Annotated in this window: 66 protein-coding genes and 1 pseudogene (1 of these 67 cut by a window edge); 38 read left to right on the top strand and 29 right to left on the bottom strand. The window is 70.4% G+C overall.

Annotation, left to right across the window (positions count from 1 at the left end; genetic code table 11):
- Positions 1-67 precede the first annotated feature (67 nt).
- Positions 68-1498: a M1 family metallopeptidase gene (locus ACFVH0_RS12985; protein WP_385819614.1), complete on the bottom strand. Its 1431-nt coding sequence runs from the start codon at positions 1496-1498 to the stop codon at positions 68-70.
- 22 nt (positions 1499-1520) lie between these two features.
- Positions 1521-2432 (bottom strand): M20/M25/M40 family metallo-hydrolase, encoded by a 912-nt coding sequence (locus tag ACFVH0_RS12980; RefSeq protein WP_385819613.1) that lies wholly within the window; start codon positions 2430-2432, stop codon positions 1521-1523.
- Between the two features lie 256 nt (positions 2433-2688).
- On the opposite strand from ACFVH0_RS12980, the gene ACFVH0_RS12975 reads away from it, so the two are divergent.
- The 5 genes from ACFVH0_RS12975 to ACFVH0_RS12955 all read left to right on the top strand — a co-directional run bounded on the left by ACFVH0_RS12975 (position 2689) and on the right by ACFVH0_RS12955 (position 8284).
- Positions 2689-3438, top strand: a complete 750-nt coding sequence (locus ACFVH0_RS12975) for an ABC transporter ATP-binding protein (RefSeq protein ID WP_385819612.1) — start codon at positions 2689-2691, stop codon at positions 3436-3438.
- A gap of 175 nt (positions 3439-3613) precedes the next feature.
- Positions 3614-6157 (top strand): ATP-binding protein, encoded by a 2544-nt coding sequence (locus ACFVH0_RS12970; RefSeq protein WP_385819611.1) that lies wholly within the window; start codon positions 3614-3616, stop codon positions 6155-6157.
- Positions 6158-6245: 88 nt separating this feature from the next.
- The gene (locus ACFVH0_RS12965) at positions 6246-6938 is read left to right on the top strand and encodes a response regulator (RefSeq protein WP_385819617.1); all 693 of its coding nucleotides are present in this window, start codon (positions 6246-6248) and stop codon (positions 6936-6938) included.
- Positions 6939-7093: 155 nt separating this feature from the next.
- Entirely contained in the window at positions 7094-7510 is a 417-nt protein-coding gene (locus tag ACFVH0_RS12960) for an OB-fold nucleic acid binding domain-containing protein (protein ID WP_164495335.1), read from the top strand.
- 3 nt (positions 7511-7513) lie between these two features.
- Entirely contained in the window at positions 7514-8284 is a 771-nt protein-coding gene (locus tag ACFVH0_RS12955) for a DUF3159 domain-containing protein (RefSeq protein WP_385819610.1), read from the top strand.
- A 91-nt stretch (positions 8285-8375) separates the two neighbouring features.
- Here ACFVH0_RS12955 and ACFVH0_RS12950 read toward each other — a convergent pair whose 3' ends face one another.
- Positions 8376-9053: a TrkA family potassium uptake protein gene (locus ACFVH0_RS12950; RefSeq protein WP_266729246.1), complete on the bottom strand. Its 678-nt coding sequence runs from the start codon at positions 9051-9053 to the stop codon at positions 8376-8378.
- Entirely contained in the window at positions 9053-9721 is a 669-nt protein-coding gene (locus ACFVH0_RS12945) for a TrkA family potassium uptake protein (RefSeq protein ID WP_124721011.1), read from the bottom strand. Before ACFVH0_RS12945 ends, ACFVH0_RS12950 begins: the two co-directional genes overlap by 1 nt.
- 274 nt (positions 9722-9995) lie before the next feature.
- Here ACFVH0_RS12945 and ACFVH0_RS12940 point away from each other — a divergent pair, with 274 nt between their 5' ends.
- From ACFVH0_RS12940 to ACFVH0_RS12925, 4 genes are all read left to right on the top strand, one after another.
- The gene (locus ACFVH0_RS12940; RefSeq protein ID WP_385819609.1) at positions 9996-10787 is read left to right on the top strand and encodes a GntR family transcriptional regulator; all 792 of its coding nucleotides are present in this window, start codon (positions 9996-9998) and stop codon (positions 10785-10787) included.
- Between the two features lie 164 nt (positions 10788-10951).
- Entirely contained in the window at positions 10952-11977 is a 1026-nt protein-coding gene (locus ACFVH0_RS12935; RefSeq protein WP_385819608.1) for a 1-aminocyclopropane-1-carboxylate deaminase, read from the top strand.
- Between the two features lie 112 nt (positions 11978-12089).
- Positions 12090-14138, top strand: a complete 2049-nt coding sequence (locus tag ACFVH0_RS12930; RefSeq protein ID WP_385819607.1) for an APC family permease — start codon at positions 12090-12092, stop codon at positions 14136-14138.
- A 120-nt stretch (positions 14139-14258) separates the two neighbouring features.
- Positions 14259-15587 carry a class I SAM-dependent RNA methyltransferase gene (locus ACFVH0_RS12925; RefSeq protein WP_385819606.1) on the top strand — a complete coding sequence of 443 codons (1329 nt, stop codon included), beginning with the start codon at positions 14259-14261 and terminating at the stop codon, positions 15585-15587.
- Between the two features lie 713 nt (positions 15588-16300).
- Here the strand turns inward: ACFVH0_RS12925 and ACFVH0_RS12920 are convergent.
- The 7 genes from ACFVH0_RS12920 to ACFVH0_RS12890 all read right to left on the bottom strand — a co-directional run bounded on the left by ACFVH0_RS12920 (position 16301) and on the right by ACFVH0_RS12890 (position 31093).
- Positions 16301-18469, bottom strand: a complete 2169-nt coding sequence (locus ACFVH0_RS12920) for a DEAD/DEAH box helicase (protein ID WP_266427944.1) — start codon at positions 18467-18469, stop codon at positions 16301-16303.
- The gene (gene brxD / locus ACFVH0_RS12915) at positions 18469-19794 is read right to left on the bottom strand and encodes a BREX system ATP-binding protein BrxD (RefSeq protein ID WP_385819605.1); all 1326 of its coding nucleotides are present in this window, start codon (positions 19792-19794) and stop codon (positions 18469-18471) included. The genes ACFVH0_RS12920 and brxD overlap by 1 nt, the downstream gene beginning before the upstream one ends.
- 46 nt (positions 19795-19840) lie before the next feature.
- Positions 19841-21589: an AIPR family protein gene (locus ACFVH0_RS12910; RefSeq protein WP_385819604.1), complete on the bottom strand. Its 1749-nt coding sequence runs from the start codon at positions 21587-21589 to the stop codon at positions 19841-19843.
- A gap of 15 nt (positions 21590-21604) precedes the next feature.
- Complete coding sequence (gene pglZ / locus ACFVH0_RS12905; RefSeq protein WP_385819603.1) at positions 21605-24529, bottom strand: BREX-2 system phosphatase PglZ; 2925 nt, start codon at positions 24527-24529, stop codon at positions 21605-21607.
- A complete protein-coding gene (locus tag ACFVH0_RS12900; RefSeq protein ID WP_385819602.1) occupies positions 24526-28446 on the bottom strand; it encodes a phage resistance protein in 3921 nt (1306 codons plus the stop codon). The genes pglZ and ACFVH0_RS12900 overlap by 4 nt, the downstream gene beginning before the upstream one ends.
- A gap of 94 nt (positions 28447-28540) precedes the next feature.
- On the bottom strand, positions 28541-30439 hold the full coding sequence (locus ACFVH0_RS12895) for a DNA/RNA helicase domain-containing protein (RefSeq protein ID WP_385819601.1): 1899 nt from the start codon (positions 30437-30439) through the stop codon (positions 28541-28543).
- Between the two features lie 393 nt (positions 30440-30832).
- Entirely contained in the window at positions 30833-31093 is a 261-nt protein-coding gene (locus tag ACFVH0_RS12890; RefSeq protein ID WP_385819600.1) for a hypothetical protein, read from the bottom strand.
- A gap of 200 nt (positions 31094-31293) precedes the next feature.
- Between ACFVH0_RS12890 and ACFVH0_RS12885 the strand changes: the two genes are divergently transcribed.
- Entirely contained in the window at positions 31294-32136 is an 843-nt protein-coding gene (locus ACFVH0_RS12885; RefSeq protein ID WP_385819599.1) for a helix-turn-helix domain-containing protein, read from the top strand.
- Positions 32118-32327 carry a DUF397 domain-containing protein gene (locus ACFVH0_RS12880; protein ID WP_385819598.1) on the top strand — a complete coding sequence of 70 codons (210 nt, stop codon included), beginning with the start codon at positions 32118-32120 and terminating at the stop codon, positions 32325-32327. Before ACFVH0_RS12885 ends, ACFVH0_RS12880 begins: the two co-directional genes overlap by 19 nt.
- Positions 32328-32388: 61 nt before the next feature.
- On the opposite strand, the gene pglX is transcribed toward ACFVH0_RS12880, so the two are convergent.
- Complete coding sequence (gene pglX / locus ACFVH0_RS12875) at positions 32389-36003, bottom strand: BREX-2 system adenine-specific DNA-methyltransferase PglX (RefSeq protein ID WP_385819597.1); 3615 nt, start codon at positions 36001-36003, stop codon at positions 32389-32391.
- Positions 36000-40676, bottom strand: a complete 4677-nt coding sequence (gene pglW / locus ACFVH0_RS12870; RefSeq protein WP_385819596.1) for a BREX system serine/threonine kinase PglW — start codon at positions 40674-40676, stop codon at positions 36000-36002. The genes pglX and pglW overlap by 4 nt, the downstream gene beginning before the upstream one ends.
- A 600-nt stretch (positions 40677-41276) precedes the next feature.
- On the opposite strand from pglW, the gene ACFVH0_RS12865 reads away from it, so the two are divergent.
- A complete protein-coding gene (locus ACFVH0_RS12865) occupies positions 41277-42323 on the top strand; it encodes a beta family protein (RefSeq protein ID WP_385819595.1) in 1047 nt (348 codons plus the stop codon).
- Positions 42324-42359: 36 nt separating this feature from the next.
- On the opposite strand, the gene ACFVH0_RS12860 is transcribed toward ACFVH0_RS12865, so the two are convergent.
- Together ACFVH0_RS12860 and ACFVH0_RS12855 are read right to left on the bottom strand one after the other, a co-directional pair.
- Positions 42360-46235, bottom strand: coding sequence for an AAA domain-containing protein (locus ACFVH0_RS12860; protein ID WP_385819594.1), 3876 nt, complete (start codon positions 46233-46235; stop codon positions 42360-42362).
- Positions 46232-46639, bottom strand: a complete 408-nt coding sequence (locus ACFVH0_RS12855; protein ID WP_385819593.1) for a hypothetical protein — start codon at positions 46637-46639, stop codon at positions 46232-46234. Before ACFVH0_RS12855 ends, ACFVH0_RS12860 begins: the two co-directional genes overlap by 4 nt.
- A 414-nt stretch (positions 46640-47053) precedes the next feature.
- Between ACFVH0_RS12855 and ACFVH0_RS12850 the strand changes: the two are divergent.
- The 3 genes and pseudogenes from ACFVH0_RS12850 to ACFVH0_RS12840 form a co-directional block, all read left to right on the top strand.
- A pseudogene (locus ACFVH0_RS12850) lies at positions 47054-47811 on the top strand (M56 family peptidase); the annotation flags it as partial.
- Between the two features lie 251 nt (positions 47812-48062).
- A complete protein-coding gene (locus ACFVH0_RS12845; RefSeq protein ID WP_385819592.1) occupies positions 48063-48752 on the top strand; it encodes a DUF2397 family protein in 690 nt (229 codons plus the stop codon).
- A gap of 98 nt (positions 48753-48850) precedes the next feature.
- On the top strand, positions 48851-50326 hold the full coding sequence (locus ACFVH0_RS12840) for a sensor histidine kinase (RefSeq protein WP_385819591.1): 1476 nt from the start codon (positions 48851-48853) through the stop codon (positions 50324-50326).
- Positions 50327-50465: 139 nt separating this feature from the next.
- Here the strand turns inward: ACFVH0_RS12840 and ACFVH0_RS12835 are convergent, their stop codons facing one another.
- Together ACFVH0_RS12835 and ACFVH0_RS12830 are read right to left on the bottom strand one after the other, a co-directional pair.
- Entirely contained in the window at positions 50466-50672 is a 207-nt protein-coding gene (locus ACFVH0_RS12835; RefSeq protein ID WP_385819590.1) for a DUF397 domain-containing protein, read from the bottom strand.
- On the bottom strand, positions 50669-51496 hold the full coding sequence (locus ACFVH0_RS12830; RefSeq protein WP_385819616.1) for a Scr1 family TA system antitoxin-like transcriptional regulator: 828 nt from the start codon (positions 51494-51496) through the stop codon (positions 50669-50671). The genes ACFVH0_RS12835 and ACFVH0_RS12830 overlap by 4 nt, the downstream gene beginning before the upstream one ends.
- A gap of 200 nt (positions 51497-51696) precedes the next feature.
- Here ACFVH0_RS12830 and ACFVH0_RS12825 point away from each other — a divergent pair, with 200 nt between their 5' ends.
- Positions 51697-52173 carry an ATP-binding protein gene (locus ACFVH0_RS12825; protein WP_385819589.1) on the top strand — a complete coding sequence of 159 codons (477 nt, stop codon included), beginning with the start codon at positions 51697-51699 and terminating at the stop codon, positions 52171-52173.
- Positions 52174-52265: 92 nt separating this feature from the next.
- On the opposite strand, the gene ACFVH0_RS12820 is transcribed toward ACFVH0_RS12825, so the two are convergent.
- Genes ACFVH0_RS12820 through ACFVH0_RS12780 form a run of 9 tightly spaced genes read right to left on the bottom strand, consistent with a single transcriptional unit; the run spans position 52266 to position 63982 of the window.
- Positions 52266-53537: an ATP-grasp domain-containing protein gene (locus ACFVH0_RS12820; protein WP_385819588.1), complete on the bottom strand. Its 1272-nt coding sequence runs from the start codon at positions 53535-53537 to the stop codon at positions 52266-52268.
- Positions 53537-54523, bottom strand: coding sequence for a prephenate dehydrogenase dimerization domain-containing protein (locus tag ACFVH0_RS12815; protein ID WP_385819587.1), 987 nt, complete (start codon positions 54521-54523; stop codon positions 53537-53539). Before ACFVH0_RS12815 ends, ACFVH0_RS12820 begins: the two co-directional genes overlap by 1 nt.
- On the bottom strand, positions 54520-56667 hold the full coding sequence (pabB, locus tag ACFVH0_RS12810; RefSeq protein WP_385819586.1) for an aminodeoxychorismate synthase component I: 2148 nt from the start codon (positions 56665-56667) through the stop codon (positions 54520-54522). The genes ACFVH0_RS12815 and pabB (ACFVH0_RS12810) overlap by 4 nt, the downstream gene beginning before the upstream one ends.
- Positions 56639-57925 carry a phenylacetate--CoA ligase family protein gene (locus ACFVH0_RS12805; RefSeq protein ID WP_385819585.1) on the bottom strand — a complete coding sequence of 429 codons (1287 nt, stop codon included), beginning with the start codon at positions 57923-57925 and terminating at the stop codon, positions 56639-56641. Before ACFVH0_RS12805 ends, pabB (ACFVH0_RS12810) begins: the two co-directional genes overlap by 29 nt.
- Positions 57922-59160 carry an ATP-grasp domain-containing protein gene (locus ACFVH0_RS12800; RefSeq protein ID WP_385819584.1) on the bottom strand — a complete coding sequence of 413 codons (1239 nt, stop codon included), beginning with the start codon at positions 59158-59160 and terminating at the stop codon, positions 57922-57924. Before ACFVH0_RS12800 ends, ACFVH0_RS12805 begins: the two co-directional genes overlap by 4 nt.
- On the bottom strand, positions 59157-60446 hold the full coding sequence (locus ACFVH0_RS12795) for an MFS transporter (protein WP_385819583.1): 1290 nt from the start codon (positions 60444-60446) through the stop codon (positions 59157-59159). Before ACFVH0_RS12795 ends, ACFVH0_RS12800 begins: the two co-directional genes overlap by 4 nt.
- Entirely contained in the window at positions 60439-61704 is a 1266-nt protein-coding gene (locus ACFVH0_RS12790) for an aminotransferase class I/II-fold pyridoxal phosphate-dependent enzyme (protein ID WP_385819582.1), read from the bottom strand. The genes ACFVH0_RS12795 and ACFVH0_RS12790 overlap by 8 nt, the downstream gene beginning before the upstream one ends.
- Positions 61701-62549: a N5-glutamine methyltransferase family protein gene (locus ACFVH0_RS12785; RefSeq protein ID WP_385819581.1), complete on the bottom strand. Its 849-nt coding sequence runs from the start codon at positions 62547-62549 to the stop codon at positions 61701-61703. The genes ACFVH0_RS12790 and ACFVH0_RS12785 overlap by 4 nt, the downstream gene beginning before the upstream one ends.
- Positions 62546-63982, bottom strand: a complete 1437-nt coding sequence (locus tag ACFVH0_RS12780) for an NAD(P)/FAD-dependent oxidoreductase (RefSeq protein WP_385819580.1) — start codon at positions 63980-63982, stop codon at positions 62546-62548. The genes ACFVH0_RS12785 and ACFVH0_RS12780 overlap by 4 nt, the downstream gene beginning before the upstream one ends.
- A 585-nt stretch (positions 63983-64567) precedes the next feature.
- Here ACFVH0_RS12780 and ACFVH0_RS12775 point away from each other — a divergent pair.
- The 5 genes from ACFVH0_RS12775 to ACFVH0_RS12755 all read left to right on the top strand — a co-directional run bounded on the left by ACFVH0_RS12775 (position 64568) and on the right by ACFVH0_RS12755 (position 69760).
- Positions 64568-65146 (top strand): GNAT family N-acetyltransferase, encoded by a 579-nt coding sequence (locus tag ACFVH0_RS12775; protein ID WP_385819579.1) that lies wholly within the window; start codon positions 64568-64570, stop codon positions 65144-65146.
- A gap of 348 nt (positions 65147-65494) precedes the next feature.
- Positions 65495-66508: an ArsR family transcriptional regulator gene (locus tag ACFVH0_RS12770; protein WP_385819578.1), complete on the top strand. Its 1014-nt coding sequence runs from the start codon at positions 65495-65497 to the stop codon at positions 66506-66508.
- Between the two features lie 524 nt (positions 66509-67032).
- Positions 67033-67371: a chorismate mutase family protein gene (locus tag ACFVH0_RS12765; RefSeq protein WP_385819577.1), complete on the top strand. Its 339-nt coding sequence runs from the start codon at positions 67033-67035 to the stop codon at positions 67369-67371.
- Positions 67368-69446: an aminodeoxychorismate synthase component I gene (pabB, locus tag ACFVH0_RS12760; protein WP_385819576.1), complete on the top strand. Its 2079-nt coding sequence runs from the start codon at positions 67368-67370 to the stop codon at positions 69444-69446. Before ACFVH0_RS12765 ends, pabB (ACFVH0_RS12760) begins: the two co-directional genes overlap by 4 nt.
- Positions 69443-69760: a hypothetical protein gene (locus ACFVH0_RS12755; protein WP_385819575.1), complete on the top strand. Its 318-nt coding sequence runs from the start codon at positions 69443-69445 to the stop codon at positions 69758-69760. Before pabB (ACFVH0_RS12760) ends, ACFVH0_RS12755 begins: the two co-directional genes overlap by 4 nt.
- Before the next feature lie 96 nt (positions 69761-69856).
- Here the strand turns inward: ACFVH0_RS12755 and ACFVH0_RS12750 are convergent, their stop codons facing one another.
- Positions 69857-70279 carry an acyl-CoA thioesterase gene (locus tag ACFVH0_RS12750; protein ID WP_385819574.1) on the bottom strand — a complete coding sequence of 141 codons (423 nt, stop codon included), beginning with the start codon at positions 70277-70279 and terminating at the stop codon, positions 69857-69859.
- Positions 70280-70518: 239 nt separating this feature from the next.
- On the opposite strand from ACFVH0_RS12750, the gene ACFVH0_RS12745 reads away from it, so the two are divergent.
- The 8 genes from ACFVH0_RS12745 (at position 70519) to ACFVH0_RS12710 (ending at position 80868) form a co-directional block, all read left to right on the top strand.
- On the top strand, positions 70519-72081 hold the full coding sequence (locus ACFVH0_RS12745) for an amino acid adenylation domain-containing protein (RefSeq protein ID WP_385819573.1): 1563 nt from the start codon (positions 70519-70521) through the stop codon (positions 72079-72081).
- On the top strand, positions 72078-72299 hold the full coding sequence (locus tag ACFVH0_RS12740) for a phosphopantetheine-binding protein (RefSeq protein ID WP_385819572.1): 222 nt from the start codon (positions 72078-72080) through the stop codon (positions 72297-72299). Before ACFVH0_RS12745 ends, ACFVH0_RS12740 begins: the two co-directional genes overlap by 4 nt.
- The gene (locus ACFVH0_RS12735) at positions 72296-73621 is read left to right on the top strand and encodes a flavin monoamine oxidase family protein (RefSeq protein WP_385819571.1); all 1326 of its coding nucleotides are present in this window, start codon (positions 72296-72298) and stop codon (positions 73619-73621) included. Before ACFVH0_RS12740 ends, ACFVH0_RS12735 begins: the two co-directional genes overlap by 4 nt.
- A gap of 81 nt (positions 73622-73702) precedes the next feature.
- Entirely contained in the window at positions 73703-75427 is a 1725-nt protein-coding gene (locus ACFVH0_RS12730) for a class I adenylate-forming enzyme family protein (protein WP_385819570.1), read from the top strand.
- On the top strand, positions 75424-77397 hold the full coding sequence (locus ACFVH0_RS12725; RefSeq protein WP_385819569.1) for an FAD/NAD(P)-binding protein: 1974 nt from the start codon (positions 75424-75426) through the stop codon (positions 77395-77397). Before ACFVH0_RS12730 ends, ACFVH0_RS12725 begins: the two co-directional genes overlap by 4 nt.
- A complete protein-coding gene (locus ACFVH0_RS12720; protein WP_385819568.1) occupies positions 77394-78842 on the top strand; it encodes a lyase family protein in 1449 nt (482 codons plus the stop codon). Before ACFVH0_RS12725 ends, ACFVH0_RS12720 begins: the two co-directional genes overlap by 4 nt.
- The gene (locus ACFVH0_RS12715; RefSeq protein ID WP_385819567.1) at positions 78839-80236 is read left to right on the top strand and encodes a KamA family radical SAM protein; all 1398 of its coding nucleotides are present in this window, start codon (positions 78839-78841) and stop codon (positions 80234-80236) included. Before ACFVH0_RS12720 ends, ACFVH0_RS12715 begins: the two co-directional genes overlap by 4 nt.
- Before the next feature lie 2 nt (positions 80237-80238).
- Positions 80239-80868 carry a TIGR03086 family metal-binding protein gene (locus ACFVH0_RS12710; RefSeq protein ID WP_385819566.1) on the top strand — a complete coding sequence of 210 codons (630 nt, stop codon included), beginning with the start codon at positions 80239-80241 and terminating at the stop codon, positions 80866-80868.
- 5 nt (positions 80869-80873) lie between these two features.
- Here the strand turns inward: ACFVH0_RS12710 and paaI are convergent, their stop codons facing one another.
- Positions 80874-81338, bottom strand: coding sequence for a hydroxyphenylacetyl-CoA thioesterase PaaI (gene paaI / locus ACFVH0_RS12705; protein WP_385819565.1), 465 nt, complete (start codon positions 81336-81338; stop codon positions 80874-80876).
- Between the two features lie 59 nt (positions 81339-81397).
- Here paaI and ACFVH0_RS12700 point away from each other — a divergent pair, with 59 nt between their 5' ends.
- The 4 genes from ACFVH0_RS12700 to ACFVH0_RS12685 are packed head-to-tail and all read left to right on the top strand — an operon-like array spanning position 81398 to position 91742.
- Positions 81398-81841 carry an acyl carrier protein gene (locus tag ACFVH0_RS12700; RefSeq protein ID WP_385819564.1) on the top strand — a complete coding sequence of 148 codons (444 nt, stop codon included), beginning with the start codon at positions 81398-81400 and terminating at the stop codon, positions 81839-81841.
- A complete protein-coding gene (locus ACFVH0_RS12695) occupies positions 81838-88290 on the top strand; it encodes an SDR family NAD(P)-dependent oxidoreductase (RefSeq protein WP_385819563.1) in 6453 nt (2150 codons plus the stop codon). The genes ACFVH0_RS12700 and ACFVH0_RS12695 overlap by 4 nt, the downstream gene beginning before the upstream one ends.
- A 14-nt stretch (positions 88291-88304) precedes the next feature.
- Positions 88305-90146: a beta-ketoacyl synthase N-terminal-like domain-containing protein gene (locus ACFVH0_RS12690; RefSeq protein ID WP_385819562.1), complete on the top strand. Its 1842-nt coding sequence runs from the start codon at positions 88305-88307 to the stop codon at positions 90144-90146.
- Between the two features lie 24 nt (positions 90147-90170).
- Positions 90171-91742 (top strand): fatty acid--CoA ligase, encoded by a 1572-nt coding sequence (locus ACFVH0_RS12685; protein ID WP_385819561.1) that lies wholly within the window; start codon positions 90171-90173, stop codon positions 91740-91742.
- 78 nt (positions 91743-91820) lie between these two features.
- Here the strand turns inward: ACFVH0_RS12685 and ACFVH0_RS12680 are convergent, their stop codons facing one another.
- Entirely contained in the window at positions 91821-95021 is a 3201-nt protein-coding gene (locus ACFVH0_RS12680; RefSeq protein WP_385819560.1) for an amidohydrolase family protein, read from the bottom strand.
- 310 nt (positions 95022-95331) lie between these two features.
- Between ACFVH0_RS12680 and ACFVH0_RS12675 the strand changes: the two genes are divergently transcribed.
- The 5 genes from ACFVH0_RS12675 to ACFVH0_RS12655 form a co-directional block, all read left to right on the top strand.
- Positions 95332-95763 (top strand): hypothetical protein, encoded by a 432-nt coding sequence (locus ACFVH0_RS12675; protein ID WP_385819559.1) that lies wholly within the window; start codon positions 95332-95334, stop codon positions 95761-95763.
- 769 nt (positions 95764-96532) lie between these two features.
- Positions 96533-97393: a Gfo/Idh/MocA family protein gene (locus tag ACFVH0_RS12670; protein WP_385819558.1), complete on the top strand. Its 861-nt coding sequence runs from the start codon at positions 96533-96535 to the stop codon at positions 97391-97393.
- A 315-nt stretch (positions 97394-97708) separates the two neighbouring features.
- On the top strand, positions 97709-98620 hold the full coding sequence (locus ACFVH0_RS12665; RefSeq protein ID WP_385819557.1) for an ArsR/SmtB family transcription factor: 912 nt from the start codon (positions 97709-97711) through the stop codon (positions 98618-98620).
- A gap of 290 nt (positions 98621-98910) precedes the next feature.
- On the top strand, positions 98911-99975 hold the full coding sequence (locus ACFVH0_RS12660) for a phytanoyl-CoA dioxygenase family protein (protein WP_385819556.1): 1065 nt from the start codon (positions 98911-98913) through the stop codon (positions 99973-99975).
- Positions 99957-101227, top strand: the 5' portion of a protein-coding gene (locus tag ACFVH0_RS12655) for a DUF6271 family protein (RefSeq protein WP_385819555.1). Its footprint extends 70 nt past the window's final position; 1271 of the gene's 1341 nt are visible here — the first part of the coding sequence; the start codon lies at positions 99957-99959; the stop codon falls past the right edge of the window. The genes ACFVH0_RS12660 and ACFVH0_RS12655 overlap by 19 nt, the downstream gene beginning before the upstream one ends.

Genomic DNA, 101227 nt, shown 5'->3' with positions numbered 1-101227 from the left:
TGTGTGGGGGCCTTTCTGGGGGGGGGGGGGGGGGGGGGGGGGGCCCCGGCCCCCCCGCCACGTCTGTTCACCGGGCCTGGGTGCCCAGGGGGCCGGGGTACAGATACTTCCGTGGCGGGATCACCGTGCCGTCCACCCACGCCGCGAAGAAGCCCTTGAGGTCCTTGCCCGAGACCTTCGCCGCCAGCGCCTCGAACTGCCGGAACGAGGCGTTGCCGTACGCGTGCTCGCGGGTCCAGGTCCGCAGCGTCCGGAAGAACGCCTCGTCGCCCACCGTGCGGCGCAGGGCGTGCAGCATCAGCGAGCCCTTGAAGTACAGGGCCTGGTCCAGCTCCCGGCCCGGTCCCGGGTCGTAGAGCCTGACGGACCAGAACGACGGGTCGTCGGCGTACTCCTCCACCTCGGACCGGTAGTAGTCCCGGTCCAGGTCGGCGCCCTTGTGCTCCTCCCACAACTGCCCCGCGTACTGGGCGAAGCACTCGGCTGTGCAGCCGTCCCGCCAGTCCTTGAACGAGACGCTGTCACCGAACCACTGGTGGGTGTTCTCGTGGACCATCGAGGCGTCGAAGAGCGTGGCGCCGTAGGTGGGGCGGCTCTGTGTCTCCAGGGCGAGGGGGCCGTCGGAAGGTCCTTCGGCGGCCCCGACGACGATGGCGCCCGCGGAGGAGAACGGGTACGGGCCGAACTTCGCGGCCAGGAAGTCCAGGATCTCCGTCTGCTGGGCCTCCGCCTCGGCGTCGATGACGGCATCCGGGCTGTATGCCGTGATGACCGGTGTCCCGGCGGCGGTCCGGCCGCGGTGGACGGTGAACCGGTCGATGGCGACCGTGCTGAGGTAGGTGGCCATCGGCCGGTTCTCGAACCAGCGGAAGGTCCTGCTGCCGTCCTTGACGCTTTCCGGGCCGGGCAGGCCGTTGCCGATGGCCGTCCAGCCGTCGGGGACCGTCGCCGTGAGGGCGAAGGTGGCCTTGTCGGACGGGTGGTCGTTGGCGGGGTACCAGGAGGTCGCGGAGTGCGGTTCGCCCGCCACGTTCGCGCCACCGGTCCGCAGCGTGTGCCAGCCCTCGGGGTCGGGCCGGCCCGCGTACTTCACCCGGGTCCTGAAGGTGGCGCCTCTGGCCACCGGGCGGGCCGGGGTGATGACCAGTTCATGGGCGCCGGAACGGGAGACCGCCTTCGCCGGGACGCCGTCGACCTCTACCGATGCGACGGTGAAGCCCTTGAGGTCCAGGCCGAACCGGTCCAGACGGGTCAGGGCGCGGGCGGTGACGGTGGTGTCGCCGTCGAGCCGGTCGGTGTGCGCCGGGTCGTAGGCGATGCGGACGTCGTAGTGGGAGACGTCGTAGCCGGAATTGCCGTCGTCGGGGAAGTACGGGTCGCCGAGACCGGGGCCGCCGATGGCGGCCGAGGCGGGGACGGTGGCCAGCACGGAGCCGCTCACGACCGCGGCCACCAGGGCGGCAACGGTCCTGCGGCGTCGGTTCAGGAGTTTGTACATGTCTCGTTCCTGGGGGTGGCGGTCAGTGCCGGGGTGTGGTGGCGGCGAGCTTCCACAGCACGCCGACGAGGGCTTCGGTGCTGGTCCGTTCCGTCTCCGGATCCACGTTGGAGAGGTCGTCGCACGCCTCGTGGATGCAGTCCGAGATGCCGGTGCTGAAGCCGGAGGACGGGATGCCCGCGTTGCCGAACGACTCGTGGTCCGAGCCGCCGACGCCGATGTCGAAGGTGGGGATGGACCGCTCGGCGAACCATGCCTCGAACGCCTGCCGGGCCTCCGTCTCACCGTGCTCGTCGTCGTGGATCACGAGCCACTGCCGGGTGTTCCTGCTGCCCGCCTGATCGAAGTTGAGGTAGACGTCGATCCTGCGGCGCTCGGCCGCGGAGAGCTTCCTGACGTACTCCGCCGAGCCGATCAGCCCCGGCTCCTCGGCGCCCCACCACGCGAACCGCAGGTGCCGCTCGGGCTTCAGGCCGGACCTGGCCACCTGGAGCGCGGTGGCCAGGACCGCGGCCGACCCCGAGCCGTTGTCGTTGATCCCCGGGCCCTCCTTCACGCTGTCGAGGTGGGCGCCGGTCATCAGCACATGGTCCGGGTCACCGCCCGGCCAGTCGGCGACCAGATTGTTGCCCGCCGCGCCGTCGTGGGTGAAGGGGACCAGCTTCGTACGGAATCCGGCCCGGTCCAGGGCGCGTTTCACGTACGCCACCGACTCCGCGTACCCCTTCGTGCCGTGCGCGCGGTTGCCGCCGTTGCGGTCCGCGATGCGCTGGAGGGCGCGCAGGTGGGGCATGACCTGCTGCTCGGAGACGGTGGGGGCGGTAGGGACCGTGGGGGACCGGGTGTCCGCGGTGGCGGCGGGGACCGCGGACAGGGTCAGGGACACCCCGAGAACCGCGGCCGCCAGCCGGGGAAGGCTCCTGCGTGACGTCATACGCACCCTTTCGAGACGGTCCGGACGGTCAGGACGGGGCGCTCGCCCCGCCGGCCCGGACGTCGGCCAGGCTGGTCGGCCGGTGTCAGAAAGTTGTCGTGAAGTTGTCGGGAAGCGGTAGCACTTCGCCAGGGCGGCGCGGCACGGCCACCACATCGGCGTCCCGGGGGCCGACAGCCGTCGGCCATTGTCCAGAGCTGTGCGTATTGCACATACTGGCGGCCTACGGGGACCGAGCACGTTTACGGGGAGAGACATGACCGAGAGCACCGGCCGGGCGGGCACCGACGGACAGGGCGGCACCGCAGTCGCCGAGGAACCGGCAGGCGGCCCCATGGTCCGGGTCGAGGACCTGCACCGTTCGTACGGCTCCGGCGCCGGAGCCGTGCACGCGCTGCGCGGGGTGTCCTTCGAGGTGCCGCGCGGCGAGCTGGTCGCGCTCAAGGGCCGGTCGGGCTCGGGCAAGACGACCCTCCTCAACCTGCTCGGCGGGCTCGACAGCCCCGACGGCGGCCGGATCACCGTCGACGGCACGGACCTCGCCGAGCTGGGCGAGGACGGACTCCTGGAACTGCGCAGGGACCGCATCGGCTTCATCTTCCAGTCGTTCGGCCTGATCCCGATCCTGACCGCGGCGGAGAACGTCGGCGTGCCCCTGCGGCTGCGCAAGGCGGACCCGCGCGAGCGCGAGGACCGGGTGGCGCTGCTGCTCTCCCTGGTCGGCCTGGCGGATCACGCCGCCCAGCGCCCCGGCGAGCTGTCCGGGGGCCAGCAGCAGCGCGTCGCCATCGCCCGCGCCCTCGCCAACCGGCCCGCCCTGCTGATCGCGGACGAGCCGACCGGACAGCTCGACGCGGAGACCGGGCTCGCCGTGATGGAGCTGCTGCGCGCGGTGGTACGCGGCGAGGGCGTCACCGCGCTGGTGGCGACGCACGACACCCAGCTGCTGGGGCTGGCGGACCGGGTACTGGAACTGAGCGACGGGCACATCGTCGAGCACGCGTAGGGCGGCGGGACCGCGGGAGCCTTCCGGGGGCGCCCGCGGACCGTCCGCGGCGTCAGAATCCTGTCAATACGGTCCCCGGCTCCACCCGCCGTGCCATGTGCCGACAATCTGCGAGGTAGCTTCGAAGCGGCTGCCGCATCGGACGCAGCCGGGTTCAAGAGAAGACAATGGGGCCATGGCACGCGGCAAGCTTCGGATCTACCTGGGTGCGGCACCCGGCGTCGGCAAGACCTACGCGATGCTCTCCGAGGCCCATCGGCGCGTGGAGCGCGGCACCGACTGCGTCGTCGCCTTCGTGGAGCACCACGACCGGCCGCGCACCGAGGTCATGCTGCACGGTCTCGAACAGGTCCGGCGCCGCGAGATCGAGTACCGCTCCGCCGTCTTCACCGAGATGGACGTCGACGCGGTCCTGGAGCGCGCCCCCGCCGTCGCCCTGGTGGATGAACTGGCACACACCAATGTGCCGGGCTCCCGCAACGCCAAACGCTGGCAGGACGTCGAGGAACTCCTCCAGGCCGGCATCGACGTGGTGTCCACCGTCAACATCCAGCACCTGGAGTCGCTCGGTGACGTCGTCGAGGCGATAACCGGTGTGCGACAGCGCGAGACCGTCCCCGACGAGGTCGTACGCCGGGCCGATCAGCTCGAACTGGTCGACATGTCGCCACAGGCGCTGCGCCGCCGGATGGCCCACGGCAACATCTACAAGCCGGACCGGATCGACGCCTCGCTGTCCAACTACTTCCGCCCCGGCAACCTGACCGCCCTGCGCGAGCTGGCCCTGCTCTGGGTCGCCGACCGGGTCGACGAATACCTCCAGCAGTACCGCGGCGAGCACAACATCCGCACCACCTGGCAGGCCCGCGAACGCATCGTCGTCGGACTCACCGGCGGCCCCGAGGGCCGTACGCTCATCCGCCGCGCGTCCCGGATGGCGGCCAAGGGCTCGGGCAGCGAGATCCTCGCCGTCTACATAGCCCGCAGCGACGGGCTGACCTCGGCCTCCCCCAAGGAACTCACCGTCCAGCGCACCCTCGTGGAGGACCTGGGCGGCACGTTCCACCACGTCATCGGCGACGACATCCCCTCCGCGCTCCTCGAATTCGCCCGTGGGGTGAACGCCACGCAGATCGTCCTCGGCTCCAGCCGCCGCAAGGCCTGGCAGTACATCTACGGCCCCGGGGTGGGCGCCACAGTCGCCCGGGAGTCCGGGCCCGACCTCGACGTCCACATCGTCACTCACGAAGAGGTCGCCAAGGGGCGCGGTCTGCCCATCGCCCGCGGTGCCCGGCTGGGCCGGGTCCGGATCATCTGGGGCTGGCTGGTCGGGGTGGGCGGCCCGGCCCTCCTCACGCTGATCCTGAGCGGCCTGGGCAACGGCCCCGGGCTCGCCAACGACGTACTGCTCTTCCTCTTCATGACGGTCGCCGCGGCCCTGCTCGGCGGACTGCTGCCCGCCCTCGCGTCGGCCGCCGCCGGCTCACTGCTGCTGAACTACTGGTTCACCCCGCCCACCCACACCCTGACGGTGCAGGACCCGGAGAACTTCGTCGCCATCGTGATCTTCTTCGCGGTGGCGGTCTCGGTCGCCTCGGTCGTCGATCTGGCGGCCCGCCGCACCCATCAGGCGGCCCGGCTGCGCGCCGAGTCGGAGATCCTCTCCTTCCTGGCCGGCAGCGTGCTGCGCGGCGAGACGACGCTGGACGCGCTCCTGGACCGGGTCCGCGAGACCTTCGGCATGGAGTCCGTCGCCCTGCTGGAACGCGCGAGCGACGTCGACCCGTGGACGTGTGCCGGGAGCGTCGGGCCGGGTCCGGTGGCCCGGCCGGAGGACGCCGATGTGGACATGCCCGTCGGCGACCACATGGCGCTGGCCCTCTCCGGCCGGGTGCTGCCCGCCGAGGACCGCCGGGTGCTCGGCGCGTTCGCCGCGCAGGCCGCCGTCGTGCTGGAGCGGCAGCGCCTGGTCGGCGAGGCGGAGGCGGCCCGGCGGCTCGCCGAGGGCAACCGGATCAGGACGGCGCTGCTCGCCGCCGTCAGCCACGACCTGCGTACCCCGCTCGCCGCCATCAAGGCCGCCGTCAGCTCGCTGCGCTCCGACGACGTCGCCTGGTCCGACGAGGACCAGGCCGAACTCCTGGAGGGCATCGAGAACGGCGCCGACCGCCTCGACCACCTGGTGGGCAACCTCCTGGACATGTCCAGGCTCCAGACCGGCACCGTCACCCCGCTGATCCGCGAGATCGACCTCGACGAGGTGGTCCCGATGGCGCTCGGCGGTGTCCCCGAGGACAGCGTCGACCTGGACATCCCCGAGACCCTGCCGATGGTCGAGGTCGACCCCGGGCTGCTGGAGCGGGCCGTCGCCAACATCGTCGAGAACGCCGTGAAGTACAGCCGCTACGCGGAGCGCGTCACGGTGGCCGCCAGCGCACTCGGCGAACGCGTCGAGCTACGGGTGGCCGACCGCGGCCCCGGCGTCCCCGACGACGCCAAGGAGCGCATCTTCGAGCCCTTCCAGCGCTACGGCGACGCCCCGCGCGGCGCCGGCGTCGGACTGGGCCTCGCCGTGGCCCGCGGCTTCGTGGAGTCCATGGGCGGCACGCTGGACGCCGAGGACACCCCCGGCGGCGGCCTCACCATGGTGCTGACGCTCAAGGCGGCGCCGGGGTACGTTCCGGTCAGCCCCGACCTGCCCGCGCGGGTCACCTCATGAACCGGGCGCAACGCCCGACCACATGGATCACCTCATGATCTCCGGTACGTCCCGGGAGATCGCCGTACAGCAGAAAGGCAGGGCCCCCATGACCCGGGTGCTTGTGGTCGACGACGAGCCGCAGATCGTACGCGCCCTCGTGATCAACCTGAAGGCGCGCAAGTACGAGGTGGACGCGGCGCCCGACGGCGCCACCGCCCTCCAGCTCGCCGCCGCCCGTCACCCCGACGTGGTCGTCCTCGACCTCGGGCTGCCGGACATGGACGGCGTCGAGGTGATCAAGGGGCTGCGCGGCTGGACCCGGGTGCCGATCCTCGTCCTCTCCGCCCGCCACACCTCCGACGAGAAGGTGGAGGCCCTGGACGCCGGCGCCGACGACTACGTCACCAAGCCGTTCGGCATGGACGAGCTGCTGGCCCGGCTGCGCGCCTCGGTCCGGCGTGCCGAACCCGTCGGGCAGCAGGGCTCCGACGACGTCGTGATCGTCGAGACGGAGGGGTTCACCGTCGACCTGGCGGCGAAGAAGGTCCACCGCGAGGGGCGCGACGTACGGCTCACCCCCACCGAGTGGCATCTGCTGGAGGTCCTGGTCCGCAACAGCGGCCGGCTGGTCAGCCAGAAGCAGCTGCTCCAGGAGGTCTGGGGGCCCTCGTACGGCACCGAGACCAACTATCTGCGGGTCTACATGGCCCAGCTGCGGCGCAAGCTGGAGGCCGACCCCTCGCACCCCCGGCACTTCGTCACCGAACCGGGCATGGGGTACCGCTTCGAGCGCGGCTGAACGGGCAGCGGGGCAGACGGACGCCAGGGCGGCCGGCCCCACCACCGCGGTCTGTGAGGGTGGCCGGGCCGTCTTGCGGGGCCTGCGCCCGGTCACCCGTTCGAGTGAGAGCGGAGACACCCGCCCGGAGCAGCCGGGACCGGTACCCTTCGGGTATGAGTGCTGTTCCTCGATCCGACAAGTCCGGCAAGGCGGAAAAGCCGTCGGGCCGCTTCCGGCGGATGCTCGACCGGCTGTCCACCTCGCAGGAGGATCTTGAGTCCGAGGAGCTCCAGGAGGACTCGCAGGCCTCGGGCTGCACACGGATCTCCGAATGCACCGACCGCCAGATCGTGAAGGTGACTGGTACCTTGCGGACCGTCACCCTGCGGCCGCGCGCCGGAGTGCCCGCGCTGGAGGCCGAGCTCTTCGACGGCACCGCTCCGCTGGACGTCGTCTGGCTGGGCCGGCGCTCCATCGTGGGCATAGAACCGGGACGCAAGCTCATCGCCTCGGGCCGGATCGCCATGAGCCACGGGCGCCGGGTGCTGTTCAACCCCAAATACGAACTCCGACCGCTCGGCAAGGAGTAGCCGGTGACGTCTCTCGACAAGCCGACGTCCGACACGGACCGCACCACCCGCACCGATCAGGAGGCGACCGACGCGAAGGCGGTCACCGAGGCCGCGCTCTTCGAGGCGTTCGGCGGTGTCCGGGGCATGGTGGAGACCGTCGTGCCCGGGCTGCTGTTCGTCACCATCTTCACGATCAACAAGGATCTGCACAGCTCGGCCATCGCGGCCCTGGCGATGTCCCTGATCCTCGTCGTCGTGCGGCTGATCCGGAAGGACACCGTCAAGCACGCCTTCAGCGGCGTCTTCGGTGTGGCCTTCGGCGTGGTCTTCGCGATGATGACGGGCAACGCCAAGGACTTCTATCTGCCGGGCATGCTCTACACGCTCGGCCTGGCCCTCGCCTACCTGATCACCACCCTTGCCGGGGTGCCGCTGATCGGTCTGATCCTGGGGCCGGTGTTCAAGGAGAACCTCTCCTGGCGCACCAGGAACCCGGGCCGCAAGAAGGCGTACGCCAAGGCCAGCTACGCCTGGGGCCTGATCCTGCTCGCCAAGTGCGCGATCCTCTTCCCGCTGTACTGGTGGGCCGACACCACGCAGTTCGGCTGGGTCCTGGTCGCCCTGAAGATCCCCCCGTTCCTGCTCGCGGTCTATCTGACCTGGGTCTTCCTCGCCAAGGCGCCGCCGCCCATCGACGTCTTCGCCGAGATGGAGGCCGAGGAGCAGGCGGAGAAGGACCGCAAGGCGGCCGAGGCCGCCGCAGCCGCCGCGGCGCGCAACCAGGAGTTCTGAGGCGTAGCAGGCAGTCGCTCCGAAACCTACGGGGAGGGGCCCGGACCGTGTCACACGGTCCGGGCCCCTCCCCGTACGTACGCCCTGTCCGTCAGTCGTCCGAGTCGCCCCGGCGCACCGACAGCAGGTCCTCCAACTGCTCCTCGCGAGCCTGCGCGGCCACGAACAGCAGCTCGTCGCCGGCCTCCAGGGTCTCCTCGGTGTTCGGCGTCAGAACCCGCTGCCCGCGGATGATGGTGACCAGCGAGGTGTCCTCGGGCCAGGCCACCTCGCCGACCTGGGTGCCGGCCAGCGCCGACTCCGGGGGCAGCGTCAGCTCGACCAGGTTGGCGTCGCCGTGGCTGAAGCGCAGCAGCCGGACCAGATCGCCGACGCTCACCGCCTCCTCGACCAGGGCCGACATCAGACGCGGCGTCGAGACCGCCACGTCGACGCCCCAGGCCTCGTTGAACAACCACTCGTTCTTCGGGTTGTTGACCCGGGCGACGACCCTCGGCACGCCGTACTCCGTCTTGGCGAGCAGCGAGACGACCAGGTTCACCTTGTCGTCGCCGGTCGCGGCGATCACGACGTTGCAGCGCTGCAGCGCCGCCTCGTCGAGCGAGGTGATCTCGCAGGCGTCCGCCAGCAGCCACTCGGCCATCGGCACCCGCTCCACCGAGATGGCGGTCGGCGCCTTGTCGACGAGCAGCACCTCGTGCCCGTTCTCCAGCAGCTCGCCCGCGATGGAACGGCCCACCGCACCGGCCCCGGCAATCGCGACACGCATCAGTGACCGCCCTCCTCAGGACCCTCGGCGAAGGCCGCCTCGACCTTCGCGATCTCGTCCGTACGCATCATCACGTGGACCAGGTCGCCCTCCTGCAGCACCGTCTGCGAGGTGGGCAGTATGGCTTCGCCCAGCCGGGTGAGGAACGCCACGCGGACGCCCGTCTCCTCCTGCAGCGTGCTGATCTTGTGGCCGATCCAGGACGGCGTGGTGTGCACCTCCGCGAGCTGCACACCGCCGCTCGGATCCCGCCACAGCGGCTCGGCGCCGGAAGGCAGCAGCCGCCGCAGCATCTGGTCCGCGGTCCAGCGCACGGTGGCGACCGTGGGGATGCCGAGGCGCTGGTAGACCTCGGCACGCCGGGGGTCGTAGATCCGCGCCGCGACATTCTCGATGCCGAACATCTCGCGGGCCACCCGGGCGGCGATGATGTTCGAGTTGTCGCCGCTGCTCACCGCGGCGAACGCACCGGCTTCCTCGATCCCCGCCTCGCGGAGGGTGTCCTGGTCGAAGCCGACACCCGTGACGCGCCGTCCGCCGAATCCGGACCCGAGACGGCGGAACGCCGTCGGGTCCTGGTCGACGACGGCGACCGTGTGCCCCTGCTGCTCCAGGGTCTGCGCGAGAGCGGCTCCTACTCGCCCGCAGCCCATGATGACGATGTGCACCTTGCGCCTACCTCGCAGTCCTGGTCGTCCGGCTGACCTGCGAAAACACCCTGCTCACACTTCTTTCTCAGCTTGCCGGGCAAACAACGGGGCAACGGTGTGTCCCGTTGCCCAGGATGAGCTTATGCGGCCCGGAGTGCGAAGCCTCATCCGAGTGGGCCTTCGCCGTGCCCCGCGCGGAGGGCGGCCGGGACCGCCGATCGCGGCCGCTGACGGACGAACCCATGAGGCGACCCTTGAGTACGGAGCACACAGACATCTAACATGTCAGTTCATGGAGACCCTGCGCCCCGTCCGGCGGACCCTGCTGCGGGACACCGCCTACGAAGCGATCCGCGACGCCATCGTCCGCGGTGACATCCCGCCCGGTGCCCCCGTCCGCGACGCCGACCTCGCCGACCGCCTCGGGCTCTCCCGGGCCCCGGTCCGCGACGCGCTGTCCCGGCTCGCCGGGGAGGGCCTCGTCGAGTCCAAGCCACAGAGCTACACCCGGGTGACCCGGCTGGTTCCGGGCGACGTCCGGGACGCGGCGGCTGTCGTACGAGCCATGCAGGAACTGGCCGCCAGGACCGCCGTACCCCACCTCACGGACGCGGACATCACCGTGATGCGCGCGGCCAACGAACGGTTCCGGAAGGCGACCGGCCGTGGCGACGTGGCGGAGGCGCTGCGCGCCGACGACCGGCTCCACGACGTACTCGTCGCCGCCTGCGGCAACGGGGCCGTGGCCGCCACCGTCGAGCGCTACACGCCGTTGATCCGGCGCCTGGAGTGGCGGCAGTTCGGTACGGCCGGCTCCGCACACGGCTCCGCGGAGCTGCACGAGCGGCTGATCGAGGCGTGCGCGGCGCGTGACGCCGAGGCGGCGGTCGGGATCACCGCCGAGATCTGGCGGGCGCTCGAAGAGCTGGCCGACGAACCGGCCGAGCAGGAGCCGGCCGAGCAGGAACCGGCCGGGCAGGAGCCGGCCGGGCAGGAGCCGGCCGAGTGGAAACCGGCCGGGCAGAAACCGGCCGAGCAGAAACCGGCCGGGCAGGAGCCGGCCGGGCAGGAGCCGGCCGAGTAGAAACCGGCCGAGCAGGAACCGGCCGGGCAGGAGCCGATCGAGCAGGAGCCGATCGAGCAGGAACCGGCCGGGCAGTCCGGCGGGCGGCCCGAATGGCCCGCCACTCCGTCTCGTCCCGCCCTGCCCCGCCCCACCCCCACCCACGCCCGACCAAAGGAGCCCCCGTGTCCATCTCCTCGTACGAGCGCTACCCCCTCCTCTTCGGTCCCTCGCCCGTGCACCGGCTCGACCGGCTCACCGAGCACCTCGGCGGCGCCGCGGTCTGGGCCAAGCGGGAGGACTGCAACTCCGGCATCGCCTATGGCGGCAACAAGACCCGCAAGCTCGAATACCTCGTCGCCGACGCCCTCGCGAAGGGCTGCGACACCCTCGTATCCATCGGCGGCGTCCAGTCCAACCACACCCGTCAGGTCGCTGCGGTCGCCGCCCGCGCCGGTCTCAAGTGCGTACTCATCCAGGAGAGCTGGGTCGAGTGGCCCGACGCCGTCTACGACAAGGTCGGCAACATCCTGATCAGCCGGCTGGCCGGCGCCGACGTACGTCTGGTGCGCGCCGGGTTCGGCATCGGGGTCAAGGAGAGCTGGGAGCAGGCGCTGCGCGAGGTGGAGGAGGGCGGCGGCAGGCCGTACGCCATCCCCGCGGGCGCGTCCGACCACCCGCTGGGCGGGCTCGGCTTCGCCAACTGGGCGTACGAGGTCGCCGAGCAGGAACGCGCGCTCGGCGTGTTCTTCGACACCGTGGTGGTCTGCTCGGTGACCGGCTCCACCCAGGCCGGCATGGTGGCGGGCTTCGCCGCTCTGGAGGAGGCGGGCGCCCGTCCGCGACGCGTACTGGGCATCGACGCCTCCGCGGAACCCACCCGGACCCGCGAGCAGATCGCCCGGATCGCGGCCGCCACCGCAGGGCTCATCGGTGTGCGCCGGGAACTCACCGTGGACGACATCGAGCTCGACGAGCGCTATCACGCGGGCACCTACGGCATCCCCGACGACGCGACCCTCGACGCCATGCGGCTCGCCGCCCGTACCGAGGGCATGGTCACCGACCCCGTGTACGAGGGGAAGTCGATGGCGGGAACGGTCGACCTCGTGGCGCGCGGCGAGATCGCCCGCGATTCCACCGTCCTTTACGCGCATCTCGGCGGCCAGCCCGCATTGAATGGTTACAGCGCCCTTTTCGCAGACGCATAGTGCAAGGATTTCGTTAAGGATTCCGCGGCGTTTTCGGCCGAGCGCAGGAGATTGCAGGGCCACGGGGGTGGTGCGTCTGCGGCTTCCATACGGAACGCTTACGATCCTCAGCGTGTCCAAACTGACCGACGTGCCCAAACGGATCCTGATCGGACGGGCGCTGCGCAGCGACAAGCTGGGAGAAACGCTCCTCCCCAAGCGCATCGCACTTCCCGTCTTCGCATCCGACCCGCTGTCCTCGGTGGCCTACGCGCCCGGAGAAGTCCTCCTGGTGCTCTCCATCGCGGGCGTGTCGGCGTACCACTTCAGCCCCTGGATCGCGCTCGCCGTCGTGGTCCTGATGTTCACGGTCGTCGCCTCCTACCGGCAGAACGTGCACGCCTACCCGAGCGGTGGTGGTGACTACGAGGTCGCCACCACCAACCTCGGCCCCAAGGCCGGGCTGACCGTGGCGAGCGCACTGCTGGTCGACTACGTGCTGACCGTCGCCGTGTCGATCTCCTCCGGGGTGGAGAACCTCGGGTCCGCGATCCCGTTCGTCGTCGAGCACAAGACGGTGTGCGCGATCGCCGCCATCGTGCTGCTGACGCTGATGAACCTGCGCGGCGTCAAGGAGTCCGGCAAGCTCTTCGCCATCCCCACGTACCTCTTCGTGGCCGGCGTCTTCATCATGATCATCTGGGGCGCGTTCCGGGGGCTGGTCCTCGGCGACACCATGCACGCACCGACCTCCGGCTACGAGATCAAGGCCGAGCACGCGGGGCTGAGCGGCTTCGCGCTGGTCTTCCTGCTGCTGCGGGCCTTCTCCTCCGGCTGTGCCGCCCTCACCGGTGTCGAGGCGATCAGCAACGGTGTGCCCGCCTTCCGCAAGCCGAAGAGCAAGAACGCCGCGACGACGCTCGCGATGATGGGCCTGCTGGCCGTCACCATGTTCTGCGGCATCATCGGCCTGGCCATGGCCACCGATGTGAAGATGGCCGAGAACCCGGCCAAGGACCTGATCAACCACGGTGTTCCGGTCGGCCCGTCCTTCGTCCAGGACCCGGTGATCTCCCAGGTCGCGGCGGCGGTCTTCGGCGACGGCACGTTCTTCTTCGTCGTCCTCGCGGCGGCCACCGCACTCGTTCTCTTCCTGGCCGCCAACACCGCGTACAACGGCTTCCCGCTGCTCGGCTCGATCCTCGCGCAGGACCGCTACCTGCCCCGCCAGCTCCACACCCGCGGCGACCGGCTCGCCTTCTCCAACGGCATCGTGCTGCTGGCCGGCGCGGCCATCCTGCTCGTCTGGATCTACGGTGCGGACTCGACCCGGCTCATCCAGCTCTACATCGTCGGCGTCTTCGTCTCCTTCACCCTCAGCCAGACCGGCATGGTCCGGCACTGGAACCGCCACCTGCGGACGGAGAAGGACCCGGCCAAGCGCCGCCACATGGTGCGTTCCCGCGCGATCAACACCTTCGGCGCCTTCTTCACCGGCCTGGTGCTCGTCGTCGTCCTCGCGACCAAGTTCACCCACGGCGCCTGGGTCGCGCTCCTCGGCATGGTGATCTTCTACGGGACGATGACCGCGATCCGCAGGCACTACGACCGGGTCGCCGAGGAGATCGCCGCCGACGAGACACCGTCCGACGAGATCATCCGGCCCTCCCGGGTCCACTCGATCGTCCTGGTCTCCAAGCTCCACCGGCCCACCCTGCGTGCCCTCGCCTACGCCAAGCTGATCCGCTCCGACCGGCTGGAGGCGCTCTCCATCAGCGTCGACCCGGCGGAGACAAAGGCGCTCAAGGACGACTGGGAGCGGCGCGGCATCGACATCCCGCTGAAGATCCTCGACTCCCCGTACCGCGAGGTGACCCGCCCGGTCATCGACTACGTGAAGAGCCTGCGCCGGGAGAGCCCGCGCGACGTGGTGAGCGTGTACATCCCGGAGTACGTGGTCGGCCACTGGTACGAGCACCTTCTCCACAACCAGAGCGCCCTGCGCCTCAAGGGGCGGCTGCTGTTCACCCCGGGCGTCATGGTGACCTCCGTGCCGTACCAGCTGGAGTCCTCCGAGGTGGCCAAGAAGCGCGCCAGGAAGCGCGCCGAATGGAACGCGCCGGGCTCGGTGCGCCGCGGCCCGGTGGAGCGCAGGCCCAAGGAACCCAGCGGCAGGAGCTGACCGCAAGGCCGCTCCCGCTGGTGGTAAACGGCCGGACGACACCCACGTAGAATCGTAGGTTGTTGTCCGGCCGTGGTTGTTGTCCGGCCGTTTCCCCTTGATCCCTGGAGCCACTCCCTCATGCAGAACGAACCCACGTCGTCGCTGGTCGGGGAGGAGTACGAGGTCGAGGTCGGCCCCGTCGCACACGGCGGCCACTGCATCGCCCGCACCTCGGAGGGCCGGGTCCTCTTCGTACGGCACACGCTCCCCGGCGAGAAGGTCATCGCCAGGGTCACCGACGGCGAGAGCGACTCCCGCTTCCTGCGCGCCGACGCGGTACGGATCATCGAGGCGTCCAAGGACCGCGTCGAGGCGCCCTGCCCGTACGCGGGCCCCGGCAAGTGCGGCGGCTGCGACTGGCAGCACGCCAAGCCCGGCGCCCAGCGTCGGCTCAAGGGCGAAGTGATCGCCGAACAGCTCCAGCGCCTCGCGGGCCTCACCCCCGAGGAGGCGGGCTGGGACGGCACGGTCATGCCGGCCGAGGGCGACAAGCTCCCGGCGGGTGAGGTTCCCGCCTGGCGCACCCGCGTCCAGTACGCCATCGACGAGGACGGCAAGGTCGGCCTGCGCAAGCACCGCTCGCACGACGTGGAGCCCGTCGAGCGCTGCCTGATCGCCGCCCCCGGCGTCACGGAGCTCGGCATCGAGAAGCGCGACTGGCCCGGCATGGCCTCGGTGGAGGCCATCGCCGCCACGGGTTCCCACGACCGCCAGGTCATCCTCACCCCGAGGCCCGGCGGCCGGCTGCCCCTGGTCGAGCTCGACAAGCCGGTCTCGGTGATGCGCGTCGACGAGCGGGACGGCGGCATCCACCGCGTCCACGGCCGCGCCTTCGTCCGCGAGCGCGCCGACGACCGCACCTACCGCGTCGGATCCGGCGGCTTCTGGCAGGTCCACCCCCAGGCCGCCAACACCCTGGTCCGCGCCGTCATGCAGGGTCTGCTGCCCCGCAAGAACGACATGGCCCTCGACCTCTACTGCGGCGTCGGCCTGTTCGCCGGCGCCATCGGCCAGCGCATCGGCGAAAAGGGCGCCGTCCTCGGCATCGAGTCCGGCAAGCGCGCGGTCGAGGACGCCCGCCACAACCTGAAGGACCTGGACCGCGTCCGCATCGAACACGGCAAGGTCGACCAGATCCTCCCGCGCACCGGCATCACCGAGTGCGACCTGATCGTCCTCGACCCACCCCGCGCAGGCGCCGGCAAGCAGGTCGTCAACCACCTCGCGGGCCTGGGCGCGCGCCGCATCGCGTACGTCGCATGCGACCCGGCGGCGCTGGCGCGCGACCTGGCCTACTTCCGGGACGGCGGGTACCGGGTGCGGACGTTGCGGGCGTTCGATCTGTTTCCGATGACGCATCACGTGGAGTGCGTGGCGATTCTGGAGCCGGTGAAGAAGGACTCCTGACCTGCGGTTTTCTGGTGTGGCCGGTTTTTGACGGATTATGCCGACCTGTTTTCGGGTGGGCATGATGTGGGGAATGCCATCGGACTGCCGAATGCTTCTGACCTGCGGTTCTGTGGATGGCGTGTTGGATGAGGGATTCACTGCCCCGATCTTCGCGGGGCAGTGAGAGATCATTTCGACGCTCATCTGACGCTAATTCTGACGGGGCGTCATGCGTGTCCGGTAGCGCTCGTGGTCGCTTGGGATCGGTGGTGCCGGGCCTCGAACTCTTCGAGTGGAGGTCCACTGGACGGCGAGGCGTTCGACCTGGTCAGCATCTCGCCAGTTCGGCCTTGAAGGAGCCGACGGAGGCGGTCGCGCCAGTGTCCAGCAGCCGATCCTCGCAGGGGATGGAAACGTATTGCGAGCCGCAGTGCTGTGATGAATCAGTCCCGAGCCCTTCTTGATTCCCCGCCGGCGCAAGGCGGTCTTCAGTGCGTCGAGCGGGGGTATGTGCGCATGTGAGTGGCGAGCTGCCATCCGGCGGTACGGACTCGGGGCCTGGCGACGGCGCTCGCAAATCCGCCTTTGGCGCTGTGCATGCGGCACATGGGTCTGCCAGGCTAGACCGCACCGTGAGCCCCACTCCGTCCGTTATCCGTAACACCGCTGGATATTGGTGCGAGCGGCGTGCCGCGAGCAGCCCGACCGTGGCCCTGGACCAGAGGCGACGGCTATCCGGCCGATGTGACGTACAACCGTTTCGGCTCCGCCAGAACGGCACGTGCGCCGTCGAAGTCGGCGAGTCTCGCGGCCACCGTGGCGGTGGCCAGCCGCAGGGGGAGCGCTGCCGAGAACTTCAGCCCGTGGACTGCGCGCGGGTCGACGTCCGGAAGGACCATCGCCGGAGCTGCCGCGGCGGCCTCGATCGCGGAGCGCCACATGACGTGTGACAGATCCTCCCGCAGCCGCAAATAGCAGTCCGTCGGGCGCTGAACCGGATCGGCGATCGATGACAAGGTTGCGCCCAGCGTCGCGTTGGCGCGGTATCCGGCCCACGTCCACCAACGAACGTCGTTGCCCTTCCGGGCCACAAGTGTCCCAGCGGGATGAACGATGTGTGGCCCCTCGGTTTCACGCCACTCCTGAAGGCAGACGTCGGCCCGCCGGGTGAGCGAGACGACCGGGTCGGATCCGAGAAGTACTGCTCGCATGGCACGGGTCAGTGCATGGGAGAGCCCCATGAATGTCCCGCTCGACCATTTGGCGATCCCTCCGCCGTCGACCGGTTCGACGAAAGCCCGCTTGCGTCCCCAGTCGATGAAGGTCACCTGCCAGCTGCGACCGGCCAGCAGCAGCCTCCGTGGGCCCGGCCGTTCCTCGGTGAGTACTGAGGGATCCATCTGGCCGATCTCGGTGCGCCCGGACAGGACGGTGAACTGCGGTGGTGCGGTGAACGACGCGGTCAGCTCGATGAAGTGCCGTCGACCGAAACGGCGTTCGGCCTCAGGCCCGATGAACAGCATTCCGCCGTCGGTGTCGAGGAAGCCCTCGTCCGTCAGATGGCGCAGGATTGGAGCGGCCGAGCGGTCGAAGGGAGCGAGGCCGTTCCACTGCTCGGGCCAGAGCTGGTCACCCAGTTTGTGTTCCTGAAGTGTGGCGGCCAGCAGCTGCTGAGCCACGAGGTGGCGTGGCTCGGGTGGTGCCACAACGGGTTCGACCCATCCGCGCCCCCAGAGCAGGAGTAGCCCCGCGGCTTGCAGGAGCGTGTCCTTGCGGGTGGCCAGGAAGAGACAATTGCGCTGGGTACCAGCTCTGCGTCCGGTGCGGCCGATGCGCTGGAGGAACGAGGCGACGGTGCTCGGGGAGTCGATCTGGATGACCCTGTCCAAGTCGCCGACGTCGATGCCCAGTTCCAAGGTGGACGTGGACACGATGACGCAGTCCCGTGCCTCGGCGAACGCCTGCTCCGACCTGGCTCGCTCGTCGGCCGAGAGCGAGGCGTGCGACAGGAACACCGTGACCTCCCGCGCCCGCAGCGCCGCTCCCAGCTCCTCCACCTGACGCCTGGAGTCGCAGAACACGAGCCGTTTCTCGCCCCTGTGCAGGGCCGCGATCACCTTGGCGGCGTTGTCGAGGGAGCCCACGTAGTCGAGCTCCACGTCTCCCGGTGGGGGCTCCGCGGCCGGCATGCCGACGGGCCGGCCAGAGGTGGTGGCGGGCGCCTTGGGGAGATCCGGAGCCACCACCCGGCCAGGGCGCTGTCCCGCGCCCGATCCCTGGAGCCAAGTGAGCAGTTGGTGAGGATTGCCGACGGTCGCGGACAATCCGATGCGCTGGATGGGCCGCCCGGTGACGCGCTCCAGGCGCTCCAGCACGGCCAGGAGATGCCAGCCGCGGTCGTCGCCGGCGAAGGCGTGCACCTCGTCCACGACGACGGCCCGAACACCTCCCAGCAGGTGTGCATGATCGGTCTTCACGCCGATGAGCATGGCCTCCAGAGACTCCGGCGTGGTCAGCAGGATGTCGGGCCTCTCGGTGCGGATGCGTCTGCGCTGGGACTCCTTGGTGTCGCCGTGCCAGAGGGCGGCGGTGCGCCCGAGCCACTGCGCGTACCCATCGATCCGCGTTACCAGGTTGTTGAGAAGGGCCTTGAGCGGGCAGAGGTAGAGAACCGAGGTGCCCGTCCAGCCTTGAGTGGTCATGGCTGACAGGATCGGCAGGCACGCGGCCTCGGTCTTGCCACCGGCAGTGGGAGCGAGGACGACGGTGTCCTCGCCGTCCATCACCGGGTCGATCGCAGCGCGTTGGAGCGGGCGCAGATCGGGCCAGCCGAGGGTGTTCACCACGTGATGCAGGACGACGAGATCGAGCCGGTCGACGGGGTCCGCTCCCTGCGCCATCACAGCTCCAGATCGATGCCGTCGGCGGACGACGCGGCCGCCAGGTTGCGTTCCACGGCGGTGAGTTCACTGCCGGCCACCGTCAGTCGGTAGTGCTGCCGGGGGTCGAAGTCCTCGAACTGGTCGATGCGGTCGAGGACGTCACCGACGAGCTTCTTCAGGAAGAGCCGGGGCGCCACACCGACCTTGCCGCCGAGCGCCCCGCCCACCGCCTGTGCGAGATCGGCGACGTACGCGTCGTCGGCCAGGGCCTTGATCCGGTCGGGAGCAGCGGCACCGGTTGCGTACAGGTCTCGGATGGTGATTCCGAGCCCTGTCAGGGAATCCTGGGTGAATCCCGAAAGGCGCAGCTGGACGGCGCGTGGGTTGTCGAAGCGGGGATCGGTGGTGAAGTCGGTGGCGAGGCGCTGGGCGAGCGGCGCGAGGCGCTGGACACCCTGCTGCCCGTCGTAGAACGCGGGGGTTCCGGTGATGACCAGGTAGAGGCCGGGGAAGCGGCCGGAGTGGATTTCGTCGATGAGCTGGCGCAGTGCGTTCAGCGCCTTGTCGCGGGCGTCCGACCGTACACGCTGCAGTGTCTCCACCTCGTCGAGTACGACGAATAGCCCTCGGTGTCCGGAGTCCCGCAGAACGGTCAGCAGCCCTTGCAGGAACCCCAGGGCCCCGAAGTGATCCAGGTCCCCGCGCACTCCGGCGGACCGGCGGGCCGCCGCGGCCACATGGGGCTGACCGCCGAGCCAGGCGAGGACGGCCGCAGCCGTCGGTTCGTCCCCTTCGGCGAGGGCGGATCGGTAGCCGCGGAGTGCGGCGGCGAAGGACGGAGCATGCCGCGACACCTCGGTCAGCCGGGCGGCCAGGAGCTGCTCCACCGCGCCGCTCAGTTCGTCCTCGTCGGCCCCGGCGGCGAGTGCGTCCTCCTCCAGTGCATAGAACCAGGCGTCCACCACCGGGCGGAGCGCGCTCGGAGGGAAGCTGGAGGTGGACAGCCGTTCGGTGAGGCGCCGGTAGACGGTTTCCAGCTTGTGCAGTGGCGTCTCTGTCTCGGAGACCTGGATCTCGGCCACGGCGAAGTTGCGCTGCTTGGCGCGCTCGCCGAGCCAGCGGGTGAAGAACGTCTTGCCGGATCCGTACTCACCCCGGACGGCTTTGAACACCGAGGCGCCCGAGGCGACCGCGTCGAGCTCGGCGTCGAGCGCGGACTCGAATCGGTCGAGGCCCGTGGCGAGCAGGTCCAGGCCGCTCTCCGGAACGGCGCCGCGCCGCAGGGCGTCGATCGCGGTACGCCGCCGGACGGCGGAGACGGCTGAGGAGCGAGGGTCGGTCACCGGGCCATTGTCCCATCGGCCCGGTGGCTCTCGACCGGCTGTCGCGTCATCTGCGGGGCAGCGGTCCGTAACCGAGGGTGGTCGTCAGGTGGGCGACGAAGTCGGCGCTCTTGGCGGTCTTGTCGGGACTCCATTGCCGTTCGTTCTGGAAGCTGTCGAACTGTTCCTTCAGCGACTTCCAGAGGGACAGCAGGCGGATGGTGGTGGGGAAGGTGCCTTCCCGGGCCGCGTTGTTCAGCTCCTGGGGCTTCCCGAACGCTCTGCCCACGAGATCGACGGCGCCGAGCATGGCGAGATGGAAGCGAAGGTTCGTGTGCTCCGAGCGGGAGATGAGGTCCGGTGCCACCTGAAAAAAGGCGTCGATCTGCCGCTGTGCCTGCGCCAGCCACAGGTAGACCGGCAGTTCGGTCTTGTCGGAGAAGACGCGCCGGTAGTCGGTGTCCGACTTCAGCAGGCTCGACGGACGGGCGCGGGCGTAGTCGGGCCGCCCCAGGCCCATCGCCATGACGGACTGGGCGAGCAGGGGGATGCTGATGATCCGGTCCGCCGACTTGCCCTGGTTGCGGTAGAAGTTCTTGCGCCGGTCGTAGAACCAGTCGTGCTCCAGGAAGTACGACTCGATCTGCCGCTGGATGTCGTCCGTCGCCCGCAGGGATGCCACGGGCACACTCGTCTGCCGGTTGGTCGCCCGGATAACGGCATCCCGCGCTGCCTGGTCGGCAGTGACGAGGATGCGCACCTGCACCAGCCTCTCGAACACTGCCGCACCTGGATCGGTCGCGTACAGGCCGCTGAGCGTCTCATGCAGCGTGTACGAGGTCTGGAGACCGTTCACGATCTGTACGTCGGACAGGCTCATCCGCTTGCCGATCGAGGTCGCCTGCGAGCACACGATCGTGATGCCGTTGTTGAGCCACCAGAACTCCGGCGCGTCAGGCTTCTGGAGGGACGCCGTGATCTCCCGGTTGACCTCGACGTTCCCCTGATAGTCGCGGACGTTCCAGTCGAAGATGTGGGTCTGTATCGCCCCGGTTTCCTCGCTCAGGAAGTCGATGTACTCGCCCAGGGCGACCAGCGCGATGTGGCTGGTGCCGTGCGTGATGCTCTCCCGGTACGGGAGTTCCAGGGTGTACGAGGGCAGGGTGCTGGCACGCTTCCACAGCTCCGCAGGCCCGAGAAACTCCACCTCGCCCGTGGAAATCGCGAAGGCGTTGGAGAACTGTGCCTCCAGGATCTTGCCCTTCGCCTGCACTTTCGGGTGCACTTCGCCCGCCTCGCCGCGTGTCACGTACGAGAACTTGATCAGTACCGTGGGGTGGCGGGTGAGAAGCTTGGTCAGGGCCCTGCGGAACATTCCGAAGCGGGCGAGCAGGTCGTCGGAATACAGCAGCCCGACCACGGACTCGTCGACCTCCATGTCCAGGAGGTTCGAGCAGGTGGAAGCCACCTTGTCCAGCGCGACCTCGGAGAAGCCTGTGCTGGTTTTCGCCTGGACGAGCCACAGCGTCAGCTGAGATCCCGCCTCCACGCCCGTGGCGGCGAACTGGGGAGAGAAGATCTCGCTGTCCTCGTGGAGCAGCCTGCCACCGAGGAAGACGTACACCCCATCGATGCCGCCGTCGTCCGAGCCACCGATCACACCGGCCTCGATCTCCTCCTCGGAGAGGCCGTAGCCGTGCAGGGCGTGCTCGGCCGCGAACCTCTCGAAGGTGGCGTCGAAGGACAGCGGAACGGTGCGCGCGTTCCGCTGCTCCTCGATCATCGCGTTGATCAGTACACGATCGTTGGCGCTCATGGCCCCCCGGTCCGTTCATGAGGTGCGGCTCTCACCGCTCTGTCTGCTGAGATTGAACTGGTCGCGCAGCAAGGAGAGATTGAGACGGATCGTCCGACCGTCCGGAAGCGTCTCCAGGACCTGCACGCCGTCGTAGTTGAGCAACTGCCGCAGAATGGCGGCGAAGCCGTCCGCCCGGGTGGCCGGGTACTCGACACGCTGGGCCAGCGCCGTGACCGGAAGGGTGCCTCCCGCATCGACCAGGGCCCGGATCGCGCGGTCCACCTTGTCCATCGGCGGCTTCCGTGCCAGCAGGCCGATTTGTCCCCGGAACGCCTCCGATGCGAAGAGTGCCTCGACGAGAGCGTCGTCGGGATCCACCACGGCCTTCTTCACCAGTGCTTCCTCGCCCTCGCCTGCCGGCACCAGGGTGACGTCGAACAACGACTCGTGCGTCCTGGCCAGGTGGGCCTGTTCCTTCTTCGGCTGCTGACGGCTCTGCCGCCTCGGCGCAGGAGCCGGTTCGGGAGTGGCCGCCGCGGCAGGACGGGTCTTCTGCTCGTCGAGGAGCCACCAGGTCGGCCGCTGATCGCCCAGTTCCCGCCAGGTCGGGGGAGGTGTGGCTCCGAACGGCAGAAAGGCAAGGACCGGAATGGTGAACTCCGCAAGGGATGCCCCGCCGTGATAGCCGGCCTTCCGGGCTGTGTACCTGGAATCGGCATCCCACAGCGCGACGATCGACCCGCCGGGCTCCGGCGCGACCACCCGGTGCCCGCGCAACTCGACCTCGGCCGCCGCCGTCCTGCCGCCCTCGGCCCGGTGGCGGGCCGACTGCGGCGACTCGGTATCGACCTTCACGCCGTGTCGGTCCACCACATGCCCGTGGTCGCTGGTGACCAGTACAGCCATGCCCTGCCCGGCGGCGACGCGCAGCAGATCCAGGAGAGCGGGAATGTGCTCGGCCTGCCAGGCGCTGTCGCCGAGCTTTTGTTCCTTGGCGAGCCGGTCGTCGATGGCGTTGAGGACGACCGCCACGTGCGTACGGCCGTCCATGAGCGCTTCGGTGAGCGCGGGTCCAAAGGTCGCCCCGGCACTCTCCGCCCGCAGGTCGTCCTTGTGGAACACGGCAGCGGGCGCACCGCGCCAGAGGGCATGGCCGGGGAACAGCTGGGCCTCGTCCTTCTGTGACCCCTGCATCAGCCTTCCAGCGAAGAGTGACGTACGGGAGACCGCGGTCAGCGTCGGCAGGGCCGCGGCCATGGCGCGGCGACGTGGGACACCTTCGTCCATCGGGTCGAACTCGGCCCAGGACGCTCGTAGTTCCTCGCCCAGCTCGGTGGCGATGGCCGCACTCACGCCGTCCAGTACGAGGAGGAGGATCCTCCGGTCGGCGGCGCTCTGGACGACCGGCTTCACGGTGCGCTCGAGGAAGGTCTCCACCGTGAGCATCGCACCGGGCTCGGTACCCGCGGCCGTCCAGGTCGCGAGAGCGCGGGCGAAGTCGCGGTCGATCTCGTGCCGCCGTGCGCGTACACGAGCGACGAGCACGTCGTACGCGGCCTTCAACACGGCATCGGGATCCCCGCCGGCCTCGATGTGTTCAAGGGCGCGGTCCACCCACCCGGTCTCGGCGAGATGGCGCTGTATGGCGGCGTAGACCGAGGGAGCGTCGACGGCCGGTTCGGTGGCCAGCCACTGAACCAGCCGCTGGGCCATGTGTGTGCGCTCGACGCGCGCTCGTACGTCGGGCCCGTTCCTACGCCGGTGCTCGCCCAGAGCGCGGACCGCAGCAGCGAGCGGGTCCGCCCGGCCGGCCGAGAGCGCCCGTCCCACGGTGGTGAACCTGGCATCCAGGCCAGCCGGCAGTACCGGGCTCTCCTGGGCCGCGGCTTCCGCGCCGAACTGACGGATCAGTGCCGAGGCGCGCTCCAGGACGGTGTCGGTGATCCTCCGGGCCTCGCGGGCTTCGTCCGCTCCGTCGCCACCGCCCCTGGCGGTCCGGGCCAGGAGCCCGACGACGTAATCCTCCGACGCCCGCCCGAATGCGGCTGCGAGGGTGTCGAACTGTTCGCCTTCAGCCGGTCGCCGCTCCCCGAACCAGCGCTCCGCCCGACCGCGTGCCGTGTACGTGGACGCATCCGCCGAGGCATGACACCACAGGGCCGCGCACACCAAGCCGAACGCGACCGCGTCGGCCCCGTGTTCCGCCTCGACGAGGGCGAGGAGTGCCCGCCCGGCGAGCCCGGCCTGATCCTCCTCACTGAGGAACTCCGTGAGCCCAGAGCGCTCGGGTCCCCGTAGCTCAAGAAACCTCTCGGGGCGGCCGGGAGTCAGCGACCAGCCGAGCAGCGTATGCGTGTCCAGGCTGCCGGCCGTCGCGGTGTGATCCTGTGCCGCCGACTCGTCCTCGTACGGGCCGAGCCGAAGCCGACGCAGCGACAGGGCGGACAGCGCCGTGCGCCGCGAGAGCATGCCGCCCGCCAGACGGGGCCAGCGCTTGGGCGGAGCGGCGTCGAGGAGCGCCTCGGCAGCCCAGTTGTCCTCTTTGAGCCGGGGGTCGACCTGCTGGGCGCCGAATGCGTCCCGGACCACGTCCCAGCTGTCCACCGCGTCGATGCGCTGTTTGTGGGCACGTGCCAGGATCGCCGGGTCCAGTTCGTTCTGCTCGCGATCGGTGAGGATCACGAGCACGGCAGGGCCTGTGACCCGGTCCGCGAGATGGTCGAGCAGCAGCTCGTGCACGGCGAGTGGGGACAGCGCTGCCACGACGCGGGCGGACTGCCCGTCGCCCCAGACCGGTTCGGCGGGACCGTCCCACTGCGGTGCGGAACGCAACAGTACGGCTCTGCGCTTGCCCCGGCCCACGAGAGCATCGGTGAGGGACGACTGGGCGGACAGGTACTGGGTGATCGTCGCGAGGTTCAACCGCACCGCGACCGTGCTGGTCGTCACCGCGCTCATGCCTCGACTACCCGCCAGGTGATCTCGATGGTGGCACCGGGCTCCTGTGCCGCCAACTCTGCCAGCTGCGATTGGAGTTCGGCCACCGCTTGCATCGCGGGTGTACGGCTGCCGCCCGAACGCCGCACCCGGCCGGTACCGGTGGACCCTTCGGCGGGGCTGGTAGAGGACCCCTCCTCCGGCACACGCGGATGGCGGGAGGGCGTATCCAGAGGCACGTCACCCGGACCGGGGACAGGAAGAACAGGCGGGGGCGGCGGGGTGACCGTCGCCCGGTTCCGCTTGACCAGCGCGAGGACCTCGCGCTGGGTGCGGGCCAAAGCGTCCTTGAGGTCGTTGGTCCGCTGGTCGCTGCGGGCGGCATTGCGCAGGGACTCGAGCAGTGCCGCGCCCTCGGGGCCCTCGGCGGTGGCCAGGTCGAGGGTGGTCCACGATGCCGAGTCCAGCGCACGGGCCACCGCCCCGGCCTGCTTGACCGAGGTCCCGAAGCGGTCCGCGCTGACCCCGCCGAAGTCGAAGGCGGCCAGCGCCTCCACCGTCTTCTTCGCACCGGCGGCACCCTGGCCGGCCGAGCGCGTGAGGGCGTCCAGCAGATCGACGGCCCGGCGCGCGATGGCAAGCCGGCCGGCCTCCACGGTCTCGTCCAGCTGAAGGAAGGCGGCATGCCGCTCCAGCTCGGTCACGAGTTGGCGAGCCTCTTCCCGGCAGTCCCCGGCTTCCTTGGCGATCTGCCGGGCGAGCTGGTTCACCATGCGGCCGCGTCGCAGCGTCGGCGCGGGTACACCGAACACCGTCGTGAAACGCTGGCGGGCAGCCTCCCAGACCTCCTCCGACGGCAGCGGCTGGCTGCGCAGCGCATCCTGGTCCTTGATTTCGTGGAGTCCAGGCGCCGGGTCGAGAGGAATGCCCGCCCGCACCCACACCCGGTCGTCCATCTCGGCGAACGAGGCCACCACGAGCCGGGAGAGGAAGACCGGCAGTCCACGCGGATTCGGCCGGTCCGTCCAGTCGGTGAGTGTGATCAGACTGAGGTCCCCGGTCACCCCCTGCTCGCGAGCGAGCTTCTGGAAGTGGTCCGCCCAGTAGCGCGACACCTCGAAATATGCTTCCTTCTGCTGGCCGAGCCGCAGCTGGCCGGCCACCCGGCGCATCAGGTTCCGGTCGGCGGCCGGGACCTCGGCCCGCCCGTCACGGGCCTCGGAGGCTGCCTGGACGTGTCCGAACACCTTCTTGGCGTCGGCCGGCTTGACGACGGTGCCGTTGCCGTCGGGGTCGAGGTCCGGGTGATCCGGGTACTGGCTCGCGAGCAGCTTGCCCGCGATGTGCCGGATCCCGTCGCGCAGCGACTGGCCAAAGGAGAGCGTCAGCCCGTCGACCGCACGCAGTGACTCCAGGTGGTCGCCGAACCCCAGCTCCACGTCGGTCGCCTTCTTGTCGGCGAGCCCGTAGGCCTGCTTGAAGGCGGCCTTGACGTTCTTGAGCAGGGACTCCCGCTGGGTTTCGAGCAGCCCCTTGGCGCTTGCCCGGTTGTCGGGGTTCAGATGGACCGCGTACTGACCGTTGAACCGCTGCTCGTCCGCGAGCGCCTTGTCGATCACGACCAGCCGACGGAAGTCGGCATACCGCTGGCTGGAGAGGTGGGTGGGGAGCCAGGCGACGGTACGCGACGGCTCGCCCTGCTTCTCGCGGAGCCGCCGCATCCGGTTGGCGTCCTCGACCGGCCCGTACTCGCTCTCGTCGAAGGGCAGGTCGATCGCGATCCGCCAGCGACCGTCCAGCTGCGGCATCAGGTCGTGATCCGCCAGCTCGTCCTCGTCCGCCACGTTGCCGAAGATCACCTCGACACTGCGCTCCGTGCCCCGCCAGACGAAGTTCAGCTCGTCGATCAACTGGCCCTGCGTGATGCCGAGCTCATCGGCGAGCAGCCGCTTGGCGAGGGCGCTCCGGCTGCCCGGGTTGTCGTTGACGTTGGCGTTAGCGATGACCGAGTCCACGTCGACCCCGGAGAGTTCGAGACGGGCACCCGGATTGCTGTCGGTGCCGGTCTCCTTGATCTCGGGGAAGCGGCCCGCCCACTCGGCCACCTTGTTCTTCAGGATGCCGTACTCGCGGCCGGGGATCGGAGCGACCACCGAGCCGTAGTTGAGGGCGGACAGCCGTCGGATGGTGAGGTCGGAGAGAGCGGGGACGCTGGGCGCGAGCGCGGACAGCAGCAGCGTGCCGATGATCCGGTTGTCGCCGACGAACAGCTTGATCCGGCCCCGCAGCTCCTGGTCGGTGATGCTGTCGGGACGGTTGGTGTACCGCTCGATGTCCTCCTCCGACACGTTGTGTGTGAGCAGGAGGTACGGGCGAAGCTTGGTTCGGTACAGCTTGTCCGCGGCCTCGAAGACCACCTTCAGGCTGTTGGTGAAGGGCTTGTCGCCACCGGCCGTGATCAGCGGGTACAGGTCACCGACCGGGATCAGGTCGCCCAGGCGCAGTTCGGCACGGTGATCGGCGAGAAGCTGACCCATCAGCTTCATACCGGTCCGGTTGCGCTGGAGCGCCGAGGACACATGGACGAGGGTGTCCATGAACGCCGGCGAGAACGGGTACGTCAGCCGGAAGCTCTCCTCGTCCGCCCCGACGCCGTCCGCGCCGCGGTCGGATCCGAGGAGGGTGTCCCACACCTCCTGGCGGACTCTGCGGGTCTTCTCGAACTCCGCCTTGACCAGGGCAGCGGCTTCGGTGTCCTTGGGCCGAAGCAGACGGGCATGTGCGATCACGGGAAGATTGCGGTCCTCGAGTGTGATCTTGTCGAACCGGCCCGAGGCCAGGTTGAGCGTGTCCTGGATGGAGGACTCCGCCGCTCCGGACACTTCCTCGCCGACGAGCTCGCGCAGGTCGCGCTGCCGGGCGATGAAGGAGACCACGGGGATGGCGCGGCGTGCGTCGCCGCCCTCCACGAAGTTCGTGATCTTGCTGGCCTCGCGGGCCACGAACTTCTCCTCGTGGATCAGGGTTGCCAGCCACAGGATCAGCTCGTCCAGGAAGAGGATCAGCCCGTCGTAGCCGAGCGCCTTGGCGTGCTCGGCGATCACGGACAGCCCGGCGTCGAGGGAGATGAACCCGTGCTCGTTCTCGGCGGCGTTCTTCGCGAAGCCGGGCAGCAGATTCGTACTCGCGTCGCGCACCAGCCGTGCCCGCAGCTCGGGCGGCGTGGACGGGCGGACGAGGTTGAGTGCCTGGCCCGCCTCGTGCACCTCCTCGGCGGCGAGCGCGGTGTCGAGCAGGTCCGGCGTCCACGCCCACGTGAGGGACTCGCCCCACTCGTCGCCATCGTCCTCGGCCGCCACGGCCTCGGACTCGTCCACCGAGGTCAGGCCCGTGATGACGGGCCCGTCGCCCATGCTGGCCCGCATCGCCCGGATGTCGTCGAAGAGGGCGTCCGTCCGGTACACCTGCGGCGTCGGAGCCTCTGGGTGCAGCTTCTTGACGTGGGTCACGTACCCGCCGAGCACCCGCTGCTCCAGCACCTTCGCCCCGAGCATGTGGTACGGCACGAGCAGGAACTTCTTCCCGTCCGTGCCGAGCCACTCGTGCTTCGTCAGTACGGGGTCGAGGTCCTCGCGGGCCCGGGCCGCCGGGCTGCCGCTGAGCAGGGCGTGCAGCACCGCCATGAAGTGCGACTTACCGGAACCGAACGAGCCGTGCAGATACGCCGCCTTGGACGTCCGTCCGTCGAGCGCGGACCGGATCAGGCCGAGTGCCTCGTCGAAGTTCTCCAGCAGCCGCTCGGTCACCACGTAGTCGCGGAGTGCGCGCTCGGCGCCCTCGGGAGTCGTCGCCTCCGAGAGCTGGAGCACGAAGTCCGAAGTGGAGATGGACTCCTTGATGTCGATGACATCGCGGAGCAGGGGCGGCTGCTGGGCCATTGACGATCTCACTCTCCGGCGGGACTGGTTTTCTGGTTCAACCGATCGTATGGCGTAGGTCTGACATCGGATGACCCTTTTCGGTCACCGGACGTCACACCAGGGCGGCTACCGCCTCGACGCCCGAGGCCGGGTGTACGAGCGAGCGCAGTTTGTCCCGTGTCTCAGGATCGGTCGAGTAGATGACCGTGCCGACCATGCCCCGAGTGAGCAGCACCTTGTAGGTGTTGCGGATGAGCCTGGCGACGTCGGCGTCCGGGGTCGCCTTCGTGAAGGACGGATCCTTCGACGCGGTCCGGTCCACCACCCAGCGGTCCGTCCGCCAGACCAGGTCGGGCCCGATGATCACGCCCGACCAGTCGTACTCGAAGCCCTGCGCAGTGTAGACACAGCCGACCTGGCCGAATCCGGCCGGATCGGTGGCCCACAGAGGTGCCGGCGGAGCGCCGAGCACCGAGCGGTCGCCGTACAGGTTCCACGGCCGCGCCCAGTCCCCGATGACGACATCGGCGGGCAGCGACGGCATGTCCGGAGTGACCTTCGTCGTCCACTTCCAGCAGTAGCCGGCCGACATGCGCGCGCTGTAGCGGTCCACCTTCCGGCGTGCGAGGAGGAAGTCCTCAAGCTCCTGGGGGCTGTCGGCAGTCAGCAGTTGCACCTTGCCGTCCGGCTCCCAGACGGCCGGGTCGCCGCCCTCCAGCCCGAGGAGGTCGGCGACCCACTTCACGTACGCGTCGCTGCCGCCGCACCGGAACTGGCCGCCCAGCTCCACCACCGTGCAGTCCACCCCCTGCTCGGCGGCGGCCCGCTCGATCTCCTCCCTGGTCCCCATCTCGCCGGGCCGCACCACCTGGTGCTGGTCGAGCAGGAACACCGGCACCCTGGCCGCGTCGATCAGCTCCGCCACCTGCGGACGGTCGGTGCGCAGAGCTGCCTTGGTGTAGCGGTTGGCTGAGGTCTTGCGAAGCCGGTGCGCCTCGTCGCAGATCAGTACGTCGAGATCGTTCGGCTCGGCCTCCATGAAGCTGTTGAAGTACATGAACAGCTTCTGGACCTCGGGCTTCCGGGCCCCCGCGACCTTGCGCATCGTCTTGGTGAACGACTGCGAACCGGTCGCGTGCAGGGCGGTCTCCCCGCGCCGGTACAGCTCGCCCAGCAGCGACAGAGCGATCACACTCTTCCCGGAGCCGGGCCCCCCGGTCACCACGATCACCTGCTTGTGGTTGCCGCGCTTGGCCTTGCGTACGGCGGACAGCACCAGCTCGTACGCGAGCCGCTGCTCCGCGACGAGCACGAACTGCTCCCGGTCGCGGATCGCCGCCGCCGCGACAGCCATCAGCTGCTTCGAGGGCCCCACCTTGCCGTGGAGCAGCGCGTCCGCCGCCTCAGCGCCGGGCTTCGGGGCGAGCCGAGAGCGCAGGAAGTCGAGGAACGCGCCGCGCTGCTCCCCGGTGTACATCCGGCCCTGCTGATCCTCCGTGACTTCTCGCAGTCCGGCGATCCTGGACTCGGTCGCGTTGTGGAGGAACGCCACTCCGGCCAGGGACTTCGGCATCCGCTCCAGCGCCCCGTTGAACGACAGCAGATACTCGCAGTAGCCCCGGACCTGCTCGATGGGGTTGAGCACGGGCTGCGCGTACGCGTCGATGCGGCACAGCAGAGGCTCGTCCTCCTCCGGGTAGGCCGCGCTCCACTGCTTGAGCTCCACGACCACGTACGACGGTTCGCCGGTCGTCGGATGCACCCCGGCGAGTATCGCGTCCGCGCGCTTGCTGGTCAGGGGCAAGGAGTACTCCAACATCACCTCGACGTCACCGAGACCCGCTTCGACCAGCGCGTTGGTGAGGGCGGGGATGCTGCGCTCCCAGGACCGCACTTCGGAGTCTCCGGGGCGGCGACCGTGCTGGTGGACGAAGTTCTCGATCAGATGCAGCGCCAGCGACCCTTCGAGGATGCGGGCGGCCACGGACGCCGCGGACTCACGGAACAGCAAGAAACGCCCCCAGGCAGCACGAAGTAGCTCGTGCGGGTGGGGGCATGTCCTCTGAATGTCCGCTGAAGCGGAGCGGAAGCCCGGCGGGCCGCGATGATCCTCGTCATCCTAGGTCAGTGTGCAGATCACGTGGAGGGGGATTCCGGACTCCGCACGTCGTGTGCGGTGGCTCAGCGGCCCTGTCTGCTGCGTGCGTTGACCTCGGCGAGGAGTGCGCTCAGCAGCTCGTCCTGGCTCATGGGCCGGAGGTGACTCGGGTCCGCGTCCCATTCTCCCGCCCGCCGCCGAGTGGTCGGAGCCGGTAGGACGGTCCGTGGTGGTCCGTGACACGTCCCACGCGGTCGCGGGAGGTGTCACGGACTGCCTCCCGGATGGCGGGGGCCCTCTCGTCCTTCACCGGGCGATCCCGTTCATGATCACAGTGGCGAGCGCGTGGGCCACGGGCGCGGAGCAGACCCCGAGGTGGACGAGCGCGTACCGGGCCTCGCCTTCGCGGTCGTCGACCCAAGGGGTACGGATGTCCATCGCGGGGAGCTGGACGCCGGCCCGGGTGAGGGCGGCGGCTAGTGCGTCGCGGGCGTCCAGGGCCTCCTTGATCTTGGGTGAGGTGGCGTCAGTGGTCGGGCTGCTGTCCGGTCGCTGCTGCGACGTCATGGGCGCTGTCTCCTCGTGGGCTTGCGTTGTTTCCCTGACCCGGTGATGTGCGGTGAATTACTCTGTGTAGTCCGGGTGTTACGAGGATGCGCCCGAGTGTCGGTGCCTATGCCGTGGAATGGGGATGGGCTCCCCGCAGCACGGCGGTGGTTCCACACCTTCCACACCCAGCCCGCGCGAACGCCTCGGAGGGGAGCGCCATGCCGCAGCGACGAGTGATCAGTGGTCGCAGCCAGGAGCCACGCCAACGATTCGCGGAGGAGCTGCGGATACTGCGGACGGGCAGCGGGACGAGCCTGCGGCAGCTCGGGGAACGGCTGGGCTGGGACTGGTCCTTATTCGGGAAGATGGAGAAGGGCGAGACGCTCGGCAGTCCGGAGGTCGTCCAGGCGCTCGACACGCATTACGGGACGCCGGGGCTGCTGCTGGCGCTGTGGGAGCTGGCTGCGGGGGACAAGTCGCAGTTCCGGGAGCGGTACCGGCGGTACATGACGCTGGAGGCGGAGGCGGTGAGTCTGTGGCACTTCGCGGTGAGTGTGTTGCCGGGGTTGTTGCAGACGCCGGGGTATGCGCGGGAGGTGCTGGCGGCGGGCGGGAGTAGGGGGAAGGAGCTGGAGCAGCAGGTCGAGGCACGGATGGGCCGCAAAGACTTGCTGGAGGGGGAGGACGCGCCACCGTTCCGGACGATTCTGTCGGAGGCGGTGTTGAGGACGCCGCTGCGGGACACGGGGGAGTGGCTGGCGCAGCTGGAGTACGTGGCCGACGTGGCGGAGCGTCCGAATGTGACGTTGCACGTGCTGCCGCAGAGCGCGGGCATGCATGGCCTGGACAGCACTGCATTGATGTTCTTGCGACTTCACGGCGGGCGTACTGTGGCATACACGGAGAACGCGCACCGTGGCGAACTCATCGAGGAGAGCGCATCGGTTGAGCGACTGACGCGTGCGTACGATGCGATGCGCGACCTCGCGATGTCCCCGGCAGAGTCGCGGAAGTTCGTACTGGCCATGTTGGAGGAAGTACCGTGCGACGCATCGACCTGAGTGCCGCTACCTGGCGTAAGAGCTCCTACAGCAACTCGGATGGTGGCGAGTGCGTCGAGGTCTCTGACGACTTCGCCGCCACTGTGCCGGTCCGGGACAGCAAGAACCCCCACGGTCCGGCGCTCGTGTTCCCAGCTGGCGGGTGGTCCTCGTTTGTCGCGGCGGTCAGGGAGGGGCGCCTGAGCGTCTGAACGGCCAGCAACGGCCCCCTCGATCGGTCCAGATCGCGGGGGCCGTTGGCATCCTCGGGGACTACTTCTTCGTCGTCCGGCGTCCTCGCGTGGCGGCGGTCGGGCGCCAGGCGCGCAGGTCGTCGTCGGTGAGGCCGTGCCTGCCCTGCTCCATCTGCCGGTCACCCCGGAAGAACGCAGCCGGGGAGGAGCCGAAGGACGAGTCGAACTCGTCGTGCCACTGGTCCAGCCACGGCTGGAGTTCGAGGAGACCCGCCAGGAACGGAGTCGCTTCCTCGTCGGTCAGCGACTCGTGGGTGGCGATGTGCGTGGTGAGTGCGTACGCCTGTTCCCGGTGATCCCAGCCGGCCCAGCCGTACAAGGCGGGGGTGGCTGCGTTGGTCTGCCCGTACGAGATGAACCGCTCCTTGGGCACGTCCAGCTTTCCGCGTGCCCGCCAGAAGGAGGGGCGAAGGAAGTCGGCCGAGGTGTACTTCGGTGGTACGGGGATGGCGTCCCGGATCTTCCGCTTGGCCGGTTCGTCCTCGGCTGCGTCCTCTTGGCGCTGGAGGTCCCACACGTGTTCCCAGTCCGCGCGCTTCTTGAGCCCGGAGGGCTTGTAGCGCAAGGCGGCGAGGAACGGCACGTGCTCGGCGGTCATGAGCTCGGTGACGACAGCGGGCAGTTCCTTGCGGGGGGCGTAGATCTTAGAGACGGAGACGAAGTCCTCGTCGCGGGAGAGGCTGTCCGTGAGCCGAGAAAGCGTGATGAGGGCGGCCCTCCCGTTCTCGTCGAACCAGTGCGCGCCGTCTTCGATCCGGTCGAGCAGCCATGACTGGAGAGCCTTGTCCTGGAGGGCTTCCCAGCCTTCGGTGGCCCAGCGACGCTTGTACTCCGGCCGCTCGACCATGCCGATGGCGCGGGACGACTCGATGGCGTCGATCCGCTTCTGGACGACCTCGCGGTAGGCAGCGGGCCAGCGGGCAGGGATCTCGGTGATGGGCGTGGTCCCATGCCGCTTGAACCACTCGTCGCTGGCCTCGCCTGCGGCGACGCGGCGAGCGAGCACCATCTCGAAGGCGCGCTCGCCGAGGGCAAGTTCGGGGATGTCGGGGGAGCTGGGGTCCTCCGAGACACGCAAGTCCTCAGGGTGCAGGTGGTAGAGCGAGTACACCTGCCAGTCCAGCTCCTCCTGAAGCGCGATCACGCGTGCTCGCGTGGAGAGCCAGGTAGCGCGGGCCTCGCGGAGGAGGGGAGAGGTGGGGGTGTCCCCGGCAGCTACGGAAGAGGGGTTGTTGATGGTCAGTTGCTGAGCAAGGGCGTCCAGTGCGGTGGCGATGGAGGTGGGGTAATAGTCAGGAAGCGGGAATCGCTCGACGTTCGCACCGTTGAACTGATAGCGATTCTCCCACTCTTGATCCTGGAAGCCGCGCCCCAGCCCACTGCCTCCCTTGTTGTGGCAGGCCATCTTTAGCCAGAGTGCTCCAGTTGAGCTGTTCAAGACGCCAAGCAGATTTAGATGCTCCTCTTCGGTGGCATCCTTGCTCAACTTGATTACCGGCGCGGTCTGTTTGAAGACCTTGCCGCCTCGGTCTAGTGAGAAGTGATTGTGCGTTGCTACCTCTGCGAACGTGATGGAGAGGTCCGTCTCGTAGGCTGAAGCGGTGAACTGCATGTAGTCGAACCAGTTGAGGCCGGCATCCTTGATGTCGCCCTGGAATGTGCGTCGCGCCTCTAGAGTGCGGCGCATTGGCCAAAGCTCGGCTTCGATTTCAGTCTTGCTTAGCTCTTCTGTGTACGGATACCAGATTGCTTCGGTTGGCTGTTCAGTCCAGTCACGGACAACCTCGCCGACGACCAACGGTCGTAGCCCAGAGCGATCCGCAATCGTTTGGAAGGTATCGCGCAATGGGCGGACGTACGCCTCGTCTGCCCCAACCCTTACTCCTCGTCCGACTGGCGGCTCCACGGCTGCCTTCAGTCGTTTCGTGCTGGTGGAGCCGATCTGCTCGACCATCTCTAGGCCGCCATCGGTAAGAATCCATGGCTGCTTGCCGAAGTAACGTGCTCGCTCCAGATCATCCGAAGATACCCATTGGCTGGCCGATCCAGGCTCGTCGATCTGACCCATGATGGCGTTCCAGACCAAGCCGTCCTCGGCCCTTTCAGGAGCCGATGGCTCGCCTTGGACGCTTCGAACCGTACGGATCGTTGCCGAGCGGCTACTGCCGCCTCGGCCCTTTCCTATTAGGATGACCGTCGGCGTTCCGTGCCCTGGAATGTAAGCGCCCGACGTGTCGACGACCTCAGTCAACTCCACTTCGTGACCGAAGTACGACTCGATGAGCCGTGTGCCGAACTCCCTCTTCATGAACGAATTCGCTGTGATCTGGCCGACCATGCCGTACCCGAGTCCGCTCTCAAGTTTCCCGACCCTCGCTAGCTCGAAGAATCGCTGAGCGAACGGTACCGACAACGCGTAGGTCCCCGTGCACGCGTTGTACAGCCCCCGGTATAGCTCGTTGAGCTTCCCGTCCTTCACCGTGATGTACGGCGGGTTCCCCACCACCACGTGGTACCGCCCCGGCTCCAGAATCCCCGGGTGCTCGTGCACGTCCTCCGTCTCGTACTTGAAGTCAGCGAGCTCGTCCGCGCCCTCTTCCTCCAAGTCGTCGAACAGATTCCCCTGCTTGTGCCGGTGCTTGATCAGCGAGTCACCCACCGCCAGGTGGATCGGCCACTCGTACTTCGCGGCGTCCCCCAGCGTCCGCACCCCACTAGCCGCCATCGCCGCCACCAACAACCGGAATCGCGCAATAGCCACCGCGAACGGGTTCAGGTCCACCCCGTGCACCGAGTCCAGCGCCGCCCGCACCCGCTCGTGCAGGTCCTTGCCCGGCTGCCCGTCCCCCCACAGCCGCACCAACCGCCGAAACGCGCCCAACACAAAGTGCCCCGACCCGCACGTCGGGTCGATCATCTTCAGATCCTCGTAACCGAATTCCCTCACCGCAGGGTCCATCGTCCGGTCGAGGATGAACTCCTCCACGAACTCCGGTGTCTGGAGCAGCGCGTACGTCTTCCGGGCCGCCTCGCTCAGGTCCTGGTACAGGTCACCCAGGAATCGGGTGTCCCAGCCCTCCGTACCGTCGCCGTCCTCCTCCAGCACATCCGTGAAATCGTGGACGAGCGCACCCGCCTCGTCCCGCTCACGCCAGAAGTCGACCAAATCCCGCGCCCCGTCGTGCGACAACGGGATCTGGTACAGCGGATTGTGCCGCTGGTCGAACAGCAGCCGGCCCGCCTGCCCCGCGCCCAGCTCCTCGAAGGCGCGCTCGAGCCAGCCCCGGTACGTCGGGTCCTCCGACTTGGCCATGTAGTCCTCGTACCGGGCCAGGGCCAAGTCCCGGCGGTCCGCCCCCGGCGCCGTCAGGTACGGCTCCGGGATCAGCCCGTTGTCCTCGGTGAAGCGGACGAAGACCGACCCCAGCACCCACGCCACCGCGACCTGCGTCACGCGCTCGTCCAGCCACGTGTTCCACGTCGCCGCCGTACGCCCCAGCTTCCGTGCCCGGTCGTACTCGCCCTTCAGTCGCGCGCCGACCTCCGGGACCGCCTTCACCTGCTTGGCGAGGTCCGTCTCAACCGCTTTGACCTGTTGCTTCAGGTCGTTCAACAGGGCTTTGCGGTCGATCACTTGTTGTCTCCCTCGGTTCCATCCAGCTGCGCTGCACCCGACCGGTGGGCGTTCTTCACCCACGAGTCGGGAAGTTCGATCCATTCGCCCAGGCCCGCCTGGTACGCCACGGCCACGGACCCCAGCCGAGGCTCCCGCGCCGGGTCCGGCTGTGGCGCCAGCAGCCACAGCCCCCGCCCGCCCTGCCGCGCCGCCTCACCCAGCCGGTCCAGGACGCCCATCGCGTCGTACCGGGCGAACACACCCGCCTCCGTCAGGAGGACCGGCCCACTTCCTGCCCCCGGCTCCAGAAGCTCCCGCACGCGCGGCTCCACCGTGCCCCAGGCCGTTGTCGCGTACTCGGCGAACTTCAGCGCACCCCGTGAGCCCGGCTCGGCGACATCCGCCTTCAGCAGGGTCTCCCAGGTCGGCTTGGTGGCCGGCGGGACGAGGGCGTGCATGGACTCCAGGAAGAGTTCGGTCACGGAGACCGGCTGGGCACCGATCCGGGGGGCGGTGAGTTCCCGTACCGCGTCGACCGTACGGCCGTGGTGCACGGTCAGGACCCGGTAACCGTCCTGCCGCGCCGAGGATACGAGCCGTTCGTCGGCGCGGACCGCGCCTGCGAGGAGCGGGTCGTCCGAGTAGCGGGTCACCGCGCCGGTGTCGGTGGTCTGGCGCCAGGCACCGCTCGTCAGGTAGCTGGACGCGCTGTCCATCCGCGTCGGCAGGTAGCGCAGGGTCTTGGTGTCCTCGCGCGTGAACAGGGTGAGTTCGAAGCCGGCGTCACGCAGGGCCCTGGTCAGGGGGCCGCCGGTCGGCAGCTCGTGCGTCGAGCCGCCCCGGCCGTCCGGGACGACGAGCTCCGGGAAGCGGGCTCGTACGAGCTCGTGGATGTCCTCGCCCGTGAGGCCCGGCTGACGGGCCTCCGGCACGCCCGGGATCAGTCGGACCAGGCCGGCCTGGGTGAGCCGGAGGGCACGTACCAGGGGAAGGTCGCGGGGGTAGATCTCCAGGCGCGGTGTGGCCGCCGCGTTCGCCGAGGCGGCGGCGGCCAGTTCGACGAGGCGCCGTTCGTCCCACTCGACCAGGCCGGGGGGCGGGGTGAGCGCGCCCATCTCGTTCAGGACCGTGGTCGCGGTCGGCAGGGTCCCCTGGCGGGTGAGCCGGTCGGCCGTCCTGCCCAGGCGCATCGCGTAGTCGAGCAGGCCCGGGGCCGTCGGGGTGTCCGGTGCGTCGCCGTCCCGGACGTCCAGGGCGAGCAGGCCCGCGGCGAGGGAGTCCTCCGTGGCCTTGCGGTTGGGCTGGTGCTGGAACTCGGCCTCCTCCGGCTCGAGTTGCTCCACCTCCACCACGGCCCGTACGGCTGCCAGTGCGAGCGCGCGACGCTGCTCGCGCTCGGAGAGCTGCGTCCCGCGCCGTACGGCGAGGGCGTCGGCGATCTCGACGGCGGAGGCGACACGGCCGAGCCCCGCGAGGAGGTCCATGATCTCCTCGCGCAGAGCCTGCACCGCCGGGAGCTTCTTCCAGCGCTTGCGCTCCTCCTTCAGCATCTGCGGGATACGTCCCGCCGACAGATGGAGGGACTCCGCCACGTCCTTCTGCTTGGGCCAGACGCCGATGTCGGGCAGCTCGCCGCGCTCGTTGGGCAGCCGGAGCAGGAGCCGGACCATCTCGACCTTGTTGCTGTTGGAGCGGTTGTTGTTCAGCTCCGGCACGAAGATCGTGGCGAGGGTGTCCAGGCTGACCGAACGCAGCGCGTGACCTGTCAGGCCGCTCGCGCCCGCGCTCGCGGCGAGGGCGCCGAGCACCGCCGACTCGGTCACGGTGAGCTGGGCGAGCTCTTCCTTGGCTTCGGCCCGGCCCTTCGGGGTCAGCGGGGAGAGGGGCGCCTCGCTCAGCAGCCTGCCCCACTGGCGCTGGCGGCGCTGCACCTCGGTGCGGGTCTTGGTGCCGAGGCCGGGGGCGTTGAGGAGCTTGCTGCGGCTGTAGTCGAGGAGGCCGCCGACGGTGGTGATGCCGAGGCCGTACAAGAAGGACTCGGCGGCCGGGGTGAGGCCCGCGGACGACAGGTGCGTGTCCCGGGTGACCGCTGCGGCCAGCTTGTCGCGCTGCTGGTCGGCGGTGAGGGGTTCGGCATCCGCGATGACGGGCCCGCCGCCGGCCGGGGTCTGCTCGACGACCGGCTCGGGGTGGCGGGAGCGGTGGCTGGACGGCACCGTCTGCGAGGCGTCCAGGAAGATCTTCCGCCAGGCGTCCCGCATCGGCTTGAGCTCGGGGAAGCGCTTGGACGCGTCCCGGTGCAGGGCCTTCTGGAAGAAGGCCACCAGGCCGTCCCGCACGGCGGGTTCGAAGGCGTCGGCGGCGACGGCCGCGTGCGGGACTTCCTTCTGGTCCGTCATCCGAGGCAGCACGGAGCCGTCGCCCCACTTGGGCAACTCGCCGGAGGCCATCTGGTGCAAGGTGACCGCGACGGCGTATCGCTCGGCGTGCGAGTCGTACGCGGTACGGGTCAGGGTGCCGATGAACGGGTCGAGATAGCCCTCCGTACCGGCCTCGTACTCCTTCGCCGGGTAGCCCGCCAGCGAGAAATCGATCAGGACCAGCTCGCGGGTGCGGTTGGGGCGGATACGGATGGCGATGTTGTCCGGCTTGATGTCGCGGTGCCAGACGCTCTCGCCCTCCAGGAAGTCGACGGCGCCGAACAGGTAGTCGCCGTATGCCTCCAGCTGGTCCATCTGGAGCCGGCCCCGCTCGCGGAGCTGGCGTGCGACCGTCTCCTCGCGGCGACGGGGCCGGGTCCGGGTGCCGGTCTCGGCGGCCTCGGCGGCGTCGTCTGAGGCCTCGCGTTCGTCACCCACGTACTCCAGGGCAAGGACGGTGCGCCCCGCGATGCGCAGCGGCTCCGGCTCGACGAGCCGGATCACCCGGGAGTCCGGGCGCAGCCGGCCCATCACCTCGGCCTCTTGGACCAGCACGTCGCCGCGGCTGTCCGAGAGGCCCACCTTGAGCACCGCCAGCGGGCGCGTCCTGCGCGCCTCCGCCTCCAGGTCGCGTACGAGGAACGCCCGGCTGGTGGACCCGGTGCCCAGACGGCGGCGGACTTCCCAGCGACCGCCGAGCACGTCACCCGCCACGGCCTCCAGCGGGTCCTTCTCGGGGGTCTCGACTTCAGCTTCGGCTTCGACAGGTGCGGACGTCGGCGCCGTCAGGCCGTCCTCGACCAGCTCCAGCATCTCCAGGAACTCGTCCACCGAGGACAGGCGCTGGCCCGGCCGGTATGCGGTGGCTGCCTGGACCAGTTCGTCGATGTCCGGGGACATCCCGTCGACGAGGGAGCTGGGGCGCAGGCCCTCACCCGCCTCCAGGCGTGCGAGCAGCTCGGCCTGGCTCGCCGCCGGAGCCTTGCCCGTGACCAGCAGATAGGTGAGGACTCCGAGCCCGTACACATCCAGGTAGACGGGGTCGGCGCTGAGAGCGGTTAGCTCGGGGGCGAGATAGGGGTCGGAACCTTCGGACAGGTGCATCGCCGACAGGGCTGTGGGCGCGAAGCGGGTCATGACCTGGCCTGTGGCGCCACCCGAGCCGGAGCCGCGCTGCGTGGCGATCTGCCAGTCCGAGATCTCCAGGCGGGGGGTAAGCCAGGCGGCGTCCTCGCCGACGGCGTGCCCCTGGCGGCCACGGTCCCGTGGGATGACATGAACGGAGCGGGCGGCCAGCGCCCGGTGGTGGATCCGGCTGGAGTGCGCGGACCGCATCGTCTCGGCGAGCTGGCGGACGAGGGCCATCCGGCCGAGGATGTCGAGCTTCTTGCCGTGCTGGAGCAGGTATTCGTCGAGGCGGAGAGTGTGCGGGTGGTAGTCGAAGATCAGCGCCGGCCCCGCGGAGTGCCCGGACGGGAAGTACTGCTTCAGCCCCACGACTCCGGGGTGGCGGAACCGCTGGAGTACGGCTGCCTCGCGACGGGCGGCGTTCTCCACCGACCGCCGGAGGGTGGAGTCCGAGCCGCGCTCGCTCAAGTAGACACGGACGCGGGCGACTTCGGGCAGCTCGGTGTGGCCGGCCCGGTAGTCGGCCCATGTCGGACCGGAATCGAAGGACTTCCTCTCGAGCTGGTAGGGGCCGACCTTGTACTCGGCTTCGCTGCGCCGGATGCCGATCCGGTCGAGTGCTGTCTTGATTTCGCGCGAGTCGACAGCCGTGATCCGGCGCCTTTCGTCGCGCGGCGGCTGCTGGAGCATGGCCACCAGCTCGGCGACGGTATGGACACCGTTCTGGTCGTGCGCCGGCAGCCGAACCCGCAGGCCTCCGTCGGTGAAGCAGACCGCCTCGCCCACCCACACCCGCCTGCCGTTCTGGCCGAGCAGCGTGGCCAGTTCCTTCGCCTTCTTGTTGACGAGGTGGAGGGGGTTTCCGTGGGGGCGAAGGTGGCCGCCGGGTGTGGTCTGGATCCAGGTGCCGTTCTCGCTGGTCACGGAGCCGTGCCAGTCCTTCAGCTCGATCATGCATACGCCGCCGGGGGCGACGACGAGCAGATCGACCTCGCGGACGTGTCCGGTGTTCGCGGTGAAGGTGAAATTCGACCAGGCCCGCCAGGGGTCGGAGTCCGGCAGCTTCTCCCGGATGGCTTCCAGACCGCGGTGCTCATGGTCGAACTCGGACTCGGTGACCGTGGTCCACCGGCCTTCCCGCATGTGCTGTCCCCGCCCTTTGATTCCGTGCCGAGTGGGTGTCCGCTCCCGGGCGCCCGTGCCGTTCCACCGCCGGTCCGACCAGGTCGCAGACCCCGTGAATCCTAACCGTGAGCACTGACACCGGAGGTGTCCTCGATGAAGCCGCGGGGGCATGGGGATGATTACCGAAAGGTCGGTACTACGTCCCGAACTGGCTATATCTGGGTAAATGGGACGTTATCTTTGCGCTCTGGCTGCGAGGCAGTCCGGGGGCGTCGGGGTTCCACTGGGCGCGGCTGGGTGACCGCGCCGTCCTCGAGCGTGGCGACCTGGTCACCTCTCGGGTCGTGGTCGCAGGCGTAGGTGGCGCACCCGATAGTGGCGGCGGAGATCTTCCCGGCCGGATCCCCAGGTTGTGAGGGTGTTGGAGCCGGTCATGCGTCCCGCCCGTCGTAGCCGAGGGTGACGTCGGGCGTGCCATCCGAGTAGCCGATCTTGGTGAGCAGGCCGCAGGCGTAGTCCAGCCACCCAGGCCGAAAAGGCGTCATTCCGTGAAATGCCGACGGGGTGGACCCTGAAGAAGGGGAGCCAGGGCACGGGCACAGCCAAGGGGGAGCCGTCATGTCCGGACCGTCGTACGTTCCCGTCCTGTCGGCGGCGCCGCACGCCATCGCGGCGTACCGGCAGTTGAGTCCGGCTGTTCAGGGATCGGTGGTGCCGCTCTGGAACCTTCCGCCGCGTCATGGGTCGGTACGCGACGTACTCGTCGCACACACACGGCGCGAAGCGCACGCTGTGAGCAGAGTGCAGCGCCATCATCCGGCCTGGATCGATACCCCCTTCGCAGGGGAGGTCCAACTGCGGGTCTTCATGTCCGTGCTGGCCGACCTCGGTGAGCTGAGCGCACTGCGTCCGGTCACCGGGCCCGACCGTCCTGAGTTCCAGCAGACAGCCGCGCTGGAGGCTGCGCGGCGCAGCGGGAGCGGCGTCGGCATACGGGTGGCACTGCCGGGCGAGTGGGACGATCACGCAGCCCACGCTGTTCGCGCCCTGCTCGCCCGCCTGGATCCTGCCGACGAGGCGGATCTGCTCCTCGACCTGGGTGCGGTCTTGGGCGATCGACCCGATGCAGGAAAGGAGGCACTGCGTGCGTTCGATGCGCTGATGCCCCTGACACCCTGGAGAACCGCAGCCCTTCTGAGCGGTGGGTTCCCGTCCGTGACCGCGAAAATGCTGGAGGAAGGATTGCGGGCCGAACCTCGCACGGACTGGCTCGTCTGGCGTGAGCTGACCGCCGCCGCCCGCGGCTACGTCCCGTGGCTCAGCTTCGGCGACTACGGCATCCAGTCCGCCCGGGCCATCGCACGCGAACCGTCGGCGGGCGGGGGCGGCCCCGCCTGGGGCGTGCTTCGCTACACCACCGCCGAGTCGTTCGTCCTCGCCAAAGTGCTTGCGCGAGGCGAGGACCGGACCGCCGTGAACCGGGCGGCGGCCCGCCAGCTGCTTGAACTGCCTGACTTCCGGGGCGCGGTGGCCGGTGCAGGCGAGAGCTGGCTGAGGGACTGCGCGTGCGGCTACGGCACTAAGGGCACCGGCAATGCCTCCGTCTGGCTTCGCGTCGGCAACGTCCAGCACATGACCTACGTCGTGCGGAGCCTGCGGGAATGACGGCGCCCCTCTGCCCCTGTTCGGCTACCCGACGCATCAGCTGAACAGTGGCTCCAACACCGCCTCGCCGGCCAGGATCCGCCATGCCGGGATCCGGACAGTCCGGGTCACCGGCCCGGCCTTCGCCCCGGCACCACCGGACGGAAGCCCGGTCAATAGATCGGCCCGTGCGTGTGTCAGCCGCAGGTGCCGGGCCGGATCCTGGTTGTTGCGGGGGCCAGGATCGATCAGTACGGCGGTATTCGTGCCGTCCACGGTGAACAGCAGATCCACGGTGTGCCCACCGACGACGGCCGCGCGTTCCAGATCGGTGATCCCGCGTTCCCCCAGGTACTCCTGGAGCCGGTCCGCGAGTTCTTCGCGCACGCTGGAGACCCTCTCCGCCCTGACCGCGGTGTCCTGGTCGGCATACGCGTCCGTGCGCAGCACCGCCGACCGCTCGGCGAGCAATGCGGGCAGCCCCGCCTGTTCCTGCCAGAACGCGTGACTGCCCACGGTGATCAGCTGAGACTTTGCCCGGGTGACGGCAACGTTCCACAGATTGACCTGACTCGCCACCCAATGCGCCGTACGCGGAGGGGTGTTGTCGGTTGCTACCGGGCTCAGGACCATGACATCGCGCTGCCCGCCCTGAAAGGCGTGCACGGTTCCCACCCTGACCCGCTCGTTGTCTGGCCAGAAGCGGGCGAGCGCTTCCTTCTGGGCCCGGAAAGGCGTGACAACACCGACCGTCGCATCCGGCGGAAGCCGCAGCAGTAGCTCGTCCACCGTCTCCCGCACCCGCCCCGCCTCCGCCGCGTTGCGCCATGACTGGCCGCTGCCACCCCGCGCCGACTCACCGTGGGGCACGTCCGCCCACCCCAGCACCGGTGCCGGGTCGTTCCTGCCGAACGGATCGGAAGCCGGTACCTGTCTGCGGACGTCAGTGAGGACCTGCAACTGTCCCGCGTAGCAGTAGCCGTTGACGATGTCCGCGATCGCTGGATGGCAGCGGTAGTGCTCGTCGAGCAGCAGCGCTGACTCACCGTGCTGTGCGGCCGCGTGGTACGACGCGTACACGTGGTAGGCGAGCCGGTGGTCCTCCAGCTGTGCGGCGCTGAGCCCGGCCCGCACCCGCGCCTGCCGTTCCTGCTGCGCCGTGATGCCGGGGATGTGTCCGAGTTGCATGGGGTCACCGATGATCAGTGCCCGCTTGGCCCGGAAGAGCAGGGGAAGGACCGCCGGGATCGAGCACTGGCTCGCTTCGTCGATCACCACCAGGTCGAAGAGCTTTGGCGTCAGTTCCAGCTGGCGCACCGAATGCGTGCTGATGGCCCACGCTTTGAGGTGCGTCATCAGGTTGCGCTGGCTCTTCTGGAAGCCTGACCGGCGACGCAGCGCCTGGAGCCGCTGGCCCATGAGCGAGCGTCCTCGGGTCATGGCCTCCGCCGCCACGGTCCGGGCCAGTTCACCCGACACCTCCGACAGCCCGGCGGCCGTCTCCAGCCGTGCCTGCTTCAGCTGTTCCTCGTCCCGGCCGAGGAGCAGGGGCACGCGTTCTCGCAGCGCACGTTCCACGGCCACAGCCTCCGCCAGAGCGAGCAGGAGCTCGGGTGGCGTGGGCCGGGCCGAGGCCCAGGACGGCCACGGGTCGGCCGGCGCCGTACCGGAACCGGCGACGAACGCCGAGAGGGCACGTCCCCTGCGCCATCGGCCGAAGCCGAACCATCGGGCCTGGGCGGCCCCACGGGCCCGCTCCTCCCAGCGGGAGAGCCTGTCGGTCTCGTCGTCGGCCCAGAGCCCTTCGAGCAGTTCTACGGCCAGTCCGAGGGCGTCGGCCTCCTGGGCGCGCTGCCGTAGCAACTCCACCAACGTCATTTCCTCGCCCACCAGCCGCGCCGCCTCCGCCCGGTGTGCGAGCGCTCGCGCGTGCCGGTTGCGAAGGTCACCGGCTACGGTTGCCGTCCCGCGTCCCGGAGGCTCAGCGGAGCGGCTGAGAAGTTGCTCCAGTTTCGCGGCCTCCCGCTCCAGCGCCGCGGCGTTGCCCGTCCGCATCAGCAGGCCGGGCGAGATCGCGTCACAGCGGTCGGCCACCACGTTCACGGCCTCGTTGTTCGTGGAGGCGACCAGCACGGTCTGGCCTGCGGCGACGGCCGTCGCGACCACGGCCGTCACGACCTCGCTCTTGCCGGTACCGGGTGGCCCGGTTGCGACGGTCAGTGGACGGGTCATCGCCGCCCTGATCACGCGCTCCTGGCTCTCGTTGCACGGCCCCGGGGCGACGACGCCCGGCGCTTCACGGTCCACCACCGCCTCGTCGCCGCCCGTGAGGAGCGCGTCCAGCGCGGTGCCGGGCATCTGTGCGGTACGTGTCGACATCTGGAGCAGGTTGTCCACGAGCGCCTCGGTCGCGATCCGTTCCACACCCGAGGGCGCGAGGAGAACCGCGGCGTTATGAGCACCGGGCCGTAGCGAGTCCATCACGGATCGCTCACTGAGCGCCGACAGGTCCAAGGGCTCCAGCTCCGGAACACCGAGTTCCGCCAGAAGCTCGCGCACGGCCCGCACCATCTGCGTGCCGTTGCCCTCCTGCCAGGTCGGCTGCCAGCGGGCCAGGAGGTCCGCAGCGGCCTCATCGTCCAGCAGGTCCGTGATCAGCCCCGTGTGGAGAGAAGGAACCCCGTTCGGGCGGAGCCTGTCACGGCCGTCTTCATCGGGGGCGAGTTCCATCGACTGGATCAGCAACGGCGCGATCCGCACCGCGGCGCGGCGTCGGCCGTCCCCGCCGCGCTCGGGAAGGGTGATCGCCGGATACCCGTACCAGTACTCCTGAAGCCCGGCGCCATTCGCAGATCCGGCCCCTCCACCCTTCGGCCTCGGCAGCTGGGAGGGAGCGGGGAGGCTGGGGCCGAGCCCGGACTGGATCGTCTCGGACCCCTGCCCCAGCAAGAAGTACGCGGAGCCTCGTCCGCTGTCCCGATCGGGCAGCATGCCCGACGCCGCCTGCGCGCTCAAGCAGTGCACGTAGTAACGCAGCAGCCGTTGCCGGTCGACGCCGTCCCGGGCGTCGAGCCCGGCCAGTTCCCGTGCCTTCAGCAGCGCGGGGGAGGTGTTCCGGTCGGCCCGGGTGCTGCCGTCGCCGGGCAAGGCGGGAAGGTTCACCGACCGCGCCACGGAGCGTGCCAGGGGGAGCGAACTCGTGGCCCGAATCGTGGACTTGGTCGGCCGCTGCTCCTGGGGCACTCCGGCGCGCACCATCTGGGTGGTCAGGTACGTGAAGAGGTCGTCGGGTGTGATCCAGCCACTGTCCTTGATCCGCCCCGAACGCAGCCCCTCCACGATCTCACCGGTGAATCGGGAGGTGCCCAGGGAGGACCCGGCCGGGGCCATCGCCGAAGCGGCCTGGAGGGCGTCGGAGGCGGTGATGAAGTACACCCCGGTCGGATGCAGCAGTGTGCTGGGCGCGGGCTGGGTATCCGACTTGGATGCGCCCTTGGCGGTCCAGCCCTGTACGACGGAACCGCTGGAGCAGCAGTCCAGCAGTACCACTTTCGAGGATGCCCGGCAGGACTGGAGCATCCGCTCCAGGAACTCGGCGGGCACCGCCGTTCCCGGCAGGTCGTCCGGATCGGCATCCCGGGTGAGAAAGTACAGCTGGCCGTCCGCCTCGCAGAACTCTCCATGGCCGCTGAAGTAGAGCAGAGCGGTCTCGATGGGCTGCCGCTCCTCCAGGAACGTCTCGATCGCGTGCAGCATCTCGGCGCGGGTCGGCTCGGCGACTATCGCGCAGTCGTTGTACATGCCGATCTCGGTGCTCTCCAGCACCGCCTGCATGTAGTGCAGGTCGGCCCGGACGGGCGGCAGATCGTGGTAGCGGTCACTGTCGTACGTGGATACGCCGATGAGCATGGCGTACCGGTCGTTGTCACTCACTCCGCGGTCGGTCCGTCTCCGTGGAGGTCCTCCGAGCCGTCGGTGAGGAAACGCTGGATCCGCTCGTCGTCGACCCGCGCCTCTTTCCCGGAGATGCGCAGCGTCGCCCCGTCGGGCCGGGTAACGACGATGGTCCGTTGCGGCACGCGTGCCAGCCAGATCTGAACGGCGGCGGCGGCCAAGGAACCGCCGCCGAACACCAGCCCGATCAGGTCGGTGGCCGGGCCGCCCTTGAGACTGTCGTCGGTGCCCGGATCCTGAGGTCGGGGAACATCGAGTGCGGCGTGCGGATCGGTGTCGGTGATCGCCGCGAGCAGCTCCCGCGCTTCGCGCCGGGAGCGCAGCGGGTCCTCGTCGACGATGGAGAGGCGGTAGCCCACCGGCCCCGCGTGGATGGTGCTCACGTTCACTGTGTCCTTTGGTTCCCCATGCGGCGGATACACGGATCCGCAAGGCTATCTGGGGCATAGCGCGGCGCTCCCTGGGTAGCCGAAACCGGCCGGTCAATGGCGTGAAACGCGCAGCTCGGCCCGTGCGGTCCTTCCTGTCCGGATCGGCATCGACTTCTTCGCACACCGGGTCGTGCGATGCGACCCCTTCGAGACCGACACCTGAACGGCAGGTCGCGTGGCGTTCTGCGGGTGGAAGTGGTCTGCCATGGCTCGTGGCAAGTAACTCCCGGAAGGGTTCAAGAAGGACGCGGTCGATTTGGTGCTCTCCTCACCGAAGAGCAAGGAGGTCGACGCGCTGAAAGCACGGGTCAGAGAACTGGCCCGGCTGCTGTCCGAGCGGAATCACGAGCTGACGCATGTGGGCGTCTTGTGGTCGGGACGGCTCAGCTTCCCGGAAACCCGCTTCCGGACGGCTGGTCAGACGACGAGGTGCGGGAGGCTGTCCCGCACGATCGGCTCGCGGGCAAGGGCGGCGATCGTCGACCTCGCGGCTGTGGCCCTGGTCTGCGCGTCGATGCTATGGGCTCACTATCGTTTCGTTCCCGCGCGCATAGGACGCTTGCCCGTTGTCCACGACGGGCGAGGCCGCCCTGCTGCCCGACGAGATGCCATACGCATTACCCGGCTCGCCGGGAAGGATCATGGTCTCTTCCGCCATGCTCGCTTCTCCGACCACGGCGGAGCAGCAGGCACTCCTCGCGCACGAGCGGGCGCATCTGGCGTGCCGACAGCACTGCCTGCTGCTGGCCGCCCAATTGGCCGGCTACGCCAATCCACTTCTGCGGCCTCTCCGCGTGGCCATCTCGTACACCACCGAACGTTGGGCGGACGAGGAGGCTGCCCTCCACACTGGTGACCGGCGGCTTACTGCCCGCGCCGTCGGGAAGGCGGCGCTCGTCTCACACCGGGCCGCCGCCCCGGCCTTCGCCGTGGCCGGGCCCGTCCCGCGACGCGTGGCCGCGTTGCTGGGTCCGGTGCCACCGGAGCGCGGCTGGCCGCCGGCGCTCACTTCGACAGGCGTCGCGGCGTTCGTCGCCGCCTCGGGAACAGCCGTGTCCACCCTCTCGTCGCTGAACGCGGCCTTCGCACTCTTCGTCGTACTCGAAGTGGCGACGCCGCTGTAAGGCGTGAGGCCCGAGTCACAGAACCCGACGGAAAGCCGACATCCGGCGCAGTTGATCGTCGGGTTGAGGGTCTGGATCTCGATCTCGGACGGGTCGTACGGCCCCGTGATCCGCTCATCCGCAATGTCCGGATCCTCGTCGGGCTGCTCCAGCTCGACATCGGTGACATTCTGATCCGGTCAAACGGGTTGAATCGGCCGGGTATTTCGGTCTCTTTCCGTGGTAGCCGCGCCTCAGGGACAATGGCGGCGATGACTGTCACCGCCCCCAGTGCTTCCGCCGGCCCCCTTCCCGAGCCGTCGGGCTTCGGCCCCTTCGCTCATCTCACGGTGCCGAACACCCCGCTCTACCGCCACGTGATGCGGGCGTTCCTGACGGCCAAGGAGCGGTTCGCGGTCCACCTGCGGCCCGAGGACGTGCACACCGCGCTGCCGGCGGATGTCCGTCCCGCCGGGCCGGACGCCGTCGTCGGCACGCTCGACAAGCTCGTCGGCTGGGGCAATCTGCGGGCGGATCCCGATACCGCCCGGGTGACCGCGGTCGAGGACTTCTACCGGAAGCGGTTCATCTACCAGCTCACGAGGGAGGGGGAGGCCGCCGAGGAGGCGCTGTCCGCCTACCGCTCGGACTTCCGGTCCGGGGAGGCCCGGAAGGGCTGTTCCCCGGCGGCGGCCGGCGTGGTCGCCGCGGCCTGGGCCCCGGTGGCGGGCAGGCCGGATATCGCGGCGGCCGCTCCCGCTCCGACGGTTCCGCCGAACGCTCGGCGGGACAGCTTCTGTTCAGGCTTGGGCACAGTTCGCTCCTTTACCGGCTACGACGCTGATGCGGTGCTGGGAAAAGAGTCTGGTCGCGGTGGACAGCGCCGTTTCATTCGACGCCGCCAGGATCTGTGCGTTCTCTGGGAATTCTCGGCCGCCGGTGGCGGCGAATTCACCCGATAGCCGGGCCGATTCGGGACAAGAGCCACCTGGAACTCCCAGGAATTCCCCGGAAGCAGCGATGTGGGGCTGGGAGAGTGCAGCCACGCCGACGGATGACGATGCCCCAGTCGCGGCACGGGCCGCTTCGAGCACGGGCGCTCGCCGGGTTCTTCGTGATCAAGGCGCTGGACGGGTATCTGATGAAGCAGGCCGATTCCCGGCTGGAGATCACCACGCAGATCTGCGCCCGGCTGCCCGCCAGCACCCTGGAACCCCTGCGGGACCAACAGCTCCCCTCGCAGTGGAATCAGTTCAGCAGTCTCGTGGTCCTGTACACGGACGCTCAGGGGGAAGCCCTGAACACGCTCCGCCCGGAGGAGGAACCGCCCGGCGGTGGCCCTGCTCTGCCGGTTCTCGACACCGACGCCGTCGATGCGCGCCGGGGCGAACCGTTCACCGTCGGTTCCCAGGAAGGCTCGGGGCGATGGCGGGCCATCGCGGTGCCTCACCAGGCGCCCAACGGCCCCCCGGGCACCTCCGATCCGCCCAGCAACGTGATCGTGGCGGCCTCTCTCAGCCAGGTGGACGACACCGTGAACGAGATCCGGAGCATCTCCGCCACGGTGGGCAGCGTCCTGGTCTGCCTCCTCACGGCGGTCGGCTGGCTCGCCGTGCGATCGGGACTCCGCCCCCTCACCCGTATCGAGGAGACCGCCACGGCCATCGCCCACGGCGACCTGTCCCGCCGTGTGCCCGCGCCGGCCGGACCGCGCACGGAGACCGGACGGCTCACCGCGTCGCTCAACGGGATGCTCGTCCAGATCGAGACCGCCTTCCAGGCCAGAGAGGAGGCGGAGGCGCGGATGCGTCGCTTCGTGGCCGACGCCAGTCACGAAATGCGCACCCCGCTGGTAGGCATCAAGGGCTACACGGACCTCTACCGCATGGGCGCGCTGCCCACCCGGAAGAACGTCGACGAGACCATGGAACGCATAGCCCGGGAGTCCGAACGTCTGGGCAGACTCGTCCAGGACATGCTGCTGCTCGCGAAACTCGACGAGAGCAACTTCCTGACGCGGTCGGCACCGCGAACCCCCACTCCGTACCCGCTGGACCTGGCTCCCATGGACCTGCGCACCCTCGCCGTCGACGCCCTGCACGACATCCGGGCCATGGCCCCGACCCGGTCCGTCGGTCTGACCGGCCCCGACGGAGGGAAGGCCACCTCGGCCCCGGCCCTCGCGGACGAGGCGCGGTTGCGCCAAGTGGTCAGCAATCTGATCGGCAACGCGCTGAACCACACACCGCCCGACAGTGACATCCGCATTGGCGCGGGTTCCCTCGACGGCCATGCCGTACTGGAGATCGAGGACGGTGGACCGGGCCTGACGCCGGACGAACAGGAGCGGGTCTTCGAGCGCTTCTACCGGTCGGACAACTCACGCAGCCGCGTGGCCGGCGGAGGCTCCGGGCTCGGGCTCGCCATCGTTCACGCACTCGTCACCGCGCACGGCGGTCGCATCGAACTGCGCTCGGCACCGGGCGAAGGATGCCGCTTCAGAGTGCTGCTGCCACAGCTGCGCATCGAGCCCTGACCTCCCCGATGGTGTTCAAGACCGGCCGCCCCTGCGGCTTGTGTCGGTCCCGGCCGCGTTCGGCCCGACGAACGCCGGTCGTGCCGACGCCCCGTGCCCGGTACGGAACGGGACGCGGGGCGTCAGCAGGACTCGTGCCTCAGTGATCGGTGGCGTACGACACGAAGGCGGCCCACTGGCGGGGCCCGAAGGCGAGCTGGGGGCCCTCCGCCTGCTTCGAGTCGCGTACGTGGACTGTGCCCGGGGCGGAAGCGACCTCGACGCAGGCAGCTCCGTCGGGATTGCTGTGGCTGCTCTTGAACCACTCCAGTTCGGTGCCGTCACCGGTCGGGGGCTTCAGGCTCATGTCTCTCCAAGCAGTTTTTCGATGTAGGTCAGCGACTCTCGTGGTGTGAGGGCCTGGGCTCGGATGATTCCATAGCGCAGTTCGAGGATCTGGACCTCCCGGCGATCGGAGATCAGGCGGCTGACCAGCTGGATGTCGGTGTGCCCCACGGTGGTTCCCTCCTTCAGTCGCAGGAGATGGAAGGGGCCGTCAAGCCCGGCGTTGTCCTCACGGTCCAGGGGCAGCACCTGGACCTCCACGTTCCGCATTTGCCCGATCTCCAACAGGCGTTCGAGTTGTCGGCGCAGCACCATTTTGCCTCCGACCGGCCGACGGAGGGCAGCCTCATCCTGCACGAAGTTGAAAGCTGGGATCATCCCCTTTTCGCCGATGATCCGCTGCCGGGCCAACCGGGCAGCGACAAGCCGCTCCACCTCCTCCTCGGCGAACGCGGGCCGTCGTGAGCCGAACACGGCCTTCAGGTACTCCGCCGTCTGCAAGAGCCCGTTGACGACGGAGTTGTCATAGGTGCAGATTTCGACAGCCTTCGCCTCCAGCTTCGCCAGATCCCGCACCTTCTTCGGATACCGGGCCTCCTCCGCGTCCTTCTTCAGCCCGGTGATCAGCCCAGCGGCCTCCAGCACCCTGTCGGCCTTCTCCAGAAACGCCTCACTCGGCGCCCGCCGCCCCCGCTCCACCGAGGACACCTGCTCCTCGCTGTAGCCGATGGCCGTCCCCAACTCGGCCTGGGTGAGTCCCTTCCGCTCGCGGCACGACTTCACGACCCGTCCGATCGTCCGCAGTACGGCCGCCGACTCCTCGTCCTCGGCGTCGTACGGCTCCATCCCGTCGCCGCCCTGCGTTCCCCGCCCCGTCACACCCACGTTCGCGCACCTCCACGTCCGCCACGTCCGTACCCAACTCCTCGTCGGCGCACCGCGTAACGCCACGGCGCCCGGACAGAGCCGGACAGCACCCGGACAGTGACGCTGCGTACCGTCGTCGTTACTGGTCAGGGTAGAGGTGGCCGACCACGCTGAGTGACATGAATCGCGATACTGCCCACTCGCCGGTATTCGGCCCCGGCCCCACGCAACACACCGCTCCAGCCCGCAACTTCGCCATTCTTCTCTCGGCCACCCCGCGCGGCGCCCGCCTCGCCCGCCGCCTCGCGGCCGAGGAACTGCACCGCTGGGGCCGGTCGTACGACACGGAGGCCAACCGGACGGTGAGCCTTCTCGTGGCCGAACTCGCCACGAACGCGATGCGGCACGGACGGGTACGGGGCCGCGACTTCCGCCTGCGGCTCACCCTCCGCCCAGGAGGGGCCGCCGTCCGTATCGAAGTCACGGACGCGCGTCCCGAGCGCCGCCCACCCGCTCCCGGCGCGATCCCGCAGCCGTCCCCCGACCTGGACACCGGCCGGGGCCTCCTCCTCGTCGAAGCCCTGTCCACCCACTGGGGCACCACCGACAACGACCCGTACACCAAGACCGTCTGGTGCGAGGTCGCCCTGACCTGACGCTCACACGGACGCGGTGCGTCGATCACCGGTCGGCTCGCGCCGAAGCGGTCCGGCGCCCCCGCAGGAGGCGCGGACGCCTCGCCGCGTCGTCACAGAGTGTGCGAGGGATCGGTCAGGGACAGGTCCAGGGAAAGGGCCGCGCAGGCCTCGGCGGCCGTTTCGCGGGCAAGGTCCAGGGCCTCCTCCGCGGTGGTTCCGGTCGCGCGCACCTTCACCACGCGATCGTTCGTCGAGGAGAGCGGCCGCACCGGGTCGCCCTTCAGGCACAGGGCGGTGACCTGCACATGGTCGCCGCCGGGCAGCTCCGCTCCGGTGAACGTGGTCGCCTCGCGCGCCGCCCCGAACCACACGGCCTGGTAGGGGCGTCGGGGCGCGTGCGTCTCCAGGGTGGAGCGCACCTCCTCGAACACACTCCGGCCGAGGGCCTGGTCGGGCTGGACCGTGTCCAGGTCCACGCCGGTCGCGGCGTGCACCATGAGCCAGATGTCGTCGCCGCCCACCCGGGCATGCGTCTCGATCGGCACCGGACCGTCCGGGCCGAGGATCACCTCGGTGTGGCTCGGCCCGTACGTCAGGCCCACGGCGTCCAGGACGTCCACGGCGCAGCGGGCGACGGCGGCCGCCTCGTCCCCGGAGAGCGGTGCCGGCATCACATGGCCCAGCTCGACCAGGGTGGCGGGGTCCGAGAACTTGCGGGTGATGGCCAGCACGAGATGCCGGCCGTCCTCCGAGAACGCCTCGACGCTGAACTGCGGCCCGGTCATGAACCGTTCGACCAGTACGTCCTGGCCGTGCCCGGACGCCTCACCGTAGGCGGCGTCGATCTCCTTCTCGTCGCGGACCATGACCGCGCCCGCGCTGCCGGTGCCGGAAACCGGCTTGAAGACGCAGGGGAGCCCGACCCCGAGGACGGCGGCTCGCGCCTCGTCGAGGCCGGCGGCGAGACGGAACGGCACCGGATACAGGCCCCGTTCGTCGAGCGTCCGGCGCATCAGCGCCTTGTCGCCCACCCGCTCCATGGTCGCCGGTGCGTGGAAGGGCACACCGATGGCCGACATCGCCACGGCCGCCTCGTACGCCAGGTGGTCGACGAGGGCCAGCGCATGGGTCAGCGGCACCGCCGCGTGCACGGCCCGCACGGCTTCGGTCCACGCCGCCGCGTCGGCGTCGTCGGCCAGGGCGACCACCGCGTGGGCGTGCTCGACGCCGTCACAGGACGCCAGCCGCGACCTCGGCACGAACAGGGTGATCCGGACACCGTCGCCGAGCGTCTTGAGGGCCCGGTCCGGGATGTCGAAGAGATCACCGAAGACGGCGAGGTGGTGCGAGGTCTTCGCGGGGGGCGCAGTGGCTGCGGACATCATCGGTCTCCCGGCTGGTCTTCGGTGGGGTCGGGGCGGGTGGCGGACGCCGCGGGGACGGCGTCCGTCGGCCGGGCCGTTCGGCGCCGCTGGATCAGCTCGAACAGTTCCCGGCACTCCTCGGCGCCCTCGGCGGCGTAGGGGCCGAGTTTCTGTGCCGCCGACGCGAGAGCGGCGTGGAAGCCGTCGGCCCGGTCCGTGTCGACGAGTGTGTCGAGCCGCTGGAGGGCGGACATCAGTTCCTTGCGGCGGGCGCCGCCCTCCGCGTTGGCGCGCTGGATGTCCCAGTAGATCTCGGGCGGAGCCGCCAGGATGCGACAGGCCAGCGCCACCAGCGTGCGGGCCGGGGGCGGAGCGATCCGCATCAGGGTGGCCGCGTCCACCGGCGCGGCGAGGAGCGCGTCCACGAACGAGAGGATCGCGGCGTGCGGCAGCGCCTGGAGCACGGACATCGCCGCGTCGTGGCCGGCCGGGTCCATGACGCAGACCGTCATGTCACCGGCTTCGAGACGTGCCGACATCCGGCCGGCATGCGGGTCCGTGTCCGTCGCGGAACCGGGGGCGATCACCACCACGGACTGGCCCGCGGAGGGCAGGGCGGGGGAGAACATCGGGTTGACACCGCGCAGTTCCGGGCGGAGCGCCAGCTCCGACGCGGCCTCGAACAACGGCAGTTGGACCGAGCAGGTGGACACGATCACCGCTTCGGGGCGCACCGTCCCGGCAAGCCAGGGCAGGCATGCCGCGGCGATGTCCTCGGGCAGGGCGAGCACCACCTCGTCGGCGGCGGCGACGGCCGCGCGCAGGCCCGCCGAAGGGGTGCGCACATCATCCGCGTGGTCCGTGCCGGTGGCGAGGTCGGCGGTGGTCACCGTGTCCCCGGCGCCGGTCAGATGGGTGCGGTACCAGCGGCCCACCGTGCCGGCCGCGCCCAGCAGCACGATCTGCCGGTGGCCCACCGGGGGGCTGGTGGTCGTTGCGTTCATGCCTCGTCCTCCTGTTGCCAGCCGCGCAGCCCGAAATAGGGCACGCTCGCCTTGACCAGAGTCTCCTCGTACTCCTCGTCGGGGTCGGACTTCGCGGTGATCGCGCCGCCGACGCCGAACCGCGCCGTGCCGTCGCGTACCACCGCCGTACGGATCACGATGTTCAGATCGAGCGCGCCGGAGAACGACAGCCACCCCAGGGCGCCGGAGTAGATGCCGCGCGACGTGCCTTCCAGCTCGTCGATGATCTCCATGGTCCGCTTCTTGGGGGCGCCCGTCATCGAGCCGCCCGGGAAGCAGGCACGTACCGCCGAGAGCGCCGACCCGGTCCGCCGCAGCCGTCCCCGGACGGTGGACACCAGCTGGTGGACCGAGGAGTAGCTCTCGATCGAGAAGGCGTGCGGGACATGCACGCTTCCGGGTACGCACACCGAGTTGAGGTCGTGGCGGACCAGGTCGACGATCATCAGGTTCTCGGCGCGGTCCTTCTCCGAGGACAGCAGATCCTGCCGCAGCGCCTCGTCCTCCTCGGGCGTCGAGCCCCTCGGCCGGGTGCCCTTGATGGGCCGTGACTCCACGATGCGGCTCTCGTCCACGCGCAGGAAGGTCTCGGGCGAGGAGCACAGCACCTCGATGCCGCCGGCGCGCAGATAGGCACCGGCGGGCACCGCGCTGACCGTGCGCATCCGGGTGTACGCGGGCAACCCCTCGGACACGCCGGACAGTTCGGCGTGGTTGGTGAGGCAGATCTCGTAACTCTCACCGTCGGTGATGAGGCGCTGGCTCTCCTTGACCTTCGCGATGTAGGTGCCGCGGTCGTCGCGCAGGTTCAGCAGCCGCTCGGAGACCGGTCCCGGGGTGTACGGGGCGGTGGTCCCGCCCGTGCCGGACACGCTCCTCGCCGTCCGGGGCGGGGCGGCGTCCCGGGACGGCGTGGCGTCGCCGTCCACGGGGACGAGGCGGCAGGCGAGAGCGAGGCCGCGGCGGTGGTCGAAGACGGTGAAGGCACGGGTGTGCAGGAACCACGACTCCGGCTCCGGCGAGGGGTGCCGCTCCTCACCGATGGTGAGCGCCTTCAGCTCGTACCCGAACCACCCCACCAGACCGCCGCGGAACGGCAGCTCCCAGTCCGCGGGCGCGGTGACCTCGACTGCGCCGACGATTTCGTCGAGGAGGGTGAAGACATCGCCGGTGACCTCCTCGGTGCGGCCGGGGCCGTGCAGGGTGAGGCGGCGACCGGCCAGGTCGTAGCCGAGGGCGATATCGCCCGGCTCGCCCCAGGCGCCCATCAGCGAGTACCGGGAGCCCGGGTGGTCGCTGCCCTCGGAGTCGAGCCAGAACGCGTACGGACGATCGGCGTAGTGCTCGCGGAAGAAGTCCTCCGGGGCCTGCGGTGCGGTGATGGCCGCGGACTCCAGGCGCATCCGCAGCGCGCCACCGGCCCTGCGGAACGCCGCCACCGACGACGGCAGTTCCACCGGGGTGCCGGCCGCCCCGCCGACGGCCGCCGTGCCGTCACCGAGGTGGTGGCGGGCGGCGAGCGCGACGAAGTTGGCGAGGACCTCGTGACCGCCGGCCGACTCGATGGACTCGGGATGGAACTGCACCCCCCACACCGGTCTCGTGCGGTGCGCGAGGGCCATGACGAGGCCGTCCCGCGTCCAGGCGGTGCACTCCAGGGTGTCCGGCAGGTCGGTGCTGACCAGCGAGTGGTAGCGCACCACCGGCAGGTCCTGCGGCAGCCCGGCGAACAGTCCGGTGCCCAGGTGCGCGACCGTGTCGACGATGCCGTGCGCGGGCGTGGGCGCGTGGCACGTGCGCGCGCCGAAGAACTCCGCTATGCCCTGATGCCCCAGGCAGACGCCGAGCAGCGGCAGTTCGCAGCGCTCGACGATCTCGCGGCAGACCCCGAAATCGGCCTTTCGTGACGGCCGTCCGGGGCCCGGGGAGAGGACGACGGCGTCGCATTCGCCGAGCGGCAGGGTGTCGTAGGAGACGGTGTTGGGCAGCACGACGGGCTGCACACCGGTCACCTCGTACAGGTACTGGGCGATGTTGAGTGTGAAGGAGTCGAAGTTGTCGATGATCAGGGTCTTCACCGGTCGTCGGCCCCGTTCAGCTCCGCCGGTCCTGGGCGTGGTCATCCCGGTCCTCCTCACTCCAGAAGAACGGCGCCTTGGCACGGGCGGTGATCCGCGGTGCCGTCCCGGCGTCGACGGTGAGGCCCTCGAAGATCGCCGATCCGACGACCTTGCGGATGGTCTGGTGCCGGCCGAGAGCGCTCAGAGCCGCCTCGTCCGTCAGGCCGTGCAGGGCTGTGCCGCGCAGGGTCAGCCGCAGCATTCCCAGCTGTGAGCCGTACTCGACCTGGTAGCGGGCGTCCGGCGGCAGGCCGAGCGCGGTGTCGAACATGGAGCGGGTGACCAGGGTGCCGATCAGATTGGCCGACACGTCGTCGCGGGCTCCGATGCGCAGTACCTGGGCCGTCGAGCCGCAGGGGCATTCGGAGGGCCGCAGGCTGGCACGGTCGCCGACGAGATAGCGCACCAGCGCGGTGCCGCTGTCGCCCAGCACGGTGACCGCGAGCATGCCGGGAACACCGTCCGGCAGCCGCCGGCCGTCGTCGTCCACGACCTCGGCGATCACCAGGTCCTCGTGCACATGGTGGTCGGTGCCGGTGAGATGGCCGCACTGGAACCCGATGGGCCCGGTCTCGGTGGTGCTGTACGCGAAGGAGCGCACGGCGCAGCCGGCCGCGGCGAGCGCCTCGGCGGCCGGGGAGGCCATGCGCTCCCCCAGGTAGTACAGCGTGCGCAACTTGTGCATCTGAGCCGGGATCTCGGTCAGCAGCCGCTCGATGTACCCCGGCAGACCGACCATCGCACCGACATCGAGATCGGTGATCAGCTCGGCGAGATGGTGCGCGGGCATGGAGGTCCCGGCCGGGAGCACCGCCGCGCCCCGGCGGGAGAGCACCGCGTCCGCGAAGCCGAAGCCCCCGAACAGGTCACCCGGAGCGAGCGAGTTGAGGACGAACGGGTTGGTGCCCAGCCCGTCGAGGCACAGCCCGCGCGCGCCGATGGCCTCGACCCGCTCATTGAACGGGCGGTCGTGCAGCAGGGTCCGCACCCGGCCCGAGGAGCCGCTGGAACGCAGCACCAGGCGGATGTCCCCCTCGGTGATGCGGTTCGGCGTGCCGGGATCCGCACTCCACTCCGCGAGCCGGTCACGGCTGGTCAGAGGGACCTGCGGCAGTCCTTCGGGAGTCAGGGAGCCCTCGTACGGATGCAGTGCCGTACAGGTGCCGGAGCGGCGCACCGCTTCGCGCATGAGCGCCAGGTTCTCCGCCTGGACGGTCAGCAGCTCCGAGCGTGGCAGGGTGAGATCCGCGAGCAGCTTCACTGTTCCTCCATCCGTAGGGTGATGGCCCGGCAGGCCCGCTCGGCCGCCGCGGCGGCAGCGGCGGTGTCGCGGCCCACGGCGACGACCTCGCCGAGCCGCTCCCAACTCGCCGTCGCCGGACGCACCGTGTCGCCGGGGCCCGTCCAGATCCGCACGCTGTGCACGCCCGGCAGCGCGACGGCCTCCGCCATGCCGTCGACCGAGGCGACGCGGCCGGCCCGGTCCGCCAGCAGATACCGCTTGACGGCCGCGGCGCCGAGCGGCGGCACGGCGGGCGGCAGCGGCAGGCCGCAGGCGTGGGCGAGCATGTCGGCCTCCACGTCGCGCCCGGTCACCAGGGCGAGGAGGGCGGGGATCTCGTCGCCGCCGGTACGGGCGTGCGACTCGACGAGGTGGATGCCCTCGTCGCCGACGATGACCTCGGTGTGGGCCGGCCCCTCGCGCAGTCCGACATGGTCGAGGAAGGCGACGACCCGGTCGACGACGGCCCGGTGCCGTTCCGCGTCGAGTTCCGCCGGGACGAGGTGGCCGGTCTCGACGAACGAGCCGCCGACCAGCTTGCGTACCACCGCCCGCACCTCGTGGTCGCCGCCGACGCTGAACGTCTCGACGCTGAACTCCTCCCCGGAGGCGAAGGGTTCGACGAGGTAGCCGGTCACCGGCAGCACCTCGTGGTAGTGGTGGTCGTTGCGCAGGGTGTCCCGCACCCGCTGCCACGCCTCGTCGAGTCCGTCCGGGCCGTCCACCTTGAGCACACCCAGGCTGGCGGATCCGTCGACCGGCTTGAGGATCAGCGGCCACCCGGCGGTCTCCGCGACCCGGAGCGCGTCCTCGGGGCCGTCCAGCCGCGCCCAAGGGGAGTGCAGCGAGGGGTCCTTGTCGAGCACCTCGTGGGTCCTGGCCTTGTCGTGCAGCAGCGCGGCGACCCCGGTGCCGGGTGCGGTCAGCCCCAGATCGAGGGCGACCGCTTCGGCGGCCGTGCACGCGGGTTCGTGATTGCTGCACACCCCGGCGAAGCCGAACTCCTCGTGCAGTGTGCGGGCGACGGCCAGGACGCCGGGCACATCGAGCAGGTCGACACGGAGCGAGCGCAGGCACAGCGGATCCAGCGAGGGGTCGGTCATGGTGGGCGCCTGGAGGTGCACCACATCGAGGCCGAGACCCAGGGCCTTGTCGACGACCCGGCGGCTGCCGCTGAGCAGCAGGAGCACGGGACGGGGCGCGGGTGGTGTCACAGAACGTTCTCCCTCGTCAGCGTCGAGCGTCGGGCCAGGGCGACGCAGTACGGCATGGCCAGGGCCGCGACAAGGAAGACGGCACCGAGCACCAGCCACCCCCAGGAGCCGTGGTACAGCAGGAGCCAGGTCAGGGCGAGCGGACCGACCGCCTCGGCGATGGTGGAGCCCATGCCGAAGAAGCCCTGGTACTCGCCGTATCTGCCGTCAGGCACGAGCCGGAAGCTGATCTCGTTCATGCTGGAGGTCTGCCGCATCTCCCCGAAGGTCAGGACCGAGACCGCCAGCACGAGCAGCCCGGCCGCCCCCCACGGCGAGGAGGGCAGCCCGGACAGGGAGTACAGCGCCATTCCCGCGAACAGCAGCAGCCCGCCGATGCGCAGGCTGCGCAGGCCGGCGTCGATGCTGGTCACGGTCTTCGACACCCGGTACTGCAGGAGCACCACCAGAGCCGTGTTGATGACGAAGACGGCGGCGATGCTCCAGTCGGGAGCCTGTGTCTTCTGGACGATCCACAGGGGCAGCGCCACGTCGATCAACGGCGCGTGGAGCGTCAGGAGCAGATTGACGACGCTGACGGCGACATAGCCGCGGTCGCGGAACACCTGCATCGGCGAACCCTTGACCGCAGCGGCCGGCTTCTCGCCCGCCGGGGAGCCGGGCATGGCGCGCAGCGTCGCCGGGACCTTGAGCAGCAGCACCGCGGCGAGGAAGAACGTCGCCGCGTCCAGTGCGAACGCCAGCCGGTAGGCGGTGCCGGTGTCCACGGAGATGACGAGGGCGCCCAGCATCGCGCCCACGGCCAGACCCGCGTTGGCGGTCGAGATCAGCACCGCCCGCACCCTGGTGACCTGCTCGGCGGGGAAGGAGCGGGCCACCAGGGCGGAGCGGGCGGACTGGGTGCCCTGGGTGGAGACCGCCAGCAGACAGGCCCCCACGAAGAACAGCGGCACGCTCGACGTCACCAGGTACAGGCAGACCGACAGACCGGCGACGCCGAGCAGGGTGGTGGCCACGGTCCGGGACTCGAACCGGTCGGCGAGATGCCCGACGGGCACGCTGAGCACCATGGCCAGCAGCCAGGACGCGGTGAGCGCGGCCCCGTACGTGACCGCGTCCAGTCCGACCACCCGGGTGAAGTACAGCGCCGCGCAGACATAGAACAGACCGTCGCCGAGATGGGTGACGAAGTGCGACACGGCGAAGGGACGCACCAGCGGTCCCAGCCCCGGGCGGTCCGGTCCGGGTCGCTCCGCCGCGGCCGGCGGAGTGGATTGCTCAGTCACGGCCGTCGAGCTCCTGACCGTCGCTGTAGTGTCCGCTCTCCTCAAGGGTGTCCGCGAGCAGGGCCAGGTCCTCCTCGCTGTGCAGGGCGGAGAGCGCGAAGCGCAGCAGGGACTGGCCCTGCGCCACCGTGGGGTAGAACGCGGGGAGCATGATCACGCCACGCTCCTTGAGGCGCCGTACGGCGCGCAGCCCCTCCTCCTCGGTGCCGAACACGGCGCCGCGCACCGGCGTGCGGAGCCCCGTGTTGGACAGCTTGCCGCCGGTCAGTTCGTCGAGCCGGGCGGCGTTCGCCCACAGCGCCGCCTGGAGCTCGGTGATCTCGGGGGAGAGGTGGATGCGGGCCGCCGCCACGTTGGCCGCCATCATCGGCACCATCACCGAGTGGCCGAAGACCAGCGGATTGGCGAGCTTCCTGACGACGGCGACATCCTCGCCGGACGCGGCGAGGAGGAACCCGCCCGAACCGCCGAAACCCTTGGACAGCGAACCGGCCAGGACGACGTTGTGGGGGAGCTTGCCGCCCAGTGCGTCGAAGGCGTAACCGCAGCCGGACGCACCGTCGATGGAGATCCCGTGGGCGTCGTCGACGTAGAGGTATCCGCCGGCGGACGCCGCCCGCTGCGCCAGCTCGTGCACGGCGATGAGGCCGTTCATCGAACCGACCCCGTCCACCAGGAACACGGGGGTGCGGCCCGCCTCCGTCGCCCGTTGCAGCGACTCGTCCACCGAGGAGGGGTCGTCCGAGCGGAACCGGTCGACCGGGCCGAACTGCGCGAAGATTCCCCGCAGTACCTGCATCGAGGCATGGGCGGTGCGGTCCACGAACAGATGCGGTCCGTCCGGCACCGGGTAGCTGGGCAGCGACCCGGAGGCCAGCAGCGGCAGCACCCCGAGATGGACGTTGCTGGTGGAGGTGAACACGCAGGGCTGGGTGCCCGGGTAGATGCGCGCCAGCAGTTCCTCCAGCTCGGGGAGGTAGGAGGGCCGCATCCGGTTGCGCGAGGACGACAGGTGCACACCGAAGCGGCCGACCGCCTCGACCACGGCCTGCGACAGCGCGGGGTGCGACTCAAGCCCGAGGTAGGAGCACGACACGAACTCCGTGGCCGTCGTGCCGTCCTGGAGGGTGACCCGCTTGCGGTCGCGGGTGACCACGGTGTGCCCGGTCAGCCCCTCGGCGAAGCACTGGTCCAGGGCGGAGGACGTGCGGTCCCTGCGCGTGGTCAGCCAGTTCTGTGGTGTCCGGTCCGAGCTCACCTGGTACCTCCCCGGTCGGTGCGGCGGGCGACGGTGATCCGCGGCTCGTCGGCGGTGTCGACGAAGGTGGTGATCTCCTCGAAGGAGTCACCGTGCAGGAGCGCGCGCACCTGCTCGGGCTGTGCCCGGTCGTGCTCCAGTGCCAGACGCCCGCCCGGACGCAGTGCCGCGGCGGCGAGGACCACGATCAGGCGGATCAGGTCCAGTCCGTCGGCACCGCTGTAGACGGCAGCCCGGGGCTGGTGCTCGGACCATTCGGGCAGCAGCCGCACATCGGGGGAGACGTACGGCGGGTTCGCCATGACGAGGTCGGTCGCACCGAGGTACGCGTCCAGGCAGCCCGGCTCGGTGAGGTCGGCGGCGTGCACCGAGACCCCGCCCAGCACGGCCTCGTTCCGCGCGACGTTCCGGTTCAGGTACTGCAGACAGGTGTCGTCGCGCTCCACGCACGTCACCGCCGCGTCGGGCCGGCGCCGCGACAGGGCGAGGCCGAGCGCCCCGACGCCGGAGCACAGGTCGAGCGCGGTGCCTTCGTACGGCAGGGTCTTCTCGTCGGCCGCCCACGCCACCAGTGCGGTGCTCTCGTGCCGCGGCACGAACACACCGCTGCCGACGAGGAGTTCCAGCCCGTCGAACGGGGCCGAACCGATGATGTGGCCGAGCGGGATGCGGCGGCAGCGCTCCGCCACGGCGGCCTCGAAACGGTCCACCGCCGCGGGTGTCACCGCGGCGAGGAAGCGCTCCTGCAATGCGTCCAGGTCGCCCTCGACGTCCCACACGCCCGCCTCGGTCAGGCGGGTGCGGGCCGTCTCGCGGGCGGACCGCAACTGGTCCGCCGTCATCATGACCACTCGCCGTAGTAGCGCGTCAGGGACTCGCGGATGCCGTCGGTCATGGCGGCGACCAGCTCGGCGGGGGGAGTGAACGACGGGTGCAGCTCCTCCACCAGGGCCGCGTAGAAGCGGCGCAGGTGCCGCTCGATGCGCGGCGGCCACTCGGGCGCGACGTTCCACCGGTACTCGTAGCCGGTGGCCATCATGTGCTCGACCGTCGTCGTCACGACCTGCTCACGTGTCCCGCCGGCCAGCGGGGCGCGTACCGGGGAGAAGGACGACAGGAAGTCGTACTCGCTGGTGCCGCCCTCGATGAGCGTGGCGATGTGCCGGGCCAGCAGCGGCGACTGGTGCAGTCCGTCGCGGTAGGTGCCGGTGGCCAGCCACAGTCCCTCGGCCCCGGCCGCGCCGATCAGGGGGAAGCCGTCGGCGGGTACCGGACGGTTGCCGACCTGTACGGACATCAGCGAGGACTCGGAGAGGTCGGTGTGCAGCTGGTCCACGGCACAGCCGAGCAGGAACTGGAGGTCTCCCACGGCGGCGAAGCGGCGCGGCTGCTCGGAGATGATGTTGGTGGCCCCGAGGTAGAGCACCCCGTCGGCGCGCGGCACCGCGTGCAGGCCGCAGGCGAAGGCCCGGTTGGGGGTGCGCACCACGGACGAGGGCAGCGCGCGGTCCGCGGTCTCCACCAGCGCGGAGACGCCGTACCCGCTGACCATGGGAGGCATCTGGGCGCGTGCCCCGGCCACCTCGTCCAGCAGGGTGAGGGACTTGGCACCGGCGGCCACGACGACGTGGTCGGCGGACAGCACCTCGCCGCCCACCAGCTCGACACCGGTCGCACGGCCGCCCGTCACCCGGACGCCCACCGCCTCGGCGTCGACGATCTTGCCGCCCGCCTTCACCAGCGCCTGGTCGAGCTTGACCAGCAACCGGTGGGAGTCCACGGCGCGTTCACCCGGAATGAACAGGCCGCGCAGCGAACGGCAGAGGTCGTTCGGCGACAGCCAGTCCAGGTCCTCGGGGTCGACGGTCTCGTACGGCTCCTCGTACTCCCCCAGCGTCGCCTCGATGGCGTGGAAGTTGCCGGAGTCGACGGGGGCCGATCCCATCGTGTTGAGCAGGACGAACGTGCCGTCGGCGCTGAAGAGGGTGCGGGAGTCGCCCGAGTCCTGGCTGAGCCGCTCGTCCCACTCGGTCCAGTAGCGACGGGCCCGGTGGTCCATGTCGAGCTTGGCCCGCCCGTGGTCACTGGCCAGCAGCGAGGTGGTGACCTCGCCGAAGCAGCCGAGCATCGCGCCGGCGGCGAGGGAGGCGGCGTACGGGCGGTTCTCCCGGCCCACGCGTGTGACTTGGAATCCGCGGCTGCTCAGTTCGTAGGCGATCGAGGCGCCGACCGCCCCGTTGCCGACGACGACGGCGGTCTGCTGTGGCCCTGCGTGCATGATTCTCCTCGTGACTTCGGGCAGGGCGTGGCGCCGCTCGGGCGCGTGCTCCAACCGTGAGAAAGGGACGTATGCGGGAGGTCGTGGTGCCTGGAACGGTCACATAGGGCGGGCTGCCCCGAGCGATGACGGTCGACGGGATGAACGGCATGGCGCCGTGTCGGGGGACTGGGGTCGCGGGGAGGTGGAGGGCCGGTCCGGCACCGGGTCGGCGAGCCCCGCGGACACCGTCCGCCGGGGCGACCTGCGGACGCGGGTGACCGCGGCCGTCCGCGCTGTCACCGCGGGCACGCCGCCTGCCACCGGCGCGTGAACCGCGGTAAGAGAGCACGTCGTTGTGCGACCGGACCGCGGCCTGGGTACTGCCACACCGCTTGTCCGTCTGTTCCGAGCCGCATGGGGGTTCTCGGTGCGAAGCGGGCCGTGGAGTGCTCTGAGCTCCCACGTACACCCGGGACCGGCACATCGTCCATGTCCCCGCATCACACAGCGTTCCCCCGCTTGCAGATGCCCCTGGTCAGGTAGCGCAGTGGAGTCTAAGTTCCTGATGTTGGGACGTCAATCATGGATTTTCGAGGAAGCCGGATGAGTATGAATGCGACTGTTTTCCCACAGCCGTTGAAAACGGATCGGCTGGTTCTCCGCCTGTTCACGGAGAATGATCTGGACGACATGCACGCGTATCAGGGACTGCCCGAGGTGGCCAGGTATCTCTACCGGCCGCCGCGTGATCGCGCGCGCTGCGCCGAGGTCATCGAGCGCATCGGACAGGGCACGCCGTGGAAGGAGGACGGCGACACCCTGACGCTGGCGGTCTGCCGCCGCGACACTCCCGGGGTGATCGGCGAGGTGATGGTCTCGCTGTCGAGCGCGTACGCCGCGCAGGCCGAGATCGGGTGGGTCTTCCACCCCGGCCACGGGGGCCGGGGCTATGCCACCGAGGCCGCGCTGGCCCTGCGTGACCTGGCCTTTCAGCAGCTTTCCGTGCACCGGCTGTTCGCCCGCATCGACGGGGACAACACGGCCTCCGTGCGGATCTGCGAGCGGCTGTCGATGCGCCGGGAGGCACATCTGATCGAGAACGACCGCGACGACCGGGGCTGGGGCAGCGAGTACGTCTACGCGATCCTCGCCCGGGAGATCGAACCCGCCGGAACCGACTAGTCCGCGTCGGCCGCACGCCCTGGAGCCGGGGCCCGAGGCCGCTGTTTTCGGACAGATTTGAGGCCGATTTTCTCCGTGCCGGTCACCGGGCTCGACGTGTCCGGAATACCGCTTCTTTTGTTCCGGTTCGGGCGGGCGTGAATCCGGTTCGGGACTGGTCGAGGCCGTGCGCTTTCGCCGGAACGGGCGGGGGTGGGCGGTCTCATCCATTCCGGATGGGGCATGTTCCGTTGTGACCCCGTTGGTTCGGGTGTCCGATTCCGGCCTCATGCACACGTCTTCTCCGGCCTACCGTTCACCGGCGCCCTCGATCGAGGGCGCCGGATCGAGTGGTGGGACGGGGAAACGTTGATCAGCTACAGCGCGACCGCCGACGATGTCGCGAAGGTGCGGTTCTCGATGTCTCCTCTGGGGGAGACCGTCTACAGCTTCCGGACACTGGCCTCTCCCTCGCGCAGAAGCCAGCACCAGCCCTGGGTGGACGACATCCTCGGCAGATTGAAAGCGGTCGACCTGCGCCCACTGCGGGCCGTGATCCCCGCGACCGGCTACGTACCGGACTTCCTCACGCCGGCGCCGACGGGAACCCCGGCGAGCGTGGACGTCGAGCTGGAGATGGTCCGCGCCACCCGGCCCGCCCACTTCGTCGACGAGGTGGCCTGGATGCTGGGGGACACCCGAACGCCGGCCACCTGGCGCCGGGAGGCGGCGCCGCTGCACCGGAAGATGCTGGACGAGCCCGAGAAGGCCATCGAGCAGATCACGCAAATGCTGCGCGTCTACTGGCAGCTGGCCCTCGAACCCTACTGGCAGCGGCTGTACGGCGGGCTGGTCTCCGACGTGCGCTCCCGGATGCGGCTGATGGAGAACTCGGGCGCCGCCTCCGTCTTCTCCGCCCTCAACGAGCGGATCAGCTGGCACGACGACCGCCTCACGGTACGCAGCGCCTACGAGTTCGAGGAGACCCTCGGAGGCCAGGGCATCGTCCTCGCGCCGAGTGTCTTCTGCGGCCCGGACGTGCTGACCATGCTGCCGCCGCTCCAGTCGATGATCGTGTACCCGAAACCCGGGGCCGCGGACATCTGGCACCACGACGCGCAGGACCGCAGCAGCTCGCTCGCCGCGCTCCTCGGCGGTGTCCGGGCCGCGGTGCTGGAGGCGCTCGTGCTGCCTTCCTCCACCGGCGAGCTGGCCGCCCAGGTCGATGTCACCCCCGGGGCCATCAGCCAGCATGTCTCGGTGCTGCGGGGCTGCGATCTGGTGACGAGCCATCGGGCGGGGCGGCGGGTCATCCACTCGCTCACGGAGACCGGCGAGGCGCTCGTCCGGGGCGCCGTGTCTTCGGGTTTCCGCAGGTCATGACGGATCGCTGACATCAGTTCAACTACCGTTCACACCAACCCTTTTAGCCAGGGCTAAAAGGGTTGGTGGCCTCTCCGCGGTGTGTTTTGCTCTAGTCGGCAGGACGCGGGAATGAGCGCCCTGCGACCTGTCGCCCACGAGTCCCCGCACCTACCTGCCACCCACTCGGAGGGAGCTTCCCGCCCCGCGATCTCGTCCGAAGGCAACCACACGCGGAGCGTCGCTGCCGCCGGCAACGGCCTGCTCGGCCTGTCATCCCACTCACCCCGACCCGTCGCAACGGGCGTACGGCCGTACTGGGCCGCCGCATCACCGCGCGGGGTGGGTCTCCCGAAGAATGCGCCCTGGTCGGCACCCCCTGTCCTCAGCCCCGTTCGCCCATCCATCCCTCATCGCTGACGTCCTGCGCGACATGCGCGGCCGGTCACTCCCTGGCCGAGGCTCCGGGCTGCCCAACGGCCCGGAGGATCACCACGGCCGGGAGGCCGCCCCCGTTGCACCACGACATTCGGAAAGGCAATGGCATGACGACGACCTCGAACGCTGAAGTCGGCCTGGCGGGTCTGCGCGCCGAACTAGACCTCGTCGACGAGACGTTGCTCGACAACCTGAAGAGCCGCATCGATCTGTGTGTACGCATCGCGGAGCACAAGCGGGAGCACGGGGTTCCGATGATGCAGCCGCACCGGATCGGTGTCGTGCAGGAGCGCGCCGCCCGCTACGGAGCCGAGCACGGAATCGACGGGACGTTCCTGCGACGGCTGTACGAACTGATCATCGAGGAGACCTGCCGGGTTGAGGACCTGGTGATCGACGCTCCCGACACCGACAAACGCCCGCCGGTCCGGAACGCGGCGTCATGAACCGCCCCGTCCGCACCCTTCTCGTCGACAACTACGACTCCTTCACCTACAACCTCTACCAACTGCTCGGCGAAGTGAACGGGCAGCCGCCCGTAGTCGTCCGCAACGACATCGACTGGTCCGCGCTGCACCTGGGCGACTACGACAACATCGTGGTCTCGCCCGGACCCGGCCGCCCCGACCGGGAGCGCGACTTCGGCGTCGGCAGCCTCGCGATCCGCGACTCCGGACTGCCCGTCCTCGGTGTCTGCCTCGGCCACCAGGGCATGGCCGCGCTGTTCGGCGGCACCGTCGATCACGCCCCCGAACCGATGCACGGCCGGCTCTCCCCGGTCCGGCACAACGGCGAGGACCTCTTCGCCGGACTGCCCTCACCGTTCTCCGTGGTCCGCTACCACTCCCTCACGGTCACCGGGCTCTCCGACGAGCTGGAGGGCGTCGCCTGGACCGAGGACGGCGTCCTCATGGGGCTGCGCCACCGCACCCGCCCCCTGTGGGGCGTCCAGTTCCATCCCGAGTCCATAGCCAGCGAGTACGGCCGCGAACTGCTGGCCAATTTCCGGGACCTGACCCTGAACCGCGCCAAGGCCGGGACACCGGCCGCGTCCCCGTACCGGTTGCACATACGCGAACTGGAGCAGCTGCCCGACACGGAGGCCGTGTACACCGAGCTGTTCGCCGGCCGGCCGCACGCCTTCTGGCTCGACAGCGGCTCCCACGCCGACGGGAACTCCCGGTTCTCCTTCCTCGGCGACGGCAGCGGCCCGCTCGCCGAGTACGTCACGTACCGCGTCAGGACCCGCACGGTGACCGTCGAGCGGGCCGGCCGCCCCGACGAGCACGTGACCGGCGACTTCTTCGACTACCTCGACGCCGAGTTACGGCGGCGCGCGCTGCCGGCCGACACCCGGCTGCCGTTCTCCTTCAACCTCGGATACGTCGGCTATCTCGGCTACGAGCTCAAGGCCGAGGCCGGGGCGAGCGCCGCGCACACCGCGCCCACGCCGGACGCGGCGCTGCTCTTCGCCGACCGCGCCGTCGTCGTCGACCACACCGGGCGCCGCACCTACCTGATCTGCCTCGGCGGCGGGCCCGAGGACCCGGAGGCGACCAAGTGGCTCGACGCCACGGCCGCCCGGATCGCCCTCTTGCCCGACGAGACCGGCCAGGAGCTCTCACCGCTCACCGAGGCACCGCCGCAGGACGGCTTCGCACTCGTGCAGCGCCACGACGAGCAGGGCTATCTGGCGCGGATCGCGCAGTGCCTGGAGAAGATCCGCGACGGTGAGTCGTACGAGATCTGTCTGACCAACATGGTCTCCACCACCACCGTCATCGACCCGCTGGCCACCTACCGGCGGATGCGCGACATCAGCCCCGTCCCCTACGGGGCGCTGCTCGACTTTCCCGGCGTGGCCGTGCTGAGTGCCTCCCCGGAACGGTTCCTGACCATCGGTACGGACCGGGTCGCGGAGTCGAAGCCGATCAAGGGCACCCGCCCGCGCGGCGCCACCCCCGAACAGGACCGGGCGCTCCGCGAGGACCTGCTGGCCAGTGAGAAGGACCGCGCCGAGAACCTGATGATCGTGGACCTGCTCCGCAACGACCTCAACACCGTGTGCGAGGTCGGGTCGGTGCATGTGCCCAAGCTCTTCGACGTCGAGACGTACCCGCCGGTGCACCAGCTGGTGAGCACCGTCCGGGGCACGCTGCGCGAGGGCGTCTCGGCGGTGGACTGCGTCCGGGCCTCGTTCCCCGGCGGCTCGATGACCGGTGCGCCCAAGCTGCGCACCATGGAGATCATCGACCGGCTCGAAGGCGGTGCGCGCGGGGTGTACTCGGGTGCCCTGGGCTGGTTCTCGCTGGGCGGCGCCGCGGATCTCAGCATCGTCATCCGCACGATCGTCGCCACCGGCCGGGGCACCTCGTTCGGTGTCGGCGGAGCGGTGATCGCGCTGTCCGACCCGGCCGAGGAGTTCGAGGAGACCCTGGTCAAGTCGCGGACGATGGTCGCGGCCCTCGCCGCCGGCACGGCCGCCGGAGGGCTCCTGCGGGACGAGGCGGTGGACGCGTGAGCGCGGCGCTGGAGGTGCCGGCCGACCTCACCGGGGCCATGGAGGAGCCGGAGGTCCGCGCACTGCTCGCCGACCTCGACGGAAAGATCATCTCGATGGTGCTGCGCAGGGTGGAACTCGCCCGGTACGACCAGTCGTTGCGGCGGCTGTCGGGCATGCCCGTCTCGGAGCTCGCCTGGGAGAACGAAGTGCTGGAGCGGTACGGCGACGAGCTCGGCCGCAAGGGGGTCGACATCGGGCGGGCGGTGCTCGCGCTGTCCAGGCTCCGCACCGAGCACCGGCCGGCACGACAGGGGCCGCCGGAACCGGAATGAGAATGAGCGGGGGTTTGGCGGGCATCCGAAAGTGCCCTCGGGGCGATCTCCATCGGGTACTCTCGGATGCTCTGCCGAGCGAATCTCAGGCGGAATTCAGAGATCCATGATTTCCGGGTGATCGGCCAGCTTGGCGAAATGTTCGGCCGGGTTGGAAATCATTTTCCGCTTGTCCAGGTCGATGAGTCCCGCGACGCTCGACAGATCGCAGGCGAGGACACCGTCGGCCCGGCGGATCTCCTGTTCGACGCGGAATGTCTTCCCCTCGCCCCAGATCCATTTGCAGGTCACGTCGACTTCGTCTCCGCCGCGCAGTTCGCGATGGAAACGCATTGTGTTCTCCAGGACCGCGGGGCCTATTCGCGTGGAGATCAGCTTGGCCTGCGAGATGCCGGCCGCGCGCAGGCTCTCCCAGCGAAGATGCTCGCAATACTGAAGGTAGACGGCCTGGTTCAGGTGTCCCTGTGTGTCGAGTTCGTAGCCCCGCACGGTGATTCGCAAGTGGAATGGTTCCGTCATGTACGGTCGACCTCCTTTATTGATTGGATAAATTACTACCGCATGTAACGGAGGCGGACAACCCTGTTCCGGATTATCGATTTCCGTGTGACGTGGGCCACGTCGCCTGTTCTGCTTGACTCGTCGAGGGGTTGCGGTGATAGCTTCATGAACATGCCTTGCTCGGTGATCGGTTTAGAAATGATTCACTCGCGGCTCGTTACCCTTCCGGTCGTTCCTCCGAATGAAGGGCAATTCTGATGGCGGGTATTGTTCCCGCTCTTATGGAAGTGGCCCGTCGCTACCCGGAAAATCGCGCCGTCGAATACGACGGAAACGGTCTGAGTTATGCGGAATTAGTGCGCAGGGTCCGTGCGACGGCCCGGGAGCTGGGGCCGGCACCCGGACCCGTGGGGGTCCTCACGGACCGCTCGCCGGCCACTGTCGTCGCCCTCCTCGGGGTCCTGGCCGCGGGCGGGACCTACTGCCCGGTGGACCCGGCCTTCCCGGCCGCCCGGCAGCGGGCGCTCCTCGAAGCCGCCGGCTGCACCAAGGTCCTCGTCACCCGGCCGGGTACTCAGGTCCCCGACGGGTGGAAGCCCCTCGAACTGCCCGATCCCCGCTCCCTGCCGGACGAGGAACCTGCCGGCCCGTCCGCCGAGGACGAGACGGACGCGGAAGTTCCCGCGTACACCCTCTTCACCTCCGGATCCACCGGCCGGCCCAAGCCCGTCCTCACCTCGCGGCAGGCCATCGCCGCCTCGGTCGCCTCGCTGCGCGAGCTCTTCGCACTCACCCCGGCCGACCGGGTCCTGCAGTTCGCCTCGCTGAACTGGGACACCTGCCTGGAGGAGATCCTCCCCGCACTCACGACGGGAGCCACCCTCGTCTTCCACGACGAGGCGTACACCGGCTCGATGCCCAGGCTGCTCAGGGCCGTCGACGCGGCCGGGGTCACTCTGCTCGACCTGCCGACGGCCTTCTGGCACGAACTCGTCCGCCATCTCGCCGAGGGCGACGAGCGACTGCCCGACCGCGTGCGGACGGTGATCATCGGCGGCGAGGCCGTCAGCCCGGCCAGGCTCGCCCAGTGGCGCGCCCTCGCCACCGACGGGGTCCGGCTGATCAACACCTACGGCTGCACCGAGACCACCCTGATCACCCACGCGGTGGACCTGCACGGGCCGGCGGCCCCCGGACCCGGTGCCTGGTGGGGCGAGCACGGCGTCCCCATCGGCAGGCCGCTGCCGCACGTCGCGGAAGCCATCGGCCCGGACGGCGAACTCGCCGTCGCGGGGCCCGCGCTGGCGACGGGCTACCGGAACCTTCCGGAGGTCACCGCCGAACGCTTCGTGACCCGCGACGGCCCCGAGGGCCCCGTCCGCTGGTTCCGCACCGGCGACCGGGTCTCCCGGCGGCCGGACGGTCACCTGGTCCACGAGGGCCGCCTCGACGCCGAGATCAAGGTGCGGGGCATCCGCGTCGACCCCGGCGAGATCGAGGCCCACCTCACCGCCCATCCCGCAGTCGGGACAGCCGCCGTCGTGGGCACCCGGACCGGGGACCGCACCACGGTGACCGCGTACGTGGTGCCCGGGCGCGCCGGCACCGACGCCGACGAGCTCGTCCGCGAGGTGCTGCGCGACCTGCGCGCGACCGTGCCCGGACACCTCGTCCCGCACCGGGTGACCGTCGTACCCGAACTCGTCCACACCGCCGGCGGAAAGATCGACCGGCTCGGCACCCACCGGCTGCACACGCCCGCCGCGCCCGCCGCCCGCACGGAACATCACAACGGCCCTACAGAACAGGACAATCGATGAGTCGCGACGACATGGTCGACATCTTCCGAAGGGTTCTGGAGACCGACAGCGTCTCGGTGGACACCGACTTCTTCGCATCCGGCGGCGACTCGCTGCTGGGCACCCGGGTACTGAGCGCCGTCGCCCGGACGCAGGGTGTGGAGCTGAGCTTCGAGGACCTCATCGAGGCACCCACACCGGCCGCGCTCGCCGACCGGGTCGCGAGCGTGACCCGATGAGCGTCGTCGTCGTGGGCGCCGGTATCGCCGGTCTCACCGCAGCCGCGGAGCTCGCCGCACGCGGGGTGGACGTCGAGGTCCTGGAGGCCCGCGACCGGGTCGGCGGCCGGACGCACGGCATCGAGATCGCGCCCGGCGGCTGGGCCGACGCCGGCGCCGCCTACCTCGGCGAGCGGCACACCGAACTGCTGGAGCTGATGGCCCGCTACGACCTCAAGACCGTACCCACGGTCATGGAGGGCGCCAGCCGCTTCGACGTCCGGGGCGCCGCCTCGGCGGAGAGCGTCTCGGGGCGCTTCCCGCCGCTGAGCGGGGTGGCGCTGGGCGAGCTGTTCGACCTGCTGGACGAGGTCACCCGGTCCGTACGCGTCGACGCGCCCTGGCTCGGCCCGGACGCCGAACGCCTCGACTCCCTGACGGCCGCCGAGTGGGCGGACGCCAACCTCCGCCACCCCGACAGCCGGCTGTTCTTCCCGCTCTTCCTCGGGGAGATGATGGCCGCGGCGCCCGCCGACGTGTCCGTCCTGCACATGGCCTTCTACCTGCGTTCCGGAGGCGGGCTGCGCTACCTCAACGCCTTCGCCGGGGGCGCCCAGGAATGGCGGATCGACGGCGGCGCCCACCTGCTGAGCGAGGCCCTCGCCGACGGGCTCGGCGACCGGGTGCGGCTGTCCGAGCCGGTCACCGCGGTCGAGCAGGACGAGGCCGGTGTGACCGTGCGTTCCGCGAGCGGCGCCACCCGCGCCGAGGCGGTGATCATCGCGCTGCCACCGGTCCTCGCCGACCGGATCGACTTCACGCCCGGACTGCCGGGCCCGCGCTCGGGAGAACGCACCGGGCCCGGCTGCGCGGTCAAGGTCCACCTGATCCACCCGTCCCCGCTCTGGCGCGAACAGGGGCTGTCCGGCTGGTCGGTGAGCGCCGACGGCCCGTTGCTGTCCACCGTCGACGACTCGCCCGCCGACGGCTCGGCGGGCGTGCTGACCGGATTCGTCACCGGCGAGGAGGCCCGCCGGTTCGCCGCGCTGCCCGCCGGTGAACAGCGGGCAGCCGCGCTCGCCCAGGCCGCCCGGCTGTTCCCCGATCTGCCCGAGCCGATCGGCTTCCACGTGACCGACTGGGTCAACGACCCCTACAGCCGCGGCTGTTACGCCGCGCTGTTCGGCCCCGGCGACTGGCTCGCGCTCGGCCCCGGACTGACCCGGCCGCACGGCCGCGTCCACTGGGCCGGCACGGAGACCAGCACCGAGTTCTTCGGCCTCATGGAGGGCGCCATCCGATCGGGCCACCGCGCCGCCGCCGAGGCGGCCGCCCGCCCGTAGGGACCGTTCACCGGCGGCCGCGGGCCGGACCACGACCGGCCCGCACCGCCACGAGACCACCCGACGTACTCAGGAGACACCGTGACCACCAGTCCCATCGCCCCACTCGCAGTACGGCAGCAGTTCATGACCGACCCCACCCTGGGCGCCGGCAACTTCCTGCAGAAGGCACTGGAGGCGAACCCGAACAACACCGTTCCGTACGCCTTCACCCACACCACCGACCATCGCGGCCAGGTCGTTCTGCGCGGCCACAGCCTGCGCGACCTGGCAGCCCTGCGCGACCGGTACGCCCACTGGTACCGGACCAACGGGGTCGGGCAGGGCGAGCCGGTCGCCGTCTACGTCGGCGAGGGCCTCGAACCGCTGCTGCACTTCATGGCACTCACCGCCCTCGGCGCGGTGCCGGCCCTCATCAACAACGCCATGCCGGAGCGCACCGCCCTGCGCTACATCGACCACGTCGGCGCGGTGGGCCTGGTCGCCGACGACCCGACCCGGCTCGTCGCCGCGTACCGCGCCGACCCCAACCGCCGCCGGCCGCGCTTCATCGTCCCGGCCGCCGAGATCAAGGCGTACGACCCGCTCGACGACCCGAGCGGCGCGCTGCCGGACGGATACCCGCACCAGCACACCGCCGACGAGGTCGTCGGGCTCATCCACTCCTCGGGCACGACCGGCACCCCCAAGTCGACGATGCTCGCGCACCACCAGTTCTGGGCCGGCAAGGAGCCCCGGATGGAGCGGTTCCCCGCCTCGCCCGACGACCGGCTGATGTCGCTGATGCCGCACACGCACGCCGGCGGGCTCAGCTACTTCCTCACCGCCACCCTGCTCGGACTGCCCACGGTCGTCATGAGCGACTGGCGGCGCACCACGGTGGAGCCGGTCATGGAGGCCTTCCGGCCGACCATGGTCGCCTCCTTCCCGCGCACGTTCGTCGAGCTGGCCACCGGCGAGCCGCCCACCCTGGGGGCGGCGAAGGTGCACAGCTGGTTCAACACCGGCGACGGCGCCCACTACGGTCACATACGCCGCCTGGTGCAGCTCGGTGAACGGCCCGCCGGGCTCATCAAGCCGTGGCTGCTGCCCCGCGACCGCGAGGCCGAAGGGGCCCTGTCCGGCTCGCAGTTCATCGACGGCCTCGGCTCCTCCGAGATGGGCATGGCCCTGTTCGGACAGGTGACCACCCCCGAGACGGAGCGCAACGACCGCTGTGTCGGCAAGCCCACCGAGGCCGTCACGGCCGCGGCCGTCCTCGGCACCGACGGCAGGGAAGTACCCGTCGGCACCGTCGGACTGCTGGCCGTGAAGACCCCCTCGCGCACCCCGGGCTACTGGAACGACCCCGACCTGACCCGCAGTTTCGAGCTCGACGGCTACTGGCTGACGGGCGACGTGGCCCGCACGGACGAGGACGGGAACTTCTACCACCTCGACCGCACCGTGGACGTCATCGACACCGAGGACGGCCCCGTCTACAGCCTGCCCGCGGAGGAGGTGCTGCTCGCCGACTGCGGGGACCTGGTGCAGGACTGCGCCGTCATCGGGGTGCCCTCCGAGAACGGCAACCTGCACGTCCCCATCGCCGTCGTACGGATGCAGCCGGGTGCCGTCGAGCCCTCCGCCGACGAGCTGCGCGAGCGCGCCAACAAGGAGCTGGCCGCCGCCGGCCTCACACCGCTGGCCGCCGTGATCGTCGCCGGTGACCCGGCCGACTTCCCGACCGGCGTCACCGGAAAGGTCCTCAAGCGGGAGCTGCGCACCCGCTGGGCCACCTTCCTCACCGGCGGCGTACGGGGATGACCACCCGCGTGCGGCAGCACGACACCATCACGGTGTGTGTGGTGGGGGGCGGCCCCCGGGGGCTGGCCGTGGTCGAGCGGCTCTGTGCCAACGCCGCCGCGACGCGGCAGCGCCTGACCGTCCACCTGGTCGACCCCTATCTGCGGCTCGGCGGGCGGGTCTGGCGCGCCGACCAGCCGTCCGTGCTGCTGATGAACACCGTCGCCTCGCAGGTCACCCTGTTCACCGACGAGAGCGTGACCTGCGAGGGACCGGTCGTCGACGGACCGAGCCTCTACGAGTGGGCGCGGCTCCTGGACCGCCTGGAGCCGGCCGTCCCCTACCCACCGCACGTGCACGAGGAGTGCCGGAGCCTCGGCCCGGACTCGTACCCGACGCGGGCCCTGTTCGGGCGCTACCTCGGCTGGGTCCTCGACCGGGTGGTGCGTACGGCCCCCGACCACATCGTGGTCGAGCCGCACGGCGCGACCGCACTGGAGGTGCTGGACGAGGACGACACCACACAGACCGTCCGCCTGGACGACGGCACCCTGCTGACCGGCCTCGACGCGGTCGTACTCGCCGTGGGCCATGTGGACATGCCGCGCAGCGCCGAGGAGCTGGCGCTCGGCACGTTCGCCGCCGAGCACGGCCTGGTCCACCTGCCCACGGGCAATCCGGCCGACGCCGATCTCGACCGCATCGCGCCGGGCCGGCTGGTCGCCCTGCGGGGCATGGGGCTCAACTTCTTCGACTACATGGGCCTGCTCACCGCCGGCCGCGGCGGCGCGTTCGTGCGCGACGGCACGGGTGGCGCACTGCGCTACCGGCCCAGCGGTACGGAACCCGTCCTGCTGGCCGGCTCCCGGCGCGGCGTCCCGTTCCATTCGCGCGGCGAGAACCAGAAGGGGGCAACCGGACGGCACCAGCCGCTGTTCCTGACCCCGGAGACGATCGGCCGGCTGCGCGCCCGGCGGGCGGCGGGCGAACCGGTCGGCTTCGTCCGGGACATCTGGCCGCTGGTCGACCGGGAGGTCCGGGCGATCTACTACCACACCCTGATCTCGGAGAGCCGCGGCCGGTACGACGGCGACGTCTTCCTCGACGAGTTCTGCCGGGGCGGCGGGAGCACGGAGACCGAGGCACGTCTGCTGCGGCGGTACGCGGTCGACGCGGCCCGGCGCTGGGACTGGGACCGGATCGCCCGGCCGTACGGCAGCCGGACGTTCGCCGACACCCGGGCCTACGACGAGTGGCTCGTCGGCCACCTGCGCCGGGACGTCGAGGAGGCCCGGCGCGGAAACGTACGCGGTCCGCTCAAGGCCGCCCTCGACGTGATGCGGGACCTGCGCAACGAGATCCGCCAGGTCGTCGACCACTCCGGCATCACCGGCGACTCGTACCGGGACGACCTGCGTTCCTGGTACACACCGCTGAACGCGTTCGTCTCCATCGGCCCGCCGCCGAGCCGCATCGAGGAAATGGTGGCGCTCATGGAGGCCGGGGTGCTCCGGGTGGCCGGGCCCGGGATGACGGTCCACCCCTCGGCCGGACGCAAGACGTTCCTGGTGCGTTCCGCCGCGATCCCGGACGCCGAGGACGAGGCGAGTGCCCTGATCGAGGCACGGCTGCCCGAGGTCGACGTACGCACCACACAGGACCCGCTGCTGCTGCGGCTGATGTCCACCGGCGCCGCGAGCGCGTACACGATCCCGAACCCGAGCGGGAAGGGCCTGGCCACCGGCGGCCTCGCGGTCACCGGCAGGCCCTACCGGGTGCTGGACGCCGACGGGGAGGCCCATCCGTACCGGTTCGCCTTCGGGATACCCACCGAGTCGGTCCACTGGGCGACCGCCGCGGGCATCAGACCCGGATCCGATTCGGTGATCCTCGGCGACGCGGACGCCATCGCCCGCGCCTGCCTGTCCTCCGGGCCCCGGCCCGGCTCCATCGGGGCAACGGCCCCCGGGACGACGGCGGAAGGAGAATGACCTTGGAGACGACCCGCACGGACGAGGCGGCGGACGCGGTCGACGCGGGGCTGCTCAGCCCGGTGTGGGCCGCGGGCGGCGACCCCCTCGGCGACCGGGCGTGGGTCGCGGCCATGCTGGAGGTGGAGCTGGCGCTCGCCCGCGCCCAGGCGCGCCTGGGCGTCGTGCCCGCCTCGGCCCTCGGACCCATCGAGGAGGCGGTCCGGTCCCGGCCCGTCGATGTGGTCCGCCTCGCCCGCCTGGCCCGGGGCTCCGCCAACCCGGTGGTGGAGCTGGTCCGGGTACTGACGGAGGCGGTGCGCCGGGTCGACCCGGCGGCCGCCGAGTACGTGCACCGGGGCGGCACCAGCCAGGACATCCTCGACTCCGCCGCGATGCTCCTCGCCGCCCGGGCACTGGCCCGCGTCGAAGCGGACCTGGACCGGGTGGCCGACGCGCTCGCCCGGCTCGCCGCCGAGCACGCCGGCACACCGATGGCCGGCCGCACCCTCACCCAGCACGCCGTGCCGATCACCTTCGGGCTCAAGGCGGCGGGCTGGCTCACCCTGGCACTGGACGCCCGTGACCGGGTACGGCGCGTCCGGGCATCGCTGCCCGCCCAACTGGGCGGCGCGGCGGGCACCCTGGCCGCCTACCAGGAGTACGCGCGGCTGGCCGGCCTCGACACCGCCGGGCACGCCGCCGAACTCTCCGCCGCGTTCGCCGCCGAGCTGGGCCTGCGCGATCCCGGAGCACCCTGGCACACCGTCCGCACCCCGATCGCCGACCTCGGCTGGGCCGTCGTCGCGGTCACCGGCGGGCTCGGCAAATTCGCGACGGACGTCCTCGGAATGACCCGTACCGAGGTCGCCGAGGCGGCCGAACCCGGACCCGAGGGAACCGGGGCGTCCTCCGCCATGCCCCAGAAACGCAACCCCGTGCTCGCCACACTGCTCGTCTCCGCCGCCCGTCAGGCCCCCGCCCAGGCTCTCGTACTGGCACAGAGCCTGCTCGCGGAGGACGAACGCGCCGCGGGGGGATGGCAGTCGGAGTGGCAGCCGCTGCGCGAGGCACTGCGCCTCGCCGAGGGGTCCGCGCGCACCGCGGCCGAACTCGCCGAGGGCATCGAGGTGTTCCCCGGCCGACTGCTGGAGAATCTGCGTCTCACCGGGGGCGCGGTGGTCTCCGAGAGACTGAACGCCGCCCTCGCACCCGTACTGGGCAAGTCCACCGCCAAGAGCCTGCTCGCCGACGCGGCGCGCCGCGCCGCCCGGCCGGGCCACACCTTCGAGGACGCGCTCGCAGCGTCCCCGGAGCTCGCCGGAGCGGCGCACAAGTTCACCGACGGCCCCGGGCTGTCGGACCTGCTCGACCCGGCCAACTATCTGGGTGCCTCACAGGAGTTGGTGGAGCACGTGCTGCACCGGCACCGCACCCGGCTCGTCGATCAGCTAGGAATCCGATGAATACCTTGATGTCAACGGGCCCGCACAGCCTGCCCGCACAGCAGCCCTACGAGTACGAGCGCCTGATCCCCGTGGAACCCGACTGGCGCCGCCTGCCCGGCTGGCGGGACGTGACGCCCGCGCAGTGGCGCGACGCGCAGTGGCAGCGCGCCCACTGCGTGAAGAACGCCGGACAACTGGCCGCGGTGGTGGGTCCGTTGCTGGAGGACCGGTTCTACGAGGACCTGGCGGCCGACCACAAGCAGTTCGCCACCATGTCGATGCTGCTGACCCCGCAGATGCTGAACACCATGGTCCCCGACGCGCCCACCGACCCGGCCGGCTTCACGGACGCCTTCCTCGCCGACCCGATCCGCCGGTACATGCTGCCCGTCGCGTCCGACCGCGAACAGGAGTGGCCGAGCCACCCCTACGCCGAGCGGGACTCACTGCACGAGGCGGAGATGTGGGTGGTCGAAGGGCTCACCCACCGCTATCCGACCAAGGTCCTGGCGGAGCTGGTGTCGACCTGCCCCCAATACTGCGGTCACTGCACCCGGATGGACCTGGTGGGCGGCTCCACCCCGCAGGTGGAGAAGCAGCGGCTGACCCTCAGGCCCGCCGACCGCCAGGACCAGATGATCGACTACCTCAAGCGGAACCCGGGCGTACGCGACGTCGTGGTCTCCGGCGGCGACGTCGCCAACGTCCCCTGGCCGCGCCTGGAGTCGTTCCTGATGCGGCTGCTCGATCTGGAGAGCGTCCGGGACATCCGGCTGGCCACCAAGGCCCTCGCCGGACTGCCCCAGCACTGGCTCCAGCGGCCGGTGCTCGAAGGGCTGGAACGGGTCGCGCGGACCGCCGCCCGGCGCTCCGTCAACCTCGCCGTGCACACCCACGTCAACCACGTCCAGTCGGTCACCCCACTGGTCGCCGAGACGGCACGGGCCGTGCTCGACACGGGCGTCCGGGACATCCGCAACCAGGGCGTCCTGATGCGCGGGGTCAACACCACCCCGAAGGCGCTGCTGGACCTGTGCATGGTGCTCCAGGGCGAGGCGAACATCCTGCCCTACTACTTCTACATGTGCGACATGATCCCGAACGCCGAGCACTGGCGCGTCGCGGTCTGGGAGGCCCAGGAGCTCCAGCACGCCGTCATGGGCTACCTGCCCGGCTACGCGACGCCGCGGATCGTCTGCGACGTGCCCTACGTCGGCAAGCGCTGGGTGCACCAACTCGTCGAGTACGACCGGGAACTCGGCGTATCGCAGTGGACCAAGAACTACCGCACCGGTATAGAACTGGATGATCTGGACGCGCTCACGCGTCGCTATCCGTTCTACGACCCCATCACCACGCTGCCCGAATCGGGCCGGCGCCGGTGGCGGGAGAACAAACTGGAGAAGAGCTGACCATGACCCACACGGACGCGAACAGGTACCCGTCGCCGGAGCAGGTCCAGGAGCTCGACCGCCGGGCCGTGCTGCGCAGCGCGGAGATCGTCGCACAGGCCCGCGACGATCAGTGGGACGCCCCCACCCCGTGCGGCGACTGGTCCCTGCGGCGTCTCCTCGCCCATATGACCGCGCAGCACCTCGGCTTCGCCGCGGCCGCCGGCGGCGGACCGGTCGACGAGTCGGTCTGGCAGGAGACGCCGCTCGACGACCCCCGCCGCGCCTACGCCGATTCCGTCGACCGGGTCCTCGACGCGTTCGCCGCGGACGAAGCGCTGGACCGGACGGTCGTCCTGCCGTGGATCCACCCCACGATGACGTTCGCCGCCCCGCGCGCGATCGGCTTCCACCTCGTGGACTACGTGGTGCACGGCTGGGACGTCGCGGCTTCGCTCGGCATCCCGGCGGCGTACGGCGAGGACCTCGTCCTCGCCGCCGCCGAGGTGGCCCGCAAGGAGGTGCCCACCGGGCCGTCACGGGAGCGCCCCGGCGCCTCCTTCCGCCCGGCGGTCGAACTGGCGGGCCCGGCGAGCGCCGAGGACCGCCTGCTCGCGTCGCTGGGCCGCGACCCCCGGTGGTCGCCGAAGTGACGGACTCACTCACCGCTCTCGGAGGCCGGCCGCGGTGGCCGGCCTCCGAGGGTGTGGCTCTGGCCCCGGAACTCGGCGATCGGCACTCCGTCCGAACGGCGCACGGTCACGTCGTACACACCGCTGCGCCCGAACCGGCTGCGTTCCACCGCCTCCGCGACCAGGTCGTCGCCCACCTCGGCCGGACGGAGGAAGGTGACCTGCGCCCCCTGGGCCACGGTCGCCGGGCCGTGCGTGTTGCAGGCGAAGGCGAAGGCCGCGTCGGCCAGCAGGAAGAGAAAGCCGCCGTGCCCGGTGCCGTGGCCGTTCACCATGGTCTCCGCGACCCGCATTCCCACGGTCGCCCGCCCCGGCCCGGCGTCCCGCAGGTCGATGCCGAGCAGTTCACAGGTGCGGTCCTTGGCGTACAGGTCCTCGGCGCGGCGGCGGGCCGCGGTCTCCAGGTCGTGCTCCCCGACGGTCCCCGTCATGACACAGCCCTCAATTCCCTTGTGCAATACCGGACTTAGAAGCTCCGATCCTTCCATCCGTGACCAGTGCGGTCAACCGGAACCGATTAACCGCGACAAGGAGCAGCATGACTTCGCGCACCCCCTGGCTTCAGGAATTGTTCGACACTCCGCCGTCCGAACGCCGGGCGCTTCTCGAATCACTGGTCGTCGCGGAGTTCAAGCGTGAACTGATGATGGGTGAGGAAGATGTGCTGCCTCTTCGGGTGAGTTACTTCGAACTCGGACTGACCTCGCTCGGCGCCGTGGACACGAGGCAGCGCCTCGAAAAGGAACTGGGGCGCCCGCTCGACGCGGCCTTCCTGTTCAACCACCCGACGGTCGGGGACCTCGTGGAATTCCTGACCACCGAGGTGGTCCCCGAACTCTTCTCCGCCACCCCGCCCGGGCCGGCGGCCCCGCAGGATGCGGAAGCTTCCACGAAAGACCTGGTCAACGACGTTCTCAAGGAGCTCTACCAGTGACCGAAACGGCCTCGCCCCGCCCCGATGCCCTGCTGCGGAGCCTGCTTCTGGAGAAGTACGAGCCGATCGCCGTCATCGGACTGGGAATCCGCCTGCCGGGGGAGAACAACACCCCCGAGGAGTTCTCCGAATTCCTTCGGGAGGGGCGCTCGGGAACCGGCCCCGTACCGGAGGACCGCTGGGACATGGACGCCGTCCAGGCCGCCGAGAAGGAGGCCGGGCGGAGCCCTGTCGCGGCGGGCGGCGGATTCGTCTCCGGCATGGACGAATTCGACTCCAAGTTCTTCAACATATCCCCGAAGGAAGCGGATTTCATGGATCCCCAGCACCGCTGGGCCCTGGAATCCGCCTGGCGTGCCCTGGAATCGGCGCACATCGATCCGGCGGCCCTCCGCGGTGGAAACGGCGGCGTTTATCTGGGCGTCGGGCAGATGGACTTCGCGATCGATGTCGAGGCACTGGACCCGATGGACCTCGACGCCCATGTCGCGGCCGGCACCGCGCACAGCGCCGCCGCCGGACGCCTCTCCTACTTCCTCGGCTGGCGCGGCCCCTGCCTGAGCGTCGACACCGCCTGCTCCGCCTCACTGGTGGCGCTGCACCTCGCCACCCAGGGACTGCGCCGGGGCGAGTGCGACATCGCCCTCGCGGGCGGCGTGAACGTGAACCACCATCCGCGCAACCACATCGTCTACTCGCGCGCCGGCATGCTGTCGCCCGACGGCCGCTGCAAGACCTTCGACGACTCCGCCGACGGGTACGGCCGCAGCGAGGGCTCCGGCATGCTTGTCCTGAAGCGCTTCTCCGACGCCCGGCGCGACGGAGACAACGTACTCGCGCTGATCCGCGGCTCCTCGGTCCGCCAGGACGGCGAGAGCGGCGGGCTGACCGTCCCGAACGGCACCGCACAGGTCGCCCTGATGCGGGACGCCCTGGCCGCGGCCAACCTGGAACCCGCGGACATCCAGTACGTGGAGGCGCACGGCACCGGAACCTCCCTGGGTGACCCGATCGAGATGGGCTCCATCAACACCGTCTTCGCCGCATCCCGCACGGACGGCGAACCGCTGGCCGTCGGCTCGGTGAAGACCAACATCGGCCACATGGAGGCCGCCGCGGGCGTCGGAGGTGTGGCCAAGGTCCTCCTCCAGCTCCAGGAAGGCGTGATCTACCCGCACATCAACCTGGAGACGCCGTCGCGCCACATCCCCTGGGACCGCTATCGCGTGACCGTCCCGACCCGGCTGAGCGACTGGCGGACCGACGGGCCCCGGCGGGCCCTGGTCAACTCCTTCGGCTTCGCCGGCACCATCGCCTCCGTGGTCCTCGAACAGGCGCCGCCCGCCACGGTGCCGCCGGCGGCGACGGACGACGGCACCGCCGTCTTCACCCTCTCGGCCAAGGACCACGCCGGGCTGCGGGCCCAGGCCGACGCCTACCGCCGCTTCCTCGACGCACACCCGGACCTCGCCGTCCCCGACCTCTGCCGCACCACCAACCTCGGCCGCGCCCACCTGCCCGCGCGGCTGGCCGCGCACGTCTCCTCGCGCGAGGAGCTGGAGCGGCTGCTCGACCGGCACTCGGCGAACGACGCCCCCGGGGCCCCGGATCTCCGCTTCACCGAGGCCGCGTTCCTCTTCAGCGGTCAGGGCGCGCAGTACGTCGGCATGGGGCGCGGCCTCTACGACCGCTACCCCGAGTTCCGCCGCCACCTCGACGAATGCGACCGGCTCTTCGCCGAGCACCTCGGCCGCTCGATCAAGGACATCATGTTCGGCCGGGCGCCGGACAGCGAGCAGGACATCAACCGCACCCTCTACACCCAGCCCGCGCTGTTCAGCCTGGAGTACGCGACGGCCCGGCTCTGGATGTCCTGGGGGATACGTCCGGGCATCCTGCTCGGGCACAGCATCGGAGAGATCGCGGCGGCCGCGGTCGCCGGCCTGTTCTCGACCGAGGACGCCGTCCGGCTGGTCTCCGTCCGCGCCCGGCTCATGCAGTCCGTGCCGACGACCGGTGGCATGGCCGCCGTCTTCGCCCCCGCAGAAGAGGTCGCCCCGCTCCTCGCGGCCCACCCCGACCTCGGCCTCGGCGCCGTCAACTCCCCGCGCCAGTGCGTGATCTCCGGCGGCAGCGACTCGCTCGCCGAGGTCTCGGACACCCTGCGGGAGCGTGGCGTCGACGTCAGGCAGCTGCCGGTGTCGCACGCCTTCCACTCGCCCCTGATGACCGAGGTGTTCGACGCGTTCCGCACGGCGATCGCGGACATCACCTTCCACGAGCCGCAGCTGAGCTTCGTCTCCAACCTCACCGGCGAGGTCGCCACCCTCGCCGAGGTGGGCACGCCCGACTACTGGGTCCGCCACATCGGCGAGCCCGTCGACTTCGCCGCCGGCATGCGCTGCGTACAGGCCCGCGGACCGCACGTCCTCATCGAGGTCGGCCCGTCCGGCGCGCTGATCGGACTGGGGCGGCACAACGGTGACCCCGACGCCCACCTGTGGGTGGCCAGCATGGCCAGGTCCGACGCCGGCGCCACCACCGTGGGCAACGCCCTCGCGCAGTGCTACCGGGCCGGACTCCCCGTCTCCTGGACGGGCTACCACGCCGAGCGCGGCGGACGGACCGTGGAGCTGCCGGGCTATGTCTTCGCGAAGAAGCGCCACCCGCTGCCCTCGGCCCGCCTGAGGAACACCCGGGCCGGCCACTCCTCCGGCCAGGCCCACCACCCGCTGCTGGGCCGGGACATCACCACCGAGGACCGGCGCGGCGCCGGGGAGCGCGAATTCAGCGCGCTGATCGCCCCGGACTCCCCGGCCTACCTCGCCGACCACGTCGTCATGGGCCAGGCGGTGTTCCCCGGCGCCGGTTACGTCGAAGTGGTGCTGGCACTCCAGGACGCGGTGCACGGCGAGACCGGCCGGCCGATCCAGGACCTGCGCATCCACGAACCGCTCTTCCTGCGCGACGACGAGCCGGCCGAGATCCGCACCCGGCTGCGCCCCCACGAGGCCGCCGACGGTGCCGACGGGCCCGCCGCCGTGGAGATCGTCAGCCGGGTGAACGGCCGGGACGGTGTGATCGAACGCGTCCACGCCACCGCCACCCTCGGCGCGGCGCCCGCCGGCCCCGCCGAACTCGGCGAACTCGCCGACCGGCTGCGGAAGGCCGCCGCCGACCCGGGCGAGCCGCACTCCCGGCAGCACGGCGACGACCTGTACGAGCGCTATGCCGAGCTGGGCCTGCCCTACGGCCCCGAGTTCCGGCGTGTCCTGCGGGTCGACCGGTACGCCGACGGCCTCGCGACCGGAGAGCTGCGCGGCCTGGACACACCCGCCACCGAGCACCTGCGCGCATCGGTCCTCGACTGTGCGATGCAGACCCTCGGCGCCGCCGTCGACCTGGACGGCACCTATCTGCCCGTCGGCTTCGACCGCGTCGAACTGCTCAAGCGCCCCAAGGGCGACCTGCGCATCCTCATCCAGGTCGACCTCGACCCGGCCGGTGAACTGCTCGCCGACCTCGTCGCCCTGGAGGGCTCCCGGACGGTCTTCGTCGTCAAGGGCGTGCGCCTCAAGCGCGTCGCCGACGCCCCGGCCGACCCCGCCGAGCGCATGCTGCTGCGCCCCCGGTGGCTCAAGCGGTCCCTGCCCTCGGCCCGGACGGGCGGGGAGGGCAGGCGCGTCCTGGTCGTCCGGCCGGGCGACGGCCTGCCGGACGACCTGCCGGACCGGCTCGCCGGCACCGGCATCGTGGCCCGGCACGCCCCCGACGCGGCCACCGCCGCCGCCCTGCTCGCCGAGGACGGCGCCGTCACGGACCTGTGCTGGTTCTGGACGCCCGAGCCGAGCACCGAGGGCGAGGAGCGGCTGCGCACCGAGACCGAGCGCAACTTCCGCGAACTGCTCGCCCTGGTGGCCGCCGCCACCGGCCCGGTCGCCGGCCGCGGCCCGCGGGTCATGCTGGTGACCGAACGCGCCCAGTGGCTGCCCGGTGACACCGCCGGCACCGTGCCCCAGGACGCCCTCGGCGCCGCCACCCTGTGGGGGTTCGGCGCGGTCCTGCTCAACGAGTACCCGGCGCTGCGCACCGTCCTGCTCGACCTCGACGGAACCGGCCACCAGCCGCTCGTCGACGAGTGGATCGCCGGTGACGGCGCGGGCGGCGAGCACCAGATCGCCTACCGGTCCGGCATCCGCCATGTGAAGCGGCTCTCGCCGCCCGCACCCGGGACGCGCGACGACACCAACACCGAGCTCACGATCACCGAGTACGGCCAGTTCTCCGCCGTCCGCCCGGTACCCGTCGAGGAGCACCCGCCCACCGGCGACGAAGTCACCGTCCAGGTCCACGCCGCCGGGCTCAACTTCAAGGACGTCCTGAACGCGCTCGGCATGCTGCGCCAGTACGCCCTGGACCACGACATCCCGTACGAGCCCCTCCCGCTCGGCTTCGAGGCCGCCGGAACCGTCGTCGAGGCGGGCCCCGAAGCCGCGTTCCGGCCCGGTGACGAGGTGGTGCTGAGCCGGATCGGCTCCATGCGGCGACGGGTGACCGTCCCGTCCACGGTCGTGGTGCGCAAGCCCGGCAACCTCACCTTCACCGAGGCGGCCGGACTGCCCGCCGCGTTCGTCACGGCCTTCCACGCGCTCCATCACCTCGCCGGGATCAAGGCGGGCGACCGGGTCCTGATCCACGCGGCCGCCGGCGGCGTCGGACAGGCGGCCGTACAGCTCGCCCGGCTCGCCGGTGCCGAGGTGTACGCCACCGCCAGCCCCCGCAAGTGGCCCCTGCTGCGCTCCCAGGGCGTGACACACATCATGAACTCCCGCACCCTCGACTTCGCCGACGAGGTGCTGGAGGCCACCGGGGGCCGCGGGGTCGACATCGTCCTCAACAGCCTCAACAAGGACTACATCCCGGCAGGGCTGAAGTGCCTCGCCGAGGACGGGCGGTTCGTCGAACTCGGCAAGATCGGGATCTGGTCGCCCGAGCGGATGCGGGCGGAACGGCCCGACGTCGGCTACCACAACTTCGACCTCAGCGAGCTGCCCGCCGACGAGCTGGAACGCCTCAACGGCGACATCCTGCGGACGGTCGCCGAGCACATCGAGGCAGGCCGGCTGACCCCCCTGCCGGTCGTCGGCTACTCGCTCGACGAGATCGAGGAGGCCTTCGGCGTTCTGAGCCGGGGTGCCAACCTCGGCAAGGTCGTGCTGGAGTTCCGCGACGAACGGGACCTGCCCGCACGGCCGGTGCACATCGACGCGGGGGAGACCTACCTCGTCACCGGCGGCCTCGGCGCACTCGGACTGGCCTCCGCGCGCAAGCTGGTGCGGGAGGGAGCCCGGCACATCGCGCTCGTCAGCCGCCGCGCCGTCGACGAGGACGAACGGGCCGCGATCGCCGCCGGACTCGGTGAGGGCGTCGACGTCCGCGTACACCGGGGGGACATCGCCGACGCCGCCGACCTCCGGCGGATCACCGACGAACTGACCGCGGGCGACCACCCGCTGGGGGGCGTCCTGCACGCCGCGGGCGTCCTCGCCGACGCCCCGCTCGCCGCCCAGACCTGGGAGAGCATGGACACCGTCCTGCGCGCCAAGGTCCACGGCAGCTGGCTGCTGCACCGCGCGGTCGCCGAGATCCCCACGGTCCGCTTCTTCGTCGGCTACTCCTCGATCTCCTCGGTACTCGGCGCCGCCGGCCAGGCCAACTACGCGGCGGGCAACGCATACCTGGACATCCTCATGCAGTGGCGGGCGGCCGCGGGCCTGCCCGGACTCAGCGTCAACTGGGGCCCGTGGGGCGACATCGGCATGGCCGCCTCGCTCACCGGGCGCCAGATCGACGGCATCGAGGCACGCGGACTGAAGTTCATCAAACCCAACGCGGCACTGAACGCGCTGTTCACCGCGCTCTCCCGGCCGCACGCCCAGACCGTCGTCGGCGAGTTCGGCTGGGATGCCTACATCGACGCCCTGCCCACCCCCAACGCGCTCTTCGACGAGCTGCGTTCGGGCCCCGGCGGCGGACCGGACCGCACCGAGTTCGACATCGACGCGCTGCTGGTCCGGCCGAAGTCCGAGCGCGAGGTCGCGCTCCGCGAACTGCTGCGGGCCCGGATCGCGAACGTACTGCGGTACGAATCGCCCGAGGAGATCGATGTCGACGCACGGCTGGTGGATCTCGGCCTCGACTCGCTCGGCACGGTGGAACTGAAGAACGCCCTGGAGGCAGCGCTCGGGATCCCGCTGCCCGCCTCCACCCTCTTCGACCACCCCGCCGTGCGGCCCCTGGCCGCCTTCATCGACGAGCAGCTCGTGCCGGACCGGACCGAGGAGGAACAGGCCGCAGCGCCGCGGCAGCCGTCCGGCGAGGATGTCCGCGAGCTGACCGACGCCGAGGCGGACGACGAACTCACCGCACTGCGCGGGATGTTCGAGTGACGGGAGGCCCGAACGTGACGAGCTACATCGACCACCTGGAAACCCTGTCGAAGAAGCAGCTCATGGTGATGCTGGCCCGGCAGCACCACGAGCGGAAACAGCCGGTCGCCGTCATCGGCATGGGCTGCCGGCTGCCAGGAGGGCTCGACGACCCCGGGGCCCTGTGGAACGCGCTGCGCGAGGGGCGCGTCCTGCCCACCGAGACGGCAGGCGTACCCACCGACAGCCTCGGCCGGCCGCGCTGGAACCTGGCGGCACCGGACCTGGCACCGCTGGCCGGACGGCTCGGCCAGGGCGCCTATCTGACGGATGTGGACCTCTTCGACGCCGACCGGTTCGGCATCGCGGAGGAGGAGGCCCGCCACATGGACCCCCAGCAGCGCCTGCTCCTGGAGGTCGCCGCCCAGGCCCTCGCGGACGCCAACCTCTCCCGGGAACGCCTGCGGGGCCGCGACGTCGGGGTCTACGCGGTCGCCGGGCCGGTCGAGTACCCCTACGCCTGGCTGCGCGGCGGGGTTCCCGGCACCGGACTGTCGCCGCACATGAGCACGGGCAGCTCGCCCAGCGCCTTCAGCGGCCGGATCGCGTTGTCCCTGGGGCTCAACGGCCCGGCCGTCACCGTCGACACCGCGTCCTCGTCCATGCTGACCGCCGTGCACCTGGCGGTGCGGGCGCTGCGCGACCGCGAGTGCGACATCGCCCTGGTCGGCACCTGCAACCTGCTGCTCTCCCCGTTCAGCACCGGCATCCTCGACCGCGCCGGGATGCTCTCTCCCACCGGCCGCAGCAGGCCCTTCAGCCGGCACGCCGACGGACACGTCCGCGGCGAGGGCTGCGGGGTCGTGGTCCTCAAGCGGTACGCCGACGCCGTGGCCGACGAGGACCGGCCGTACGCGCTGGTGCGCGGCAGCGCCGTCCACGCCCGGGGCGACCGGCCGGGCATCTCGGTGGCCCCGGCGCGCGGCCAGCGGGCGGTGATCGAACGGGCGCTGAAGGACGCGGGCACGGCCCCCGAGGACGTGAGTTACGTCGAGGCACAGGCCAACGGCTCCCGGATCGGCGGCCAGATCGAGGCCGAGGCCCTGGCCGACGCGTACGCACGGCGCACCCCCGACGCGCCGCCGCTGTACATCGGCTCGTGCAAGGCGAACATCGGCTACCTGGAGACCGCCTCCGGCGCCCCCGGACTGATGAAGACGGTGCTGGCGCTCGCCCACGCGGAGATACCGCCGCAGCCGGGCGAGGACGAGGCCGACCCGGACATCCCGTGGGACCGGACGGCGCTGCGGCTCGCGGCGAAACCACTGCCCTGGCCCACGACGGGCAGGCGGCGGGCGGCCGTCAGTGGCTACGGCTTCTGCGGCACCCTCGGACATGTCGTGCTGGAGAGCGTCCCGGAGCGCCCGGAACCGGACACCGGGGCAGCCGAGGACCGGGGCCCCTGGCTGCTCCTGCTCTCGGCCCACCACGCCGAGGCACTGGCCGGCACGGCGGACCGGCTGGTGAGGCATCTGCGGGAGAGCACCGGCTGGTCTCCCGCCGCCGTCTGCCGGACGCTCGCCGAGGGCCGCGACCACGCCGCCGTCCGGTACGCGGCCCTCGTCCACGACCGCTCCGGCCTCCTGGCCGCGCTGGAGCGTGCGGCCTCGGGCGCCCCCGGTGCGGGGTTCGACGCCGACGGCCCGCAGGAGTCCGCCGCCGACCAGGTGCGGCACGGCCGGCGGTATCTGGCCGGGGAGGCCCCCGCCACCGCCGAGCTGTGGCCGGAGGGCACCGCGCGCCCCCGGCTGCTGCATCTACCGGGCCCGGCGCTCGTCGGACGGCGGTACTGGCCCGATCACCACAACTGGCTCTGAACTTTCACGGAACAGGAACCCCGCATGTATTACCCGAACCTCAGAACCGCCGCCGACACGGTGGCGTTCCACGCGACCCACCACCCCCGGCGCACCGCCGTGAGCTGCGAGGGCCGGGAGGTCACGTACGAGCGACTGCACCGGGAGAGCAACCGCTCGGCCCACGCCCTGCGCGCCGCCGGTGCCGGGCGCGGCTCCCGCGTCGCCTACCTGGGCAAGGAGTCCGAGGACTACTACGAGATCTTCTTCGCCTGCGCCAAGACCGGAGCCGTGCTCGTCCCGATCAACTGGCGGCTCAGCCCGGCCGAGGTGGAGCACATCCTGCGCGACTCGGGCGCCGAACTCCTCTTCGTGGAGAGGGAGTACGCCGAGACCGCGGCCCGGATCCGGGCGGAGCTGCCCGCCCGGCCCACCGTCGTCGGGCTCGACGGCGGCTCCGACCGGGGCGCCGGCTTCCGTGAGTGGAAGGAGGGCCACCCGGATCACGGGACGGCCGTCGAGGCAACGCCCGACGACCCGATCGCGCAGATCTACACCAGCGGCACCACGGGCCTGCCGAAGGGCGTCGTCCTCGCCCACCGCAGCTTCTTCGCGATCCGTGATCTGCTCGCGGAGCACGGTCTCGACTGGATCGACTGGCACCCGGGGGACGTCAGCCTGATCAGCATCCCCGGCTTCCACGTGGCGGGCATCTGGTGGGCCATGCAGGCGTTCAACGCCGGAGTGACCAACGTGGCCATGCGCATGTTCACCCCGCACGACGCCGTGCGGCTGATCCGGGAGCTCGGTGTCACCACCACCCTCGCCGTGCCGTCGATGCTCCAGATGATGCTGGCCGAACGCGGCGTGGGGCCTGCGGACTTCGTGTCGCTGCGCCTGGTCACCTACGGCGGATCCCCGATCTCCGAGACGCTGATGCTCCAGTGCATGGAAATCCTCGACTGCCGGCTGGGCCAGCTGTACGGGCTCACGGAGAGCGGCAACACCGCGCTGTGCCTGCCGCCTGCGGACCACCGCGCCGGCAGTCCGCGACTGCGCGCCGCGGGCCGCCCGTACCCCGGGGTCTCGGTGCGGGTGGTCGACGAGAAGGGCAACGTCCTCGAACCCGGTGCCGTCGGGGAGATCTGTCTGCGCACACCCGCGGTGATGCTGGAGTACTGGAACATGAAGGAGGCGACGGAGGAGACCCTCGCCGACGGCTGGCTGCACACCGGGGACGCCGGATACCTCGACGAGGACGGCTACGTCTATGTGTGCGACCGCCTCAAGGACACCGTCATCGTCGCCGGCGAGAACGTCTACCCGGCGGAGGTGGAGAACGCGCTGTGCACCCACCCCGCGGTGGCCGAGGCAGCCGTCATCGGAATACCCGACGAACGCTGGGGCGAGGCGGTGCGGGCCTTCGTCGTGCCGCGCCCGGGAATGTCGGCGACCCCCCGGGAACTGAAACTCCACCTCCAGGGCCGGATCGCCGATTTCAAGTCCCCGAGCGGTTATGAGTTCGTCGAGAAGATTCCGCGGAACCCCAGCGGAAAAATACTCAGAAGGGAACTCCGCAAGGAATTCTGGGCCGAACGCGAACGACAGGTGAACTGATTCGGGACGCCGTTCTCCGGTACGGCTCCGGGACCGGTCGAAACCGGTCCCGGAACCCTTGTGCCGGTGCGCGTGAAATCAGCGGGAGCGGCAGCAGCCGACGTGCTGCCATTCCGCCTTGTGCCAATAGTGCGCGGAATCCCGGTGCGCGCTGGGCGCCGCGGCCCCGACCTTGTTGCGCGGTGTTCCGCGCCCGCCGGCGGCCGCGGCGGCGGGACGGAACGGTTCGAGCAGCTCCGGTATGCCGTACGCGTGGCCGCCGACCATGACCCGGCGCACCGCCGCCGCCGCGTCGATGTCCGCGAGCGGGTCTCCCGCCACGCACAGCAGGTCGGCCAGGTGGCCCGGCGCCACCCTGCCCAGCCGGTCGCCGAGACCGAGGGCCCGTGCGGCGTTCCCGGTGGCCGTCAGCAGTGACTCGCGCGGGGTGAAGCCGTACTTCACCAGGGTCCGGAGGTTCTGGTGGATGCTGATGCCGATGTCGTCCAGAGCCGCGTCCGTGCCGGCCACGACCAGCCCCCCGGCCCGCTGCACACGCAGCAGCATGTCACTGTCCGCGGCGGTCCAGGCCTCGTTGAGCTGGGCCTCCGCGCTGCCCGACGCCGCGACCTCGGCCTTCTGGAGAAGCCGGCCGTACTCCCAGTCGGGGTACAGCACCCGGGTCCGCTCGTCCTCGATGAGCGAGCGGTCCTCGACGAAGAGTTCGGAGGCGAACAGCGTCGTCGTGGAGATCCACATGCCGCTCGCCACCAGCAGGTCCACCGAGTCCTGGAACGTCCGCCCGGAGGCGAAGCTCAGCGTCCGCGAGTAGCCGAGGCGGTTGCCGCCCCCGGTGTGCTCCATGCCGTCCAGGCCGGTACGGGCCGCCGGATAGAGGTAGTGCGAGGTCACGGGGATACCGGCGGCGTGCCCGCGCGCCACGACCTCCCGCTCGTACTCCAGCGGCAGCCGGATGTACGACTTCAGCAGGTCGTAGTGGAGCGCCAGGGCCCGCTGGAGGTCCCGGTCCAGCTGCTCGGCCGAGAGGACCGGCCGCATGACGTGGTGGCGGCCGCGGGTTCCTTCGAACCCTTCACCGGAGCCGAAGTAGCGCGGCCCGACCTTGGTCCCGGCCGCCAGCGCCTCACGCGTCTCGACCATCTGGTACGAGGGGTCTGCGGGCGTACGGCTGGTGGTGACACCGTAGGCGAGCCAGGCCCGGCCCTGCCGGTCGCCCCACTGGGGGCCCCGCCAGTGCCAGTGGTTGTGGGTGTCGATCAGGCCCGGCATGACGGTGAGGTCCGAGGCGTCGACGACCCGGTCGCCCCGCACGCTCCCGCGCCGCACGACCTCCTCGATCCGGCCGCCCCGCAGCACCACATCGGCGCCGTGCCGCAGCGATCGGGACGTACCGTCCCAGACCGCGCCCGCGCGCACCACGGTCCGCCCCGAAGGAGCGGTGCGGCGGGTCCAGGACAGCCGGGTCGGTACGGTGCGCGGGGTGCCGCCGTCGAGGCCCACCGTGCGCAGCCGCCCCAGCGAGAGGTAGAGCAGCGTGCCGCTGCCGGTTCCGACGGAGAAGGAGTCGGCGATCTCCTCGGTGATCCGCACCGGCTCCCCGGTGATCCGGCCGGCCGCGTCCACCGGGACCTTCCACGCCTGGCTCTCGATGCCGACGACGAGATGCGTACCGTCGGGCGTCCACAGCGGGCCGTCGCCGTTGCGGGTGGAGATCGAGCGTCCCGGTGCCACCGGCTGGTAACGCAGTTCGTTCGTGGTCAGGTCGACGGTGAGGATCTGATTCACACCGTTGAGGCTGCGCCGGGAGTACGGGGCGGCAGCGGCGAGCGCCAGGATCCGCCCGTTCGGCGACCACACGGCCGGGCCGGGCTGGTAGAGCGCGGGGGTGACCTGGGTGACCGAGCCGTCGGCCAGGGTCAGCACCCAGTTCGCGCCGCTCTCGTCCTGGTACGCGATGCGGGAGCCGTCCGGTGACCAGCGGGGCGCGAGCTGGGCGTTCGGCAGATCGGTGATCCGCTCCGAGGTGCCCTTCGCGATGTCGTACCGCCACAGGTTCGCGGTGCCCGCCCGGTCGCTGACGTAGACGAGGGACCGGCCGTCGGGCGACCAGTCGGGGGAGGAGTTGTAGTAGCCGTCGGAGACGATCCTGACGGGGCGCTCGGAGCCGGTGAGCAGCCACAGCGCGTTCAGCGCCCGGAAGGCGATCTTCCGGCCGTCGGGGGAGAGGGCCGGGTCGGCGATGCCCAGTACGTCCTGGGGGCCGTCGCCGGTGAGGTCCGGCCCCCGGCGTCCTTCGTGATCGACCCGGCGCACCCCGACCGTGGCGGTGAACGGGATCTCGGTACGCCCGCCCCCGTCGAGGGAGCGCCGGCATATCCGGCCGTCGGCGGTGTAGAGCAGTTCGCCGGGCGACGACCAGACCGGTGCGAGGGGGAAGACGTCCTCGTCCTTCGTCAGGGGCCGGTCCTCCAGCATGAGTTCGGAGCGGGCGCCGGTGACCCTGATGTACGCGAGCCGGCCGTCGGGGCCGAGGGACGGAGCGTACAGCGCGGCGTCGGCGGGGCCGGTCAGCAGCGTCCGGACCTTACCCGTGGCCACGTCGACCGTCTCGATCGAACCCTGCTCCGCCACGTACGCCACCTGCCGGCCGTCGGCGGACCACGTCGGCATCGAGAGGTTGCGGTCCTGCTGGGTGATCGCCCGCCGGGCGCCCGTCGCCGTGTCGAGGATCTCGATGCGGCCGGTGTTGTCCCGGTCCGAGGCGAACGCTATGAAGCGGCCGTCGGGGGAGAACTTGGGTTCCTGGTCGTACCCGTCCCCGGTGGTCAGCCGACGTGCCCCCGACCCGTCGGTGCCGATGCGCCACAGATCGTAGGTTCCGGACCGGAAGGACTGGAAGACCAGGCTCTTCCCGTCCGGCGCCCAGTGCGGCTGCGTCGCGTCCAGCGCGTCGTCGGTGAGCCGGCGTGCCGTGCCGCCGCCGGCCGGCAGCAGCCAGATCGCGTTGAGCGTGTCGATGGCGAGCGTCCGGCCGTCCGGCGACAGTGCGGCGCACAGATTGGCGCTCTCATGGGTGTCCACCCGGACTAGGCCGTCGCTGGCCGTGCGGCCGGCCGTGCTCTCGTCGGCGTGGGCGACGGCGCCCGTGCCGAGCTCGCCCGCGAACCATAACGTTCCCAGCCCGACGGCACCGGAACGATGCAGCAGAGCACGGCGGGACAGAAGACCCGAGCCTTCCTCGGGAAGCTCCTCGGATGCTCCGGATGTCTGTGCGGTCACGGTGATCCCCCTTGCGCGGCGGAAGGCGACGCACCCCCATTCCCGGTGAGCCGCCCCGTCGTTCGGACGTGTGTTCGTTGGGCGCGTTGAAATATATGGCATCGGCCAATGCGGTGGAGGGATTCAGGACAGATCTTTGAGAATGGCAGCCGGATTTCCGTGTTTCGTCCCGAGGACAGGCCATTTCCCTGTCGGGGCGGGGTGCGGTGGCGGTGCCGGGGAATTGCGGAGATCCTGGCAGGGGAACGTGGCTGTCTTCGTACGGGGCCATGTGCGTCGGTGGCCGCGCCGCAACAGGAAGGCATCGGTCATGACAGCGATCCCTGACAGAACACCGGCGGGGCACGGGGGATCCCGCGGCACGAAGCTCGACGGCGCCTCCCAGGTCGCCGGGTCTCTGATGATGCTCAGCGGGCCCCTCAGCATTCTCGTGGGCGCGTCCGGCATCGCGGAGGACAACCTCTTCGCAGTCTCGACCCGGTACGCCTACCGGTTCGACCTCACGACCTGGGGCGTGATCCACCTGGTGATCGGCGTGGCGCTGGTCGTCGCCGGCCTGGCGATCCTGATGAACAGGAGCTGGGGCCGCGGTGCCGGTGTGGCGGTGGCGGGGATCAGCCTGATCACGCAGTTCATGTTCGTTCCGTACTACCCGGCGTGGGCCATCCCCGTCATGGTGATCGACCTCATCATCATCTTCTCGCTGACGAGGTTCCAGGTCGGAGCCGCCGACAGCCGGTGAAACCGGGGGCGTTCGGCGCCCTGCGGAGCCCTCGGGGGCCGGTGTGCGACGGGCGAGCGCGTACCGGACCGCGGCATCTCCTTCTCGCCCCCCTCGCTCTCCGCGCTCGCCACGTCGCCCAGGAGGGCGAGCACGGCAGCGGGGAGCGGATACGGCACCGGGGCGGGCGCAGGGACCGGGGCGGCGGGAGCGGGGGCCGGCGGGAGCGGGGCCGGCCCTGCGCCGTGGGGCTTTCCGGCTCGTCCGGTGCCACCCGCGGTGCGCAGATCTCGCGGGCCCGCGAGGTGTGCCCCGCGCTCATCAGCAGCTCCGCGCAGCTCTCCCGGGCCTCGGTCCCGGTTTCGGCGTCCTCGCACTCGATGGCCCGCTCCGGCCAGGGGTACGCCGCCTCCTGCCGGCCGCCCGTGGCCGGCATCCGGCCGAGCGGCAGCAGCGCCTGCGGACGGTCCCGGTGTCCTGCGAGCGGGCCGGCGGCAGCAGGGTCTTCTCGGCCTCGGACAGCAGGCCCGGACGGAAGAGGCGCTGTCCGGACAGTGCCGCCCTCAACCACATTCGACGGATCGGGTCCGGTGTCGGATGCGGCCCGCGGGGGCGCGGCCGGCCGAGGGGCCTGTGACCTGGCCCTGGGCGGGACTTCGGGCGGCAGGAGGGCTGTGCGAGACTCGACCGTGCGCTGCACCGACCGGGTCGTCAACTCCCCGTCCGCCGGGTTCCGGTCGGTCGGGTGCGCCGGGCCGCAGGCCTGTCACCTCGAAGGGAAGCTCTCCGGATGCGCATCGGGATCGTCGGCACCGACAACAGCCATGTCGACCAGATCGTCCGCCACCTCAACGTCGAGAAGGCCGGCGGCGACGCGCGCGTGGTGGCTCTCAGCGGCGGTCGCGGCCGGCGCAACGACACGCTGGCGGCCACCGGAGGGATCGCGACGGTCGTCGACGAGCCCGCCGGCCTGCTCGGGCTGGTCGACGCCGTCGTCGTCGCGGACCGGGACGGCGCGAACCACCGGGAGCAGGCGATCCCCTTCCTGGCCGAGGGTCTTCCGGTCTTCGTCGACAAGCCCCTCGGCCGCACCGTCGCGGACGCCCGTGCCATGATCGACGCCGCCCGCGCCCACGGCGCGCCGCTGACCTCCTCCTCGGCGCTCCGCTGGATTCCCGACACCGAAGCGCTGGTGGCCGGGTCGGCGCAGGCAGGCACGCCGCACCTGGTCGTGGTGTCCGGGCCGGCCGATCCCGACGGCGACCACGGCGGGATCTTCTTCTACGGCATCCACGCGGTGGACATCGCCCTCAGGCTCGCCCCCGGCGGGATCTCCGGCGTCCGGACGGACATCACCGACACCACGGTCGTCGCGTCGTTCACCGCCGGTGCCACCCGCGTCGTCGTGAACCTCGTCAGGCCGGGCACCACGGATCAGATCCCCTTCCACGCGATGACGTTCACCCGGCAGAGCATGGCCCAGCGGACCCTCACCCCGGGTGCGGACTACTGCGTACCCGGCCTCGAAGCGTTCCTGGAGATGGCGCGCACGGGCACGCCGCCGATCGGCTACGGGGACCTGCTCCGGCCCATCGAGGTGCTGGAGAACGTCGCCGCCGCTCTGGGCGAGGCGTCCGCCGACGCCCGCTGAGCCGAGCGCACCGCGCCGCCGGGCCCCGGGGCGCGGTGCGCCGTGAATTCCCGCGCGGGTTACCGGCAGGCGAAGGGATTCGGTCCGACAGGCGCACTCCGTAAGACAAATGGCCTGGTGGGATCACCATACGCGTGCGTCGGTTCGCCATGAGTGATGCCGGTGTGACCTGGGGCACAAGATCCTTGACAGTCGCCGGACGGGTGCCGAAAGCTCACTCATCATTGGTCTGGACCACAATGAATGGGCGGGGTTCATGTTCGAGCCGTCACGTGCTTCTGCCGTGGGGAACTGATGGGTCGTCAATTATCCGATGTGCGGCTGGCTTTGTGCGAGTCATGGCAGGCGTTCGGTGCCGCCGCGCTGCTGGCCCGGTTCGGCCCCGACGCCCCATGGCCCCACTCCTCCTGGGCCCGCGAGGCGCACGGTGCGCTGACGCCGCGGCTGAGGTCGGTGGTCGCTCTGGCCCGGCCGCGCGGGCGCATTCCCTCGTTCCTCACCGGGGGCGTCACCTCCCGGAAGGTGAATGTCGCGGACGAGCTGGACGGCCTGGCGCGCACCCCGGCCGGGCTCGTCCGCGACGAGCTGGCCCGCGAGTACCCGCAGGCGTTCGCCGATCCACTGATCGCCGCGCTGATCCGGGAGCCGGAAGCACAACTCCGTTATCTGGCCGTCGAGTTGGCGAACTTCTGGCGATCCGCGATCGAGCCGCGCGGGGGCGGTCTCGCCCGCTGTCTGGAGGAGGAGATCCTGTTCCGGTCGCGCACCCTGGCGATGGGCGGGGGAGCGGCACTGCTCCGGGATCTCGGGCTTCCGGCCGAGCGCACGGACGGCGCGGACCGGGTGACCGCGGTGCCGATGCTCTTCGCGGACGGCACCCACTGGTGGTCGGTCGCCGAGGGGCGGACCGTGGTCGCCTTCGCCGCGCGGGGAGCGGGGCTCCTGCACGCCGATCCGGAGCGGGAGAGCGCCGCACAGTCCCCGCGCGAGGACCGGCTGGCGATCCTGCTGGGCCGGGGGCGCGCGTCCGTGGTCCGCGAGCTGGCCGTACCGATCACCACCTCCGCGCTCGCCGACCATCTGGGACTGGCCGCGAGCACGGTCTCGCAGCACCTCTCCGCCCTCGTCTCCGCGGGCGTCGTGCAACGTCACCGGGCCGGCACCCGCGTCCTGTACGAGCTGAACCGTTCGGGTGTGACGCTCACGCAGTGCCTGATGAACCAGTGAAACCGACGGCGCCGGCGTGGACGTGACGGACAGTCAAATTCGTGCCGCAGGGCCCTCTCCGAGGCGATTCGGCGTACACCGAAAGGCTTGTCCGCCCCATTGCGGTCGACAAAGGTCGAGGTGGGGAACTGCTCGGGCCACGTCCGTCGCCCGGCCCGAAGCCCGCCGGACGCGGCGGCCGCGCCGAGGCCGTTCCCCGGCACCCACCGCGGTGATGTGCCCGGACCGGATGCGCTGGGGGAGCGGCCGGTCCGCTCAGCCACCGAGAACTTCGAACCTGGAGTGACTGCATGCCGACGCCCACCCCGTACCTGCACCGAGCCCCCTCGGACCTCCCCTACTTCAGCTCGGACGGCGAGGCGTATCTGACGCAGACGCCCCTGAGGGACATCCGCAAGACGCGACAACTCCGGGTGCTGTCCCAGGAGGACTTCGACTTCTGGCAGACCTACGGGTACGTCATCGTCAGGGAGGCCATTCCCGCCGCAGCGGCGAAGCGCCTGCTGGAATTCACCTGGGACTTCCAGGGGCTCGACCCGGCACGGCCCGAGAGCTGGTACGAGGACCGGCCGTTCCGGAACGATCTGGACCGGGAACTGCACGTCTACGGCTTCGTCGAGGCGTACCACCACCAGCTCATCTGGGACAGCCGGCAGGCCCGGCGCGTCTACGACGCGTTCGTCGACGTGTGGGACTGCGAAGAGCTGTGGGTGACGCTGGACCGGCTCAATCTCAATCCGCCCAACATCAAGAACCGTGACCGCGCGCTCATCGCCCCCACGGACCAGGGCTTCGACATCGAGCTCCACTGGGATGTCGACACCACGCTCGGCGTTCTGCCGCAGAGGGTGCAGGGGATCATCGCGCTCAACGACACCGGGCCCGAGCTGGGCGGCTTCCAGTGCTCGCCCGAGCTGTTCCGCCGGTTCGAGGAGTGGAAGATCGCACAGCCGGCCGACCGCGACCCGATCAGACCGGACGCCGACCGCAGTGAGTTCCCAGTGGTCCGGCCCCAGTTGAAGGCCGGGGACCTGCTCATCTGGAACGGACTGCTCGCGCACGGCGTGGCACGCAACACCTCGGAGAACGGGGTACGCGCGGTGCAGTACCTCTCGATGATGCCCGCGCTCGAATCGCACGAAGACCTCAGGCGGTCCCGGATCGAGTCGTGGCGCCGGCTCGGCACACCGGACTGGAACAGGACGCTGGTCGGCGACGCCACACAGCACGAATCCCTCAGGTACGGCACCGCCGCGCTGAACGGCCTCGGCGAGAGGCTGCTCGGGCTGACGTCCTGGAACGAGCGGGAATCCGAAGCGCCGAAGGGGGAGCCGGTATGCGCAGTATCTGCCTGACCCTTCCCACCAACAGGCCGTGTGCCGCCACGATTTCGGCCGTCGGCCAGGAGGCGGATCACGCGGCCGTTCACTTCGGCGTCGAGGTGCATCTGCTGATCCTGGACTCCTCCGGGGAGGACGCGTTCACCGAGCACGCCGAGGTGGTCGCCAGGGCCCGCCGGGCCCCGAACGTGATCACGCATCACCTCGACGAAACACAACAGCGGGACTTCCTGCGCCGGGCCATCCAGCGCTCCGGTGTCGTCGAGCCGGACCTGATGCTCGACCTCATGCTTCCGGCCGGCGTCTCCTACGGCGCCTGCACCAACCGCGCGTTCCTGATCGCCGCCGCGCTCGGCTGCCGTTCGGTGCACCGCAGGGACTCCGACAGCACATATCAGGTTCTGGACGGCGAGACCATCTTTCCCGTCCACCACGAGCTGACCTCGCTCGGGAAGGCCGCGGCCGACGCGGCGGGCGGTGTGTCCGAGAACGTCCTCGACCCGGCGCACGCGGCCAAACCGGTGGTGATGGTGGGCAGTTCGTTCGTGGGTGAACTGTCGGTGGACATCGGCGAGATATCCCGGCTGGACAACGGCGTCTACCACGATGTCGTCAGTCTGTGGGCCCCTCGCCACTGGTCGGACGAACAGAAGCGGGAACTGGTCGAGGAGTCCTTCAGGGGAGCGGGCACCGACCCGTTCGTCCGCGACCACTCGACCCTGACCCATGTCGACCCCATGCGGGTGGACATGTGCAACATCAGCTTCCTGGACGAGGTGTACGAGCGGGTGCCACTGCCGCCCGCGACCGACACCATCGGCAGTGACTACTTCCTGATGCACCTGGTCCACGACGGCACACTCCCCGGCGTGCTGCACAACCGCAACATCGTGAACCACTACACGGCCGAACGCCGCACCGACGCCGGATTCATGGCCTATCAGCTGCGGTTCACGAAGTTCTTCCTGTCGATGCTCTACTTCAACCTCATCTACGAGCGGATGGCGGCGGCCGGTGCCACGCTGCTCGACGACGATTTCCGCGTACGCCCCGAAACAGTGGCCGAGCTGGCGAGGTGGAGCGCCGGGGCGGACCGCGAGGAGAACCTGCACCGGCTGGACGTCATCGATCGCTCCTACCGTCGACTGGGCGGCAGATACGCCGAGTTCGCCGATGTCCTGGCGTCGCGCGGCGGACAGCTGCTCGAAGAGGCCCGGGCGGACATCGAGAACTTCGCGCTGCTGACCGAGGCCTGGCAGTCCCTGGT

Source organism: Streptomyces sp. NPDC127117, from assembly GCF_042677325.1.
Taxonomy (GTDB): domain Bacteria; phylum Actinomycetota; class Actinomycetes; order Streptomycetales; family Streptomycetaceae; genus Streptomyces.
Note: the sequence above shows the minus strand (reverse complement) of the source record. Positions and strands in the feature narration are given on the sequence as shown.

Bases quoted from the DNA above. Each gene is read 5' to 3' on its own strand.
- ACFVH0_RS12920 (WP_266427944.1), bottom strand. From the start codon at position 18,469: ATGGCGCAGGGAGCGGACCCCGTCGACCGGCTCGATCTCGTCGTCCTG.
- ACFVH0_RS12710 (WP_385819566.1), top strand. From the start codon at position 80,239: ATGACCCACACGGACGCGAACAGGTACCCGTCGCCGGAGCAGGTCCAG.
- ACFVH0_RS12970 (WP_385819611.1), top strand. From the start codon at position 3,614: ATGGCACGCGGCAAGCTTCGGATCTACCTGGGTGCGGCACCCGGCGTC.
- ACFVH0_RS12950 (WP_266729246.1), bottom strand. From the start codon at position 9,053: ATGCGTGTCGCGATTGCCGGGGCCGGTGCGGTGGGCCGTTCCATCGCG.
- ACFVH0_RS12910 (WP_385819604.1), bottom strand. From the start codon at position 21,589: ATGAGCGCCAACGATCGTGTACTGATCAACGCGATGATCGAGGAGCAG.
- ACFVH0_RS12980 (WP_385819613.1), bottom strand. From the start codon at position 2,432: ATGACGTCACGCAGGAGCCTTCCCCGGCTGGCGGCCGCGGTTCTCGGG.
- ACFVH0_RS12900 (WP_385819602.1), bottom strand. From the start codon at position 28,446: ATGGCCCAGCAGCCGCCCCTGCTCCGCGATGTCATCGACATCAAGGAG.
- ACFVH0_RS12735 (WP_385819571.1), top strand. From the start codon at position 72,296: ATGAGCGTCGTCGTCGTGGGCGCCGGTATCGCCGGTCTCACCGCAGCC.
- ACFVH0_RS12745 (WP_385819573.1), top strand. From the start codon at position 70,519: ATGGCGGGTATTGTTCCCGCTCTTATGGAAGTGGCCCGTCGCTACCCG.
- ACFVH0_RS12775 (WP_385819579.1), top strand. From the start codon at position 64,568: ATGAGTATGAATGCGACTGTTTTCCCACAGCCGTTGAAAACGGATCGG.
- pabB (WP_385819586.1), bottom strand. From the start codon at position 56,667: ATGACCACGCCCAGGACCGGCGGAGCTGAACGGGGCCGACGACCGGTG.
- ACFVH0_RS12830 (WP_385819616.1), bottom strand. From the start codon at position 51,496: ATGGAGCCGTACGACGCCGAGGACGAGGAGTCGGCGGCCGTACTGCGG.
- ACFVH0_RS12785 (WP_385819581.1), bottom strand. From the start codon at position 62,549: ATGATGACGGCGGACCAGTTGCGGTCCGCCCGCGAGACGGCCCGCACC.
- ACFVH0_RS12835 (WP_385819590.1), bottom strand. From the start codon at position 50,672: ATGAGCCTGAAGCCCCCGACCGGTGACGGCACCGAACTGGAGTGGTTC.
- ACFVH0_RS12670 (WP_385819558.1), top strand. From the start codon at position 96,533: ATGCGCATCGGGATCGTCGGCACCGACAACAGCCATGTCGACCAGATC.
- ACFVH0_RS12715 (WP_385819567.1), top strand. From the start codon at position 78,839: ATGAATACCTTGATGTCAACGGGCCCGCACAGCCTGCCCGCACAGCAG.
- pglW (WP_385819596.1), bottom strand. From the start codon at position 40,676: ATGCGGGAAGGCCGGTGGACCACGGTCACCGAGTCCGAGTTCGACCAT.
- ACFVH0_RS12660 (WP_385819556.1), top strand. From the start codon at position 98,911: ATGCCGACGCCCACCCCGTACCTGCACCGAGCCCCCTCGGACCTCCCC.
- ACFVH0_RS12820 (WP_385819588.1), bottom strand. From the start codon at position 53,537: ATGTCCGCAGCCACTGCGCCCCCCGCGAAGACCTCGCACCACCTCGCC.
- ACFVH0_RS12765 (WP_385819577.1), top strand. From the start codon at position 67,033: ATGACGACGACCTCGAACGCTGAAGTCGGCCTGGCGGGTCTGCGCGCC.
- ACFVH0_RS12840 (WP_385819591.1), top strand. From the start codon at position 48,851: ATGCCCCAGTCGCGGCACGGGCCGCTTCGAGCACGGGCGCTCGCCGGG.
- ACFVH0_RS12750 (WP_385819574.1), bottom strand. From the start codon at position 70,279: ATGACGGAACCATTCCACTTGCGAATCACCGTGCGGGGCTACGAACTC.
- ACFVH0_RS12865 (WP_385819595.1), top strand. From the start codon at position 41,277: ATGTCCGGACCGTCGTACGTTCCCGTCCTGTCGGCGGCGCCGCACGCC.
- ACFVH0_RS12685 (WP_385819561.1), top strand. From the start codon at position 90,171: ATGTATTACCCGAACCTCAGAACCGCCGCCGACACGGTGGCGTTCCAC.
- ACFVH0_RS12675 (WP_385819559.1), top strand. From the start codon at position 95,332: ATGACAGCGATCCCTGACAGAACACCGGCGGGGCACGGGGGATCCCGC.
- pabB (WP_385819576.1), top strand. From the start codon at position 67,368: ATGAACCGCCCCGTCCGCACCCTTCTCGTCGACAACTACGACTCCTTC.
- ACFVH0_RS12885 (WP_385819599.1), top strand. From the start codon at position 31,294: ATGCCGCAGCGACGAGTGATCAGTGGTCGCAGCCAGGAGCCACGCCAA.
- pglZ (WP_385819603.1), bottom strand. From the start codon at position 24,529: ATGAGCGCGGTGACGACCAGCACGGTCGCGGTGCGGTTGAACCTCGCG.
- ACFVH0_RS12825 (WP_385819589.1), top strand. From the start codon at position 51,697: ATGAATCGCGATACTGCCCACTCGCCGGTATTCGGCCCCGGCCCCACG.
- ACFVH0_RS12720 (WP_385819568.1), top strand. From the start codon at position 77,394: ATGACCTTGGAGACGACCCGCACGGACGAGGCGGCGGACGCGGTCGAC.
- ACFVH0_RS12925 (WP_385819606.1), top strand. From the start codon at position 14,259: ATGCAGAACGAACCCACGTCGTCGCTGGTCGGGGAGGAGTACGAGGTC.
- ACFVH0_RS12845 (WP_385819592.1), top strand. From the start codon at position 48,063: ATGACTGTCACCGCCCCCAGTGCTTCCGCCGGCCCCCTTCCCGAGCCG.
- ACFVH0_RS12965 (WP_385819617.1), top strand. From the start codon at position 6,246: ATGACCCGGGTGCTTGTGGTCGACGACGAGCCGCAGATCGTACGCGCC.
- ACFVH0_RS12985 (WP_385819614.1), bottom strand. From the start codon at position 1,498: ATGTACAAACTCCTGAACCGACGCCGCAGGACCGTTGCCGCCCTGGTG.
- ACFVH0_RS12890 (WP_385819600.1), bottom strand. From the start codon at position 31,093: ATGACGTCGCAGCAGCGACCGGACAGCAGCCCGACCACTGACGCCACC.
- ACFVH0_RS12940 (WP_385819609.1), top strand. From the start codon at position 9,996: ATGGAGACCCTGCGCCCCGTCCGGCGGACCCTGCTGCGGGACACCGCC.
- ACFVH0_RS12960 (WP_164495335.1), top strand. From the start codon at position 7,094: ATGAGTGCTGTTCCTCGATCCGACAAGTCCGGCAAGGCGGAAAAGCCG.
- paaI (WP_385819565.1), bottom strand. From the start codon at position 81,338: ATGACGGGGACCGTCGGGGAGCACGACCTGGAGACCGCGGCCCGCCGC.
- ACFVH0_RS12740 (WP_385819572.1), top strand. From the start codon at position 72,078: ATGAGTCGCGACGACATGGTCGACATCTTCCGAAGGGTTCTGGAGACC.
- ACFVH0_RS12975 (WP_385819612.1), top strand. From the start codon at position 2,689: ATGACCGAGAGCACCGGCCGGGCGGGCACCGACGGACAGGGCGGCACC.
- ACFVH0_RS12815 (WP_385819587.1), bottom strand. From the start codon at position 54,523: ATGAACGCAACGACCACCAGCCCCCCGGTGGGCCACCGGCAGATCGTG.
- ACFVH0_RS12725 (WP_385819569.1), top strand. From the start codon at position 75,424: ATGACCACCCGCGTGCGGCAGCACGACACCATCACGGTGTGTGTGGTG.
- ACFVH0_RS12780 (WP_385819580.1), bottom strand. From the start codon at position 63,982: ATGCACGCAGGGCCACAGCAGACCGCCGTCGTCGTCGGCAACGGGGCG.